Raw genomic sequence first — 112,924 nt, 5'->3', positions numbered from 1 at the left:
TGATGCGGGCCGAGTACGGTGAGCAGCCGCGTGAGGTTTTCCTCGGTAAAGGGCGCTGTGATGTCGCAATCCACAGTGAATGTGGCCGAGCCGTGGGCAATAGCCGCGACGCCACCGATGAGTACGAACTCCACCCCCGCATCGAGAAGCAGGCGGAGAAGCTCAGGAGTCTGCTGCATCGTCGTCGGCTTCCTTGGGACGCAGGGCCTCGTACAACTCGGTCATGCGCTGCAATTGCTCGAGCCGCTCGGTCGGAGTGAGGCGGAGATTCTCCTCGAGCAGCGACACATCCACGCCTGCGTCGATGGCCGCATCCCAATCCGGCCCGTAGCTCGGGAAGGCCTTCCGGAGGAGGTCACGCGGGTCGTCCATGCTTGAAGTCTATGCCGGATCGCGTGCCGCAGGTCCGGTGAACTGCGTTCGCCCGCTCGTTGAGCTTCTCTCGGTCACATCGTGCCGTGTCCATACCCGCCGCGAGGGCCCGTGCTTCCTCCTCGCGTGTGCGGCCATCCCATCACGCGGAAGCCACGATGCTCCCTGCGTGGAGCGGCCACGGAACAAATATTTCAGGAAGGGCCATGGCCCGCACAGTGCGGCAGGAGGTCGCTCCATGTACACCGAGGCCTCGCCCGCCACGCTGGCGGACGTGCTGGAGGCCAGGAGGGTGGAGATCATTCACCGCTGGTCCGAGCGGTTGGGCGAGGGGTTCGTCACGGGTCCCCCGACGAAGCACGCGTTGGAGCACTACATCGACGCCTTCCTCAGCGAGGCCATGGAGCTGCTGCACTCACACTCGGTAGCCGATGCCAGCCAGGTGCACGGCGAGAGTGAAGCGGGCCGGGCGCTCGGACGGATGTGCTTCCGTATTGGCTCCGACGTGAAGGCGCTGTTGCACACGTACCACATGCTGCGCGAGACCCTCCTCGACCTGGTGCGGGAGTCGGGCGTGCCTGTCTCCCTTCTCGAGTCCCGCGCACTGACCGACTTCATCGCGAGCAGCACCGCCGAGGCGGTGGCTGAGTACATCCAACAGCGTGACGATGCGCATCGGCTTGATCAGGAGCGGCTCCAGGCGTTGATGGACAACGCGCCTGTCGCCATCTTCGCCAAGGACGTCGATGGCCGGTACATCATCAGCAACCGCTACTTCCAGGAACTGGTGGGTCATACCCGCGAAGAGATTCTGGGGCAGGACGACCGGCTCCTGGTGTCCCCGCAACAGGCCATCACCCTTCGGGCCGACGATGCCAGGGCGTTGGCGGGTCGCTCCTTCAGGTTCGAGCAGACAATCAAGCTCCCCTCGGGTCCGCGTACGTTCTTGACGGTGAAGTTCCCCCTTCCGGGCTCCGAGAACATGGTCCCGGCGAGTGGAGGCATCTCCACGGACATCACGGACCAGAAACGGACCGAAGCGGTGCTGCGTGAAACCAGCCAACGCCTCCAGGCCATCCTGGAGACCGCGGCCGATGGCATCCTGACCACCGACGCCTGTGGCACCCTCCTGAGCGTCAATCCGGCCGTGGTTCGCCTCTTCGGCTACACCTCCGAGGAGCTGCTCGGCAGCAACATTGGCCTCCTCATTCCCGGGGCCGAGGAGGGAGAGGCACAGGACTCCACTCCCGGCCGCCCGTGCCTCGGCGTGCTCGCGGGGGGCGGCACCCAACGCGAGGTGCTGGGCCGGCGCAAGGACGGGAGTGTCTTCCCCATGGAGCTCCAGGTCAGCGAATACCTTCTACCCCAGGGCCGCTTCTTCACCGGGACCGTGCGAGACATCACCGAGCGCAAGCGCGCCGAGGAGATGCAGGCACTCTTCGTCGAGGCGGGCATGCTGCTGTCCCAGTCGTTGGATCTCCCCACCACCCTCAAGAGCATCGTCGCACTGGTGGCGCGGCGCATGGCGGACGTCAGCTCGGTGGATCTGCTGGGCGAGGATGGGCGGGTGCAGCGGCTGTCAGTGGCGACTCGGGACCCATCGTGGCAGGCCGTCGCCATCCGGGGAATGGCGTATCCGCCTCAGCTGGGAAGCGGCAGCCCCCTGGCGCGTGCCCTGGAGCGTGGGGTGGCCCTGGTGGTGCCCGAGGTCTCCCCCACCTGGATGGACGCCGTTGCCCAGAGCGAGGGGCACCGGGCATTCCTGGAGGACCTCCACGCGAAATCCGTCATCTGCGTCCCCCTGGTGGCTCGGGGCCGCAAGCTCGGGCTGCTCAACTTCGTCTGGAGGCACTCCCGGGCCGCGACCATCGCCACGGACTTGGAGTTGGCGCGGGGTATGGCCGATCGCGCGGCCGTGGCCATCGACAACGCGCGCCTGTACCAGCAGGCACAGGAGGCCATCCGGATGCGCGAGGACGTGGTGGCCATGGTCAGCCATGATTTGCGCAATCCCCTCAACGCCATCACCCTGGCGGCCACCGCCCTGTTGAAACGTGACGACGTGAGCACTCGCACCGCGAAGGCCGTCAGCTGCATCTACGCGGCGGCGGACCGGGCCAGCCGGATGATTCGCGAGCTGCTGGATTTCACCCAGGCCCGCGTGGGCGGCATTCCCATCCAACACAAGCCCATGGACATCCACGAGCATGTACGGCGGGTCGTGGAAGAGGTTCAGCTGGCCTGGCCTGCTCGGCGCATCGACTTCCAGGCCCGCGGCGATGGCCGAGGTGAATGGGATGAGGGCCGACTGGCCCAGGTCGTCACCAATCTGGTGGGCAACGCCCTCCAGCATGGGCTCGCGGATGAGCCTGTGAATGTTTCCATCCGTGGCGAGGAGTTCGACGTGGTGTTGGAGGTCCACAATGGCGGGAAGCCCATCTCCCCGAAGTTGTTGCCGAGCCTCTTCGAGCCGTACCGGCGCGGAACGGAGCCGCGCGGGGGGCGGGGCAGCCTGGGTCTGGGTCTCTACATCTCCCGGCAGATCATCCTCGGACATGGCGGCAGCATCGATGTGCACTCCACCGCCGAGGACGGCACGACCTTCACCGTGCGCCTGCCCCGCCGACATGCCACGCCCGGGTGAATCGCCTCGAGCTCCGAGTCTTGCCCCCAGCGAATCGTCTGACACCTGGGCCGGCCCCCAGCGAATCGTCTGACACCTGGGCCGGACACCTGGGCTGGGGGTCAGCCCTTTGGCTCCGGCTGCTGGCCGTACGTCTTGAACTTCTCGATGACCCGGGCCATCTCCGCCGCATCGAGCAGCACGGGCTCGCCCACCTGCAGCGCGCGCCAGTACATGGCTGCCAGCGTCTCCACCTCCACCGCCAGCTTGAAGGCTCCCGCCAGGTTCTTGCCCATCGCGAGCATCCCGTGGTTCGCCAGCAGGCACGCCTTGCGCCCCTCCAGCGCCTCCACCGCGTGGTGCGACAGCTCCTCCGTGCCGAACGTGGCGTATGGCGCGCACCGGATGTCCTCGCCTCCCGCCGACGTCACCATGTAGTGGAACGATGGAATCCCTCGCCGCAGGCACGCCAGCGTCGTGCAGAACATCGAGTGCGCGTGCAGCACCGCCCCTACCTCGGGCCGCCTCGCCAGCAAGTCTCGATGGATTCGCCACTCGGACGACGGCGCACGCTTCCCCTCGTGGCTCCCATCCCAGCGCATCAGGACCAGGTCCTCCGGCTCCAGCGTGTCGTAGTCCATCCCCGTGGGAGTCAGCAGGAAGCCGTCCTCCACCCGCTGGCTCAGGTTGCCGCTCGTCCCCTGGTTCAGCCCCGACGCGTTCATCCGCCGCGCCGTGGCGATCATCGTCTCGCGCAGCGCCCGGTGCTCCACTTCGCTCACGTCCCCGTTCCTCGCGCCGGTCGCCGCTCGGGGAAGAGCGACAGCATGCCCTCGGCGGTGGCTGGGCACACACCCCGCTCGGTGACGAGCGCCGTCACCAGCCGCGCCGGCGTCACGTCGAAGCCGTAGTTGGCTACCGGGCTCCCCTCCGGCGTCACCCGCACCGTCACCACCTCGCCCGAGGGCAGCCGCCCGCTCAGGTCCGTCACCTCTCGCCCATCACGCTGCTCGATGGGGATGTCCCGTACCCCGTCCTCCAGCGTCCAGTCGATGGTGGGCGAGGGCAGGGCCACGTAGAAGGGCACCCCGTTGTCCTTCGCCGCCAGCGCCTTCAGGTACGTGCCAATCTTGTTCGCCACGTCGCCCCGGGCCGTGGTGCGGTCCGTGCCCACGATGCACAGGTCCACCTGCCCATGCTGCATGAGGTGGCCACCCATGTTGTCCACGATGACGGTGTGCGGCACGCCGTGCTGGCCCAGCTCCCACGCCGTCAGGCCCGCGCCCTGGTTGCGCGGCCGTGTCTCGTCCACCCAGACGTGCACCGGAATGCCGCTGTCGTACGCCTGGTAGATGGGCGAGAGCGCCGTGCCCCAGTCCACCGTGGCCAGCCAGCCCGCGTTGCAGTGGGTCAGCACATTCACCCGGCCCTGGCGGCCCTTGCGCTCCCACGCCGACTCGATGAGCCCCAGCCCATGCCGGCCAATGGCGTGGTTGATGGCCACGTCCTCGTCGCACAGGGCTGCTGCGCGCTGGTACGCCGCCGCCACCCGCTGTCCGGGGGACAGGGGCCGCAGCGCCTGCCGCATCTCGTCGAGCGCCCAGCGCAGGTTCACCGCCGTGGGCCGCGTGGCCTGCAGCAGCGTGCAGGCCCGCTCGAGCGCCCCGTCCGAGGCGTCGACGCGCAGCGCCAGGCACACCCCGTAGGCCGCCACCGCGCCGATCAGCGGCGCCCCGCGCACCTGCATGGAGCGGATGGCATGCGCCGCCTCGTCGAGCGTCGTGAGCCGCAGCAGCACGAAGGCGTGGGGCAGGTACGTCTGGTCGATGATTCCCATCGACCAGCCGTCGGCCTCGACCCAGATGCTGCGCATCGGCTTTCCGTGGACCTTCATGCGGCTGTGTCTCCTCGCGAGTGGATGTCCGGGGGCGGCAGGATAGTAGAACCCACACCCTCACCCCGACCCTCTCCCAGAGGGAGAGGGAGAAGAGGCGCAGGCCCTTGTCTGGAGGGCGCGGGAGGAAGGGAGCTAGCGCTTCAGGAGCCGGCCAGCGACCGCGTCGAGCCGCTGGAGGACGGCCGGGTCTCTCGCCTCGGGCGCGGTGATGATGGCGTGGTCGAGCGCCGTCTGGCACCCGTGGCGGCACGGGCCCTCATGCTTGCGCAGCAGCGGCACCACGTTCTTCACCAGCGCGCGAGCCTTGCCCGCGTTGGCCGTCAGCACGGCGATGACCTGGTCCACCGTGACGGCGTCATGGCCCGGGTGCCAGCAGTCGAAGTCCGTCACCATGGCCACCGACGCGTAGCAGAGCTCCGCCTCCCGGGCGAGCTTGGCCTCGGGCATGTTCGTCATGCCGATCACGCTGCATCCCCAGCTCCGGTACAGCTCGCTCTCGGCGAGCGTGGAGAACTGCGGCCCCTCCATGACGAGGTAGGTGCCGCCTCGCTTCGCTGGGATGTCCAACCCCTGCATGGCGCCCATCACCGCGTCCCCCAGCCGCGTGCACACCGGCTTCGCCATGGACACGTGCGCCACGCAGCCCGTGCCGAAGAAGCTCTTCGTCCGCGCGAAGGTGCGGTCGATGAACTGGTCCACCACCACGAAGGTGCCCGGGGGCAGATCCTCGCGCAGGCTGCCCACCGCCGACACGGACAGCACGTCCGTCACGCCCACCCGCTTGAGCGCGTCGATGTTGGCGCGGAAGTTGATCTCAGACGGTGCGAGTCGGTGGCCCCGGCCATGGCGGGGCAGGAACACCACCTGCGTGCCCTCGAGCGTGCCGAAACACAGCTCATCCGACGGCTCTCCGAAGGACGAGGACACCTTGCGCCAGGAGACATCCTGGAGGCCGTCGATCTGATAGAGGCCGCTGCCTCCGATGATGCCAATAACGGGAGGGGACGGGTGCGCCATGGGGGGAAGCTCCGGGGGGGACGGCAGGGACAGGTCCAACTCTTCCCGCCGTGCCTCGTGGAGGCAACAGGGAAGATGGTGCCGCCTGCGCTGCTCCGGGCTTCAGCTCGCGGGGAGGGCGTAGTAGGTGCGGATGCGCGTGGCGGCCTGGGAGAGCCCCACCTCTTGGAAGCGCTCGGCGGACCAGGCGGCCGCGGGCTGCTGCGTGCCGGTGACCATGAAGGGCATGGTCAGCCGCGCGAAGTGCCGCATCACGCTCACCATCATCTGCACCGCGGGCGACTGGATGATGTACGCCGTGCCGAGCGTCCAGCGACGCAGCTGCGCCTCGTGCTCGCGCAGCCACTCGGTGTAGCGCTGACGCAGGCAGGCGGCCGGCATGTGCACCTCGCGCGCATCGATGATGCACACGTGCGGCTCGCACCGGTCCAGGTACGAGACCCGCTGCGCCAGGTACGCCTCCAGCTCCTGCATCGTCGCGCAACGGGGCAGCTTCACCACCAATAGCGGCCACAACCCTCCATCCACCGTGATGGGTGACACCGAATCGTCGGCGCGCACGGAGGTGGGGGTGATGGACAGCGCCATTCCGTCCTGAGGGCGGTTGGAGTGAAAGCGGAGCAAGGGTGGGTGGATGTACCGCAATTCGGGAGGAAAGTTGAGTGGAATGCGATGGTAATAGAGGCTCATCCGCGCTGCGTTTGTTCGCTAGGAGAACCCTGAGATGAACTTACGGTGCCAATCATGTGGGGCTGATCTCGTGGTGGCGGAAGAGTTGCGCACGACGGTATGTCCCTACTGTGCGGCTCCGTCGGTGGTGGAGCGGCCGCCGAGCCTGGACCGGCCGGCGCCCACCTTCGCGCTGGGCTTCTCGATGACGCAGCCGGCGGCGGCGGAGCGGGTGAAGCACTGGCTGCGCACGCGCCATCCGTGGAGCCACTCGGGGCTCAAGCGCGCGCCGCTGCAGGACGTGCGGGGCATCTACGCACCGGCCTACCTGTACAGCGCGCTGGCGCAGACGGAGTACAGCGCCTCCATCGGTGAGAACTACACCGAGACGGAGACGTACACGACGACGGAGAACGGGAAGACGGTCACCAAGACGCGCACGGTGACGAAGACGGAGTGGCGCTCGCTGAGCGGTGAGCACGCCGAGTACGTGCCGGACGTGCTGGTGACGGCCTCGCGCGGGCTGTCCAACGTGGAGCTGGAGCACATCGAGCCCTTCGATCTGCGGATGCTGGCGCGCTACGAGCCAGCGCTGGTGGCGGGCTGGGTGGCGGAGGAGCCGTCGCTGTCGCGCGAGGAGTGCCTGAAGATGGCGCGCGCGGAGGCGGTGGATCGGGTGAAGCAGCGGGTGAACCAGTTCATGCCCGGGGACTCGCACAGGATGCAGCGCCTGGACACGCAACTGAGCGCGGAGTCGCTGGAGGTGTGCCTGGTGCCCGTCTGGGTGCTGGCGGCGCGGTATGACCCGCAGAAGCCGCCGCTGCGGGTGGTGGTGAACGGGCAGTCGGGCGAGGTGCACGGGAAGGTGCCCATCTCCTGGGTGAAGGTGGCGCTGACGGTGCTGGCCGTGGCGGTGCTGGGGCTGCTCGTGTACCTGCTGATGAACCAGGGAGGCCGCCCATGAGCGCCGTGGTGACGGGGTGCGAGCGGTGCGGGAGCGCGCTGGAGGTGGGGGATTTGCGCTGTCCCATCTGCGCGCTGGCGGTGGCCGAGCCGAGCGAGCGGGGCGTGCTGCTGCAGAAGGTGCAGGCGAAGGTGGTGAGGTGCGTCACCTGCGGGGCCTCGCTGGAGTACTCGGCGGAGGTGAAGGCGCCGCGGTGCGCCTTCTGCGCCTCGGTGATGCAGGTGGAGACGACGGCGGATCCGCTGGAGCAGGCGGAGGGCTTCCTGCCCTTCCTGGTGGACGCGGCGGCGGCGCGCGAGGCGCTGGTGCGCTTCCTGGCGGAGAAGCGCTTCTTCCGTCCGTCGGACCTGGCGGCCGCGGCGGCGTTGCAGTCGCTGAGGCCGATGTGGTGGCCGGCGTGGGGCTTCAACGCGGGGGCGCAGGTGAGCTGGGCGGCGGACTCGGATGCGGGGAGCAGGCGCTCGGCCTGGGCGCCGCATGCGGGGCAGGAGGCGATGAGCTTCCAGAACATCCTCGTGTCCGCGTCGAAGGGCCTGTCGGAGCGCGAGTGCGAGCAGCTCGCGGGGCACTACCAACTGGACAGCGAGGAGAAGGCGCCGCGAGGGCCGGAGGACGCGCAGGTCGAGCGCTTCGACGTGACACGCTCGGGGGCGCGGAAGCAGATTCTGGCGGCGGTGGAGTCGCTGGCGCGCGAGGAGATGACGCGCGAGCACGTGCCGGGCAGTCGGGTGCGCAACCTGCACGTAGCGGTGGTGCTCTCCAGCCTGGAGACGAAGCGCTACGCGCTGCCGGCGCACGTGCTGGCCTACCAGTACAAGGGCAAGGTGTACCGGGTGGTGGTGCACGGGCAGGACGCGAACGTGGTGCTGGGCACTGCGCCGCTGTCCTGGGCCAAGGTGCTGCTGGTGGCGGGCGCGGTGCTGCTGACGCTGGTGGTGCTGGTGCTGATCTTCTCGCGCTGAAGGGGGTTACCCGTGCGCGGCCCCTACGCAGGAGGAGGCCGTTGCGGGCCGCAGACCGAAGTGCTGGCGGATGCGCACGGAGGGCAGCAGCAGGCCCGAGTCGCTGAAGCGATCAGCGGCCCACTCGCCGGCGGCCCGCACGTGGGACACGAAGGTGTAGGGCATGGGCATGGGCCCGAGCTGGACGACGACGTTGAGCGACAGCCGGGTGAGCGTGGAGGAGACCACGAAGGCCACGCCCAGCACCTTCTCGCGCAGCAGCGCCTCGTGCTCGCGGCACCACTCCGCCTGTCGCCGGCAATGTGAGAGCGGCACGGCCAGGGCGGCGTGGGTGTCGATGAGGGTGATGCACGGCCCGGGCCGCCGCACGCACTCCTCTAGCCGAATCAGGTACTGCTCATACTGCTTTGGTGTGTGCTCGCCCACGAACTTCAGGTGCAGCAGCGGCCACAGCGTGTCCTCGAAGAGAATCATCGCCGTCCCCCCGTTTTCGAAGGCTGGGAAAGACCTTGCGGGCGGGATTATGCAACTGGGTCTGGAGCGGGGCTGGGGGAATGGGCGGAAGCGTTGGCCGGAGGCCACTGGATCGGCGAGGGCTGTTGGGAAGGCGGCAGCGGAAGCGTGCTAACCCGGTGCGGGTGTCCGAGCGTGGGAAGGCCATGAATCGCACGGTGGGAGTGCTGCTCATCCTGGTGTCGGGCGCTTCGTTTGGAGCGCTGGGCATCTTCGGGCGCATGGCGTACGAGTCGGGGGCCACTCTGCCCCCTACTCACCCCTCGCCCTCCGGGAGAGGGACAGGGTGAGGGTGCCACAGCTCCCGGGTTGAACCCGTGGGAAGGAAGCGTAGGCTCTGCCACCGTGTCCCCGACTCCTCCGTTGCTCGATGACATGCTCGTCTTCGCCGAGGTGGTGAGCGCGGGAGGCATCACCGCGGCGGCAACTCGGCTGGGGTTGCGCAAGTCGACGGTGAGCCGGAGGCTGGCGGCCCTGGAGGAGCGGCTGGGGACTCGGCTGCTCGAGCGCAACACGCGGCGGCTGCGGCTCACCGAATCGGGGCGCGAGTACCACGCCCACTGCGCGCGGCTCGTCGCGGAGGCGCGGGCAGTGAATCGGGCGGTGAGCGAGTCGCGCGGCACGCCCCGGGGCACGCTGCGGGTGGCCACGTTCTCCCTGCTGGGTGAGCTGCTCACCCCCGTGCTCGCCGAGTTCCTCCTGCGCCATCCCCAGGTGCGCGTACAGTTGTCGCTCGCCCAGGCGCACGTGGACCTCATCGCCGAGGAGTACGACCTGGCCCTGCGCACGGGGCCGCTGATGGACTCGTCCATGGTGGCGAGGCAGCTCGGACACGTGCGCACTGGCTACTACGCGAGCCCTGCCTACCTCAGCCGGCGCGGCACGCCCCAGTCGCCGGAGGCGCTCTCGGGCCACGAGTGTGTGCTGATCGCCGAGCCGGGCACGGACGAGGTGTGGTTCTTCTCGGGCCCGCGCGGCGCACGCATGCTGCCGGTGAGTGGCCGGCTGCAAGTGCCCAGCGTTCGTGCCGGGCATGCGGCGGCGCGAGCGGGACTCGGCCTGGTGCGCCTGCCCACCGTGCTGGTCGCGGAGGACGTGCGCGCGGGCGTGCTTGTCCCGGTGCTGGAGTCGGTGACGCCGCCGGGCCAGCCTCTCTACGCCGTCTACCCCAGCAGCCGGCAGCTTCCTTCCAAGGTGCGTGCCTTTCTCGACCTGCTCGCCGAGCGCCGCGCCACGCTTCCCTGGGAAGAGGGCGCCGCGTCCGCCTCACCGCCAGGGCGTGCCGAACGGCGCACCCGCTGATGTGATGGGGCTCTTCGCGGAACAATCCATTGCGCGCCGGGCTCTCGTCCGAACGCAGCGCCACCGTTAAGTCTTTTCGTGCGAGGTGGGGCGATGGCCATGGAGGCCAGGACGCGCCCGCCCTGGACGAAGGACACGCCATGACCACGGACGTCATCGAGCTGAAGGACCCGGATTTCCGCCGCGAGGTGCTGGAGGCGGAAGAGCCGGTGCTGGTGGACTTCACGGCAGCATGGTGCGCACCGTGCCGCGCCATCAAGCCGTCGTTGGAGGCGCTTGCCTCTCAGTACAAGGGCCGGGTGAAGGTGACGCGGCTCGACGTCGACGACAACCTGGTGACGGCTCAGGAGTACGGCATTCGCTCCATGCCTACCCTGCTCTTCTTCAAGCAGGGCAAGGTGGTAGGCCAGATTGTCGGAGCCGTCCCGCGGGCGAAGCTGGAGAGTGCATTCCAGCAGGTGCTCTGACGAGGCTCAGAGCAGCTCGCAGCCTGCCTGGCAGGAGTTGCCGATGTGGGACCTCGTCCCCTGGATGTTGCTGGCGCAGGCCGCGTACTGGCGAACGGGCGTGCCCGGCTTGCGCGACACGGTGCAGCCACCGCAGGTCCCGTACTCCGTCCAATAGATGAGCTGATCTCCAATAACGCACGCCGGCACGTCCTCCACGTGCTGCTCCACGCTCGAGACGGTGTCGGACGGGATGGACTCGTCGGCGAGCTCGCTCCCGCCACAGGCGGCGAGGGTCAGCGAGAAGCAGGCGGCGGCGAACAGTTTCGACAGACGCATGGGGGGCTCCTGATTGGGAGGGGTGGAGCCTCCAGTAGACCCCGGAACGGGGGCCTACGGCCAGTCGGATTCGCCACCGTCCAGGAGGAGAAGGCTGCGTCGTTCGCGAAGCTGCTCGGGGCAGGGAGAGAACGGCGGTAGGGTCTGACTGGCTCGCCAGGAGGACCAGGTGTTTTCGAGACGTTGCAGGCCGCCAGTCCCGGTGTTGGCGGCGGGGCTCATCCGTGACCGTTGGGGCCTCGGTGTCGCGCTGACCTTCGGAGCGCTCGTCTGGGGTGGGTGCGCAACCGTGACTCCCGCAGCGCGCCCACCCGGAACACCGATGAAGACGAGCTGTCCCGCTTCGATCGAACTACCGACAGTCGAGGAGTGTCTCGGCGTGGCGGCGAGAATCGATGATGAGCTCCTCATGAGTTGCGTCCGCCGGCAGTGCAGCGGCATCACGGTCACCTGCAGTGAGTGGAGCCGGCAGAAGTGCAGGGAGCAGAATCAGCATTCCGGCAACATCGGATTGGGGTTCACGCTCACGTTCTGGCGAGGAACGACCCATCGCTTCTTTCCCGTCAAGGAAATCCACTGGTGTGAGGAGCCCGCGTCACGCGAGTGCGTTATCAAGGCCGTCCTGCACGAGTTTGCGCATTCGTGTGGCTGGAAGCATCGGCAAGGTCACAACGTCCCCGGGAATGATCCGGAGCGAGAGCCCATTCCCGAATGCGGATGTGTCGACGAGAAAGGCGCGAGGACGTCATGCGAATGAACCCTGTCGGACTCGGGCCTGGTGCGCTCCTTCTACTGGTGGCCTGCGCGGGGTCCCCCACCTCGGGGAAGCAGGCCCGCCCCTCACCCGTCCGAGAGGCTGTCAGCGATGCGGGCCTCCAGGTTCCGTCTCGCGTCGTGATGAAGGTTCAAGACATCCACTATGATGGATTCACGATCTCGGCGCGCATCCTGGTGAGTCCCGAAGACGGCCCCTTGCGCCTGGACAGGCGGCTCGTTCCGGAATTCGATGTGGAGATAGGACTCGTTGCGGATTGCGAACGCGGGTCCGTGCCGACCATCCACATGGATGTCTTCCCACCGCTGGAGCGGCCGAAGAACCTCATGGTGCTCGAGCCTGGCTACTGGTACGGCAGGACGGTGCGCTTCATGCCGTTCGATGATCACTTCACCAACATCGGGCCGGAGTGCGTCGAAGCCACCCTCTATCTGAGGTCCTTCGACCGCCAGTTCGTCGCGAGCCAGCACATCCAGGCCGTGCGCTCTCCCTCTCTGGACGACGGCGCGCAGCAGGACGCGGGCACTCCCTGACGCGCTTCTTTGCAAAGCTGCTCGGCTCGCGATAGCGAGGCGGCATGCGGATTCCGGATTTCAAGCTCGAGCGCTACTTCGCGAAGTGGGAGTTCACCGCGCCGCACCTGTTGTGCTCCTCGGACATCGAGGGCTGGCGGATGAGCGACCTGCTCGCGCTGGCGGACGCGGATGGGCGCGAGCGCTGGGAGCGGCTGTCGCTGGGCTACACGGAGTCCACGGGCCTGCCGGCGCTGCGTGAGGAGATTGCCCGGCTGTACCGCGGCGTGGCGCCGGAGCAGGTGCTGACGTTCGCCGGAGCGCAGGAGGCCATCTTCGTCCTGCTGAACGTGCTGCTGGGGCCGGGGGACCACGCGGTGGTGACGTGGCCGGGCTACCAGTCGCTGTACGAGGTGGCGCGCGCCACGGGGGCCGAGGTGTCGCTGCTGCGGCTGCGCGAGGAGGACGGCTGGAAGCTGGACCTGGAGGCGCTGAAGCGCGAGCTGCGGCCCCACACGAAGCTGGTGGTGGTCAACTTCCCGCACAACCCGACGGGGGCCCTGCCGGACGCGGCCACGTGGAAGGGACTCTTCGCGCTGGCCGAGGAGCGGGGGGCGTATGTGTTGTCGGACGAGGTGTACCGGCTGCTGGAGCATGACCCTCGGGACACCCTGCCGGGGGGGGCGGAGCTGTCGGCCCGGGGCGTGAGCCTGGGAGTGATGTCCAAGGCCTTCGGGCTGGCGGGGCTGCGCGTGGGATGGATGGCGAGCCGGGATACGGCCCTGCAGGAGCGCTGCGCGGCCTACAAGGACTACACGACCCTCTGCAACGCCGCCCCCAGCGAGGTGCTCGCCCTCATCGCGCTCCGGGCGAAGGAGCGCGTGCTGGCCCGGAGCCGGGAGCTCCTCGCGCGCAACCTCGCGGTGCTCGACGGCTTCTTCGCCCGGCGGGCGGACACGTTCCGCTGGGTACGCCCGGCCTCGGGGAGCGTGGCTTTCCCCAGGCTGTTGAAGGAGATGCCGGTGGCGGAGTTCTGCCAGCGGCTGGTGGAGACCGAGGGTGTGCTGCTGCTGCCCGGCGACGTCTATGACTTCCCGGGCAATCACTTCCGGTTGGGGCTGGGCCGCACGAACATGCCCGACGCGCTCGCGCGGCTGGAGCGCTTCTGTGACGTGTTGTGGCGCTGACGACCTTCGCTCCATGCGGTTTGTACGTCGTGCGACACATGGTCGGGGCAAGATGCGCGCTGGGAGCTCGTGCTCGCGGAGCCAGGGTCTTGAGGCAGGACGCTCGTGGTATGGACGGGGGCCTTCCAGGGGCCCGGAAAGAACGAGGGCGAGATGAGCGAGTCGACAGTGGAGCGGCCGCAGGAGCGGATTCCCACGGGGGTACCCGGCCTGGACATCGTGTTGCACGGCGGCCTGCTGCGCGGGGGCGTGTACATGCTCCAGGGTCGTCCGGGCGCGGGGAAGACCATCCTCACCAACCAGATGTGCTTCCACCACGCCGCCCAGGGGGGCCGCGTCCTCTACTCCACGCTGCTGGCCGAGACGCATGAGCGTCTGCTCTTCAACCTCGAGCCGCTCTCCTTCTTCGACACCTCCCGCATCCCCGAGCAGATCGCCTACCTCAGTGCCTTCTCGACGCTCGAGCAGGGCGGCCTCAAGGGGCTCGTCGAGGTGCTCCGGCGCGAGGCGCGGGCGCGCAAGTCCACCCTGCTCGTAGTGGACGGCCTGGTCACCGCGGAGGAGAGCGCCCAGTCCAAGAGGGAGTTCAAGAAGTTCATCCACGAGCTCCAAATCCACGCCAACCTGGTGGGCTGTACCATCCTGCTGCTCACCAGCTCGAGCGCGGAGCCGGTGGGGCCCGAGCACACCATGGTGGACGGCGTGCTCGAGCTCTTCGACAACCGGCTGGGCCGGCGTGCGGAGCGTGAGCTGGAGGTGAGGAAGTTCCGCGGCAGCAGCTACCTGCGCGGCGGCCATGCCTTTCAAATCACGCAAGACGGCATCGTGGTGCACCCGCGCATCGAGGCGCTCCTGCAGAATCCCTCACGCCAGGATCCCTGCAAGAGGGAGCGGGTCTCCACGGGTGTCGCCCAGCTGGACAAGATGCTCAACGGCGGCCTCCCGTGTGCCTCCACGAGTGTCCTCTTCGGCCCCACCGGGGCGGGCAAGACGACCTTCGGGCTGCACTTCCTCGATGAGTCGAGCAAATCGGAGCCCGGCCTCCTCTTCGGCTTCTACGAGACTCCCCCCCGCCTGCTCCTCAAGGCCAAGGCGCTGGGGCTCGGCCTGGAGAAGAAGCAGCAGCAGGGCGTCTTCGACATGATGTGGCACTCGCCCACCGAGCGCATCCTCGATGGGCTCGGCAACAAGCTCCTCCAGGCGGTGCGCGAGCGGGGCGTGAAGCGGCTCTTCATCGACGGGGTGGACGGCTTCCAGCAGTCGGCCGCCTACCCCGAGCGCATCAGCCACTTCCTCGCCGCGCTCACGAACGAGTTGCGGGTGCTCGGGGTCACCACCCTCTACACCAGCGAGCTGCAGGAGATGTTCAGCCAGCAGGTGATACTGCCCATCAGCGGCATCTCCAGCCTCGTTGAGAACATCTTCTTCCTGCGCTTCGTGGAGCTGCACTCGAAGCTCCACCGGATGCTGTCCGTGGTGAAGATGCGCGACAGCGACTACGACTCCTCCCTCCAGGAGTACCGCATCACCTCTCGGGGCATCACGCTCGCCGCCGAGACCTTCCAGGGGGCACAGTCCGTCCTCACGGGTGATGCGAAGCCGGCCACCCGGCCCAGGCGCAAGGGTCTGCTCAAGAAGCGGAGCCGCTAGCCGTGAAGACCCTCCTCGTGGTGGACGATGAGGTCGGCATCACCGAAGCGCTCAACGACTTGTTGAGTGAAGAGGGCTTCCATGTCCTCGTCGCGAGCAACGGGAAAGAGGCCCTGGAGCGCATCGCGGGGAGGCGGCCGGACCTCATCCTGCTGGACTACATGCTGCCGGTGATGGATGGGCGCGAGCTGCTCAACGCCCTCCAGAGTGACTCCATGCTCCGGGACATCCCGGTGCTGATGATGAGTGCCATTCCCCGCTCCAGCCTTCCCCGGGACTGCCAGCCCCGGGCCTTTTTGCGCAAGCCCTTCACGATTGACCGACTGCTGCTGGAAGTGGGCCGGTTGCTCGGGGGGCCGGCGAAGCCGTGAGGGCGCGGGTGCGCACCGCGGACGCATTTGAAACTATGGACCTGAGGGGTCAGGTCATGGATGCTCGGCGGGCCGTCCCGGGTTGGAGTAGGGGAGGATGGCACTCACCCGTGAGGGCTTCTTGGAAAACAATCAGCACCGCATCGCGCTGTTCCTCGACTTCGAGAACCTGGTGACGAACACCGGGTTCACCGCCGGCAACTTTGACCTGCAGCCGGCGATGGACCGACTGCTGGAGCGGGGCAAGGTGGTGTTCCGCCGCGCCTACTGCGACTGGTCCCGCTTCAAGGAGGCGAAGGGCAACCTGCACGAGTTCGGCGTCGAGCTCATTGACGTGCCCCCGTCGACGCGCTCGGGGAAGAACGGGGCGGACATGCGCCTGGTCATCGACGCGCTGGAGCTGTGCTATGCGCGCGAGCACATCGACACCTTCGCCATTGCCTCGGGAGACAGCGACTTCTGCCCGCTGGCGTACAAGCTGCGAGAGAACGGCAAGCAGCTCATCGGGCTCGCGGTGAAGGAGGCCACCAGCCCGCTCTTCGTGAAGGCGTGCGACGAGTTCATCTACCTGCGGCCGCGCACCCGGGCGGAGAAGGACAAGGAGAAGCGCGCCCACGAGCAGGAGGAGGTGGGGAAGGGTCGCGGCAAGCACGGCAAGGGGCACGGGGCCGGGGAGCGCCAGGGGAAGGAGCAGGCGCACGGGCACAAGGGGAAGGCCGAGGGGTCGAAGGTCGAGGTGCCGGAGAGTGTGATGGAGGTGGTGCAGCGGCTGCTGGCGAGGACCACGGGGACGCTCAACCCGTCGCTCATCAAGGAGGCCCTTGTGCGCAAGGAGCCGGACTTCGACGAGCGCGACCACGGCTTCTCCAGCTTCACCAAGCTGCTGACGGCCTTGGAGCACGAAGGGGTGCTCAAGCGCGTGCAGCAGGGCCGGCAGTGGTACGTGGTGGCGCCGGACGCGGCGCCCCTGGAGCCGACGCCCGAGCCGAAGGGCCGGGGCCGTAATGCTCGTCCCGTGGAGGAGGAGGACGAGGAGGAGGTCTACCCGGATCCGGTGGACGACTTCTGAGCCAGTACCTCTGAGAGACTGTGGGCTCGCACGGCCCGCTCGAGCCAGAGGTCGAGCGTGGCCAGGTCCGTGCAGCCGAGGATTCGCTGGTGGGACTTGTCATCTACACGCAGGCCGCGGGCCGCGAGGAGCCGAAGTACCGCCTCAGCCAGTCCCTCTGCGCGGCCCTCTGCCCGGAGTCGCTGTCCTTCCGTCCGCATCCGTGCCTTCACTCGCTGCTCTGGCCTGCGAGCCCACTCTCTTGGACTTGGCGGGTGTCTTCTTCCTGGCCGCACCAGCAGGCTCCGTATGGTGAGGGCGCCTGGTTATCGGGCCGCCCAGCACGTCCGAGAGGCTTTTGGCGCGTAGGGCCCGCTCGAACCAGAGGTCGAGCGTGGTCAGGTCGGTGCAACCCAGGATGCGCTGACGGGACTCGTCATCCACACGCACCCCTCGGGAGGCGAGGATCCGAAGCACATCCTCGGCCCTCCCTTCTGCAAGTCCTTCTGCTCGTCCTTTCCGGCGTCCCTCCGCTCGGAGTCGCTGTCCCTCCGTCCACATCAGTGCCTCCACTCGCTGCTCTCGCATCACGCAACCTAACACCTGCCGGGTGACTTTACCAGTCACCTTCGTCCCGCGCTCTCGAAGGTAATGGATGACCGCCCCCAGTTCTCGCTCTCCCTGGGGAGAACTGTAGACTTCCCTGAACAGGTCTACCTGTTGCGTCAGCCGCCCGTTCAACTCTCGAGTGCTCGCCAGGCGCAGCAACACCAGGGCCAGTCTCACCAGGGGCGGGCAGGCGAGCGTCTTCAGCTCTTGCTCGCTGTGGGTCATCAGGTCGTACAGCACGTACTCCAGGCGTAACAGGTGCTTCAGCCACCCCTCCCGCCGTGCCTCCCCCAGAGGAACATCCAGCAACTCCTCCACGCGCAGCGGTGCCGTCCAGGCTCCCCGTGGCCCGTGGTACAGCACCACCGGGAGGATGAGCGGCGGATGCCTGCTGTGCCGGTGCTGCTGCTCCCAGCGGTCGAGCAGCCGCGACACGTACTGGCGCATGCGGGCCGCCATGCGCCCCTCCACATGGGACTGGTGCTCCAGAAGGATGAAGGCCTGGCGCGAGCTGCCGCGCAGTCGGACCGAGAAGATCAGGTCGCTCCGGGTCTCGCGGATGGCTGTGTCCACGAGGGCCGTGGGCTGGCTGCGCAGGGTGGACCACTCCACCCGGGCGGTGAAACCCGGGGGCAGCAAGGTGCGCAGCAGGGCCGCGGCCCTCTCGGCGTGCTCCAGTACGTAGCGGATGAAGCGGTCATGCGGCCCAGACATGGCCGGTGCCTTGGAGCACGAGCCGGGCCAACGTTGGCACAGAGGGAATCCGCGCCCGGGCACCATCCACGCGGCTGGAAACCGTCTCCGCGCGAATCGTCTGACACCGTGGGGGAGAAGGGCGGACTACTTGCCCTTCTGCTTCTTCGCGTGGGCCTCGATGCGCGCCTTGAAGTCATCCATCAAGTCGTTCGGGATGGGAATCGAGAGGTTGTACTGAGCGATCTTCCAGGTGCCCCCGTCCTTCACGAGCACGCCCGAGCCTCGGGCCGGGCCCATGTTGGGGGTGGCGAGCGCCTCGTCGAACCAGGCCACCGCGCCGTCCTTCGAGAAGCTCACGTGACGCGACACGGCGGTGAAGCTCCAGGCCTTGCCCTTGGAGAAGTAGGGCTTCGCCCAGGCGCGGAACTCGTCGCGCGTCCAGCGCTCGGTGGCATCCGTTCCGAGGTAGACGGCGTCGGGCGTGAAGTGGCCGAAGTAGCGCGCCTCGTCCGCCTGGGCGGCGGCCTTGTGCCAGTCATCGAGCACGGCGTTCACGGCGGCGGTGGGCGTGGTCGCGGCGGGAGTCCCCGCATCGGGCGTGGCGGTCAGCAGGGCGAGGCAGAGCAGGGCAGCGGTGGGCATGGGCGCCATGAGCGCGCGGGCTCATGGGCCGGTCAAGGTTCTGGCGTCAGGCACCACCCCGCGCCTGCGGACGCAGCCGACTCCGAATTCGGCGCCCCGGTCGGTAGCAATAGCCCCTTTTTGGCGCAGTGCGCTATACCCCGCATCCCAAATCTCGGTTTCCCGGGGGACCTTCATGACGACCGCACTTCAGCAGCGCCCGCACAGTGACCTGGCCCAGGGCCGTTTCGGCCAGAGCCGCTACATGATCCGCCGCAAGTTCTTCAAGATTTTCGGCGGCGCCTTCCACATCTATGACGAGGCGGGCAACGTCGCCTTCTACTCGAAGATGAAGGCCTTCAAGCTCAAGGAGGACCTGCGCGTCTTCACCGGCGAGGACATGCAGCAGGAGGTCCTCACCATCAAGGCCCGCAACATCCTCGACATCAGCGCCACGTACGACGTGACGGACGCCACCACGGGCCAGAAGGTGGGCGCGCTGCGCCGCAAGGGCCTCAAGTCCATCCTGCGTGACGAGTGGCTCATCCTGGATGTGAACGACCAGGAGGTGGGCACCATCCAGGAGGACAGCATGCTGCTGGCGATCGTCCGGCGCTTGCTGACGAACCTGGTGCCGCAGACCTTCCAGGGCGCGGTGGGCGGTGCCCCGGTCTTCACCTTCCGGCAGCACTTCAACCCCTTCATCCAGAAGATCGCCTTGGACTTCTCCGCGGACACGTCCGGCCGGCTGGATCGCCGCATGGGCATCGCGACAGCAGTCCTCCTGTGCGCCATCGAGGGCCGTCAGCAGGGCTGAGGCCCGGTGGCTCACGGGCTCATCGGGCGGCGTCAGGACGGAAGCGCCGCTCGATGCGCGAGCGCAGCAACTCGAGCACCTCCTTCTCGGAGGTGCCGGCTTCGGGCTCCAGCTTCAAGGAGATGGCGCCCCGGCTTACAAGCGCCTCGGGCTCGAGCACCTTGCCGCGTTGCACGAGCCGCAGGTGCGCGGGCTGCACCTCCACGCCATAGGGCTGGAGGTACAGGTCCACGAAGCGCTGAAGGAGCTGGGCGGTGGTGAGGGTCTCGCGCTCCTCGGGGAGGAGCTGGAAGCCGATGGTGGTGCCCGCCAGCCGCAGGCCCTGCTCGACGATGATGCCGAGCCGCAGCGCGTGGGGCAGCAGGGCTTCCTGGCCCTCGGAGCGGCTGTAGAGCCAGTAGCTCTTCTGCACGTGGGCGCACAGCGGGCACAGCATGCCGTTGAGCTCATCGAGCCCGCGGGTGCGCAGCAGATGCTGGAGGAGCACCTCCTCACCGCAGCGCTTGCACTGCTCCTGGGGGCCGATGATGGCGAGCACGGAGCGGCCCCGCTCGGCCACGTCCGCACGCTGGAGCGCCAGCGGCACGGCGGCGAGCAGCTCGGCGTCGCGAAGCTGGAGGCCGAAGCGAATCTCCTTCTTCATCACCCGCATGCCGAGCTCCAGGTGGCGCGGCAGCCGGGTGAGGGCCTGATCGAAGGAGGGAGCCTCCGGCATGTCGAGCTCCCGCAGCAGCTCGTAACGCTCGGCCCAGGCCTCGCTGGTGTCGAGCCCCGGAGGCGGACGGCCAGCGGCCTCGGCGAAGAAGGCCATGAGGGTGAGGGCCACTTGCCAGGGCTCTTGGGTGACGGCGTCCTCGAGGCGGCGGGCGAGCTCGCGTGCGGCGGGCGTGGCACGCTGGCGCTCGAGGCGGAGCACTCCCTGGCGCACCAGGGGGCTCTCCTGCACGGGATCGAAGGCACGGAGCTTCCGTCCCTTGACGTTCTCGGCGAGCGTGGACATGCGCTTGTTCCTCAGGGAAGTCAGTGTGCGCGCGGCGCGCTCGAGCTGGCGCAGGCGGGCGCGGGCATCCTGGGCGAGGCCCTGAAGCTCCTCGTCCATCTCCGTACGCGTCTCGGTGAGGTAGTCGCGGCCCTCGGCCTCGCGGCGCTTCGCCTCCTCGTAGAGGCGGGCGGTGGCGGTGGAGCGGAGGCTCTCGCGCTGCTGGCGCAGCGAGTGGACGGCGGTGGAGAGAATGCGGATGCGGCGCTCGAGGTGGGCCAGCCGCTCGTCGTCGGTGAGGTTGCCGGGGGCGGTGTCGCCCGCGCCCACCTTGGCGGCGATGAGCTCCAGGGTGGTCCGGTCTCCCGCCTCGTAGGCCACGTTGACGCGGGCCATGAGGGCGTCGAGCCGCGTGCGCTCCTCGTCCGACTGGGCGAGGTCCGGGTGCAGCAGCCGGGCCAGACGGCGGTGGAGCCGCTTGAGGGTTACGGCCTCGTCCTCGCGCTCGGCCTGGAGCTCCTCCTCGGAGGGCGTGTCGTCCTCGGGTGGCTCCTCGTCCTCGAAAGTGTCCTCGTCCTCGTCGTCGTCGAAGGCGGAACGCTCCGAGTCGGCCCCGGTGGCGCGGCGCGCGGAGGTCTGGGGCGGAGCGGAGCGCTCGGGGGGCTTGCTCGGATCATCCGCGGACGGAGGGAGGGCAGGCTGTTCGAGGAGACGGGTGAGGGCGGAGGCGGCGTCCTGGAGGTTGCGGAGCCGGCGCAGGAGACGCTCGGAGCGGCTCACTTCCTCGAAGGAGGCGGAGAGGGAGTCCTCGTAGGCGCGGGCGAAGCGCTGCAGCTCCAGGCTGAGCGAGTCGAGCTCGGTGTCGAGCGAGTCGATCTCAGCGAGGAGCTCCTGGAGGCGCAGCTCGGCCCGGCGCAGGGGCGACTCCTCGGGGGGAGGCGCCACGCGGAGCAGGGCCGACTCGGGAGCGAGCGGTGCTGTCGACGAGGAGGACATGAGGCGGGGGACTGAGGGTACCGCGAGGGCGGGGTGATCGCCCGTAAATGCCCCAAGCGCAAGTGGACACTCGCCTGCCCTGAGGGCGAGCGTCCACGGCAGGCTCCGCTCAGCCTCGCGGACGCTGTGCTCCGGTCAGTCCCGGCAGTCCGTGGAAGAAGGTGGTGACCAGCGTGGTGGTGAGCACGTCCGCCGCGGTGCCCTGGAACCCCGCACAGGTGAGCTTGAGACTCACGATGCCGTGCACTCCGGCCCACAGCACCTCTGCGAGCTGCCGCGTGTCCGCGTCCGCCGCGAGCCGCCCTCCCGCCTTTAGCTCCTCGAGAGGTTTCACCAGCAGCGCGAAGGCCTTTGCACCCAGGTCGTCCTGGCCCTCGCCGAACAGCGCCGTGGTGAGCTTCGGATCCTCCATGAAGATGAGCCGGTATGTCTCCGGCTGCTCCAGCCCGAATCGCACGTAGGCCCTCGCTACTTCCGCGAGGCGCTCCAAGGGCTCCTCCACCCGCGCCGCTGGCGCCAGGAACTCGAGCAGCTGCTGGAAGCCTCGCACGCTCAGCTCCCGCGCCAGGTCCTCCCGACTCTCGAAGTGCAGGTAGAGCGTCGCCGGCGCGTACTCGATGGCCTCGGCCAGCTTGCGCATGGACAGCGCGGCGAATCCCTCGCGCACCACCATCTCCCGCGCCGCACTCACGATCCTCTCCCGCAGCTCCGCCCGCTGCCGCTCCTTCCTCTCCGAAATCCCCATGCTCCGAAGTGTAGGACTTGACGACTTGAACGGCAATCATTAGATGAACGGCGTTCAGTGAACGATGTTCACAAAGTGCCCGGCGTTCCGGAAAAGGGGTAGGACATGAGCGAGCAGGGAAAGGTGGCGTTGTTCGGTGCCTCGGGAGCCATCGGGCACAGCGTGGTGCAGGCGTTGAGGGCCCAGGGGAGGAGCTATCGGGTGGTGGGCCGGTCGCGGTCGTCGCTGCAGCGGGAGTTCGGCGCGGATCCGCGGGCGGAGATCGTCACCTGGAACCCGGAGGACCTGGCCTCGGTGCGCGAGGCGGCGCGAGGCGTCTCCACGCTCATCTACATGGTGGGCGTGCCCTACACGGACTTCCACCTGCATCCGGTGCTGATGCGCCGCACGCTGGAGGGGGCCATCGCCGAGGGCGTGCAGCGCCTGGTGCTGATCGGGACGTTGTATTCGTTCGGCCGTCCGCGCACCGAGCGGGTGACGGAGGAGCATCCGCGCGAGCCCCACACGTACAAGGGGCGGATGCGCAAGGAGCAGGAGGACGTGGTGCTCGAGGCGGGGGCGTCGGGTGCCATCCAGACCACGATTCTCCGGCTGCCGGACTTCTACGGGCCGGGTGTGGAGCGCAGCTTCCTCCACGGGGCCTTCCGCGCCGCGCTCGATGGGAAGCGGGCCCAGCTCATCGGGCCCATCGACCCTCCTCACGAGTTCGTCTACGTGCCGGACGTGGGACCGGTGGTGACGGCGCTCGCGGACGAGCCTCGTGCCTACGGGCGGACGTGGAACCTCGGGGGCGCGGGCGTCACCACCCAGCGGAAACAGGTTGAGCAGATGTTCGCCGAGGTGGGCCGGCGTCCGAAGTTGATGGCACTCAACCGCACCCTGCTGCGCGTGCTGGGCCTGGTGGACCCCATGCTGCGCGAGCTGGTGGAGATGCACTACCTGCTCACCACGCCCCTGATCGTGGACGACTCGGCGCTGCGTGGCCTGCTGGGCGAGGTGCACAAGACGCCCTACGAAGAGGGCATCCGCCGCACCCTGGAGGCGATGCGCGCGAGCGACGCGGCTGCGCACTCGGTTCCCTCCCTGGCCTCATGAGTGGTGGACAGGGGTCCAACCCGGGTTCACCCGATACCCTCACCCCGTCCCTCTCCCGGAGGGCGAGGGGAAATGGCCACGGGAAGGTTGTCAGCGCATGTTCCCGGGACTCACTTTGATGAGAGACCTGGAGTGATGATGCTCGGCCCGACCTTGTTGTTCGTTCTCTTCGCATCGACTCCCGCCCCCAAGCAGCTGTGGGCACCACGGGCCTTCTCGGTCAGGGGAGCATCATCGAGGTCCAGTTCATCGTCCACCTGCCCAAGAGCACCCGTCGCGCACGGTGAGCTGCTCAGTGGGAGGCCGCGGCACCCGGGGGCCTCCTGGAGTCCGACGCTTCATCTCCTCTATGCTCTGGGGACCCCTACTCCCCGGAGGAGCTCCATGGCTGGCAGAGACCCTTATCGCCGCGTCTACGGCACGCAGCCCCTGCGCCGTGTGGGCAGCGGGCAGGACCGCTTCGACAAGGAGGCGCTGGAGGGCGCCCCGGAGTCCCCCGCCCCCTCCGTGCGCGAGCAGCGCCAGATGAACGCGCCGCTCAACCCCGAGCGCAAGAGCTTCGCCGCGGCGCTCGAGCGGCTCGGTACTCCCAAGAAGAAGTAGCCCGATGCTCGGCCTGCTCCTGCTGTGCCTGGGCGCCTCAGGCGAATGAGACTCCGCTCGAACAGTCCATGGGCCCTCGTGCTCACGCTCGCGCTCACCAGCCGCGCCAGCGCCGAGACCCCCGTCTCGCCTCCCACGGACGCCCCTCCGCGCGCACTGGCCTGCCTGGCGAAGTGGTACTCGGTGGAGCCGGTGAAGGTGGACGGCGCGTGGCACTTCAAGCTGGCCGGGACCACGCATCCCTGGGACGACGGGAAGACGAAATCCTTTGAAGAGAAGCTGGAGTCCCCGGACCTGGAGGACACCTTCTCCATTCCGTATGTCCCCGGGCCGATCGTGCCGGTGTCTCGCGAGAACGAGGACCCGGGGCGCATCCGCTTCGACCCGCTCTTCCACGCGGTCTACGGCGCCACCAAGGCTCAGGTGGACGTGGTGGAGATCGACTTCCTGGGACAGAAGCTGAAGGTGAACCGCAAGGTGGCACCGGCCTTCGAGCGCGTGGCGAAGCGGCTCGATGCGGAGGTGAAGAAGCAGCCCTCGCTACGGCCGTACCTGAAGAACCTGGGCGGCACCTTCGTGTGGCGGAAGATCGCCAACACGAACCGCCAGAGCGCGCACTCCTACGGGGTGTCCATCGACGTGAACGTGAAGCGCTCGCACTATTGGGAGTGGGCAAAGCCGAAGGAGCCGGTGCGCTGGGCCAACCAGATTCCCCAGGTCATCGTGGACGCCTTCGAGGCCGAGGGCTTCATCTGGGGCGGGCGCTGGTACCACTACGACACCATGCACTTCGAGTACCGGCCCGAGCTGCTGGATAGCGCGTGCAGGTGAACAATCCATTGTCTGAGTGTCTGGTGCTCGACCCCGAGTCCTGAGCCTTCCGACTGGTGCCCGCCAGAAAGGATTCTTATCCAAATTGGGATGGTCACAGCGGGGACTCGAAGCGGGAAGGATCGGGAGGCTTCCTCCGTGGAGGAGCTGGAGCGCCGTGTCCAGCGGCTGGAATCGGAGCTGCGGCAGACCCAGGCGAAGCTCAAGCTCCGCGACCGGCAGTTGGAGCTCCTGACCCTCGCCGCGAGGGATCTCAACTCGACCATGCAGGGGCCGGAGCTCATGCGGCGGCTCGTCTGGATGGCCCTGGAGCTTGTAGACGCGGCCGAAGGTGTCTGGGGCCAGGTGGTCGATGGCCGCATCGTCATCGTCGAGTCCCTGTGGAGAGACGAGGGGACCGTCGAACCGCGCAACGTCGTCTTCGGGCCCAACGTGGGGGTTCCCGGCCACGTGATGGTCACTGGGGAACCCTATATCTCCAACGACCCGGCCCACGATGAGCATGTCCTGCCGGAGCTGCAGAAGGCCCGGGGGTTCTACAACCTGATCGACCTGCCCCTCTTCGACCGCTCCGGAGAGCTGGTGGGGTGTTTCGAGCTCCACGACAAGAAGGACCACCAGCCCTTCACCCAGGAAGATTTGACGCTGCTCGATGCGCTTCGGGCCCTGGCGGGGGTGGCCCTGGAGAACGTGCGTCTCCAAGACGAGATCGATGCCGAGCGCAGGAGTCTGAAGGCGAGCGAGACCAAGTTCCGGCGGCTCTTCGAGTCCAACCTGATTGGCATCGTCTTCGGCGACATCCACGGCGGCCTCTACGACGTGAACGACTACTACGCCCGGCTCATCGGCGTTTCCCGGGAGGATGTCCTCGCGGGCAAGGTCCGCTGGGAGACCATCACTCCACCGGAGGACATGGAGAAGGACAGGGCCGCGGCGAAGGAGATGCTCGAATCACCCCATGGGGTCTGCTCTCCTTACGAGAAGAGATACATCCTCCCGGATGGTCGCGTCGTTTGGATCCTCCTGGGGGTTGCCTTCATCGACGAGGGGCGTTCCAAGAACGTCGCGTTCGTGCTCGACATCACCCAGAGCAAGGAGTCCGAGGAGATGTTCGCGGGCATCCTCAACAGCGAGCAGCTCGCCCGGGAAGAGGCGGAGGCCACCCTGTCGCAGCTCAGACTGGAGAGGGAGCTGCGTGAGCAGTTCGTGTCCGCCCTCAGTCATGATCTCCGCACGCCCCTGACCGCGGCGAAGATGAGCGCGCAGCTCATTCCTCGTCAGCCCCAACTGCCCGACAAGGTCTACTCGCTGGCCGCCCGGGTGAGGCAGAACATCGATCGCGCGGACCAGATGATCTCCGACCTGCTGGATGCCAACCGCATCCGAGCGGGCCAGGGGCTTCCCATCGAGCGGTCTCCCGGCGAGCTCCGGCAGCTGGTGGCCGGCACGCTGGAGGAGCTCTCGACCGTTCACGGGGACCGGTTCCTCCTCCAAGGGGAGGAGTCGATCGAGGGTGATTGGGACGCGCGAGCCCTGCGCAGGCTCCTCGAGAACCTCTGCGGCAATGCCATCAAGTACGGCGACCCCACGCGGCCGGTGACCGTGAGCCTGAAGCAGGAGGGCGACGAGGTGGCGCTCGCCGTGCACAACTGGGGAGAGCCCATCCCGGCCGAGGATCAGAAGTCGCTCTTCCAGTACTTCTCCCGGACGAAGAGTGCGCAGACCAGTGGAAAGAAGGGCTGGGGAATCGGGCTGACCCTCGTGAGGGGCGTCGCCGAGGCGCATGGCGGAAGCGTCGGCGTGGAGAGCTGCCGGGAGAAGGGAACTGTCTTCCGGGTGCGCCTGCCTCGGACGGTGAAGTCTCTTCCGTAAGGCCTGGGCCATTGTTCTCCTGGCGAAACACTGTTTCCGCCTGGCCAGTCTTGGTGCACGCCGTGCCAGCCGTTACAGAGGCACGATGAGCACCCCTTCCTCTCCTCGGCAGCGCGCCCTGTTGCTGTTCTCGCTGGGCACCCTGACGGCGTTCGCTCCGCTGTCCATCGACATGTACCTGCCGAGCCTCCCCTCCATCCAGGGGACGCTGGGGACGTCTGCCTCCCTGGTTCAGCTCACCTTGGCTGCCTTCATGGCCGGCCTGGGTCTTGGCCAGTTCGCCTATGGCCCCCTCTCGGACCGGTTCGGCCGCCGCAAGCCGCTCATCGCCGGCATCGTGCTCTACATCCTCGCCTCCGCCGCCTGTGCGTTCGCGCCGAGCATCCACTGGCTGATCGCGCTCCGCTTCCTCCAGGCGGTGGGTGGAGCCGCCGGGGCCGTCATCGCCCGCGCCATCGTGCGCGACCTCTACAGCGGCCGGGAGATTGCCCGCGTGCTCTCCCTGCTCATGCTCATCATGGGCGCCGCTCCCATCCTCGCCCCACTCCTGGGCGGGCAGGTCCTCGCCTTCTCCGGCTGGCGCGCCATCTTCGGAGTGCTCGCCCTGCTCGGCACCCTCTCCCTGGTGCTCACGCTGGTGGCGATTCCCTCCATGCCGTCCCGCGCTGGACAGCCTGGGGGAGCCAACTCGCTCGGGGCGAACCTTCGCATCCTCTTCACCGACCGGCGCTTCCTCGCCGCCACGCTCGCCGGCGGCTTCGCCCAGGCCGGCATGTTCGCCTATATCTCCGGCTCGCCCTTCGTGTTCATGGAGCTCCTCCATGTCTCGCCGGAGCGCTTCGCCTGGCTCTTCTCGGTGAATGCGCTGGGCATCATCGGCGCGAGTCAGCTCAACCGCCGCCTCCTGGTCCGCTCCGCGCCCGAGCGCATCTCCGTCACGGCCTCGCTCTGCATGGTCCTCATGGGGGCCACCCTCCTGGTGCTGGCCGTGTCGGGGCTTGGCCGCGTCTTCACGCTCGCCCCCGCCCTGTTCCTGTTCCTCTCCTGCATGGGCTTCGTGAATCCCAACGCCGCCGCGCTCGCCATGGAGGAGCATGGTGCTCGGGCTGGAGTGGCGTCCGCCGTCCTCGGCTCCATGCAGTTCGCCGTGTCCGCGGGTGCCTCGGCGTGCGTGGGGCTCCTCAACGATGGGAGCATGCTCCCCATGGCCGCCGTCATGGCCACGTGCGCCGGAGCCTCCTGTGTGGCCGCTCTGAGCCTGCCCTCGAGGAAGGTGGACGAGGCCCCCACCGCCGCCTCCGCGGCCTGAGCGCCCTCACTCTCCCCGGAAGTGCTTGCGGAAGTGCTCGGTCATGAAGTCGATGAACACGCGCACCCGCTGGGGCAGGTGTTTGCGGGGAGGGTAGACGAGGGTAATGACGAGCGGCTCGGGCGCGTACGCGTCGAGCACCGACACCAGCCGTCCCTCCCGCAGGTCCGCGTCGACGAGCGAGCGCGGCAGCCGCGCCAGCCCCATCCCCTCGAGCGCCGCCTCGCGCAGCACGGCGATGTCGTCCACCACGAGCGTGCCCGAGACGGGGACCTCCACGGGGTGGCCCTCCATGCGGAACGTCCACCGGCTGTCCTTCATCCGCAGGCAGTTGTGCGTGGCCAGGTCGTGCGGAGTGCCAGGCGGTGCGCGCCGGGCGAAGTAGCGGGGAGCGCCGCAGACGAGCGGCCTCTCCGTGCCGAGCCGGCGCTCGACGAGGGAGCGCTCGTGGGGGCGCGGGAAGAGCCGCACCGCGACGTCGATGTTCTCGGAGAGCGGGTCCATGTGCCGCCGGTCCGACACGGTCAGCTCCACCTGCACCCGGGGGTAGCGCTCGGAGAACTTCTCCAGCAGCGAGGCCAGCGGGTGCAGGGACAGGCCCACGGGGGCTACGACGCGCACGAGTCCCTCGGGGATGGTGCCCACGTTGCCGAGCAGGTCCGAGGCCTCGTCCGCCACCGAGAGCAGGTGCGCGCAGCGCTCGTAGAGCCGGGCTCCCTCATGGGTGACGGACAGCCGGCGCGTGGTGCGCTGCAGGAGCCTCACGCCCAGCCGCTTCTCCAGTGCGGCCACGCGGGTGCTCACCGCAGACTTGGACAGGCCCAGCCGGGCCGCGGCACCCGAGAAGGAGTGGGCCTCCACGACCCGCGCGAACACGGTCATCGCCACGAGGTCGTCCAAGGAGGCGCCCACGATTGTTCTCCTGCCAGAACAGTTCGCGGGCCTCGTGCCGACGCCTAGCCCTCGTCTGGCTTCTTGCCAGGGTAGGCCGCCCAGTAGCTGTCGGGAAGTGGATTGGTCCCGCGGTCACTCCGCACGCCATCCCCGTCCGGAAGCTCGCCGACACCACCACAGGCCACTTCCTCCTCGGCCTCCTGCTCGCAGTGCTTGTGGAAGTCGTCCTGCGGCTCGTGGTGGGGAATTTGATGGGCCCCCTGCCGCTCCCGAGTGGGCTCGCGCTCGGGTGTTGCCTGCCGCACGTCCGTAGGCCGGCCGAACATGTCCTCGGCGGGCTGAGGAGGCGGCCGTCTGTCTTGGTTCGCCATGGTGGAATCCCTCCGATACCCAACGGTCATGACGTCGGCTTCAGGCGGCAACACAGCCCGGAGTCCCGCTCGGAGGGCGGGCGGGGCGGCTTGTCCACGGGCTGGCAGACCTCCAGGCTGGCGTGTGCGGGTTTCCTATGACGCCGAGCGTCGCTGGGTATAGTGCCCGCCATGAGTGATGGGGTGAAGAGCGAGGCGCCCGCGAAGCGTCCGGGGACCTTGAAGAGTCTGGCCATGGCCATGGCCTCGTGGCGGACGGCCGCGGTGACGCTGCTCTCGTTCTCGTCGGGCTTGCCCCTGGGCCTGGTGTGGATCGCCATTCCCGACTGGATGCGCAGCAACGGCGTGGACATCCGGGTGGTGGGACTCGTCACCCTGGCCCAGGCCCCCTGGACCTTCAAGTTCCTCTGGTCCCCGCTGATGGACCGCTACGTGCCGCCCTTCTGGGGCCGGCGGCGTGGATGGATGGCCGTGGCCCAGGTGGCCCTGTTCGCCACCACTCTGGCCCTGGCGGGCATGGGCGGCCACCCCGAGTCGGCCTGGGTGGTGGGCGCGCTCGCCATGGCGGTGGCGTTCGCCTCGGCCACCCAGGACATCGCCATCGACGCCTATGCGGTGGAGGTGCTGCGCAAGGAGGAGCAGGGCATCGCGGTGGGCGCGCGTGTGGCGCTCTATCGCGCCGCCATGTTCATCGCCGGCTCGGCGGCCATCACCCTGACGGGTTGGGTGTCCTGGCGCCTGGTCGTCATCGGGCTGGCGGTGCTCTACCTGCCCATCCTCCTCATCAGCCGCTTCGCCCCCGAGCCCGAGGAGCGCTTCACCCCGCCCAAGTCCCTCAAGGACGCCGTCTGGTACCCCTTCGTGGGCTTCCTCACCCGGCACCGGGCGCTGGAGATCCTCGCCTTCGTCTTCTTCTACAAGCTGGCGGACAACCTCGGTGGCTCGCTGCTGCGCCCCTTCCTGGTGGACATGGGCTACAGCGACGTGCACCGCGGCGTGGCGCTCGGCACCATCGGTCTGGTGGGCACCATCGCCGGGACGCTGATTGGCGGCGCGTGGACCTCGGTGCTGGGGCTGGGCCGCGCGCTCTGGGTGTTCGGCGTGGTGCAGATCGTCTCCAACATCGGCTACGTGCTCGTGGCGCGCGCCGGGGAGCCCAACGTGGCCCTCATGTATGGCGCCATCGGCTTCGAGCAGGTGACGCAGGGCCTGGGCACCGGCGCCTTCGGCGTGCTGCTCATGCGGCTCACGCAGAAGCGCTTCTCCGCCACCCAGTTCGCGCTCCTCTCCAGCCTCTTCTCCATCCCCCGCGTCCTCGCTGGCCCCATCAGCGGCTTCTCCGTGTACGCCATGGGCTGGGAGCAGTTCTTCTGGCTCTCCATGGTGGCGGGCATCCCTGGCCTGGTGCTGCTTGCGCGCTTCGTGCCGCTGGGCGTGAAGGACCCCAACTTCGAGGTGCAGAGCCGGCCCGTGGCCCGGGCCGTGAGTGGCTCGGCGCTGGCCCTCACCGCCGTGCTCACGGGCGTGGCGGGCATCGTGGGAGGCGGGCTGACCACGGCGCTCCTCTCCGCGATGCAGGCCGTGCGAACGAAGCCCACCGCGGGCTTCGACTTCGGCTCGGCCCTGACCGCGCTGTTCCACCCCGCCTCCATCGGCGACTGGGTGACGCTCGCCAGCATCGTCATCTTCGGAGTGATGGTGGGCCTGCTCACCGCGGCGGTGATCGCCGCCCGCTCCGGCGCCTTCTACATCCCCGACCAGGAGGCCCAGTCCTCCGCGCCCGGCGCCGGGCAGTAAGCGCGTTCTCCGAGGCGGGTCCGGCCCCTGATGTTTGGGGCCCGACCTGCTTTGTCGTAGGGTGCGCCCGCTTTACAGCCGTACCCTCCCGACAGAGAACCCACTCCATGAAGCTCTACGAGCATCCGTTTTCCAGTGCCGCTTTCAAGGTCCGCGCCGTCGTCCACGAGCTCGGCCTGCCTGTCACCTTCGTCACCGTCGACATGATGAAGGGCGAGCACAAGTCTCCCGAGTTCCTCTCCCGTAACCCCAACGGCAAGGTCCCCACCCTCGACGACGAGGGCTTCTGTCTCTGGGAGTCCAACGCCATCCTCTGTTACCTGGCCGCCAAGAAGCCCGAGAGCGGGCTGCTTCCCGCTGACGCGCGCGGCATGGCCCAGGTGCAGCAGTGGCTCCAGTGGCAGGCCACCACCTTCGGCCCCTCTGCCAATGAGGTGATGGGCGAGACCGTCTACGCGAAGTTCTTCGGCCGCGCCAAGGACGAGGCGAAGTACGCCGCCGGCATGGAGAAGGTCCGCCGCGATCTCGGCGTGCTGGAGAAGGCGCTCGACGGTAAGGAGTTCCTCTGCGGGAAGCTCTCCCTCGCGGACTTCTCCCTCGTCTCCGCCCTGTACCTGCGCACCCCCATGGGCGTGGACCTCGAGGCCTTCCCCCACGTGAAGGCCTGGGTCGCTCGCATGGAGTCCCGCGAGAGCGTCCGCAAGTCCCTGCCTCCCATGTAGTTCGGCAGGGTTCCGGGGTGGGGTCTTCACGGGTTCAACTCGCGGCCCGGATACCCTCACCCCGACCCTCTCCCGAGGGGAGAGGGAGTGTGTTGCTCGGGTGTTGCTGGCGGCTCGCTGATTACCAGCGGTGACGCGACTCGCGACGGTCCTCGCGACGGTCCTCGCGCCGCTCGCCCCGGTCCTCGCGAATCTCCTGCTTCGTCTGGTGCACCTCCTGCTGCGCGATTTGGAGGAGCTGCACGATGAGGTTGCGCTGGCGCTGCAGGTCCGAGTAGTTCCGGTTGCCCATCACCCAGTTCAGCTCCCGGGCAATCGCCATCCGCGTCTGCAGCGTGGCCGCCTCGACGCGCGCGTCCCTCACGTCGTCCCGCCGGTCGCGCCGGTCATCCGCCCTCCGGCCCCAGTTCCGGTCCCGGCGCACCTCCCGGTTGCTATGACGCACCTCGCGCTTGTCCTTCTCCAGCTCGATACGGCTCTCCGCCAGCTCCTTGCGTAGCACCTCGCGCAGCTTGTTCTCCACCGACAACATCTCGTGCTCGTCCTGCTGCTGCCACGCCCGGTCAAAGCGCGACAGCACGTTCTCCAGCTCAACTACATCGCGCCGGTCGTCCCGGAGCTCGCGCCGGTTCGAGCGGTCCTCCTGGCGGTTCTGCCCACGCTCGCCCGAGTGGCCCCACTGCTGAGCCTGGGCACTGCCAGCGAGAAGGAGCGAGGCGAGAAGGGCGGAAGAAATGCGGTTCATGGTGTTCATCCTTTTTTGGGGGGGTGTCGTTCCCGTCAACACCCCTCCAGACGGAGCCTCGGGGGATTTATTCGAGCCTCTTGAGCCCCGAATCCATGAACTCCAGGTGAGACGCTCCTCCTGCTCGGAGTGAGGGGGAGCTCCTTCCCGGGAGTTGCCCCGGACTAGGATGGGCCCATGGGCGCCCTGAATGCCGTGCTCGTGTTGTTCCTCCTCGCCTGGTCGGCCCTGACGCTGGTGTTCGATGGGGTGATTCTGTACGGCATCACGCGCCAGACCCTCGCGAGGTCCTATCCCCACGTGCCCGGCACCATCACGCACAGCCAGGTGGTGAAGAACTCCGACAGCGATGGCACCACCTACCGCTTCGAGGTGCGCTACTCCTATGAAGTCAACGGGCAGCGGTACGAGGGCACCCGCTACCGCTACTCCGCGTGGGGCAGCTCGAGCAGCAGCCCGTCGGCCGAAGCGGCGCGACACTTCACCGTGGGCGCCACTGTCCCCGTGTTCCACCACCCGGAGGCGCCGGGCGATGCGGTCCTGCTCACGGGTGTGCAGGGGATGGATCTCTTCCTGCTGCTGTTCATGAACCCGTTCAACCTCGTGATGCTCGCGGGGTGGTACGGGGCGGTGTACTCCCTGCGCAAGAAGGATGAAGGGGTGGGGGCCTTCATGCGCGATGGACGCGTGCACGTGCGGTTGGATGGCATGAGCGCGGGAGCCGCCGGAGTCCTGGCTTTTGGTGGCGCCTCCTTCCTGTCCATCTTCGTGGTGGCCTTCGCGACGGGGGCCAATCCGTCGATGGTCACCGCCGTGCTGACGTGGGTCGCGGTCATCGCGGCGGGCGTGTACTTCGCGAGGAGGCAGCGCGTGAAGCTGGACTCGGGCGCGTACGACCTGATTGTCGACGAGCCGAACCGGAGGCTCTCGTTGCCGGTGGGGCCCGACCGGGTGGACCGGCTCGACGTGCCGTGGGGCCAGGTGAAGTCCTTCCTCGTCGAGTCGCGCACCAAGAAGGACGGCGATGGGGATCCCGTGACCGTCTGGTGCCCCACCGTCGTGCTCACCGTCTCTCAGGGGGAGTACCGGAACGAAGCCCTCGTCGAGTGGAACGATGAGGACAAGGCCACGTTCCTGGTGAAGTGGCTCGAAGAGAGATTGACGCCACTTCGCAAGCGCAGGTGAGATCGCCCCATGTCCAAGGGGCGGGATCTCGTGGAACGGCTGGTGGCGCTGCCACCGTCGCGATTCAACCAGCTCGTTCTCGCGCTCGGGGTCGCACCGGGCGTCGTTTCTGGCGAAATGGCTCCTCAGTCGCATCTCGCCGTCGAGTTGGTGCGGTACTTCGAGCAGCCGGGCCGTGACACGGTGCGGCTCGAGGCGGAGCTCGAGAGGCTCCACCAGGACTCCCGGACGAGTGCCCTCAACGCCTCCGTGCCGAGCCGCTCCGACGCCTCTCACGAGGGCTCCGTCCGCCGCGCTGTCGTCCTGACCGCGCTGGGACTCGAATACAAGGCCGTTCGCACGTACCTCGGTGAGCTCCGTGAGGAGACCCACCCGGCGGGCACCGTCTACGAGCGCGGCTTCTTCGGGGTGGAGGACGAGACGTGGGAGGTTCTCCTCGTCGAGACCGGAGAGGGCAATACGGCCGCCGCCGTCGAGGCTGAGCGGGCGCTTACCTGGTTCGAGCCCCAGGTCATCCTGTTCGTCGGCGTCGCGGGGGGCGTGAAGGACGTGAAGCTCGGCGACGTCGTCGTGGCCGACAAGGTTTACGGCTATGAGCGTGGCAAGGACCTGGAGGAGGGGTTCCTGCCGCGCCCGGACGTGCACCGCGCGACGTACGCCCTGCTGCAACGAGCCCGTGCGGACGCACGCAAGGACGAGTGGAGACGGCGCCTCCAGGCGGCAACCGGCGGTGAGCCCCAGGTCTTCATCGGGCCCCTCGCCGCGGGCGAGAAGGTGGTGGCGGGCCAGAAGACAGTGGTCGCCCAGTTCCTCACACGGCAGTACAGCGACAGCCTTGCGGTCGAGATGGAAGGGATTGGCTTTCTCGCCGCGGCCTACAGGCAGGACGTGGAGGCGCTGGTGGTGCGCGGCATCTCCGATCTGCTCGCCGGAAAGGCGGAGGCCGATGCGGCGGGTAGCCAACCTCGCGCCGCGGCACATGCGGCCGCCTTTGCCTTCGAGGTGCTCTCCCGATTCCGGCGCGCTTCGGCCTCGGACCGGGGACGTTCCTGGGACCTCGAGCCTGGCGCCGACCTCCGTCATGCCACCGGACGCCGGGAACCCCATGACGACCTGCTCGCGCGCGTGAAGGTGCTGTGCGAGCTCCGTCTCGGTGACGAGGCCCGCATCGAGCGGCTCTCCGAGCCCCTCTGGGGCGACTACCTGCGTGTCGGCACGACGAGAGAGGACATCCCGGAGTTGTATCCCGTCGCCGTGACTACGGAGGCCTGTACCCGCGAGGTGCTCGATCGTTTCGACAAGGCCCTTCACCGGCGTTACGTCGATGCCGATCCCGGTGTGCGCTCGGTGCTGGTCGTGGACCACCGGGAGCCGCTCGATCCGGCGCTGGTGCGCGAAGCCAGGCGGAGGCGCATCCACTTCACCAGCCTCATCGAGTACCGGGGACTCATCGATTTCCGCGCGTATGTCGAGAGCGAGCTGGACGATCTGCGCAGTGAGAGCGGGACGAACAGGAGCTACCCGCCGCGCCTCTACGTGAAGCAGCGACTGAGGTTTCCTCCGTCTTCTGAAGTCAAGACCGACGCCCTGGCCGAGGTGGAGCGGCTCGTCACGGCCGACGAGGGGGGCCACTTCGTGCTGTTGCTCGGGGAGTTCGGCACGGGGAAGACCTTCCTCCTGCGCGAGCTGACCCAGCGCCTCGCGCTCCTGCCCGGCGCGCCGACACCGATCCGCATCGAGATGCGCGACCTGGAGAAGACCGACCAGCTCGACGTGCTCGTCACCAGTCACTTCAAGAAGAAGGGCTGGGACCGGCCGCCGAGCTCCAGGGCGTTCAACCACATGCTCGCCGACGGGCAGATCGTGCTTCTGTTCGACGGCTATGACGAGCTGGCGCTGCGCGTCTCCTACGAGCGCGCCACGGCCCACTTCGAGACGCTGCTCCAGGCTGCTCGCGACCGGGCCCGCGTGGTGGCGACGAGCCGCACACAGCACTTCCGCGACCGGGGTGAGGCGACGGGTCTCGGCCGGCGGCTCGAGGGCGCCGGCATCCGCTACACGGTCGCCGAGCTGTTGCCCTTCGAGCGCTCGCAGATCCTCGAGCTCCTGGAGAAACTCCTCGGCGACCGGGCCCGGGCCGAGGCTCGGCTGGCATTGCTCGACGAGGTGAAGGATCTGGCTTCTCTCGCGGCCAACCCGCGGATGCTCTCGTTCATCGTCGACATTCCCGAGGAGGAGCTCCGCGAGGCCAAGGCGAAATCGGGGGTCATCACTGAGGCGTCCCTATACCGGGTGTTGATGGAGAGATGGCTTGGCGGCGAGACGGATCGCAAGCTGGGCCAGGGACTCGCGACGCAGGAGCGGTGGGTGGCCGCGCGGGAGGTGGCGCTCGTGCTGTGGCAGCGGCTGCAGCGCACGGTGGCCGTGGAGGAGTTGCCGGCGATCGCCCAGAGGGCACTGCCGAAATTGGTGAGCCGGCAGGAACAGCCGATGGATGCCCACTCCGCGGGGCACGATGTTGGCTCGGGCACGCTGCTGGTGCGCGACGACAAGGGCGCCTTTTCGTTCATCCATCAGTCGGTCATGGAATGGTTGGTCGCCGACGCGGCGGCCCAGGGGGTCGAGGCTTCCGGAGAAGCCAGTGCGGGGGCACTGCTTTCACACCAGACGATGTCGGCGCTCATGATCGCGTTCTTCACAGCGCTCGCGGGCCCGGCGCGAGCGAGCGAGTGGGCCCGCCGCGTGCTGGCTGGTAAGCCAGGGGAGAACCTGGTCATCAACGCCACCGAGGTGCTTCGCTCGTTGGGCGAAGCCCTCTCGCCGATTGATTTCTCGGGCCAGGATCATTCGGGACGGAGCTTCGCGGGTGAGGATCTCCGCAAGGCCCGGTTCGAGCGCTCGGTGCTGGTGGACACGAACTTCCGCGGCGCTGATTTGCGAGGCGTTTCCTTTCGGGGCGCGGTGCTGGAGCGAGCCAATCTCACCCAGGCGAACCTCGAGGACGCCGACCTCTCGGACGCGGTGCTGGCCTCCGCCAACTGCGAGGGAGCCCAACTCACAGGGGCGGTGCTCCACGGAGCGAAGTTGCTTCGTGCCAACCTTAAGGGAGCGGTGCTGGATGTAGCCGATGTCTCGAGAGCGGATTTCACTTTCGCGAAGCTCGTGGACGGCTCGTTCCTGGATGCGCTCCTCAACGGTGCGAGTTTCGTTGGGGCCAATCTCCTCGGCGCGAACTTGGATACCGCCTCGGGCCAGGCTCGATTCACGGGTGCGGCCTCCGCCCGACCTGAGCGCCCAGGGGAAGGGGTCTTCGTTTCCTCCCTGGCGGTGTGCAGGGCCGTGGCATTCCACAGCAGCGGTGAGTGGATCGCGGTGGGACATTCAGACGGTTCGGTCCGGTTATGGGACGTGCGCACCGGTAGGGAACTACGCCGTCTCCAGGGCCATTCATGCCCTGTCACGAGCGTGGCGTTTTCGCCAGACGGGCAGTGGCTCGCCAGCGGTTCTGAGGACATGACGGTGCGGCTGTGGGACGTGTACACCGGAGGAGAGCGTGACTGTCTCCGGGGCCATTCGTCCAATGTCACGAGCGTGGCGTTCTCGCCGAATGGGCAGTGGCTCGCCAGCGGTTCTTCCGACCAGACAGTCAGGCAGTGGGACGTGCGTACCGGCAGTCAGCTGCACCGTCTCCAGGGACATTCGTTCAATGTCACCAGCATTGCCTACTCGCCGGACGGCCGGTGGCTCGCCAGCGGTTCTTACGACTACACGGTGCGACTATGGGACACGCGCACCGGCAAGGAGTTTCGCTGCCTCCAGGGCCATTCAGATTGGGTCAAGAGCGTGGCGTTCTCGCCAGACGGGCAGTGGCTCGCCAGTGGTTCCGACGACCAGACGGTAGTGCTGTTGGACCTGCGCACCGGCAGAGAGGTGCACCGCCTCCGAAGCCATTCGTCCCATGTCACGAGCGTGGGTTTCTCACCGGATGGACAGTCGCTCGCCACGGGTTCCTCTGACAAAACGGTGCGGCTATGGGATGTGCACACCGGCAGTGAGATGCGCCGCCTCCAGGGTCATTTGCACAGTGTTGCGAGCGTGGCGTTCTCGCCGGATGGGCAGTGGTTGGCCAGCGGTTCCGAGGACATGACAGTGCGGCTGTGGGACGTGCGCACCGGCAACGAAAGCCATCGTCTCCGGGGCGATTCAGACTGGGTCAGGAGTGTGGCGTTCTCTCCGGACGGGACGTGGCTCGCCAGTGGCTGCGACGACCACACGGTGCGGCTATGGGACGTACGCACTGGCAGGAGACTGCGCCGCTTTCAGGGCCATTCGTCCCATGTCACGAGCGTGGCGTTCTCGCCGGACGGGCAGTGGCTGGCCAGCAGTTCCGAGGACATGACGGTGCGGCTGTGGAACGTGGCCACCGGTAGCGAGATTCTCCGTCTCAAGGACGATGCAATCTTTGTCGCGAGCGTGGCATTCTCGCCGGACGGGCAGTGGCTGGCCTGCGGTTGCTCCGACCAAGCGGTGCGGCTGTGGGACGTGCGCACCGGCAGTGAGCCGCGCCGTTTTCAAGGCTATTCAGGCTGGTTCGCGAGCGTGGCGTTCTCACCGGACGGGCAGCGGCTGGCCAGCGCTTGCTCCGACAAGACGGTGCGGCTGTTGGACGTGCGAACTGGCAGCGAGTTGCTTCGTTTTCAGGGCCATTCGTTTCAGGTCACGAGCGTGGCGTTCTCGCCGGACGGGCAGTGGCTCGCCAGCGGTTCCGGCGACCATACGGTGCGGTTGTGGGACGTACGCACCGGCAAAGAGCTGCGCCGCTTCCTGGCGCATTCGGACTGGGTCAAGAGCGTGGCGTTCTCGCCGGACGGGCAGTGGCTCGCTAGCGGTTCCGACGACCAGACGGTGCGGTTGTGGAATGTGCGCACCGGCAGCGAGGAGCAACGCCGCCTGGAGCATCCGGCCTGGGTCACGAGCATCGCTTTCTCGCCGGATGGGCACCACCTGGCCGTGGCCCTCGTGAGTGGACTCGTGGTGCTGTGGGAGGTCGCCACCGGCCAGAAGGAGATCTCCTACGCGCACCTCCCCGGTGGCTGGGCCGCATTCACCCCAGATGGCCGCTACAAGCTCGGCGGTGACACGACTGGCCTCTATGGCGCCATCAATCTCTGCCGCTTCGAGCCCTCTGAATTCGCCGAACTCACGGGCAAGCCACCCCTCGACCCTGATGTGCCGTTCCTGTAGTCCGTCGATGCTCGCTCGAGTCGCAGCAATCCGAGTTCCTCGGCGACCTTGACTGCGTGAAGCTCAGGCTTCTTCGTCGGGCAGGAGCGTCAGCAGCAGCTCGTCGTCGGGCCCGAGAGGCCGCCACCCTGGAGGAGGTGGCGTGGCAAGGAGTGCATCACCGGCCCTGTCCGCGCGTTCCTTATGGGTCTCGGGGGTGAGGGTTACCCATACGCCGAGTGCCTTGGCGACCTTGAAGCGGTTCGCATCGTCGAGCACGGCTGGCCAACCGTTTGGGAGACACGCCCACAGTTCTCGCACCAGCTGGCCGCGCACAAGGCGTGTGACCTGCTTGCGCCGCTCCGCTTCGGCCAGCAGTCCGCTGAACACCTGCACGCCAGCGAGATCGTCCGGACCCAACTCCCGGGCCAGCGCCATCAGTGAGGCGGTGGGGCGTGCCTCCGCGAAGGCAGTGAGCGAATCGTAACCTCGCTCACGAACCCGCTCGTACAAGCGCACCCTCCAATTGCCCTCCCAGGAACGTCCGTCGGTCATCGCTCATTTCCCACGACAGCGAACGAAGTTCATCGGGATGTCATAGAACCCCATACGCTCCGCGACTATTTCCAGCACCTCGTTCCTCGTCAACATCCGGCCAGCTCTAGACTCAGCTCTTCTCAATACCTCGATGAGCATCTGGTTCCATTCACCGGGCCACTTGCGCCCCAGCTTCCAGTCACCACCACCGTGTATCGCCTGGTGGTGTGCCTGTTGAAGCGTGACGCAGAACCACTCGATGCTCATCTTGCCGGTGAAACCGCGCTTCTCGAACCACTCGCGGAACTCCTTCGGCATGACGTGATGACGAGGGGGCTCGGCCATGCCGGCTCCCGTCTTGCCCGTCACACGCATGGCCCGCACCTCGGGCGCATCGCCCAGCGCCTCACGCATGCCCCGAGGCAGGTCGTCGTGACCCTGGGCCATCATCACGTGGCCTGCCTGAATCCGCACCACGGCGCCGACGGCGGGCACGGAGAGGACGCCCGCGCGCACCAACTGGCGCATCATCTCCACCCACTCGGCGGACACCACCATCCGCGTCCCCATCATCACTCCGCTGGGGCCCACCATGAGGCTCACGCCGAGCATGGCGGGAGTCGCCGCGCGCAGCGCGGGCAATGTGAACTTCAGCGCCGACATCATGGTGAGCGCCTCCATGGACTCCTTGAGCACCAGCGCCGTCTCGAGGACTTTCGCCCCCTTGTGGAGGGCCTCGAGGAGTGCGGAGAATTCACCCGTGAGGTGGCCTACCAGGGCGGGCATGTCCTCCGCTGCCGACTCCACCTGCTCCGGCTCCAGGGACGAGAGCGCCGCCATGGACGGCTCCAGCATCTTCCGCCAGCGCTCCATCTTCACGTACAGCGTCTCCTCGCTGTAGAGGCGCCGGGAGAGCGTCGCGTCGGCGAGGCTGAGGAAGTCAACCCAAACGGCCAGCAGCAGGGAGCCCATCATGGCGGCCTCCAACCGTGGGCCGGCGAGGCGCAGCAGGGCGAGCTGCATGTCCGGGTCCTCCATCTCCGAAGCGATGGTGGCCAACTCCGTGGCGGAGGCGAGCTCGGCGTCCATCCACCGCAACCGGGCTTCGCCGTAGTCGACGTAGCGGACGAAGAGGCCGTTGCCCGCGCCAGCGATGCCGAAGTGGCTGGTCCTGAGCCTGGAGAGCTCGCGGGAGATGTGGTGGGTGGAGCCGGACACCTCGCCCAGGCTCTTGTGAAAGGCCAGGTGGGCAGCGAGGGCGTTCTGACCCTCAGCCGCGTCGACACCGCCCAGGCCCACCCCCGTCACCGTCTCCCGGGAGCCAAGGAGGTGGTGAAGCCGCCCCGGTGCCTCGGACGCAAGAGGGGAGGGCGGCTGGGAGTCGACGGCGGGCCCGGTGGTGCCCCGCGGAGTGTAGCGCAGGCTTCGCTCCGGGCCGGGTCGAGGTGTCAGCGACACACAGGCGTTGGACAGCAGGGCCAGGGCAATCAGCGCCAGTCCAGAGGCTTCCAGTCGCGGGAGGTAGCGCCACCTTGCAGCAGCCGAAGCGGACCGTGGTGGCTCCATTTCCTCGGCGGGCGGGTTTCCCGGCGCTTCCGCCTGCGACAGCAACACCAGCAGCGTGGACGGCATCGGCGCCTCCAAAGGGTGCCGCCCACTCTAGCGATTGCTCACGACAAATCCGGACAGCGCAGGCCAGAGACACCCCGTGTCATAGGGTCCGCAGTCCAACCTGACAGGCATCTTTCGTCCGCTCGCGAGTCCGGGCCGTAAGTCCTGCCCGTGCAACCATTCGGATTGTCCCGGATAGACCCGGGCCGGGTTTTCCGCTCTGCCCGAGGGTGACGCAGCCGCTATATTGCGAGCATGGAGCCCTCGCGCGAGCCCCCGCTTCCCGCCGGACGCCTCCGCCGGCTGACGGCGGCCGAGTACATGTGGATGGTGGATGCCGGTGTCTTCGGCGAGCACGAGCGGCTGGAACTCCTCGATGGAGTGCTCTGCAAGATGTCTCCCCAGAGCGTGCCCCATGCACGCATCATCCAGGTGCTCAGCCGCATGCTTTTCCGGCAGCTCTCCGAGCAGCATGACCTGCGCGTGCAACTGCCTCTGCAACTCGGGGAGCTCAGCGTGCCAGAGCCCGACCTCGCCGTCGTTGAGAGCAAGGAGGTCGAGGTCTACCGTGCGCCGGACTCCGAGACGGAGGCCTATACCGAGCGCATCACCGTGGGCCGCTCGGAGGCACTGAGCTGCCGCTCCGTGCCCGGGCTGAGTGTTCCGCCCGCGGACCTCTGGTAATTCCACGAGGGAGGGGCGGCGGAACCATGGCGGAGTGTCTCCTCAACATCGACCTGGGCGAGCTGCCCGAGGAGGACGAGCGGCTCTACGCGTCCGCCCAGGTGGCCAACATCGCCTGTGGTGGGCATGCGGGCGACGCGCAGTCCATGCGCCGGGCCCTCGAGTTCTGTGCTCGTCACGGCACTCGCGCCGGAGCGCATCCCTCCTATGAGGACCGCGCGAACTTCGGCCGCAAGGAGTTGCAGGTAGCCCCCGAGATGCTCCGCGCCCAGGTGGCCGCCCAGTGCTCCCGGTTGTTGGCCATTGCCTCCGAGGTGGGCGTGCCCGTGTGCTACGCCAAACCCCACGGCGCCCTGTATCACGCCGCCAACCGCGACCCCGCACTCGCTCACGCCGTGGTGGAGGGCGTCCTCGAGTCCCTCGGTCCTGGCATCACCTTCATCGGACCAGGCGCTGGTGCGCTGCGCGAGGCAGCCCGAGCCGTGGGGGTCGCCTACGCACGCGAGGGCTTCGCGGACCGGGGTACCCTCCCGGATGGTTCGCTCATTCCTCGCGGGCAGCCGGGTGCCGTGCTCAGCGACCCCGCAGTGGCCCGCGAGAATGCGCTGCGGTTGGCCCTCAGCGGGACAGTGGACACGCTGTGCGTGCACGGGGACTCAGCGGGTGCAGTGGAAATGGCCCGCGAGGTGCGCGCGGTGCTGGAGGTGTTGTCCCTGCGCTCTGAGTCCCTCGGCGAGGGCGCTCTGCGGCTCGTCCTGCCCGCGCGGCTGGAGCGGCGCGTCGTGCTGGAGTCCTTGAAGGCCCAGCCCGGTGTGGTGGACGTGGTGGTGGGCGAGGAGTACGCCTGCGTGTACTTCGATCCGGCTGCGCCTCCCGAGGACCCCCGACGCGTTCTGGGACGACTGGCTGTGACTCCGGTGCTGCTCGAGGAGTCGCCGCTCGTCACTGTGCGCGTGCGCTACGACGGGCCCGACCTGGAGGCCGTGGCCGAGCGCGTGGGCCTCTCGGTGGACGACGTGGCCCTGCTGCACGCCTCGCGCGAGTACACGGTGCGTAGCATCGGCTTCCTCCCCGGCTTCGCCTACCTGGGCGAGGTGGATGGTCGCATCGCCGCTCCCAGGCTCGCGACACCGAGGCCCCGCGTGCCGGCGCTCTCGGTGGGGCTCGCCGGGCGCCGCACCGGCATCTATCCGTTTGCCTCGCCGGGCGGGTGGAACCTGCTCGGCACCGCCGTGGACTTCACCGCCTTTCTTCCCGGCTCCGGAGCGCTGCTGCGTCTGGGAGACCGGGTCCGTTTCGAGCGGGTGGACTGAATGGACGCGTGGCTGGAGGTGCTCGAAGCGGCTGGGCCGGCGATGGTGCAGGACGGCGGACGCGCTGGTCTCATGCACCACGGAGTTCCGCCAGGTGGCGCGCTCGTCCCCGAGTGGCTCGCCGCCGCCAACCGCTCAGTGGGCAATGTGTGGAGCGCAGCGGCGCTCGAGTGTTACGGGCGTCTGGAGTTGCGGCTGCACGGGCGCGACGCCTGGGTGTCCGTGGACGGTCGCGCTTCCCGGGTGGAGGCCGGCGGACAGTTCTCCGTGCCCGCTCCGGAGGCGGGCGTGGTGCGCTACGTCGCGGTGGAGGGCGCTTTCGACGTGCCCGAGGTACTCGGTGGCCGGGGCACGTTGCCGGTGGCCCGGTTGGGCGGTGTCGAGGGCCGGGTGCTGAAGCGCGGGGATGTGCTGCCGCTTGGGGCCGGTGGGGGCTCGCGCGAAGAGCTGAGCGTGGCGCTGCCGCTGGATGCAGAGGTGCGTGTGGTGCTCGGGCCAGACCTGGGGCGCTTCGGCGCGGATGCGGTGGAGGTGTTGCTGGAGAGCGCTTTCTCCGTATCTCCCACGAGTGACCGCGTGGGCATGCGCCTGCGCGGTCCGGCACTGCCCCATGCGGATGAGGGCTCGGGGCTCTCCGGGCCCATGGTGCGCGGAGCCTTGCAGGTGCCTGCATCTGGTGAGGTCATCGTGCTCGGGCCGGACCACCCCACCACGGGCGGCTACCCGGTGCTCGCCGTGGTCATCCGCGCCGATTGGGGCTCTCTGTTCGCTCGCAGGCCGGGTGCTGCCGTGAGATTCCGCGCTGTGAGTGTGGACGAGGCTCGTGAATTCTGGCGCCAACATGCCCCGGTGTATGGTGCCGCCCCCAATCCGTCGTCATAGGGGGAGTGCATGAAGCGCGTGCTGAAGCGTTTGGGCCTCGGGCTCGTGGGGCTGGTGGTGTTGTTGACCGTCGTGGGGCTGTTCCTGCCCAGGCAATGGCACGTGGAGCGCTCCATCGTCATCAACGCCTCACCCGAGCACATCCATCCGCTCGTGAATGACCTCAAGCTCTGGCAGTCCTGGGCCGCGTGGACCAAGGACATGGACCCCGAGGTGAAGAACGAGTACGGCGGTCCCTCCTCGGGCGTGGGCTCCTGGTGGGCGTGGCAGGGCCCGAAGATGGGGCTCGGCAAGATGACCATCACCAAGAGTGACGTGGCCTCGGGCGTTTGGGTCGACGAGATGATTGAGACGCGTGAGGAGGTCAACGCGCACGGCTCGCTCACGTGGACCCAGGAGGGCGGCGGCACGAAGGTGACCTGGACGGACAGCGGCACCCTGCCTCCCATGGGCGGCTACTTCGTCGGGATGATCAACGACATGCTGGGCAACAACTTCCAGCAGGGACTGAAGCACCTGAAGACCGAGGCCGAGAAGCGCCGCGCCGCCGAGCAGGAGGCCGCGCAGGCAACTCAGGCCGCTCAGGCTGCGCAGCCGGTGCCTGCTGAGGCTCCCGCGGGGACCGCCGCTCCCGCCGTGCAGGCCGCGCCCGCGGTGCCGTGAGCGTTTTCTCCTGTTGCGCATGAAGCGGCCCACGAGCCTCGCGCCCGTGGGCCGTTTCTCATTCAGGGGGCCGAGGCGTTAGTGCCGGGGCTCGGTGGTGCGCTCGTCGTCGTTCTTCATGCCCTCGTCCGGAATGGGCTGATTGGCCGGCGCGCCCGGGTTGAGCGGCTCATCGCTCGTCTCGCCGCCGAGGCTGTCGTCCGGGTCCAGGGGCTCCTGTTCGAGGCCCGTGCCTCCCGTTCCCGGTTCGTCGAGCGTGTCATCGTGCGCGTCGGGCTCCATCTCGCGCGTGCCCTCCGGGGGCAGCGGGTCCATCTCTTCGCGGCCTCGCTCCATGGGGTCGACGCCCGCGCCGCCCGTGCCCGCATCCGGAGCCATGGTGGCCGTGCCGGTGTTCTCGGCGCCCTTGTCCGTCTTGCACCCGGTTCCAAACGCCACCGCCCCCGCGACAAGGCCCGCCAGCAGAAGCTTCGTCTTCGTCATGCTTTCTTCCCTCCCTTTGCGTGTGTCGCTGCGGCCGGGAAGCTGAGGCGTGCTCTCGTTTCGTGCAGCGGGGGCTTGCCTGGCAGGCCGCTAGGGGATGCGCAGGTGCCCGCTCGTGGAAGAGGAGGGGATGAACATGGGCACGATGTTTCTCTCGCGAGGGCGGTAAGGTGCCGGACCATGACGACTCCGGACCTCCGCCTGGTTCCCGCCCTGCCCGAGCACGTGGACATCTGGATGGCCATGCGCGAGGAGCCCGCCTCTCGCCGCCTCATGCCGCTGGAGCCGTCTACCCGCGAGTCGCTCCTCAAGCGGATTCAGGAGGCGACCAGCGACCTGTCGGACCCGAAGGCCACGAGCTTCCGGTGGATGGTGGAGCTCGACGGGCACATCATCGGGACGATCGCCGCGAGGGAGCTGTCGCGATTCCAGGGCCGCGTGGAGATCGGCTACATGCTCTCCAGCGCGTACCACGGCCGGGGATTCGGCACGCGGGCGGTGGCCATGGCGCTGGAGCAACTCTTCCAGTGGCCCTTCCTCCACCGCGTGTGGCTCACCACCGCGGCGGACAACCTCGCCTCCCAGGGACTGGCGCGGAGGCTCGGCTTCACGCTGGAGGGCGCGATGCGCGAGCACTACTTCATCGACGGTCAGCGCAAGGACCAGCAGGTGTGGGGTCTCTTGCGCTCCGAGTGGGAGGCGCGGGGCCGTGAGCGGTGAGCCCGGGGGTTGAACCCGGGTTCACCCGATACCCTCACCCCGTCCCTCTCCCGAAGGGAGAGGGGATAGGGTCTACAGCCAGCTCCAGGTGTACTGGCCCGCGTCGATGTACATCCTGAAGTCGTAGTCGACCTCCACCACCTGGCCGTAGGCCTTCACCGGCTCGAACGTGCTGGCGTTGAGCATGTCGAGGATCGCCACGTCCATCTCCAGGTACGCCGATACGCTCGACGGCCCCAGCGGCTGGGTGATGACGCAGTCCTTCAGCTTGCCCGTCGTCTGGATGGTGCACCGCACCGTGGTGTCTCCCCGGACGCCCACTCGCGTTGCCAGCGGTGGGAACACCAGCTTCGGCCCCGAGCGCTGCCTCGCCGGATTCGGCGTCATCCACGACTGGAACTGCCTCGGCACTGGCTGGCCCGCATCCGGTGTCCCCGCGTCATGCGTGCCCGCGTCCCTCGTCCCCGCATCGTGCGTGCCCGCGTCGTGTGACGGCGTGCCCCCATCCGTGACTGGGGGCGTGCAATGGGTGCTCGTCGTAGGAGGCTGGGCCGGCGTCACCGGCAGCTTCCCCGTCAGCACGAACGCGTCCAGCTCCTCCAGCGTGCCGCGGAACATGTCCTGGTCCACGCAGCTCCCGATTCCCGCCACCTGCCCCTGGTCCCCCACCTGCCAGAACGACCACGTCACCGACTCCTCCAGCGGACCGGCCAGCCACAGCGGGTAGTTCTGGAAGCCCCGGTTCAGGTGCGCCGTCCAGAACTCGTGGTACGTGTACACGATGGGCTTGCGCCCGACGGCCGCCTCCACCGTGTCCAGCCATGCCTGCACCCCGTTGATGAGCGCCTGCGTGCTCTCCTGATTCCACTCCTCCACGTCCAGCACTGGTGGCAGGAGGTGCTTCTTCAGGTTGTCCACCCCCACCGTCTTCAGGAAGTACTCGGCCTGATCCTTCCCCGCATCGTTGGGCCGGTAGTAGTGGTACGCGCCCCAGCGCAGCGTCGTGCTTCCCAGTGCGGTCCGGTTGCGCTCGAACTGCGGATCCTTGTACGTCAGTCCCTCCGTCGCCTTCACGAAGGCGAAGTCCACCGCTCCCTCCTTCACCACCGAGCTCCAGTCCACCTCGCCCTGGTAATGCGAGATGTCCATGCCCATGACCGCCTCGGCCGGGCTCGGCGTGGGCGTGGGCGTGGGCGAGATCTTGGGCCACACCACACCCGCCCCCGCGAGGAGCGCCACCAGGGCCGCCGCCGTGACGCCCAGCTTCGCCAGGCGCTGCGCCACTGTCGGCGCCGGATCGAATTTCGGCGGGCGGAAGCGCGGGCGGTGCTCGTTCGTCCTCGCGGCCATCGGCGGCGCTGGTACCGGCATGGACGTGCTGCCCGTCGCGGGCATGGGCTCCGTTCCCGTTCCCGACGTTCCGGACGTGGGCTCCGCGGTGGGCGTGGGCTCTGCCTGCTCCTCCGCGGCCCTCGCCGCCCGCTTGCGGTGCACGTACAGCAGCGAGGCCACTTCCAGGGCCTGGCTCGTCGACAGTGGCCCCGTCGGACCCGTTCCTCCCGTGACGAGCAGCTCCCCTCCCGCCACCGTCGCCCCCGCTCCCTTCACCGGCGTGGGCAGCGTCTCCTGCGGCAGCCATGCGTCACTCGTGAAGCTGTAGCGCTCCACGTCGTCCAGCAGATCGTCCCCGTCCTTGCCTCCCACCACGTACAGGCGCTCGTCCACCGCCGCTACCGCTGCTTCCGTGCGTGCCCTCCGCAGCGGCGCCAGCGAGGACCAGCGGTTGTGGTTCGGATCGAACTGCTCGTGCTTCACCACCGGCCTCGCCGGCAGCAGCAGCCGCTTGCGCTCTCCTCCCACCACGTGGATGCGTCCGCGCACCACCGCCACACCGAAGCGGCTGCGCGGCGTGGACAGCTCCTTCGCCTCCAGCCACGCGTCTTTCCTCGCGTCGTACACCGCTGCCTCGGCGCTGCTGTGCTGCAGCCGGCTCAGCAGCGCGGGCCGCGAGAGCTTCGACTCGCCCGTCCACCACGGCAGCGGCCAGCTCTCCATCCCTCCCAGCACGAAGAGCCACCCGTCCGCCGACACCACCCCCGGCTCCGTTCTCGCCGTGGGCATTGGGCTCACCGTCGTCCATCGGTCCGTTTTCGGTTCCCACGCCGCGTGGTGCGCCAGTGGCCGTCCGTGCTCGTCCTTTCCTCCCAGCACGTGCAGCCGCCCTTCCAGCACCCCCGCGCCAAAGCCCGCCTGCGATTGCGGAAGCTGCGTCACCTGCCGCCACGTTCCGTCCTTCTCCTCGAAGCGCAGCACCTGCCCGCCATCCAGCAGCGCGTGCGCCGCTCCCTGCAGCGTGACCAGCACTACTCGCGCCGTTGCTCCCACCGGTACCGGCGGCCTCGTCACCCAGCGCGCGTTGTGGTTGAAGACCTCCACCGACAGGTGGCTGGACTCGTAGCCCTCGGGCGGCTTCGCCGACTCGCCCAGGATGGAGAAGCCCACCGGCACCAGCCCCACCTCGGGTGCCAGGTGCACCCGGTGCACGCTCGCGTCCGCCAGCTTCTCCGACGTGACGGCCTTCTCCTTCAGCTGGTGCGTGCCCACCGTGTGGTGCGCCAGCTGCCCCTGGATGCTGCCCGCGTCCAGCGTACCGTCGATGATCGCCGAGCCGATGACATGCAGGTCTCCCCGCAGCGTCGTGGGCCCGTCCTTCCCGGGGCCCGCACCGGCTCGCGTGAGCGGTGCGAAGAGCACGCGCCGGTCCTCCACCTGCACCACTCCCGGTGCCTCCACGCGCAGCACCGCCAGCAGCGTGTACTGGTGCCGCCCGCCTTGCGGAGGTTGGGCTCGTGGCTGGCCCTTGTCGTCCGTGGGCCACTCCACCGCCCCCGTGCGCGTGCGCGCCGGAATCAGCCAGTGGTCCCCCGTGCGGTAGCCGCCGTGCCCCGTGAACTCCACGTGCACGCCGTGCTCCAACTCCAGCTTGTCGTCCACCACCGACAGGCTGCCCGGCTCGCGCGTGGCCGGCGTCCGGTCCCACCTGCGCAGCAGCGGCTTCGTCTGCTCCGGCGTGCCTCCGAAGTCCGCCGGCACGTCCCCGTCCAGCGTCACCTCGAGTCTGTCCTGTGAGATGCGCACCACGCGGCGCAGCGGTGCGGGCTCACTCCGCAGCACCATGCGCTCGTCCACCGCCTCCACCACGTCCCCGACCCGCAGCTCCACCCCGCGCGTCCCCACTGGCGAGGACAGCCGCACCACCGCCCCCTGATCTTCCTTCCTCGCCGACGTTACGGGCAGCGCGTCGATGCCGTTGTTGCGCGACCACTTGTAGCTCGCGATGGGCCGCACTCGCCTCGGCTCGCCCAGCTCCTCGGGCACCGCCGACGCCAGCCGCAGCTCCCGCTCGCCTGCGTCCACCGATGTCAGCCGCGTCAGGAACCGGCCTCGCTCCGTCAGCACCTCTACCGGCCGACCCTCACGCCACAGCCGCGCATCCCACGCCTCCTCTTCCTCCAGCCTCAGCCGCTTCGGCTCGCTGGGTACACCCCATACCTTCGGCCGGGGCCAGTGACTCCCGGCCTCGTGCTCCGCTCCTGCACGATCTCCCTCGTCGTGGATCTCCACCCGGTAGAGCTGGTTGCCCGGCAGCTCCGTCGCCTCGTCCCGCTCACGCCACGCCTTCAGCTCGCCCGCATGCGTGTTGCGCGACAGGAAGTGCTTCCACGCTCGGTCCTCCCGCCCCCGGTCCGGTGCGTCCGGGTCTCCGTCCACTCGCAGCGTGCGCACCTGCCATACCGTCTTCGTGCGCACCGCCGTGTCCGGCCCGCCCAGCGCGACTTCGCGGATGCTCGGGTCCTCGTTCACTCCCAGCGTGCGCTCCCAGACGTCCAGCAGCGCGAGGTACACCCCCGGCTCGCTCGGCGCCGGCTGCCCCGGGTCGTCCGGCTGTGCGTCGAGCGTCACCCGCGCCTCGTTCTCGCACAGAGCTCCGTCCACGTAGTAGCGGCCCGGGCCTACCGTGAGCTGCCCCTCGTGCACCTCCAGGGCGAAGCCCGCGTCGTCGATGGGTGCCCCGCTCGGGCCCAGCGTGTCCCGCGTTCGCTGGCGCAGCTGGTGCGCGGTGATGTCGACCTGCTCGTTCCAGTCCGCGTCGAGCTGCACGCGGCCCTGTTGCATCCGCACACTGTTGTAGTGCTTGCGCCGATTGAAGGTGGAGCGGGAGTAGTCGCTCGTCATGGTGGTGGACTCAGTCGGTGAAGAAGACGCCGGCGCTCAGGCCGGTGGGCTGGAATTCCTCGAGCACGCCCCGGAGCGCGACGAGTCTCCGCTCCTGCTGACGCGGGTGGTACTCGCCGAGCTCACCCCCATCCCGGGCACCGGTCTTCCGTTTCATTGGACCGGTGTCCGCGAGCCACGCGTCACCGGGCTCGCCAGCGCGGAGCGTGACACGAACCCGGGGCTGGTGGCGAGGAGGCCTGCCCGGTTGCTTCCCGAGGGGCCGGGGCGGAGGCCGCGATGCTCACGCTGGCGCACATGTGCGCAGCGGGCTGCCCGGGGCTGAGGGGGGCAGGGTGTTTCTCGCGGGGTGCCGGCCCGTCACCTGGGCTCGTAGTAGCTCAACACGACGCCCGAGCTGAACGTCTCCGAGCGGGTCAGTCTCAAACGCACGCGTTGCTCGACGTGCCTGAACATCGGTGCTCCCGAGCCGAGCGCGATCGGCGCGACCAGGATCCGGTACTCGTCGATGAGCCCGGCGCGCATCAAGGTGGAGGCGAGCTCGGCGCTGCCGAAGAGGGCGAGCTCCCGGCCCGGCTGCTGCTTGAGCCGCTGCACCGCCTCCACTGCATCGGAGCGTACCAGGGTCGAGTTGTTCCACTCGACCCGCTCCAGGGTACGCGAGAACACATACTTCGGCAGCTCATTGAGCCGCGGCGCCTCGGATTGCGTCGAGGTCGGCCAGTGCGAGGCGAAGAGCTGGTAGGTCTTTCGGCCCAGCAACATGCCATCGATGGAAGCCAGCATCCCTCGGCCGTAGCGATCGAAGTCCTCGTCGCTCACGAGCCAGTCCAGCTCGCTGTTTGGCCCCTCCATGAAGCCGTCGAGCGAGATCATCATCTGCCAGAAGAGCCGCCTCATGGGGTGCCGCCGGTCATGGACGAGAGCATTTTCTGATCGCGATCTGCCGCCACCTTCAACAGCGCCAGCACCTGGCTCTGCGCGGTCACGAACTTCTCGAAGGCGCGCAGGTGCTCGTCACCCCAGGCCGTTTCGTCGTGAGCGCCCATCGGGAGGTTGTGCTGCTGCGCCATCCGGGACGCCGCCCGCTCCACCCGCGTCGCGATGTCCTTCCAGGCTGCCGCCAGCTCCGCGTAGACCTCGTCCTCCCGGCGCGCGCTCGCGTCATCGAGGACCAGCAACCTGCGGTGGAGCTCCAGCGTCTCGGCGAGCCCTTCGAACATCACTGCGATCTTCGCCGGGATGTCGGCGTGCTGGGCCACGCCAGCACCACAGGTGGCGGGGGCCGCCGGTTCCTCACTCTCCGGAATCCTGGATTGGGTCATGGCGGAGGCGGAGAATATCGGGCCAGGGGCGGCGGGCAGCCTGAAAGATGATTCTCGCAGAAGTCCTCTCTCGCCGCTTCCGGCTCCGTTCCTTTTTGTAAAGGAACTCTTGCTTACCTACTACCGTGCCCGTCTTCCCGGTGGGGTTGACTTCGGGGATGGGGTCCGGTTCAAGCGCGCCTCACATGTCCGGATCACACGTCCAGGCGTATTTCTCGGAGTAGCGGTAACACTTGTAATGGGGACCGCAGGCATTGGGAACGGCCGGGTCACAGGACTTCCTGCAGTAGTGCATCTGGCAGACGGTGCCCTCGGGGCAGTCAGGCGTGTGCTCCTCACCACACCGGAGGAGACACGTCCCCCAGGCTTCGTGCGGGTGGTTGAAGGAATTCCACATGTCGCACTTCTGCCCCCCAGGACAGGGCGTCTCCTGGCAGTTGTTGCCATGCACCTGCGCGCACACTGACACGCCTTCCTCCATGTCAGGTTGGATGCAGACCTGGCCCTCGGGACACGTACGGCCCTCGCACGTGGGCAGGCAGGAGGGCCCATCAAGGCCCTCGCGGCAGAAGAAACCCTCTGGACAGCTCCCGGGCTCTTCCATCCGGCACGGTCGGCCGCACCGGCGGTTCTGGCACAGCAGGCCCCGTTCACATGCCGCTTCACGCAAAGACGACATGTTCGAGCAGGGCTCCCCCTCCTTGCGTATGCCCACCAGCGTGCACTGGCGGAGTCGGGGCCCTCCCTTCCCCGTCTCCAGTGTGCGGCACACCATGTCCTCGGCGCAGTCCTGGTCCGTCATGCACCGGCTGTCGGTGCAGTACCGCCATTTCGAGCGCGCATTGAAGAAGCAGGCGAGCGGCGGCTCGCAGTCCTTGCGGCCCTCGCAGGGGCGCTCGTAGGACATCAAGCTTTGACGCTCTCCAGGCGATAGCATCGGGACGAGCTTCGCCTCGGGAGCCGGACGCAATCCTCCCAGCATGGCCGTATGGACGCTCCAGGCCAACGGCAGCAGCAGGAGAATGCCAGGTAGAACGGCCAGGAGGGGGCGCCAGCGCATCACTGGCCGGTCCTGAACTGACAGGCATGAGGGCAACCAGACTTTTCCCACCGCTCAGCAGGAACGTCACATTTCATTTCCCACTCCTCCTCGCTCAAGTGGCAGTCGTGCCGGTGCAGTTCCTGCGCGAGGTCCTTCGCCATCGCCCGGTCGATGGTACCGCCTTCCCGCCAAGTCTCCGGGCACCCCGTCCCCACCGCCATCCACACCGTGAACGCGAACAACCGTCGCCAGCGCATGTGTGCTTCTCCAGAAAGCGGCAAGAGCCCGGTGGGTCCCGGCATCATACGCCCCGGTCTCCCCCACTCCACGGCGGGGAAGCTCCGGCACCAGGACTCCGGGGCGTCGGATGTCTCAGCGCCAGTCCGGCGGGGCCAGGCGGATGCGCGGCATGCGATGGCCCTCGGGAAACTGCACCACCGACTCCCACCGGGGGCCGTCGAGCACCACGCTGCCGGGGCTCTTGTCCACCTTGTCCGGGTCCACGGTGACGCCGTCGGTGGGCAATTTCGCGAAGGTCGGAATGCCATACTGGTGCAGGCCATCCACGGCCACGCCGCAGATGGGCAGCGTGCTTCCATCCGGCAGGTGGAGCCGGTCGAACTGGATGTAGACGCGATGTGGCAGTGTCACCACTTCGCCGGAGACCATGTATTCCACCTCCTTGTACTCATCCAGGACGCCCACGAAGTACACGGAGACGGGACCGGGTTTGAGGTTGAGCGGCCCGCCCTCCTCGATGGGCACTGCCGCGGCGGGCGTCGCGGGAGAGCCTGGATGGAAGAAGATGGGGTACTCCTCGGGGATGAAGCCCAGCTTGACGGGCGTGGCGCGGGCCTCGGGTGGGCAGCGCGAGAGATAGCCGATGGGATCGGGCCGTACGGGCGTGGTGGCGCACCCGAGGAGCTGTGCGGCGGCCACTCCCAGCACGGGGCCGAGACGCCGGCACAGCCACGAGGGCTCGGGCGCCGAGCTGGACGGAATGAGGGGTGTTTCAGTGGAGTTGGAGGGCACGGACTGTTCCTTTCGCAGAAGCATCCACCCTACCCCGAGCAGCACCAGCCCCAGGGCGCACGCGGCCCCGAGCTTCTTCCGGGAGGGGGATGGTCTCGCGGGCGGCGGTGGCTCCTCCGGTGCCAGCTCCAGCACGTCCACGTCCGGGAAGCGCTCCTTCCATCCGGGGAGCTCGGAGGGGTGCTTCGCGGGTGACGTCCAGGACGGCAGGTGGCCCTCTTCCGTCCTCCACCGCTCCAGTTCCTCGCGCACCGCGCGGGCACTCACGGGCCGCTGTTCCGGCTCCTTCGCCAGCAGCCGCAGGGTCAGGGCGCACAGCGAGGCGGGCGCATCGGGCGCGAGGAGCCGAGGCTCCAGCGGAGGAGCCGTGGCGATGGCCACCAGCATCTGCTCCAGCGTCCACCGGGAGTCGACGGGGCGGCAGCCCGTGACCACTTCGTACAGGAGCACGCCGAACATATAGAGGTCCGCCGAGGGTCGGGCCTCCAGCCGCGAGCCCTGGCGCGAGGCCTGGGTGAGCAGGAAGGTGATGGCCTCGGGCGGCTGGCAGTAGAGCGTCCCCGGCGCCAGTCCCTCCGTCAGGGGACGCCCCCAGGGCAGGTGCGCCGCGCCGAAGTCGATGAGGAAGGGCGCGTCATCCCCCTCGCGCACCAGGACGTTGTCCGCCTTCAGGTCCCGGTGCACCACGCCTCGCTCGTGCAGGGCCTCCAGCGGTTTCAACAGCTCGCACAGCACGCCCACGCTTCGGGACAGTGAGGCCCGCTCGCGCCAGCGCCATGTGTGGAACGTGCTCGCGGGGACATAGGGCATGACGAAGTAGGCATAGCCCATCTCCGGGTCGGGCCACCGGCCCCACTCCTCCACAGGCAGCAGGTGGGGATGCTCCACGCACTCCAGAGACACCCGCTCCCGGCGCATCCAGTCATCTACCCGGTCCCAGTCCTCGCGCGAGGGCGGCCGGGCGGCCATCTTCAACGTGGAGCGGCGGCCTCCGCGCTCCACCAGGAAGACGAAGGCGAAGCCGCCCACCCCCAACCGGCGCACGACGCGGAAGTCGCGCACCCGATCTCCCGCGCGGAGTTGATTCGGATGCTGCGGGCGTCTCATGGGGACTCGTCCATCGTGGCCGGGGGGAGCGGTTGGAAGCTTCCGGGCGAGTCCTCGGCGTCCAGCGCGACCTCCAGCCCCGAAGCCCCTTCCGGCAGCGGGCTGGTGAGGACGTGGAGTTGCCTCCTCACTCGAACCGGGCCCGGCAGCAGCCGCGCGGGCCATTCCAGGAGCACGCCATCCGCGAGCGTTGTCCGCAGCCGCGCCTGCACCAGCCTCCACGGGGCAGTGCCCCTTTTCTGGTTCCACACGGCCACGATGGCGAACAGCCTCGGGCCCATCCAGACCACGGATTGAACCTGCGCCCGGGCGTCCCACGTGTCGCGCTTCCTCGCCGCCTGGGGCAGGGCGAGCATGGGCCGCGTCTCCGGTCCGGCGAGCAGTTCGCGGGCCACGTGCTCCGCCGCGTCCTCACCGTCGGAGTGCCGGGCACGGACCACCTGCACCCGCAGGTCCACCGCCTCGCGCCGGGTGACGACCACGAAGCGAAGGGGCTCGGCGCCGGGCTCGAGGGCCACGGTGAAGGGCACCTGCTCGCCCGGAGCCAGATTGCGCGTGAGGGCCACGACGAGCGAGCCGTCACCCAGGCGGGCGAGCTGGACGAGCCCGCCTTGCTCCGTGAGCTCCACGGCCCCGGCCTGGAGGGAGGAGTCGAACTGGACGAGCGTGGTCAGGCCCGCGGAGGCCCGCAGTTCCAGGGGCGGCACCTCGCCGGGCCGGGAGGGGGCCACGAGCGTGCGCAACTGGAGCGCCCGTCCGCTGGAGCCATCCCGAGCGGCGGCCGACGTGGAGAGCAGCAGGAGGAGCAGGAGGCAGGGACCAGGACGCACGCGGCACTCCGAGAGCGGGTGCGCAGGCTAGGAGAGGCCCCTCCGCGCGGCAAGGCCGAACCTACCGCGCCCGTCATCCCGGGCGACTTGACTTCGGGGATGGGGTCTGGTTCGGAGCCCGCGCGCCTCACATGTCCGGCTGGCACGTCCAGGCGTACTTCTCGGAATAGCGGTGACACTTGTAATGGGGACCGCAGGCGTCGGGGACGGCCGGGTCACAGGACTTCCTGCAATACTTCATCCGGCAGATGAAGCCCTCGGGGCATGGAGGCGTGTGCTCCTCACCACATCGGATGAGACACGTCCCCCAGGCTTCGCGCGGGTGGTCGTAGACATTCCACATGGAACACTCCTGCCCCCCAGGACAGGGCGTCTCCTGGCAGTTCTGGCCATACACCTGCGCGCACACCGACACGTCCTCATCGAGGTCGGGCCGGATGCAGTGCTGGCCCTCGGGACACGTGCGGCCCTCGCACGTGGGCAGGCAGGAAGGCCCATCGAGGCCCTCGCGGCAGAAGAATCCCTCCGGACAACTCCCAGGCTCGTCCATTCGGCACGGCCGGCCGCACCGGCGGTCCTGACACAGCAGGCCCCGTTCGCATGAGGCTTCACGTGAATCGGAGATGTCCAAGCAGGGCTCGCCCTCCTTGCGCACGCCCACCAGCGCGCATTGGCGGAGTCGGGACCCTCCCTTCCCTGTCTCCACCGTGCGGCACACCATGTCCTCGGTGCAGTGCTCGTCCGTCATGCACCGGCTGTCGGTGCAGTACGTCCACATCGAGCGCGCATTGAAGAAGCACGTGAGCGGTGGCTCGCAGTCCTTGCGGCCTTTGCAGGGGCGCTCGTAGGTCATCAGGCTCTGCCGCTCTCCGGGAGAGAGCATCGGGATGAGCGGCGCTTCAGGCGCCGGACGCAATCCCCCCAGCATGGCTGTATGGAGGGCCCAGGCCAATGGCAGGAGCAGGGGGAGGGCCAGCAGGGGGGCCAGGGCCAGGCGCCAACGCATCACGGGTTGGTCCTGAACTGACACTCATGGGGGCAATCACGCTGCCCCCACCGAGCAGGAACTTCACAGCTCCACTTCCACTCATCCTCGCTCAAGGGGCAGTCGTGCCGATGCAGTTCCTCCGCGAGGTCCTTCGCCATCGCCCGGTCGATGGTGCCGCCTTCCCGCCACGTCTCCGGGCACCCCGTCCCCACCGCCATCCACACCGTGAACGCGAACATCCGTCGCCAGCGCATGTGTCCTTCTCCTGTCCGGCGGGCTCAGTCGATGAAGAAGACGCCGGCGCTCAGTCCGGCGGGCAGGAACTCCTCGAGCACGCCTCGGAGCGCGACGAGCCTCCGCTCCTCCTGGAGCGGCTGGTACACGCCGAACTCTCCCCCATCCGTGGCACCGGTCTTCAGTTCTATCGGACCGGTGTCCGCGAGCCGCGCGTAACCGGGCTCGCCGACCGCGCGTGACACGAACTCGGGGCCGGCGGCGATGGTCGCCTCCCCGGCGGCCTCCAGCGGCGCGGAGAAGAGCAGGCACCGGTGTCGGGGCAGGTGCCGCGACGACCATGGCAGCGCACAGGTGCGCAGCAGGCTGCCCTGCACGTGACGCACCTCCACGTGCTCGGCGAAGAGGCAGTCCTCGGCCAGGGGCAGGGCGTCCACGTGGACAGCATCGAGCACCGTGGTGCGTGTCAGCGACGTGGTGGGGCCGGGCGAGTGGGCATGCTCACCGCCCAGGGCCGGGCGTCCCTCCTGCCCGCGCAGGACGCAGTCGGAGACCTCCAGGCGGGTGGTGCCTGCGGGCAGGGACACTGGGCCGAGCAGGCTGCCTCGCAGCTCCACCTCCAGGAAGGCGCTGGCGTCCTGCCTCGGCGCGTGCAGCGGGCCGAGCACCGTGCAGGAAGACACGGTGAGCCGCAGCGTGCCCCGGACTTCCACTCCGCGCAGTTGCAGTCCGTCCAGGACGAGCCGCGCGCCCTCTCCGGTGCCGTCCGCCAGCAGTCCGCCGTCGAGCGCGGGCAACTCCCCTCCCGTTGCTTCTACCCGCAGGGTGCTTCCCTGCTCCACGCGCACCTGGAAGGAGGTCGCGTTCGGGCCGGGTGCATAGGTGGAGCTGTCGAGGATGCGCAGGAGGCCACGCTTCGCGGTGCGCGGGGTGCTGGTGCCGGGCTCGCCCGCGTCATGCTTCTCCCAGGCGACCAAGGCCTCGGACAGGCTGTTGAAGCGCGTCGTGCCTGGCTCGTTCACCCAGTCGCTGGTGGCGTCCTCGCATACCTCGGCCTGCCACGTGAGCGGCTCATTCTCCTCGGAGGGCGTTTCACGCCAGGCAGGGTTCGCGCCCAGGTCCGCGGGCCGTCCAAAGGCCCAATCCACCCGGAGCTTCCGTCCCTCGGTCTCCTCTCCAAGCGAGAAGGCCAGCCGTCCCCGCCTCACGTCCACCGCCACGCGCGGGCTCAGGCCCAGCCTCCGCGCCGTGACGGGGTCCTCTGGATCCTCCTCCGCGCGCAGGTACTGCGAGGCGTGGGGCGCCTCGGCCAGCACCAGCAGCAGCGCCTCATGGGCGAGGGCGTGCCAGCCTTCGTATGCGAGCAACTGTCCCCGTAGTACTCGAGCCAGTTCCTCGGGAGACTCGCCCAGGGGCACGGAGAGCGGCACGGTGTCGCCCTCGCCCAGCCGCAGCAGCAGCCGGCCCTGGCCCGATTCGCCCGTGGCGGGAGGCAGCTCCTGGGAGACGAGCACCGCGACACGCCGGGCATGCTCTCCCATCAGTCCCATCGCATGGGCGCCCTCTGGGTCCGATGGCGCCGGGGCGAAGCGCACCGGGTGGTGGCCTCCGAGCGGCACTCCCGGCAGCACCAGCAGGTGCTCGCCCGACACGAAGACGCGGGCCTGCGCGAAGGCCAGGCTCGGGCTGGCGTTGCGTAGGGCCTCCTCCAGCGCAGCGGCGAGCGCGGGCACGGAGCCGGGCTCGTGGTGCGGGTGGTGCAGGTGGAGGTGCAGCAGGTGGGGGCCCTCCTCGCCCATCCACGCCTCCAGCTTCAGGTGGCGCTCGAGCGGATCCACCCGCGGGTGACCCGAGCGCAGGCCCACCAGTGACGGGCCCGGCCGGTGCCAGTGCTTCAAGTCCTGCGCGTGCAGGTCCACCCGGGGCACGGGCGTGTCGTCCCACCGCACGGTGAGGTAGGGCTCGGGCTGCTCCAGGCGCTCCTGGGGCGAGAGGATGTCCTCCGTGCTCGTCAGCCGCTCACGGGCCAGCGCCACGTCCGCCTCCAGCCGCCGCGAGGTGAGGGGCAGCGGCATCTCCAGCGAGGGCGGCAGGTCCGGCCACTGCTCGCGTCGCGGCAGGGTGAAGAGGTGCGTGTCCAGGCCGAGTGCATGGAAGGTGTAGCAGCCCTCGGCCACGCGCATGGGCTCGGAGCGCTCCACCGGGTACACGTGCATGCGGCTGAGCAGCAGGCCCACGTGGAAGGTGTTGAAGAGGCCTCGCGGGCCAACGCTGGTGCCATCGCCTCGCACGTCCGCCAGGTGGCCGGTGCGCGGCTCGCCCCTCGCCAGCAGCGACGGTGCTCCCCTCCGCACGTCCACCGCTCTTCCGTGCTCCAGGTGCACGTGCTCCACGTGCTGCGTGGCCGCCAGCCCCTGGAAGGACTCCAGCACCCGCGCGTTCCATCCGCACGTCTCCCAGATGACCTGCTCCAGCGTGGACGGCAGCCCCTTGCGGCGGCGGTAGCGGAGCGCGTTGGCCACTCGCGCTCGCAGCAGCCAGTCCGGCGCGCCGGTGGACTCCCTCATCGGCACGCCCACCAGGTCTCCGATGTACGGGACGAGCTGCTCCTCGCACGTCTCGATGAACCAGTCGTCGTAGAGCTGGCCGATGTCCGCGTGCAGCCGGTCGTACTCCTCGCCGATGACCTGGAGCAGCGTGCGGAGCGGGCCGCCCTGCGCCTCGTCAAAGGCGCGGTGGATGAGGGGGAGCAGCTCGTAGAGCCGCTGCGAGCCGGAGGTACTCACGGGCCAGTCTCCAGGGTAAGGGTCAGCCCCGTCGCCACGTCGAGCAGCAGCAGCTCCGCGGGCACGATGCGCCGCTGGTGCTCGTCCCAGTGGATGTCACCGGCCTGCAGCAGGGCGGGCGCGGGGCGGGTGTCGGTGGAGCCGAAGGGGCGCAGGGTGGTGATACGCACGTTGAGCACCCCATCCAGCGCGCTCAGCCGGCGGAGGATGTCCGAGGCCGCCACGGGCTGTGCCAGCTCGCGCTGCTCGAACGCATAGGCGTCCCCGAGCACCTGCCGGGCCGCGTCCTCGATGGGCTGGGGCTCGAAGTCGGGGTCCACCGTCAGTGTCACCGCCAGCTCGAAGTAGCGGGGCACGTAGGAGCCAAGCTCCACCGAGTGGGTGGACGGGCGGAACTGCTCCAGGGCCTCACGCAGGGCCACATCCAGCGCGGAGCCCGGCTGAAGCTGATGTTGGGAGGCTTCTTCCTCGGTGGCCACGGTGAGGAAGAGGACATGCTCCCGGCCATTCCACACCTGACGCGCCCGAACGCGGGCCACGCCGGGGTAGGTGCGCACGAAGTCCTCGAAGTCACGCGGCGAGACGATGCGATCCAACGTGCGTACCCGGAGGGGCGCGCGGGTGCGCAGCGAGGACGAGGGCTCCGCGGCAGTGCCTCCGCCCGCGGGCAAGGGGTTGCTCACGCTGTCGAGTCCCAGCGGCTTGGTGCGCAGCATGCGAATACGGCCAGCTCCCACGTTGCCGTTCGGCCCGCCGCCCACGCGGTAGGTGGCGGTGATGTTCTCCTGGCCCGTGGGCAGCCTCGCCCCGCGCAGGCCATCGCCGAAGACGACCGACGTCGTGCCGTCCGCGGCCCTTCTCAGCACGTAGACGTAGCTGTCCGGGCCCTGTCCGCTCCAGTCCGCCACCCGGTGCCAGCGCCGCTTGTTCACCCAGACGTCAATCTGCGCCACCGGCCCGTCCGCGGTGGCTACCCATGCCAGCGGTGAGCGCTTGAGGCGGAAGGACTGGAAGCTCTGCGTGGCGTCGCCGCTGCCCAGCACCTCGGAGACGGTGACGCCGTGGGTGGCCTCGGCCACGTTGCCGTAGACGACGAGCGTGTCCGGGTCCAGCAGCCCCTCCAGCGCCTCGTTCAACACCAACCACGTGGCGCCGGTCTGCTCGGCGATGTCCGCCACCTGCCGCCGCTCCACCGCGGACTCCCCGTCGGAGGCCGAGGGCAGAAGCTGGACCTGGCCGGACGCGAAGGACACCGTGCCCGTGAAGCCGCGCTCGGTGCGCAGACGCCACGTCGACGAGCCCTGTGCGCCCTGGCTCGAGGAGACCGGCCGGGCCATCACCTCCAGCACCTCGCCGGACTTCAGCGCCTGGCGCGCCAGCCCGTCCTCGGACACCAGCATCGGCGGCGTGGCGCCAGCAGGGTAGACGGGGAGCTGGACGCGCATCCGTCGCCCTTCCACCAGCACCACGCGCCCGCTGGGGTCTGGCAGGGCGCCATCTACCAGCAGCCTGTCTCCCTGGTCGGGCGGCGTGTCCTGGGCCTCTCGCACCAGCGCGGCGAAGGCCTCGTCCGAGTTCAGCACCGCGTCCAGCGAGACAGCCTGCATGGGGCCGTTGTCGCGCACCTGCGAGGTGAACTGCGGCAGGACGATGCCGGCGCAGTGGGCGCGGGACTGGCCCCGGTCGAAGTCCACCACCGCCGTCTCGGGCGCTACGCGTACCCGGGAGACGAGCCCGCGCAGCTCGAAGTCCTTCACCTGCACCGTCGACACATCATTAATAGCGAGGAAGGCACGGCGGACCGTCCTGTCCTCCACCGCCTGTTCCAGGACCAGCGGCTGGCCCACGGCGAGCCGCGGCAGCACGCGCGAGAAATCCAGCACGCCCTGCTCCAGGCGCCAGTGCGGCCAATGCTGCTCCTTCACGCCCAGCAGCGGCGTGGCGGCGATGAGCTGGAAGGGAGCGACCTCGGCAACGGCGGTGGCCTCCACGGGGTCCAACGCGGGCGGCTGTACCCAGGTGGTGCCGCCGTCCGGGGACATGAAGACTCCCTGCGAGGTGGCGGCCAGCACGGGCGCCTGGGCACCTCCCGCGGCAATGCCGAGCGCCAGAGAGCGCACCGCCGCGCCCCCGCCGGGCGTCACCTTCGAGTACGTCTGCCCGCCGTCGACGGAGCGGTACAGCGAGCCGTCCTCCATCGCGATGAAGAGCCGGCCCTGCTCGTCCACGAGGGCTGCCAGCGCGGGCTGTCCGGCGCGGCCGGGGTCTCTCCGCTCCCACTTGTCGCCCAGGCGCTTGGTGAAGAAGACGCCATGACTGGTGGCGAGCACGAAGGTGGCACGGGTGGCATCGGCGACCACGGACCAGACGGAGACGGGCACGCGGGCGCCGTCGTCCTTGCCCATGGGCAGCCCCTCATTGAAGGGGAGCCAGGTGGCGGTGGCCTCTTCGAAGCAGAAGACGCCCTCGTCGGTGCCGGCAACGATGAAGGAGGCGGCGGACTTGCCCTCGCCGGACACGAAGGCGGCCACGCCGCGCACGGGAGAGGGAGGCAGTCGCAAGTCTCGGCGCGGGTTGCGGCCCAGTGGCACCAACGAGGTCTCCACCACCACCGTTCCCTTGAGCAGCTCCCAGGAGCCGCCGCCGTCGGCGCTGCGGATGACGCCGTGCCTGCGGGTCCCCGCCAGCAGCCGGCCCTGGGAGTCTCGCCCGAGGCAGAGCACGTCCACGTGCGCGGTGGGCAGCGTCAGCGTCTCCCAGGTGTCGCCCGCGTCCTTGGAGCGCAGGAGGCCCTGGCCCTCGACGCTCGCGAGCAGCTTGCCCTGGTGCGCGCCCAGGCACAGCACTGTCCCCAGGGGCAGGCCGCGTTGCAGGTTCTTCCACGTGCTCCACGGCGCGTCCATGCGCTGCAATCCGCCCCACGGCGTGCCCAGGCGCAGCTTGTCCTTCAGGGGCAGCTCCGCCCAGGGCTTCGCGGTAGCGCCGAGGAGCAGCTCGGGAGCGCGCGTCGACCACACCTCCACGTTGGAGATCAGCTTCGTGCCGAGCGACGCATCGAGCGGCTCGTCCCAGGCCAGCAGCGAGCACCCTCGGCGGCGCGAGCGGCCCACGCGGCGCAGGGTCTTCAGCGCCATCCACCAGCCCGAGCCATCTTCGAGCCGAGCCCTCAGCAGCACCAGGTCTCCTGGGCGCATGTCCTGGGTGCCCTTCTCCAGCAGCACACCGTGGGCATCGGCGCGCAGGGGCGAGGGGCTCGTGGGGGCGCGGGGCTGCCACAGCCTCATGGCGTTCCACTCGGGGCGCGCCAGCAGCGGGGCGGAGATCTCGAAGACCTGGGGCTTCTCGTTGGGGCCGGGGATGCTCTGCATGGCCAGCCCCGGGGCCAGCAGCAACTGCGCGGGAGCGCCGGGCCGGGTGGACAGGGTGAAGCACACGTCCGTTCGCGCGGACACAGGGGGCTCGGGCTGCACGTCCAGGGTGGCCACCAGCTCCATCACCGAGAAGTCCTCGGTGGCGGTGCGCAGGTAGCCCTCGTTGAGCACGCGCTCCTGGTAGAAGCAGAGGATGTCAGCGAGCGTGGCCCACCCGTCGAGCAGCCCCTGGGTGAAGTCGTTGCCCGGCACCACCTGGCTCTCCTGCCCCGTGCCCGGCACCTGCGTCAGCGGTACGCCGTGCACGGGCAGAGCAAGCCCATCTTGAGCCGCGCCGGCTGTCTGGCTGGCGCTCACCTGGACGAGTCGCTGCCGCATGCGCTCGAGGAACTCGGCCCGAGTCCCCAGCCGCCCCTTCAGCTCGGAGCGTCCGGGCGGGTTGTAGGGCCGGTTCGTCATCGGCTACCTCCAGTCACGGTGATGTCGACGAGCCCCAGGTCGGGCCGGCCGGGCCTGCCCTCCACCTGGATGAGCTCGGTGGGGCCCGCGAGAATGCGGCCGCTCTCCAGCTCACTGGACTCGTCCTGGCCCCAGCGCTCGAAGCGGGTGGCGTCCACCCAGGCCACGCCCGCCACTGCGGCCGCGCGGGCGATGAGCGGCGCCAGGTACACCGGTTGGCCGAAGCTGAAGGCGCTCGGGTGGAAGAAGGCGAGGCGCCCGTCCTCCAGCACGCCACTGCCCAGCTCCTGCTCCAGCGTGCGGCGCACGGTGCCGGGCGAGTGGCCGGGCTGCACGCCCACGCGCAGGGCGATGTCGAGCGGGACGAGCTCCGGGGAGCGCGTCTCCACCTCGATGCCGATGAGACGGTGGGCGGACAGGTAGCGCAGGACGCGCTCCAGCAGCCGAGCGGAAGGAGTCCGGCCCTCGTCGGGCAGCACATGCACCTGGGCGACGTGCCAGCTTCCATTCCAGGCGAGGCGCAGGGCCGCCGCGCGCACTCCGGGCACGCGCCGGGCGAGCGTCACGTAGTCCTCGTCGGTGACGCAGCGCTCCTGGGTGCGGAAGGCGTGGGGGGCGTCGCGGCGCACGCGCTCGGCGTCCTCGGAGCCCACTCCGCCGTGGGCGGGCAGCGGATTGCGCACCGACTCCACATACTGGGCGACTTGCGGGTCCATCCGCATGAGCCGGTCCGCGCCCACGTTGGCCATGTGCTCGTGCCCGGTGCGGTATGTCACCCGCAGCCGGGTGCCAGGGGGCGGGCGCCTCCCGAAGTCTCCATCGCCGAAGCGCAGCACCAGGCTGTCTCCATCATTCACCTCGGCGACGAAGTGGCGCTCGAAGCGACCGCTGGAGAGCAGCTCGTGCCGGGGCGTCCATTCCATCTCGCGGCCTGGGCGCCGCTCGAGCACGCGCACCGAGGGCATGGCGTGCCGGGGCCGCTGGAGGAGCGTCTCCGAGGCAGGCAGCGTGCGCAGAAGAACCTCGGGGAAGGGCTCGTGACTCACCACGCGCAGGCCGGCGAGGGGAATGCGCGCGGTGCCATCGGCCTCCACCACCGCCTGTACCTCCGGCTGCGTCATTCCGGAGTCTGCGAGCACCAGGTTGCCCAGCACCTGGGACAGGGGCTTGCCGTCGGTCGTGGTGCCCAGGGCGAGGTCAAAGGGCAGGGCGTCCTCGGGGTACCAGGAGACGTGGGTGAGGTGCGTCCGGGTGAGCGAGTCCTCGTCGAGCACGGGAGTCGCGTTGAGCCGCACGGCATGCCGGTGGGCCTGATTCACGTCCTCGGGCAGGCCGGTGGTGGGGTGGAGCAGCTCCTCGAGGACGAGCACATCCCCGGCACGCAGCCGCGCGTGGTGCCCGACGAGGGTGACGGAGGTGGAGCCCTGGTCGAGCGTGGTGGTGCGAGCGCCCCAGGTGTAGGGCTGGAAGGAGTTGTGCGCCACGTGGAGCCGGGCGGGAGAGAGGCTCTCGAAGCGCGCGTGATGCTCCGGTGGCTGCACGTCCCAGGCGCTCCGGGGAGGCAGGGGCGGTGCGGTGAGGAAGGCGGTGCCCGCGGGCAGGTCCAGCTCGAGCTGCTCCTCGGGCAGCGCCACGTGCACCCAGACGCGGGCGTTGCAGCCCTCGTGCACGGTGTAGTCCAGCAGCCGGGCGTGGCGGCGCAGCGAGGTGCGGCGGCGGGCGGTGCCCAGGTAGGCCTCGGCGGACACCGCGTCCTGGTAGTAGCTGAGGGTATCGCCCGCGTGGGCCATCAGCTCCACGAGCATCACTCCCAGGTCCGCGGCGTGCCGCTCCTGCCAGTTGGGGACGGTGAGTCGCATCCGGTCCAGCAGCAGCCGGGAGAAGCTCTCGTAGTCCTTGGCCTGGTAGGAGGCGGGCGGGAGGGTCAGTCCCTCGGCGTCGCTGGAGGTGTCCTTCGTGGACGTGGGGGCCGCGTCGCGCGCCAGGGAGAGCTGAAAGGGAGCCCGGTTGAAGACAGGGTCCACCGAGTCCGGCCCCAGCAGGACGAGCGTGAGGGGCCGGTGCCCCAGCTCCGTGGGCGAGCCCCGCTCCAGGACGAGCGCCACCTCCAGCGTGTGCGCGTGTTGAGCCAGGAGGCGGGCCGTCGCGGGCACGGGCTCTTCGTCCTCGTCGAGCACGAGCAGGTGGGCGGCTTCCAGCCCGGGGGGAATGTCGCCGCCGCCCTCCTGGCCATACTCCTGACCAAGGTGAGGGATGAAGTGCAGGCGGAGCACCCAACTGGGCCCCTTCACGTCCAGCACTTCCACCTGCTCCAGACCAAAGTGGCCCGGCGTCGAGGCCAGCAGTTTCCTGCGCTCGGCGCGCGCGGGCGAGGTGTGCAGCAGCTCGGGGGGAACTCCAGTTCTCATCGGGTGAACCGGTCCTGCCGCCGCTGCCCGGTGGCCAGCACGATGTAGTGCAGCGTGACGCTCACCGTGGACTCCTGGAGCGTCACGTCGAGCGCCTCCACGGTGATGACGTCCGACAACCAGCGCTGGAGGTTGCTCTGCAGCAGCAGGCGGGTGGAGGCGAGCAGCTCATCCCCCGCGGGAGCGAAGACGAGCTGGAGCAGCCCGCTGCCGAAGTCCGGGCGGTTGACGCGCTCGCCGGGCGAGGTGAAGAGCACCTGCTCGATGAGGTGGCGCACGTGCGCGTCGTAGCTGGCGGCGGTGGCCGTCTGGCCCCGCACATCCACGCCATAGGGGAAGGCGACGTCGGTCCGGTGGGAGGAGCGCTTCATGGAATGGGCACTCCCGTCAGCGTGGCGGCCACGAGCGGGCCCGCCACCTCCACCGCGCCAGCCACCGCCTGGTCTCCCACCACCTCGAAGGCGCCTATCACCGCCGTGTCCCCGACCACCTCCACCGCTCCGGTGACGTCCACGTTGCCTTCGATCTCCACCGCGCCCGCGATCTCCACATTGCCCTCGACCTCCACCGCACCGGCGATCTCTACGTTGCCCTCAATCTCCACCGCGCCGGTGATCTCCACATTGCCTTCGATCTCCACCGCGCCGGTGAGCTCCACGTTGCCCGTCACCTCGACCGGGCCGGTGACGTCCACGTTGGCGGTGACGTTGACGTCCTCCGCGGTGACGGTGACGACGCCCTCCGTCACCACGTCGACGCTCTCCTCGGTGATGGTGACGACGGTGGGCGGCAGGGTGGCGGTGATCTCCTCTGGGCTCATCGACACGATGGCCTCGGCCGTTTCAATCTGTAGTCCCGCGGCGTCCATGGTGAGGATGACGGGAATCTCGAAGGCGGGAGGCCCCATCTCGATCATCATCTCGCCCGCACCGGGGACGTCATTGATGAAGAGGGTGAAGGACTCCGTCTTGATGACCTTCTGGTAGGGCGTCTCGTTGAGCACGGGCTTCTCGAGCTCGCCCCAGAAGCACCCGGCCCAGATGGGATGGGTGGGGTCTCCGCCCTCGAACTCCACCCAGACGTTGGCGCCGATGGGAGGAATCATCACGAAGCCCACCTGCGGGCCCGCGTAGGGCACGCACGGCAGCGCCCAGCTCGCCTCCAACCCCACGAGCGCGGGCACCTCCACCATGATGCGGCCCAGCTCCATCGGGTCGATGTTCTCCAACACCTTGCCGCGGTACTTGCCGTAGTAGCGCCTGTCCTGGTTCCCCTGCGCCTGTGCCTTCATGGCCTCACCATGGGAATCGTGCTGCCCCAGCCCTCGCGGGTGAGGGTGAACTGCTGCGTGTAGCTCTCGGGCTTTATCTCGTGAGTGACTTGCTGCACGTAGTACAGGCCGTCGTGACCGTAGCCCGCGCCTCGTACCCCCACCAGTCCGGGAGCGCTGAGCACCGAGCCGTAGCGCAGCACATCCAGCTCGCCCGTGGCCGTCAGCACGTTGTCGGTGGAGCGGTCCACCATGGACTGGGCCACCGTCTCGGCCTGGATGGGGTCCATGCCCTCGGGATCCAACAGCGAGATGCGAATGTTGGGCACGTTGGCGAGGATGGCGGGCATGGCGGCCATGGGGGGGACGCGCAGCGGGAGCAGGGCCGCGATGGGGATGTCCATGTCCGTCTCCAGCGAGTCCTGGACGAGTCCCACCACGGTGGTGGGCGCCAGGGCGTCATAGGAGAAGCTCAGGGAGTTCACGTTGCTGACGGGCAGCTCGTTGACGGTGAGCGCCGCCTGCGGCACGCCGATGCGCCGAGGCGGGCCGAAGTACCCGGTGTTCACCATCGGCGCGGGGCCGGGGATGATTTGAAAGACGTAGCCGTTGCGCGCCGCCAGCTTGTTGAGGAAGGCCCGGTCCGTGATGCCGGGCTGCTGGATGGTGTAGTCCAGCGGATCCGAGCTCAGGTTGATGGTGGTGGGCAGGGCCATGGGGATGATGCCGTACATGGCGTACTCGGCCATGATGAGGTCGGCGATCATGAAGTCGCTCATGGCCGGGAAGGGCATCGTCTTTTCTTCCAGGTCCATGGCGACGCTGATGTCCTCGCCGGTGACGACCATGGTGTCCGGCTGGTTGCCCTGGCGCGGGTGCAGCTCGATGCGGGTGATGAGGCCGTCCATGATGACGGTGGGGATGGTGGAGAGGGTCACCATCAGCACCACGCGGTTGAAGGGAGCCAGCAGGCCCTGCGTCACCACGTCGTAGTCGAGCGGGCTGGAGCCGCGCTTCACCTGGAACTCGAGCTGGAAGCCCGAGGGGCCCGAGTCGGTGTTCGTCACCTGCGCTCGGCGCAGAGCGGACATCAGCGAGGCGGGCGCGGGAACGGCCACCATGCGGCCGATCATCAGCGTCAGCTTGGGGGTGGAGAAGCTCATCGCGTCTCGGGCACCACGGCCAGCGGCACCAGCACCTTGCGGCCCGGCTCGTCCACCAGCTCGAAGGGATCCATCACCCCGTTGAGATCACACAGCCGCCAGAACTGGAGCGGGTCTCGAATGGTGCGGGCGGCGAGCACATCCAGCCGCTCATTGGTGCGCAGCGTCGTCTGTCCCACCGGGGTGCCGGAAGGGACGGAGGGGAAGCGCCGCTGCTTGTAGGAGATGACGGTGCCGTCGGGCGCGGTGTAGGTCGCGTCGGGGATGTTGGCGTAGCGGCTGGTGGGACCGAACATGACGAGGGCTCCCGCTCAAAGGGTGGTGGGGTTGACGCCGAGGATGTCCTGGCTCGCGGAGGAGAAGCCGCCAGTGGCCTCCTGCTCCTTGGTGGACTGGTAGGCCATGAAGAGGGACCAGGCCGGGTCCGTCGGCATGACGTCCGAATAGCTGAGCACCTGCATGCTGAGCGAGACGCGGGCGCGGATGGGATCCAGGGAGGGGAGGAAGGCCTCCTCGGTGACGCTGTAGCCCACGACCTTGACGGGCACGGCGCGCGAGCTGCCCCAGGTGAAGACGACGGTGGGCGCCAGGTAGGGGCCAATCTCCAGCGTGCCGCTCGACAGCAGGGCCTGCTGCATCTGCACCTGCGTGGAGCTGGGGTAGAGGAGCGACTCCATGGCGGCGAGCTGCGGACGGATGTCCGAGGCGGCGGGCTGGCCGGGGGCGGCGGGAAGCTGGAGCGTGGCGTCGACCTCCAGCTCCACGTCGATAGTCTCGGTGGGGGCGGCGGCGAACTGAATGGGGCCGCTGCGGCTCTCCCTGTCTCCACCGGCGAGCTGAGGCTGGAGTCGGCGGCGCAGCGAGGCCGGGTTGAGCTGGAAGACGACGACGTGCCGAGCGCCTCCGGTGGGCGGGATGATGACGAGCGAGCCCATCAGCGTCTTGCGGTAGATGTCGACACTCATGGAAGGCCTCCGGTGAGGTGGGCGAGCAGTTGTGCGGCGGCGTGTTCGGCGGCGGCCTGGGTGTCCAGGCCTGGGGGCAGCTCGAGCGAGGCGGACTCCAGCCGCAGCGCGGTGCCGGGGGCGAGCCCTTCCAGGCCATGCTCGGTGAGCAGGCGCGAGAGATGCGCGCCGAGGGCCTCGCGGAAGGCCTCGGGGTGGAAGACGAGCCCGTCGGCGAGCACGAGCGAGTCGATGTCCAGATGGATGCCGGGCCGAGGTGTCATTCCCATCGCGTCATTCCCATCGTGTCATTCCCATCCTTCGAACTCCTTGAGGTGGGGGAAGGGCTGCTGGAGCTTCTCGAACTCGCGGCGGGCGGCGGCGAGCACGTGGCGGGGACGGACCCCGGGAGGTGACTCACCCTTCGCGGCGTCCTCTGCGGCGAGGAAGGCGGCATGCAAGGCGATGGCGCGGATGACGGCGCCGGACACGTTGAGCGCCGCGAGCCGCGCCGGGTCCAACCCATGCGTGGGCGTGCTGGCTGGGAACGCGCGGCTCCAGAGGGCCTCGCGCTGCTTCTTGTCCGGGAAGTGGAAGTCCACGATGAAGCGCAGACGCCGCGTGAAGGCAGCGTCCAGCCCGGCCTTGAGGTTGGTGGTGAGGATGGCCAGCCCGTGGAAGGACTCCATGCGCTGGAGCAGGTAGCTCACCTCCAGGTTGGCGTGCCGGTCGTGGCTGTCCTTCACCTCGCTGCGCTTGCCGAAGAGGGCATCCGCCTCGTCGAAGAGGAGCACGGCGCCACCGGACTCGGCCGCGTCGAAGACCTTGCGCAGGTTCTTCTCCGTCTCACCGATGTACTTGCTCACCACGCCGCTCAGGTCGATGCGGTACAGGTCCAACCCGAGCCGGTGGGTGAGCACCTCGGCGGCGAGCGTCTTGCCGGTGCCGCTGGGGCCGGAGAAGAGCACGGTGGTGCCGGTTCCGCGCCAGCCCCCGGGCGAGAAGCCCCACGTCTCGTGCACCAGCAGGCGGCGGCGCACGTGCATCTCTATCTCGGAGAGCTGCTGAAGCTGGGCCTCGCCCAGGCGCAGGTCCTCCCAGGTGGCGCGCACCTCCAATCGCTGGGCGAGCGCCTCGAGCTGGCTGCGCGATTGGGCGCGGGCCGCTGTCCACAGGGCCTCGAACACCTGTGAGGGACCGGGCTGCTCCACCAGCATCAGCGGGCCCATGGCCTGGGTAACGGCGGACTCGATGGAGGAGCTGTCCAGATCGAACTGGCCCACCAGCGTGCTGGCGGACTCGGGCAGCTGCAGCTCCTGCGCAGCCTCGGGAGGCAGCCGATCGGTGAGCGCGTCGAGCCAGAGGCCATGCTGCTCGGGGGCTCGGGGCAGGGGCACGTCGATGAGGGCGGTGCGGCGGGCGCCGGTGGTGCGACGCTCGGGCGCGGCGAGCAGCACGGGTGCCTTCACGGAGGCCACGATGCGGGCCACGGCGGCAGCGCGCTCGGTGTCGTTGGACTCCAGGTCATGACAGTCCAACAGCAGCATCTGGGCGCCGAGCCGCGCCTCGCGATTCCACAGCCGGGTGAGCCGCTCCACCTCGTCGCGCGAGCCGGGGAGGCCCTCGGCGGGAATGCGTTGGAGCTCGCACTCGAGCAGCTCCGCGGCGGCCGAGGCGATGGCGGCCTGGTCCAACCGGCTCTTGCCGCAGAGCTGGAGGACGGGCAGCTCGCCCGTGTTGGCGGCAGCGGCGAGGGTGGCGGCCACCTGCCGGGCGAGCTCCTCGTGCGAGGGCACCAGCGAGCTGGAAATGGGCACTGGCTGCACGTAGCGGACGAGCCGCTCGTCGAGCGTGTCGATGCCCACGAGGTATTGCCAGATGCGCTCCTCGGCGCGCAGCGGGGACTGTGTGAGCGAGGTACCGGTACCGGGGGTAATGAGGCTCCAGTAGCGCAGGGCACCATGGGGAGCGAGTGCATCCCAATGGGCGCCGGGGATGGCGGCGAGCGCGAGCGAGAAGGTGGGCCAGGGGCGCTGCGAGTCCCCTTGGGCGCGGGCGCACAGGGCGGGGAAGCGGGAGTCCAGCTCCATGCCGGCGCACATGAGGAGCACATCGCGCTCGAAGGGACTGAGGCGGAACGTCTCGCACAGCACGCGCAGGGTGGGCGGAGCCTCGGCGTCGTCGGGCCAATGAGGCCAGCCGTCCTCGTCCACGGGGGGCAGGTCGCTGGGCGCGGGACGCGAGGGCTCGGCGTGCCGCTCCAGGAGGAACTGCACCCGCCGCAGACTGGCGGCGAGGAAGGCGTGGTTGTGCGTCTCCCAGCTCATCAGGGCTTGGGCTTGGTGGAGGGGGCCACGTCCTTCACAGGAGGCGGTGGCGTTGCGACCACGTCGGCGTCGACGAGCACTGGCGCGCACTCATAGGCGACCGAGAGCGAATAGGGGACCTGGTAGAAGGTGGACCACATCTTATGGAGCGCGTCGAGGTTGAGGATGTAGGGCGTGATGGAGATGTGGGGCTCTTGCTGGTCCAGGTTGGAGCCAGAGAGGTCGGGGGTGGGGGTGGCGCGGATGGTTTCCCTGATGAGGGTGGGCGTCAAGACGGGCTGACGCTGGAAGGTGGCGACGACGCTGCCGAGCAGGAGCTGGGGCTCGAGGCGGGTCTCATCCCCGTAGAAGGTGAAGACGTAGTGGAGGGTGAGGGCGACGCGGGGAACGGAGACGAGCGTGCCGTTGGAGTTGCGGGTGGGGACGTGGTCGTTGCGGAAGGCCGGGTTGGGGGTGGCCATGAAGAGGGAGATGTTGACCCCTCGGGTGAGGCCCTCGGTGCCGAGCGAGCGCAAGGGCACGGTGGTGACGTGTGCGCCGGGGACGGACTCGAGGGCGTAGCGACTCACGAGGTTTTTGAGCGCCGAGGTGACGGTGGCGATGGCGAGGTGGTTGCTCATCTCGATTTACGTGAGGCCAGGTAGTCGTTGAGCCCAAGGCTGTTCCTGGGCTTGGGGCGAGAGCTCGCGGGAGCGGTGCCAGGGGCAGAGGTAGAGGAGGGGAGGGGCGAGAAGGGATGACTGGCGGGGCGGAGCTCGAGCCGGCCGATGGAGACGCGGATGACGGGAGGCGCGGCGGCGGGAGGCTCCTCGCGGGGAGGAGAAGGCCACGCGGGCTCGCGAGGAGAGGGCGCGAGCGTGGGGATGATGGAGGGCATTGGCTCGGCGTGGGCGTCGGGAGGACGCGTCACGGAGGCGCGAGCGGACGAAGCGAGCGGCAGGGGAGACTCACCGCTATCGGAGACGAGCCCAGGCGCGGAGGCGAGCGGCCGGAGCGGCTCGGAGACGCGAGGTGATGCGGTCCGTGACGCGGGCCCGAGCGCCTGCGGCGCGGGTGCGTGGGCCGACGAGGCGGAGGGGGGCACAGCGCTCATCACCGGCAGCGCGGAATCGCGGGCAGGTACGGAGGCAGGGAGCACGGAGCCCGTCACCGGCAGCGAGGGAACGTGGGTCGCCGCTGTGGCGGGAGCGCTTCGTGTGGAGCGGGTGGGCTGGGCCTCCGGAGACAACGGCGCGGGCGGGACGAGAGGCAGGGGCGCCTGGCCGAGAGCGGAAGCACGAGCCGGCATGTCGAGTGCCGTAGGCGCGGCCTGCGCGTGAGTCCGGGCGGTCGTGGAGAGAGGCTCGCTGTGCTCGGGGCTGACGGATTCACGTTGAACGGAGGCAACCGGAGCAGGAGCGATGAGCGGCAGGGGCGTCGGAGCCGCGGACGTACGTGTCGGAGGAGCGGTGGGTGAAGGCGCCGGTTGCGAGTGCGTGGCGGCAGTAAGCGGAGGCACCTGCTCCGGGCGAGAGGACTCCCGTTGCGCAGAGGCCGCCGGAGCGGGAGCAACGAGGGGAAGAGGCGCTGGGGACGCGAGTGCAGGCGCCGGTTGCAAGTGAGTGGCGACAGTGGGCGGAGGCGCCTGCTCCGGGCGCGCAGATTCCCACTGTGTGGAGGCAACCGGAGCGGGAGCAACGAGGGGAAGAGGCGCCGGCTGCGCGAGCGGGATCGTCGGAGCGGTGAGTGTTTGCGCCTGCTCGGAGCGAGCGGAGGTGGGCGGCACCTGGGAAACGGAAGCTGGGGCGGCGGGCGGCAGCGGTGTCGAGTGCTCGTGCGTGCGAGCCCGAGGCGCGAGCGGAGGATGCGGCTGCTGCGTGTGCGCATGAGCCAGCGTGGGGAGCGGTTCACCCGGCTCAGAAGAGACGGGAGACTGCTGCGCGGGAACGTGCGAGGCGGGAGAGACGAGGGGCAGAGGGGCCGCGCTCGTTTCGAGGCCTTGTGCCTGGGACGGCGGAGGAGTGGGCGCGGCCGTCAGGGAAGGCTCGGAGGTCCGAGGCGTAGCAGCGGGAGCACGAGCCGGGAGCGCTGGGCGCTCTGCTGGGAATGCAGGAGTGGCGAGCGGTTCATCCTGCTCCGAGAGAGTGGAAGCGGAGTCCCGAGGCGGAGCGCCAGGGGAGGCAGGAGCAACGAGGGGCAGAGGTGCGGAGTGCTTGAGCGTGTGAGGTGCCGCAGCATCGCGAAGGGAGGGAGACGCTCCGGGCGCGGTTTGGAAAAAGGTGTCCGACTGTTGGACAGGTTTTTGAAGAGCGCGCCCGGGAGGCGGGGGGCTCTCAGGGGACGTGGCTGGCGGGTGCGACGCGGACGCGACTGCTTTCGGATGGAGCGAAGGGGCCGGAAGCGCGTGAGTGGAGGCGGGAGCGTCGGAGGGCTCGTGCGGCTCCGAGGGGAGCGGCAGCGGGGAAGCCGAGGCAGGAGTGACGAGGGGCAGGGCCGCCGGGCTCTGGTGCGAGCGAGCAGGAGCGGCGAGAGGCTCCGCCTGCTCGGAAGCAGCAGAGGTCCGCTGAGTGGGGACGACCTGAGCGGGAGAAACGAGAGGCAGCGGAGCGGCGTCAGCCTCATCGCTTCGAGCCGAGGCAGGCGCAGGAGGGGGCGCGGCCGTTGGCGCAGACGAGGAGAGCCGAGCAGGGGCCACGGAGGCGGGAGCCGCGAATTCCGGGGCATTCGTCGGAAGCGCAGGCGCGCGAGCAGGAGAGTCGAGTGCGTGCTGCGAAAGAGCGGAGTCCCGAGGCGGAGCGCCAGGGGAGGCAGGAGCAACGAGGGGCAGCGGTGCGGAGTGCTCGAACGTGCGAGGTGCTGCAGCATCGCGAAGGGAGGGGGACGCTCCGGGCGCGGTTTGGAGAAAGTTGTCCGACTGTTGGACAGGTTCATGAAGAGCGCGCCCGGGAGGCGGGGGACTCTCAGGAGAAGTGGCTGGCGGCTGCGGCGCGGACGCGACTGCCTTCGGAGGGAGAGAAGGAGCCGGGGGCGCGTGAGTAGAGGCCGGAGTGGCGGAGGGCTCGTGTGGCTCCGAGGGGAGCGGCAGCGGGGAAGCCGAGGCAGGAGTGACGAGGGGCAGGGCCGCCGGGCTCTCGTGCGTGCGGGTCTGCGCGGCGGGAGGAACGGACGTCTCGTGCGCGTGAGCGGCGAAAGGCTCTGCCTGCGCGGAAGCAACAGAGGCCCTCTGTGCGGAGACCTCCTGCGCGGGGGAGATGAGCGGTAGAGGCGCAGCACCTGACTCGGTGCTTCGAGCCGAGGCGGAAGGAGAAAGTGTCACGGCCGTTGGCGAGGGCTCGGAGGTCTGAACCTGGGCCGCAGGGGCGGGAGTCGTGAGTTCCGGAGCATCCGCCGGAAGCGCAGGCACGTGAGCAGAAGACTCGAGCGGGTGTGCGTGCCGCGAAAAGGCGGAGTCCCTCGGTGGAGAGCCAGGGGAGGTTGGAGCAACGAGGGGCAACGGTGCCTGGGACTCGTGCGAGGGGGACCTGCCGGGCGCGGATTCGAGCAACTGGTCCGATGGTCGGACCAGTTGGTGAAGCGCGAGCCCGGGAGGCTGGCTGTTCTCAGGGGGAGTGGTTGGCGGTTGCGGCGAGGACGCGACTGCCTTCGGAGGACTGGGGAGCGAAGGAGCCGGGTGTGCATGAGTGGAGGCCGGAGCGTCGGAAGGCTCGTGTGGCTCCGTGGGGAGCGGCAGCGGGGAAGCCAGCGCAGGAGTGATGAGGGGCAGGGCCGCCAGGCTCTCGTGCGTGCGGGCCTGTGCGTTGGGCGGTGGAGGAACGGACGTCTCGTGCGCGTGAGGTAGAGGAACGAGTGATTCTCCCGGCGCGGAAGCAACAGATGCCCGCTGAGCAGCGGCGGCCTGTGCAGGAGCGCCGAGCGGCAGAGTGACCGTGCCCGTATCGGTGCCTTGGGCCGGGGCGGTACGAGGAGCAAGCTCAACCACTCGCACAGGCTCGGTGAGCCGAGCTGTATCCGCCGGAGCGGAAACTGAGGTGGTCGGCGCGTCTTCCGGATGCCCAGGCGAGCGAGCGGGCTCGGCGAGCGGCTCACCCCGCCCCGAGGCGAGAGCGGGCGGTTGCGCGGAGGCCACGGGAGCAACGAGGGGCAGAGGTGCTGGGGACTCGTGCGTGCGCTCCGGGGTGGAGAGGAGCGAAGGGGCCAGTTGTGAGTGTGCGGAGACCTGCGCGGCGGGAGGCGTGTGCTGCTCGGCGGACGCGGAAGGAAGCCGCTCTGGGGCAACGGACGCGTCGGTGACGATCGGCGGAGAAGTCGGCTCGTGCGCGAGAGTCCGCGGGGTGTAGGACGGAGGCGCCGGCTGCGCGGGGGCGCGAGCGGGCGCAGAAGCAGGAGCAGCGAGTAGCTCCGCTGGTTCCGGAGGGACGGAAATGCGCTGCGCGGAGGGCGCGCTGGCTTCGGAGTCACGTGTCAGCGCGGCGGTGAGCGGCTCCTCCTGCTCTGGCTGGACGGAGTCCCACGGCGCCGGAATTCCGGGAGCGGGAGCAACGGTAGGCAGGGGCTCTGGGCGTTCATGCGTGAGCGCCGGCGCGACGAGGAGAGGCTCTTCTTCCCCGGAAGAGACAGAGGGCCGCGGTGTCGTGGCGGCCGGAGCGGGCGTCTCGAGTGGTGTCGGAGCCGGCTGCTCGTGCGCGCGAGGCGGAGCGGCCAGGGGCTCGGCCTGTGCGGAGGGGCCAGTGAGCGAGGGTGGGGCCGACGGAGCGGGGGCCACGAGCGGCGGAAGTATGGCGTGAGTCTCGGAACCGTGCCCGGGCGAGAGCGCCTCTACCCCGGGAAGGGACACAGCGGGCGTCGCGGGAGCGGGCAGCACAGGCGCGAGCTCCCACGAGTCACCGGCGGGCGGAGGCTTCGCGGAAGTGGGCGCTGGATCCTTCTCCGCTGTGGAGGGCGGAGCCGCAGCCGCATCCGTCCGTCGAGCAGGCTCCGAGGCGGAGGACTCCTTCACTTCCCGAGGGGGAGCAGAGGCCGGGGGCGTCGCGGCGGACGCGGCGAATGGAGCCGCGAACGGGTCCTCCAGCGGCACCGAGCCATCGAGCGCGGGCTCCTCGAAGGAGGGAGGCAGCCCCGTGGCTTCGAGGGCTCCGGCGCGCAGCACATTGCCGAGCAGGGCTCCCCAAGCGGAGTCCGCGCCCGAGGGGAGGGGAACGAGGATGGGGGCATCCTCGAAGGGAGAGGGAGGCGGCGCATCGGGACGAGGCGCGAGCGGGTCGTCGATGTGCTCGCCGACGAGCGAGCGGGAGCCGGCGAAGATGGAGCGGTGGGCGGGCCTGACGAGGGAGGCGGTACCGGTGGCGCGCTCGGCCAGGCGCGAGAGGAAGTCATCCACTGGTGACGAGCTCCAGGTAGCGCTGCCGGGAGACTGCGCTCATCGAGAGGATGGTGGCCTCATTCCACCCGTACACCTTGGCGAGCTCGTGCACCTCGCGCTGGAGCTGGCGGGCCTGCGTCTCCAGCTCGGACCAGAAGAAGGAGAGGATGTCGAAGGCGGCGCGCCAGGTGTGGCTGCAGCCGGGGCAGTCGAGGCGGAAGGTGATGTCGGCCTGGGGGTCGTCCTCGGCGAGGCGGGCGGCGAGGGCGGAGAGGACGGGCTCGGGGACGGAGGTGATGGAGACGGGCTGTCCCTCGGAGCGGGCCTCGCGGACGCAGCGCTGGAGGAGGCGGGCGCGAGCGGCGCGGGGGTCCTTCAGGTGGGCGAGTGCGGCGAGGTCATTGCTGTCGGGCAGCCGGTAATCGAGCGCCCAGCCGTCGAGCTCCAGCGGGGAGCGAGGGCTCTCGGGGGCGGGGACGCGCAGCTCGTCAGTGGTGAGGGACATCTCGAGGCGCTCGCCACACTTGGGGCAGGGGACGAGCACCTCGAGTTTGGGGCCGAAGGAACGCGCGCGCAGCTCGAGGAGCAGCGCATCGCGGCGGCCGATGGGGAGTCGGGCGAGTGCCGTCGGCTCCACGCCGGGCGATGCGGCGCGAAGCAGGACGAGCGCCCTATCCAACGGGTGCTTGTCCCGGCCCCACTCGCAGATGCGCACGACGTCATGCGCGTTGAGCTGCCGCATCGCTCAGGCCCCGGGTAATGGCTACTGGCTGGGGTCGTTGAAGGAAGGCTCGGAGGGTTCCTGGACGCTCTGGTCGCGCTCCCAGCCCTCGGTCTGGAGGACGAGGGTCTGGATGGCGACGGCGTTGCCCATGCCGTCGAGCTCGGGGATGGCGGTGAACTCGGAGGGCCAGCAGCGGTAGCACTTGTAGGAAATCACCTTCTGGCCGGCCTCGTTGTAGAGGTCGATGGTGATGTCCTTGCGGAAGTCAGCAAGGGAGACTTCCTGACCGAGGGCGGAGGAGTTGGCGTAGTCCCAGACCTTGTTGGCCCATTGCTCGAAGGCGATGTCATGGGTGACGCCGCGCTCGAGGGTAATGGCATCCCAGTCCGTCTGGCCAATGGACTTACGGGTGGTGGAAGGGTCGCTGCCGGCGCGGTGCTTGACGACCTCGGTGGTGCGCTTGAGAGGGCTCACCTTGGAGACGCCAGCAACGGCCTTGCCGTCCCAGGAGACGATGAACTTGTAGTTCTTGTAGGGGTCGACGCGCTTGGGGTTCTTGGAGAACTCGGGCATGGGTGGCTCCGTGGGCGCTAGGCGGCCTGAGCGGTCTTCTGCTCGATGTAGATGACGACGAACTCAGCGGGCTTGAGGGGGGCGAAGCCGACCTCGACGTTGACGATGCCGCGGTTGATGTCGTCCTGGGTGGTGGTGGTGGCGTCGCACTTCACGAAGAAGGCCTGGTCGCGGGAGGAGCCCTGGAAGGCGCCCTGGCGGAAGAGGTCATTCATGAAGGAGCCGATGGCCAGACGCAGCTGACTCCAGAGAGGCTCGTCATTGGGCTCGAAGACAGCCCAGCGAGTCTGACGAAGGAGAGTCTGCTCGATGTAGTCAGTGAGCCTGCGGACGGGCAGGTACTTGAAGTCGCTGGAGAGGACGTCAGCGCCAGCGAGGGTGCGAGCGCCCCAGACGACAGGGCCGACAGGAGAGAAGGAGCGCAGAGCGTTGACGCCCTGGGAGTTGAGCAGACCGTTCTGGGTGTCGGTGAGGGGGTACTGCAAGCCGGTGATGCCGGAGATGCCGCCGTCGTTGTAGCCAGCGGGAGCCTTCCAGACGCCGCGGGTGGCATCGGTACGGGCGATGATGCCGGCGAGCGCACCGGAAGCCGCGCGAGTCACTTCGGCGCCACCCTGGAGAGGGTCAGCGGCCTTGATGCGCGGGAAGTAGACGGTGCAGTAGGGAGCGTGAGCGTCAGCGGGAGTGACGCCCAGACCCTTGGGGTCATCGAGGTGGACGGTGTTGTCCACATCGGGAGTCCAGGTGTTGGGCGGGTCGAGGATGAGGGTGGCCTTCATCCTGGAGCACTTCTCGGCGGCGGAGGCGTAGACGGAGATGTCGGTGTTGCCGTCGAAGGTCTCGGGCGGGATGCAGACGATGTTGTACAGGTCCAACGTGTCGAGCACGTTGAGCCCATCCAGGTACGTCTGTGCATTCACGGGGCGGAGCGAGCCGTCCAGCGTGTGCTTGGTCGGATCCGGCGGATTGGCCGGGTCGACGTAGAGCTTCTTGGCGGCGTCGGGGTCGGTGACGGCGAGCCGGACGAACTTGGAGGTCAGCGGCAGGAGGTTGCCGAGGTAGCGGGCGCCGGCCTTCGGGTTGTTGGAGGCAAGGGGGATGGACTCAGTGGCGTCCTTGCCGTCGTCCTGGGTGAAGAAGACGGTGAGGTTGAAGAAGTCGGCGGTGGTGAGGCCCGAGCCCGGGGTGATGAAGCGGCGGACGGCGTTGTCGGTGATGCCGTCGGTGTCGGTGCGGTAGCCGAGGTGCTGGCCCCATGCGCCAGAACTGGCGGCCACGAGCGTCTTGTCCGCGAGGTGATCGTCCTTGTCCTTGGGCTTGTCACCCGGCTTGGCGGGCGGGGGCGCTCGGAAGGCGACGTAGTACGTGGAGGGCTCGGTGAGGACGTTGCCCTTGTCGTCCTTCTTGGGGGCGCCCTGGTCGTCGCGCTGGATGGACTCGAAGAGGCGGAGGATGAGGGCCTGGGCGCCGCCGTTGAGGAAGAAGTCCTGCACGGCGTACGTCATGGGGCTGTCGGCGAGCAGTCCGCCGAAGGAGTCTTCGAACTCCTCCCACGTGGAGACGCGGGTGGGCTGGCTGACCGGGCCTCGCTCGGTGCGGCCGAGGAAGACGGTGAGCGACGTGGACACTCCGATGATGGTGCGGACGCCGCTCGGCACTTCCTGGACGTAGACTCCGGGCGCCGAGAGCGGGGGGCGAACCAATGCCATTGAGTCACCTCGAGACGGGGGACTGCGTGGTGGCTGCGACTGCCGGACGATTGACGCGGGAGTGGAGTTGTTAACACGCAGGGTGTGAGCCGATCCAGTCGCAACCCGGCGGCGCGCTGCGGGAGACGCCGCGAGTCGGCTGGAGGCTGGGAACGCCCCGCGTCAGGCGCGCGAGGGCTCACTGCTGCTTCTTGTCGTCTTGTTGCTTCTTCAATCGTCGCTCGACGGCCTCGGCCATGAGTTGCCGCAGTCTGTCGCGCGGGGGCGTGGGGCTCGGAGGCGAAGCGTTGTTGCCAGGAGGCGGAGTGGAGGGGGTAGAGGCCGTCGAGGGCGCGGTCTGCTGAGGCTGCTTCTCGTCATCGGTCTCGTAGCCCAGTTCCTCCGGGTCCACCTTGTAGAGGTCCTTCTTGGAGGCCCGATTCCTGCCCACGTGACGCGTGATGTAGTGAGTCCCCTCGGCGTCCATGTTCTTGAAGACGCCACCGCCGCCGCGGCCGTGCCACGTCTTGCCTGACTTGTCCGGGGGCTGGAAGCCTTGCAGGTCATGCGCCTGCTGGTGGGCGCCATGGGCCCTGGTGCTCTTCTTCTCCGTCCGCTCGCCGAAGAGCATCGTCAGGTTGGCGGGGTTGAGCGCGTGCTCGCCGATGCGCTTGTCGGACTCCTTGAAGCCAATGTGGTGGTACTCGGTGACCGTCGAGGCGTCCGGGTCATCGGCTTGTCCGCTGCTGACGGCCTCGTGCAGCCGCCGCTTCTTCTTGTCGTTGGACGGGCGGTACTTGCCCATGTGCTTGAGGGTCGCGTAGTCCTCGGGGTCGGAGAAGTCGGACTCGGAGAACTCGCCCATCTGCTGGGCAATCTGCTTCTTCAGCTCGTCGCGGATCTTCCCCTGGGAGCCGTTGTAGTTCGCCGAGCCACCCTCTTCCATCTTGGCCTTGGGGATGGCCTTGCGGAAGGAGCGCCGCAGCAGCGAGTTGTGGAGGAAGCTCGTCTGGTCGAAGTTCTCGGCGAGCTGCTGGTAGCGATCCTGGGTGGAGCCTGAGTACTTGCGGCGCTTCTGGGTGCGCGAGGCGTAGTCCTTCTCGCGCTCGTCCTGGAACTTCTTCTGTTCCGCCATCTGCTCGTCCGTGAGCGGCCGCGTCTGCCGGGCGAGTGCCTTGAGCTCCGCCAGCTTGATGGCGCGGCGTTTGGCCCTGGACTCGTCGGGATGTTGGGAGTCGATGGCGTCGTCCGACTCGGAGGAGCTGGCGTCGTCGTATTTCTTGCCGCCCTCGACGTCCTTGAGAATCTTCTGGACGTAGTGCTCGCGGGTCTTGGCGGCGCTGGCCTCGTCGGACTCGTCATCCGAGTAGGCGGGCTTGGGTTTTGGCTTCGCGGCGGGCTTCTTCTTCTTGGGCGGACCGCTCTGGGCTCCCGAGGCGTTGTTCAGGCTCTGGGGGCTCGACTGCTCGCTGCGGCGCTGCTTGTCCTCGTCCGCCTGCTGCTTGAGCTTCAGCGCGAGCCGGGCGCGCGGGTGGAGCTGGGCCTCGGTGGGGGGACGGGCGGCCCAGTGTTGAATCTGCTGGGGAGTGAGCGTGCCGCGGATCGCGAGGTTTCCCGTCGTCCGCATGTAGTTCTGGATGGCGCGGGCTTCGATGTCGCTGGGCCCGGAGTCTTCCTCCTCTTCCTCCTCTTCACTGTCGCTCATCGGGGCCTTGCCCTTGTCGCGGGAGGAACTCGGGGTCTCCTCTTCCTCCTTGCCCCGGGAAGGGCTTGCCTCGAGCTCCTCCTCGGTCTCAGTGCCGGAGTCCTCGGAGTAGAGGTGGCCGATCTGCAGCCGATCCATCGGATCCTCGCTCCACTCCGATTCCGATTCCGACTCCAGAGGGCGTTTGTTGGCTCGTCGCGAGGGCGGCTCCAGCTCGGTCTCGGATTCGGTTTCGGACCCGGTCTCCATCTCGCTGTCCGACCAGTCCCGCTGTCGTTTCGGGCTCTGAGGGGGGAATTGAGGGACGGGAGGGGATGCAGGCCCCGGGAAGGGGGCGAGCAGGTTGTTCACGCCGGGCTGGCCACCCAGGACGTGACCGGTTCCGGTGAAGGGTTGGAAGGCGGGTGGAGGAGGAACAGGAGGGGTGAGTGGCTGCGGCTGGGGATCGAGAACGATCGTCGAGGAGCCGCGGGTGCGCTGCCGCTTCTTGTCCCGGGCGAGCTGGATGACGGGCGAGGAGGGCGGCGCCTGCGGGGAGCGCACGGCGATGTTGCTCAGGTGGTGCCCATGGCGCTCGGCCCGGGCCAATGACTGCTCACCCTCCAGAGCGGTGGCCTCCTGGGTCTCGGAGGTAGCGGAGGTGCTGGAGGCTCTGTCCCTGGGGACCGGTGGGGCCTTGGTGAACATGAGGTGCGCTCGCCTCCCAGTGGACTCGGGTGGAACCCTACTCCCTGCCGCATGCGGCGCAAAACGAGGACGCCCCGCCGTCTGCGCGCGTCGTGGGGCTTCGTCGAGGTCCCACCCGGCCATCGGGTGCGTGATGGCCGGGTGCGACGGCCTCCCCTGGTGAGGAGGCCTCGGTGACTACTTCTTCGCCTGCTCGATGACGTCGCGGGCGACCTTCACCACGTTGTCCACGGTGAAGCCGAACTTCTGCTGCAGGGCCTTGAGGGGCGCGGAGGCGCCGAAGCTGCGCATGCCCACCACGGCGCCGCGCAGTCCCACCCAGCGCTCCCAGCCGAACGTGGCCGCCTTCTCCACCGCCACGCGCGCCCTCACGCTCGAGGGCAGCACCTGCTCGCGGTACGCCTCATCCTGGCGCTCGAACAGCTCCCACGAGGGCATGCTCACCACGCGCGCCTTCACGCCCTGGGCCTCGAGCTGCTCCTGGGCCTGCAGGCACAGGTGCACCTCGCTGCCGGTGCCAATGAGGATGACGTCCGGCGTGCCCTTGGAGTCGGAGAGCACGTAGGCCCCCTTGGCCACGCCCGAGGCCGGTGCGTACTTCGTCCTATCCAGCGTGGGCACCGCCTGGCGCGTGAGCACCATCACGACTGGCTCGTGCCGCAGCGGGGCGATGACACGCCACGCCTCGGTCACCTCGTTGGCGTCCGCGGGGCGCATCACGATGAGGCCGGGGATGGCGCGCAGGCTGGGCAGCTGCTCCACCGGCTGGTGCGTGGGGCCGTCCTCTCCCAGACCGATGGAGTCATGGGTGAAGATGTGGATGCTCGGCAGCTCCATGATGGCGGACAGGCGGATGGGCGGCCGCTCGTACTCGCTGAAGATGAGGAAGGTGGCGCTGTAGGGGCGCACCTTGCACAGCGCCAGGCCGTTGATGATGGAGCCCATGGCGTGCTCGCGCACACCGAAGTGGATGTTGCGCCCCGAGTGGTCCCCCGGCTTCATCGCGCCCGAGAAGGACAGGTACGTCTTGGTGGACGGGTTGAGGTCCGCCGAGCCGCCCACCAGCCACGGGTAGTGCTTCGCCAGCGCGGTGAGCGCCTTGCCGCTGGACTCGCGGGTGGCCACGCCCTTGGCGTCCGCGGGGAACACGGGCAGCTCCTTGTCCCAGCCCTCGGGCAGCTCGCGCCGCTGCATCTTCATGAGGTGGTCGGCCAGCTCGGGGAACTGCTTCTGGTACTCGGCGTACTTCGCCTCCCAGTCGGTACGCAGCTTGCGGCCGCGCTCGCCCATGCGCTCGGCGAAGCGCTCGCGCACGCCGTCGGGCACGAGGAACTTCGCGTCCTCGGGCCAGCCGTACTTGCGCTTGGCGCCCTTGATTTCCTCTTCACCCAGGGGCTCGCCGTGGGCGGAGGCGCTGCCCTGCTTCTTGGGGGCGCCGTAGCCAATCTGCGTGGTGACGATGATGAGGGTGGGCAGGCCCCGGTCCTGCTTGAAGGTGCGGAAGGCCTGGGAGAGGGCGTCCAGGTCGTTGGCATCGGCCACGTGGAGCACGCGCCAGCCGTAGGCCTCGAAGCGCTTGCCCACGTCCTCGGTGAAGGCCAGGTCGGTGCTGCCGTCGATGCTGATGCGGTTGCTGTCGTAGACCCAGCAGAGGTTGGGCAGCTTGAGGTGGCCGGCGAGCGAGGCGGCCTCACTGGCGACACCCTCCATCAGGTCTCCGTCACCGCAGATGGCCCAGACGTCGTAGTCGAACATCTCGAAGCCGGGGCGGTTGAAGTGCCCGGCGAGCCAACGGCCGGCGATGGCCATTCCCACGGAGTTGGACACGCCCTGGCCCAGGGGGCCGGTGGTGGTCTCCACGCCGCTGGTCCAGCGGTACTCGGGGTGGCCGGGGGTGGAGCTGTCCAGCTGGCGGAACTTCTTGATGTCCTCCAGGGAGATGGCCACCTGGTCCTCGGTGCCGTAGTCCGCGGTGACGCGGCGCGAGCCGGTCAGGTGGAGCAGCGCGTAGAGGAGCATGGAGGCGTGCCCGTTGGAGAGCACGAACCGGTCGCGGTTGGGCCAGATGGGGCGAGTGGGATCGAAGCGTAGCTCCTGCTGCCAGAGCTGGTAGGCCACGGGTGCCAGCGACATCGGGGCGCCCGGGTGGCCCGAGTGGGCCTGTTCCACCGCGTCCATGGCGAGGGTGCGGATGGTGTTGATGCAAAGCCAATCAGTCGAATCGTGGGTCATGTCTGGGACTCCTCGTGCCCGCGGCGGTGCACCATGCCCGAAGAGGGGCGGGAGTGCCGCAGCATTCGGCATGGGGTGAGCGGAGGTGGACGGGGAGGGGGGTGGGAAGTGGCCAGGTCGACACAGCGGGGGCTGGTGGGGCTAGCGGTGGACTCCACTGAATGGCATATGGTGCGCGCATGTCGATCGAGAAACCGTTGCGAGAGATGGTGCAAGCGGAGCTGAGGGGCCGTCTGGTTCCCCTGCACAAGGCCATCACGCGAATGGATGAGCGGCTGGAGGTCATCGAGGAGCTGGTGGGCATCGTCCAGCGCCTGGCGCCTCTGGCGAAGCGGATGCAGTCATTGCAGTTGGCATTGCCGGGAATCGCGCTGCCGGGGGTGATGAGAGGCCGGGCAGCGGCGGTGCCAGCGGCACGGGGAGCGCAGGCGGTGCCAGCGGCACGGGGAGCGCAGGCGGTGCCAGCGGCACGGGGAGCGCTGGCGGAGCCGGCGCGCAGGGGCCGTCCTCCGGCGGCGAGGACGGAGGAGGGGAAGCGGTGCGCGGTCATCGGGTGCAAGAGACCGGCGCGCTCGAAGGGGTACTGCTCGGCGCACTACCAGAAGCTGAGGTTGCTGGTGAAGTCGAACCGGCGGCCGGACAAGTGGGTGGACGACGCGGGGCCGCAGTCGGTGCCGGACGTAGTGCTGCCGAGGGGCCGGGCGGCGTCGAAGGCGTTGGCGGAGGCCGCACCGCAGAGGTCGGAGCCGGTGGCGCCGCCGAAGCCGAAGGCGTGGGTGAGGAAGAAGGGTGGCAAGGAGCGAGTCGAGCTGCGCTGAGCCAGCCCGCCACCTCCCCTCATTCCCAAGAGAAACAGCCCCTCTCCCTCCGGGAGAGGGTCGGGGTGAGGGTGCCCGCCTCCCAGGTTCAACCCGTATAGCCCCCTCTCCCTTTGGGAGAGGGCCGGGGTGAGGGTCTGCGCGGAGTGCGCCCGTCTACCCTGCGAGTGGGTTGGCCGGAGCACCCCAGCCCCGCGGAGTCGTTGACACGGTGGGGCGAGAGTGATTTCCGGCGGGCATGAGCGATCAGGGTTATCCGGTGACGGTGGCAGTGAGGCGCCCGGACGGGCGCGTGGAGCAGGTGCGGGTGGGGACGGCGTTCCGTAATGGGGACGGTTTCTCGCTGAAGCTGGGGGAGATGAGCATTGGAGCGACGCCGGACGCGGCGTCGGCGGCGCCGAGGCGGGCGGCGGGGTCGTACGGGGGCGGCAGCAGCGGAGGTGGCGGGGGAGGCGGAGGTGGCGGCGCCGGAGAGGTGTTCCCCAACTATGGCCGCAGCAAGGGAGGGCCCATCCGGGGCGCGAGCATGGGGGACCTCGAGTACTACGCGAATGGCGCGAGGCGTTCGCTGAACGACCCGAGCAAGTCGCGCTGGCACGACCGGGAGCGCCAGTTGCTGGCGTCCATCGAGGCGGAGATTGCGCGTCAGCGGGGAGGCGAAGGGGGTGGAGGGGGAGACGAGCCGCCTCCGCACGGGGACGACGACTACAGCGGCGGCGGCGGTGGTGACGACGACAACGGCATCCCGTTCTGAGGAGTGACAGGCGGCCGCGGGAGCACGAGCGGCCGCGGCACCTCAGGCAGTCGCGGAGGGGCGAGAAGTCTCAGCCAGGGGCAGGTGGACGGTGAAGGTCGTCCCCTGTCCCTGGGTGGTGTGGACCTCGACCTTGCCGTGGTGGGCCTCGACGATGCGGCGCACGATGGCGAGCCCCAGGCCGGTGCCCGAGGCCTTGGTGGTGTAGAAGGGCTCGAAGAGGCGGGCCATGACCTCGGGGGCGATGCCCGCGCCCGAGTCGGTGATGGAGATGATGGCCTGGGGAGTGTCTCGGCGGGCCTGACCGGGGCCGAGCTTCACGCGCAGGGTGCCGCCCTGGGGCATGGCCTGGAGGGCGTTGGTGATGAGGTTGCACAGCGCCAGGTGCATGAGCTGAGCGTCCACTGGGGCTTTGGGCAGGAACGGGTCCAGCTCGCGAATCACGTTCACCCGTGAGACGTACTGCGCCGAGCGCAGGGAGGACTCCAACGCCTCCTCCACGACGGGGACGAGCGACTGGGACAGGAAGCGGGGCTCCTGGGGGCGTGCGAAGTCGAGCAGCCCGTTGATGAGGTGGTCCAGCCGAGCGACCTCCTCGCCCATGACGCCGAGCAATTCCCAGGAGGTGCTGTTCTTCTCGGGGCCGGCCAGCCGGGTGAGGGTGGCCACCGAGTTGGCGATGACGCCCAGGGGATTGCGCACCTCGTGGGCGACGCTGGCGGACAGCTCGCCGAGGGCGGCCATGCGTTCGCGGCGCACCAGCTCTTGCTGAGCGGCGGCGAGGGCGTGGAGGGAGTGGCGCAGCTCGCGATTGAGGTGGGTGGCCCGCTCCTGGGCGCGCCGGCGCTCGCCGAGGGCGGCGGCCAGCAGCAGCCCGGAGACGCCCGCGGCGGCGAGGAAGGACTGGAGGAAGACGAGGCTGTCGGTGTCAGTGCTTCCCTGGGTCCCAGGGGCAAAGGGACCGTGGCCCTTCAGGGTATGAAGGAGGGCCACGGTGGTGAGGGCGAGCATGGAGGCCGCGGTGCCGCGGACCTCGAAGCGCAGGGCGGCCCAGAGGATGAAGGGGAAGGCGAGGTAGCTGACGGGGTGGTAGACGCTGGTGGCGGCGGTGGGCTCCCAGTGGAAGACGTGGTCCACGGAGAGGACGAGCACCCCGAGCATCGCGGCGAGCTCGAGCTGACGGGCGCGGCTCCAGCCCTCGAGGCCGCGGGTGGACCAGGAGAGCAGGGCGGGGGTGAGCAGCAGTGCGCCCATGGCATCGCCCACCCAGAACACGCGCAGCTGGGTGACCCAGTCCGTCCAGCGGATTCTCCCCTCGAGGGTCAGCAGGGTGACGCCGGGGATGGCGCCGAGCAGGGGGCTGAGCATGACGGCAATCCCGAGCAGGGCGAGCACATCCCGCACACGCTCCAGGGAGGGGCGGAAGCCGACATAGCGGCGCAGCAGGAAGGCGCCGGCGAGGGCCTCGAGGGCGCTGCCGCTGGCGAAGAGGAAGCCGCCCAGGTCCGGCATTTTTCCCGGGAAGGAGACGAAGGGCTTGATGAGGACGGCGACGAGCAGGAGTGCGGGCCAGTCGCGGAAGCGGGAGAGGAGCAGGGTGGTGAGCAGCACGCCGCTGGGGGGCCACAGGGCGGAGAAGTGCTCGCCGGGGTGGGTGAGCCGCATGCCCAGGGCAATGCTGGCGCCGTACACGAAGGCGAACAGGCCCAGTCGTGCGAGGGGATGCCAGTGTTGGAGGATGTGCTTCGAGTCGGGCACGCGAATCCGCGGTGGGGTGCAACGGTGGCACGAAGCGGAGGGCGGCGAAAAGTCCCCCGGGTGGAGGGCGCGGGTGGTGCGTGTCGATGATATGACACCGGCCCATGTTCCCCTTGCGAGCGGAAGCGCGGTGGGCGGGGCGGGGTGTGAGCCCTGGAGTGGCCCTGGTCCTAGCACTCGTGGTGTGGATGGTGCCGATGACGTCGAGGGCGGCGCCGGAGTCGGTGCGGCTGCTGCCGGAGGGGCCGTCGGCGGGGATGATGGCGACAAACCCGGTGAAGTGGATGGCGCTGGAGCTGGGCACGGGCGCGGGGGCGGCGGTGGTGGCGGTGCCGGCGACGCTGGCACTGAGCGCATGGGTGGGCTCGCTCTCGTCGGACCTGGTGCTGGCGGCGGCTCCGGCGATGGTGCTGCTGCTGGCGGTTCCGCCGCTGGCGGTGACGGGGGCTCAGTGGCTGGTGGGCAACTGGGTGCAGCCAGGCAGCGTGCGCTTCCAACCCGCGGTATGGGTGGCGCTCGGGGTGCACGTACTGGCGGTGACGGGGGCGGTGCTGCTGGGGGCGACGGTGGATGACTTGGGAGACGCAGCGCTCTTCACGCTGGTGGAGGCGCTGGTTCTGCCCGCTGCGGTGACGCTGACGATGAGGGCGACGGCGCCGGTGCCACCGCCCACGCTGTCGCGAGTGCCCGAGCGACCGCGCTCGGTGGTGGAGGCCACGGCCTCGCGGGCCCTGGTCGTCCCCCTGTTCCGTCACACCTTCTGAGCCAATCCCCTCTCCCAGAGGGAGAGGGACTTACCCGAGCCCTCATGCGACGACTTCGCGGAATGTCCCCCTTGTTCCTCGCCACGGCCTTGGCGTTCGCGCTCCCGGCCCGTGCTGAGTGCCCCTCTCGACCCACGCCGACGGAGGACTGGCCCGACGGGCGGGCGGAGGCTGCCGCGGCGAAGCCAGCGCAAATCCAGGCGCTGGAGGATTACGCCTTCAAGCTCGAGGGGGAGGACAAGGAGCGCAAGGGCGTGCGCACGGACGGCGTGGTCATCATCCACAAGGGCCGGGTGGTGTACGAGCGGTACGGGCGTGGCTTCGACGCGAGCAAGAGGCATCTGTCCTGGTCGGTGTCGAAGAGCTTCACCAGCGCGCTGGTGGGCATCGCGATGGAGCGGACCGCGCTGTCGCTGGACGACTCCATCTGCAAGCACGTGAAGGCGAAGCGGCAGGACAACTGCGCCATCACGGTGCGCAACCTGATGGAGTTCGCATCGGGGCTGGACTGGCGGGAGGACTACGAGGACGGCGGCTCGTACCAGACGTCCTCGGTGCTGGCGATGCTGTACGGCCAGGGGCGCCAGGACATGGTGTCCTTCATCACCGCGCACGAGCGGAGCGACGAGCCGGGCACGTCGTGGAGGTACTCGTCGGGAGACGCGACGCTGCTGTCGGGGGTGCTGGACGCGGCGCTGCGGCCCTCGGTGGGCAAGGACTGGCCGTGGGTGCTGTTGCTGGACAAGCTGGGGATGAAGAGCGCCACGTGGGAGCGGGACGGCAAGGGAGTGGTGGTGGGCTCCTCGTACCTGCTCGCCACGCCGAGGGACCTGGCGAAGTTCGGCTTCCTCTATCTCAACGACGGGTGCTGGGCGGGCGAGCGCGTGCTGCCCGAGAATTGGGTGACGTGGTCGACGCAGGTGTCCGAGCCCATCAAGAGGAAGTCCTACGAGCGGGGGACGGACGACGTGCAGGGCTGGCAGTGGTGGCTCAACCGTCCCATCCCTGGCGTGCAGGCGGAGCTGCCGTGGCCGAGTGTGCCCGAGGGCGCGTTCGCGGCGCGAGGGCACTGGGGCCAGTCCATCTCCATCATCCCTTCCAAGGAGCTCATCGTGGTGCGTACGGCGGATGACCGGGACGGCTCGTTCTCGTTGGACACCTTCTTGAAGCTGGCCCTCGCGGTGGTGGAGGAGCTGCCATGAGCCTGAGTCGAGCCCTGGTGCTGCTCGCAGCTGCTGCGGTCCTCTCCTGCGGGACGGGGGACACGGTGCAGCGCCCCTACGACAACAATGACTTGCAGCTCGTCACCTCGTACACGGCGAAGGACTTCTGCTCCTGCATGTTCGTGATGCAGATGAGCGAGGAGTATTGCCGGCGCTGGACGGCGGCGAGCCCGGCGGTGGCCACGCTGAGCGTGGACTACAAGGAGCGCAGCGTGCAGACGGCGGCGGCGCTGCTGTGGGGCGAGAAGGCCCGCTTCGTCAGCGAGCGCGACGGCTGCGTGCTGGAGTAGGGCCCCTTCTCCGGGGCGCCGAGCCCTCACTGCTCCTTGGTGAGCAGTCCGTGGCGGCGCACCCGGCGGCCGAGCGTCACCGGGTCCATCTCCAGGGCGGCGGCTGCGCGTCGGACCACGCCGCCGTGGCGCTCGAGCGCCTCGCGGATGATCTCCTTCTCCATCTGCTCCAGCCGCTCACGCAGCGAGCCCGCGCCGCTCACCCGCACGTGCTGCCGCGCGCCCTCCGCGGTGCTCACGAGCGCCGGAGGCAGGTGGCGTCGAGTCACCAGCTCCTCCTCCGCGGAGAGCAATACGGCGCGCTCGATGCAGTTGCGCAGCTCGCGCACGTTGCCCGGCCAGCGCGCGGCCACCAGTAGCTGCTCGGCGTCCATGGACAGTCCGCTGGCGGAGCGCCGCAGGGTGCGGTTGAAGTGATTGAGGAAGTAGCGCGCCAGGTCCAGGATGTCCTCGGGGCGCTCGCGCAGCGGGGGCAGGTCGATGGTGAAGCTGTTGAGCCGGTAGAAGAGATCGCTTCGGAAGCGTCCGGAGCGCACCTCTTCGGCGAGGTCCCGGTTGCTGGCGGCGATGATGCGCACGTCCACGCGGCGGACCTGGGTGCCACCCACGGGGCGCACGTCGCCGCTCTCCAGCACGCGCAGCAGCTTGGACTGGAGGTTGGGGGTGGTGTTCTCGATCTCGTCCAGGAAGATGGTGCCGCCGTCAGCGAGCACGAAGAGGCCGGGGTGGTCGGCCACGGCGCCGGTGAAGGCGCCCTTCACATGACCGAAGAGCTCACTCTCCAGCAGCGTCTCGGTGAGGGCGCCGCAGTCCTGCACCACGAGGGACTGATTGCTGCGGCCGCTCAGCCGGTGGATGACGCGGGCGAGCACCTCCTTGCCGGTGCCCGTCTCGCCCTGCAGCAGCACGGCGACGCGGTGGGGAGCGGCCACGTGCACCATCTCCAGCACCTTGCGCATGACGGGGCTGCGGAAGCCGGGCTCGTCGCCCACGCCCGAGCCGTGGGAGAGCGGTGCCGCCTCGCGGGCGCGCTCGCGCAGCAGGTTGCGCTCCAGCTCCAGGGCCGCCCGGCGCTGCTCGGTGCGCAGGCCCAGCTCGCGGCTGGCCTGGAGCACGGCCTGGCGCAGCGCCACCGGCTCGTAGGGGGGCACGAGCGCTCTGAAAATCTTCCCCTGGTTGAACAGCTCCACCAGCCGAGAGGCCGCGGCGGGGGCGCAATAGAGGATGCGCGGGGACAAGTCGCTGGCCGGTCCCGCGCCGGTGGGGTCCGCCTCGGCGCGCCGGGTCGCCAGCCGCTCCACGAGGGCGATGGCCCGGGCCTCGTCGCGCCCGCACACCAGCAGCGCGCTGACGTCTCCGCGTCCCAGCAACGTGTCCACGTCCTCGGGGGCCGGGACGAAGCGCAGCCGCACATGGTTCTCCAGCGCCTCGCGCAGGCCGCGCAGCTCGGACTCCTCGGCGTACACCACCGCCACGTAGAGCTGGTGGTCCAGCAGGTAGCGCTTGAGCGCCACTCCGTCGGAGCCCTCGAAGCCGTGGAAGCTCACCCCCAGCGCGGTGACGGCGCCCTCGTCCCGCTCCGCCGGGTCATGCCTCCAGCGCACCACGCCCCGCACCCGGATGCGTGCGCGCGAGTCCGGCAGCGTGAAGGCCATCTCCACGTCCTCGCCTTCCCGAGGCCCCTCTGTCGGCCCACTTGGGGTGGCGATCAACCCGATGCCCGACTCACTGATGTTGACGGCCCAGCACCCGTGGAGGGCAGGTTGGGTGACCACCTGCACGTACAGGGGTTTACGTTCGCTGCGCTGGAGAGGGATTTCCTGGGGGGCGGTCATCTCTGATGCGCTTCCACGTCAGCCGTGAAGCCTTGTTGGAATTCCAGAGAAATCAAGAAAGTGGATTTTCGTCCAGAGGGGGCTGGAGAAGAGGGGGGTTGCCGGCTCGGGGGGCAACGAGGCACGCTGATTCATTTTCGAAGCGGCGGACCTGGGGACGGCGGAGAGGGGACGGCGGGAGTCCGTACGTACAGTGACAGCCATTGTCGGCGTCGCCTGCGCAATACGGACGCGAGGGCGAGTCAGTGTGCGCGAGCGTGCAATGAGGGGGCGGGGAGAAGTCGGCCAGCGGACGTGGGGGGAGGCAGGGGAGGGGTCCCTGAGAGGCCGTGGTTAGGGTGGAAGCTGGAGGGGCGGTGCCATGAGCATGAGCACGTGCGAGGTCGAAGTGGACCGGGATGCGCAGGATTTGCGCGAGGACCTGGAGCAGCGGCTGGTGCTGGCGGCGCCGACGGACACGGTGCGGGGCACGTTCTTCCTGGGAGCGCTGGAGGCGGTGCGAGCGCTGGAGGGAGAGGACGGGGTGCGCAGCTGCGTGGAGGCAGGGGGCGAGCCGCGCTTCGTGGAGTTCTTCAACTACCCGGTGGGGGCCTGGCTGCAGGTGAACGAGGCGGCGGCGCGGCTGTTGGAGCGCCGGTGTGGGAGTTGGGTGGAGGCGCAACGGCAGCTGGGGAGGCGGGCCACGGCGGACATGCTGAAGTCGGCGGCGGGCAAGGCGCTGCTGCTGCTGTCCAAGGGGGAGACGCGGAGGCTGCTGGCCAACATGCCCTCGGCGTACCGGGCGGCGGTGAACTTCGGAGAGCGCACGGTGCAGTGGGAGGGGCCCACGCGGGGCCGGGTCATCATGCGGCGCGACTTCATGCCGTGTGCCTGGCACGAGGGGGTGTTGCTGGCGGTGCTGGAGGGCATGAAGGCGCGCGCGGTGCAGGTGAGCAGCTCGAGGCTGGCGGTGCTCGACAGCGAGTACCTCGTCTCGTGGGAGTGAGGACGCGCAGGGTTTGCGTGTGGGGGTCGACGGAGACCGCGCAGGGTTTGCGCGGGGCGGTGTGAGGGCGGTGTTGGCTCCCGGACGGAGAGTGCGTGAGGTTGCCCGGCGGGGCCGGTAAGTGTGGAGCGGTAGACGTAAGGGGCACAGTGAGGCCCTCACGGCATGGCCGGTGCAGTCGGAGCGTCCCCGCGGAGGAAGGGCTTCTTCGCGAACCTCCTCACGACACCGGAGTCGGCCAATGTGCAATCAGGCGATGGCGCCGGCGGACGCGCCGAGCGACTGGGAGCGGGACCTGGTGTGGAGGACGTCCCAGGCGAGGCCGGAGGACACGGCGCGCGGGGTGTTCTTCAAGGGCGCGTTGGAGGCGGTGCGGGAGCTGGGGGACGCGTCGGCGGTGCGGAGCTGCCAGGAGGCCTTGGGCGAGGAGCGGTTCGTCGACGCCTTCCGCTATCCCATCCACTCACTGTTGAGGACGCTCTCGTGCGCGGCGAGGCAGTTGGCGCCGGGGCATGGAGGAGGGGAGGCGGTGCTGCGGGAGCTGGGCCGGAGGGCGAACGCGAACTACCTGGCGTCGCCGTTGGGCCGGACGGTGAAGATGATGACGCAGGGCAGCCCGAGGCGGCTGATGGAGAACGCGGCGAACATCCATCGGCAGACGATGAGCTTTGGGGTGCTGCGGGTGGAGTGGACGGGGCCGAGCAGTGGGCGGGTATTGAGGAGAGGGGACTTCTGGCCGGCGGCCTGGCAGGAGGGGGCGCTGGAGTACCTGCTGTGCGCGACGGGTGGACAGCGGGTGCGGGTGGAGCGCGAGTGGGTGGACGGGTTGGATGGTGGGTTCGCGTTCGCGTGGGGGTAGGATGCGCGGCCGCGAATGTCCCTGCCCCTGGTTCATATCTATTGTGATGGAGCGTGCTCGCCGAACCCTGGCATTGGAGGCTGGGGGTCGATCCTCATCTCCCCGGCGCACGGGAATGCGCGTCGGGAGCTGAGTGGGGCGGAGCCGGAGACGACGAACAACCGGATGGAGCTGACGGCGGCGCTGATGGCGCTGAGGGCGTTGAAGGCGCCGTGTCAGGTGCAGGTGTTCACGGACTCGAAGTACGTGCGCAACGCCTTCGAGGAGAAGTGGCTGGAGAAGTGGCAGCGGACGGGGTGGAAGACGGCGAGCAAGCAGCCGGTGCAGAACGCGGACCTATGGCGGGCGTTGGTGGAGCAGGCGGAGGTGCACCGGGTGACGTGGAACTGGGTGCGAGGGCACTCGGGGCACGAGGAGAACGAGCGAGCGGACGCGCTGGCGGTGGCAGCGAGGCTGGCGCTGGCGGCGAAGCTGGGGCGGCCATGAATCCGGAGACAGCGGGAGACGACGAGTTCCTGGCGGCGGTGGAGGGAGCGGTGTGGCCAGGGGAGCGCTTCGGGCACCGGGAGCACGTGAGGTTGGCGTGGCTGTACCTGCGTCGGCACGGGCCTGAAGAGGGCTACACGCGGATCCGCGGCACCATCCAGGGGTACGCGACGGCGCTGGGAGCGGCGGGCAAGTACCACGAGACGGTGACGCGGGCGTGGAGCGCGTACGTGTACCGGGCGCTGCGGGAGACGCCGGAGCTGGAGCCCTACAGTGCCTTTCAGGAGGCGCACCCGGGGTTGCTGGATGGCCGGCTGTTGGCGCGGCACTACCGCAAGGAGACGCTGGAGTCGGAGGCGGCGAAACGCGAGTGGGTTGCACCGGATGTCTCGCCGCTGCCCGGCTTCCCGTGAGGGCGGCTCAGGCCTTGGACACGAGCTGGCGGCTGGGCACCCGGGAGCCAGGGGGGACCAGGCTCCCGGGTTGCTTGGACTCACATCAGATAGGAGGACTCGGCGGCCATGTCCTCCACGGAGCCAGTGCCCTGCTGCTGGATGCCGTGCGAGGGGCGCTGGCTGGGCCGGGTCGTGCGGGTGCGCTTGCCGGCGCGAGGGGCGGGAAGGGGCGAGAGACCCTTGGCCTTGCGGCGAGCGGCGCGCAGGGCATCCTTGCCCATGTCGAGCACGGCGGACATGGCACCCGCCACGAGGTTGCCGGGCGGAGTATCGGGCGCGCGGGGATGGGGCCGGGTGGGAGCGGTCCGCTTGGCGAGCAACAGGGCCTGAGCCATGTCCTTGAGCTCGCGAGGGCTGAAGACCTTGCGGACCTGGGGGAAGAGGGAGTTCTCCTCCTCCTTGACGTGGGTGCGGATGTTCTCGGTGAGCACCTTCACCTTGGCCCCGAAGCGCTCGTCTTCGGGGGGGAGGTTCTCCAGCTCCTTGAGCAACCACTTGGCCACGTGGTGCTCCTCGAGGGCCTTGAGCACGTCGTCTTCCAGCGCGTGGGCTCTGGCGCGCACCGAGGGATAGAAGATCTGCTCCTCGACGACGGCGTGGATGGCGAGTTCACGCACCATCTGATCCACGAGCTTGCGTTTGAGCTTCTTGGCGTTGCGGCCCGCCTGTTCGAACTTGCGGAAGAGCGTCTCCACTGTCTTGTGGTCCGCCTTCAAGAGCGCGATGGCATCCATTCCCATGCCTTTCCTTGGCTGAGCTGTCTCGCTCGGAAGGGTGGCGATGGTGTGGGGGGCGTGCCGGAGGGGAGCGTGGAGACGCGCAGGGCAGGCCGGAGGGCAGACAGGCAGGTGCACGCCGGGTGCTGCGGAGGGGCACCCTCGGGGCGCGCGTGGTGCGAAGTGGTCCGACCATCGGACCCGTTGCGCGAGTTCGCGCCCGGGAGCCGGCGCCCGGCGTGACGTCACTTGTACCCAGGTGTGCAGGGATGGAGCAGGATCCCCGCACATGAAGAAGCCCCTCACTGTGCTCACGAGCCTGCTGTTGCTTCCCGCCTGCCAGACGACGCGTACGGTGACGCTGGTGGGGATGACGGACTACCACTCGCACGCGGTGCCCTTCTATTCGGAGGGAGCGCCGGGGCAGGGAGGGGTGGCCCGGGCCCTGGCGTATCTCCGGGACGCGAAGGCGAGACCGGACACCCTGGTGGTGTCGGGGGGCGACACGCTGAACAAGGGCGTGCCCACCTGGAGTGACGAGTACGGGTGCGTGGAGTGGCCGTGGTTCAACGGGGTGCTGGACGTGATGGCGTTGGGCAACCACGACCTGGACTACGGGCCAGAGTCCTTCGAGCGGTGCCGGGCGAGCGCGGCCTACCCGGTGCTGTGCGCCAACCTGGAGGGGGCAGACGGAGCGCCCTACCTACGGGTGGAGGGGAAGCCGTACCTGGTGAAGGAGGTGGGGGGCGTGCGGGTGGGCTTCTTCTCAGTGGCGGGGCTGGACATGCAGCGGCTGGTGAAGGCCGAGCACCTGCCGGCGGGGACGCGGTGGACGGACGCGACGGAGGCGGCGCAGGCGGTGGTGCGGGCCCTGCGGGACGAGGAGCACGTGGACGCGGTGGTGCTGCTGGGGCACCAGCTCCGCGAGGACGACGAGGCGCTGGCGCGAGCGGTGCCGGGCATCGACATCATCATGGGCTCGCACTCGCACCAGAAGGTGGAGCTGGGCGTGCTGCCGGGGACGAGCACCTGGTACCTCTCTCCGTACCAATACCTCGCCTACCTCTCGGAGGTGCGGCTGCGCTTCCGGGGGAAGAGGCTGGAGGGGGTGGAGGGGGGGCTGGTGAAGCTGGACGGCACGAGGCGGGAGGATGAGGAGACGGCGGCGGAGGTGGCGCGGCTGCAGCGGGATCTGGTGGCGAAGAGGCCGGAGCGCTTCGAGGTGCTAGGCCGTCTGGACAAGCCGTTGGGGGACGAGGGCCTCACGGAGGGACCGGCGGAGGTGGGCACCTGGGCGACGGAGGTGTGGCGCCGGGCGGCCGGTGCGCATGCATTCTTCGCGCTGTCGGCGAGCTTCCGGGGTGGGTTGCCCGCGGGGGAGGTGACGGTGGAGGACTTCCTGGGGGCGATTCCGTACCGCAACTTCCTGGTGACGGCGGAGCTGACGGGGGCACAGCTCGCGGACTGGGTCGCGCTGAGCGAGTCCAAGCGGGGGACGGACAGCTACAGCCAGTACAGCGGCGTCCACTATGAGGTGGAGGACGGTCGGCCGGTGCGCCTGCGGGTGCTGAAGGACCCTACCAACCCCGCGGCGGGAGACGAGCCCGTGACTCCGGAGGCGACGTACCGGGTGGCCACGCTGGATTTCCAGGCCTTTGTGGCAACGGGCTACAAGGACGCGCTGTCTCGGGCAGCCAACGTGCGTCGCACGGAGCTCAATGCACACACATTGCTCATGGACTCACTGCGCCAGGGTGCCGTGAACTCCGCCTCAGGACAGCTACACAGCAAATAATTGCTTGCAGCGGAAATCACTGCTCAACCGGTCAGGTTCTGTCCGTGGATGCACCGCGCCATGGCGCTTGGGATTCCATCTTGAGACAGCCACACAGCAAATAATTGCTTGCAGCGGAATTCTCAAATCAAGCGATGAGGCACCTCGCTTGCGGGCAGGCGCTTGAGGGAGAATCCCGGTTGCCTCGTGTTTGGGTAATGCCCGCGAGAGCCAGTTTAAGGAGTGGTCATGACGCGCAACGCACTTTCAAGCCATGTCGAAGTGTATGGGAAGAGCGTACAGGCCCTGATCAACGCCATGGAGTTCCTCAAGCTCAAGGCGCAACGGGTGCTGGCCTCTCACGGCATCGAGCCGTTGGACCCTGAGAAGTGGTACCCCATGCCGAGCGTCCTCGACAGCTTCGACGACATCCTCAAGCAGGTGGGGCCCAACACCACGCGCGCCATCGGCCGCGCGGTGCCCAAGAGCGCCGTTTTCCCTCCGGGAATCGACTCCTTCCCCTCGGCGCTCGGCTCGCTGGATGTGGCCTACCGGATGAACCATCGCGGCAAGGGCGAGATTGGCAGCTACCGCTTCATCTCCGAGGGCGAGCGCGCCGCCCGCATGGTGGCCGACAACCCGTACCCCTGCGAGTTCGACCAGGGAATCATGGAGGCCCTCTACGATCGCTTCCAGCCCAAGGGCTCCATCCGTCTGCGCATCGACCACGATCCCTCGAGCTGCCGCTCCAAGGGCGGGCGCGCCTGCACCTATCACCTCAAGTGGTAAGGCAGACGGGCCAATGGTAGACAGACGGGGCCAATGGTAGACAGACAGCGCTGAGGGTGAGAGAGGAAAAGACGCTTTCCGGTTGGTTTTTCGCATCCCACGCCGAATTTGCATAGACATTGGATTCGGAGGGTGGCATAAATATTTGCGAACAACGAAACCGGGAGAGTTCATGTTCCGTCCGCACCGCATGCTGAGCCTCTGCACCGTCGTCCTCGCGGGTTTCCTGACGGCTTGTGGTGGGGCGGAGCAGCAGGTGGAGGACGGTCTCGGGACGGCCTCGGCGGAGCTGGAGAGCGCGGGCAAGAAGCCGGCGATGATCGTCTACTCGCTCAAGGGCAAGGTGGACCAGGACGGCTTCGTGTCGCTGGGCCCGCCCTCGGGTCTGGGTGGCCAGGTGCTCGAGGGTAACCCGAAGATCTACGCCCGCATCGACTACGCCCGGGGTCCTGTGGCGGCGGGCCTCTTCAAGGCGACCAAGGGGAAGATCCGCATCGTCTTCCCCTTCACGGAGCACGCCACCATCATGGAGGGCGAGGTCATCATGACGGACGAGGCGGGCAACACCCACAAGTACAAGGCCGGGGACAGCTACTTCATCCGCCAGGGCCAGGTCATCCTGTGGGAGGTGAAGGGCAAGGAGGTCATCAAGTCCTTCTTCAACACCGTCGAGGCCCAGTAACTGGACCCCCGGGAGTAGCCGGCAGGGCGGGAGGCGCCGCCGGCGGCCGTTGAAGAAGAAGCGGGGTGCAGGGCAGTTGCACCCGGAAGTCGTGGAGCGCGGGCAGCGAGCGCTCAGGTACCGCAGGAGGCCAGGGACCGCTAGGCGGACAAGGCCGGCCGCGGGTGCCGCTCGGGCCGGGACACAGGCCGCGCCTGCTCCATCTGCAGACCGTCGAACATGGAGTGGAAGGCCGCATAGACGCGGTCCACCAGCGCGATGGCCTGGGTGCGCAGCTCGGGCGTGAGCTCCATGCCCATCAGCATCGCCTCCATCTGCTCCTCGAAGACCTCGTGCTGCTCCTCGGCCTCCATGTGGTGGTTGGAGAAGTACTTCAGCCGCTGGCCCTGGCTGAGCGTCTGGGGGAGGTTGGCGGTGGCGCTGAAGAAGGCGTGGCTGGTGGACTCCAGCGTGAGCACCAGGATGATGCGCAGCCGGTCATCCAGCGCGCTCAGCACCTCGGAGAGGATTGCGTAGCTGGCGTCCCGGGTGCCCTCGTGGGCGCGGCCCCACGGCTCCGTGAGGTTGAAGGGGCGCCCCATCAGCAGCGCGGCGTCCTCGAAGAACCAGTTGTCGTGCCCGCGCTCCTCCTGGCGATGGCGCAGCATGAGCATCGCCAGCTCGGGGTCCTTCATCCGCTGGGCGTTGAGCCGCAGCACGTCCTGGAAGCTCATCACCCAGAAGGCCAGGCGCGGGGCGAAGGCCAGCACCTGCTCCAGCGGTCCGTCCTGCTGCAGTCCATCGAAGACGACGTGCTCGGCGAAGCCCTTCTGCCGGTCGGAAATGTGCTGAAGCACTGCCCTCATGATGCCCTCCCGCACTCGCTCTCGAGTGCTCCTTCACGAGTCATTGATGCGACGCACCAGGGTGGGATCTCCCGAAGAAAGCATTTCCTTGCATCGTGGTCCCCCTGCACCCTGAGCGGAAAACTTTCACTTCGCTTGAGGCTCACCTGGCCCGCGTGAGCTCACGCACCTAATTCAATACAAATTCTCGACGACAAATACAAATAGAATGTTGTTGCTGAAATCTTGCATTTGCAGCGCGTGATGTTCGTGATTGGAGGCCCTGAAAAGTGTGGCGTTGACACATCTTTTCACGTCGGGGGCGTGTCCCTGGACGGTCTGTAGGCCCATGGCGGAGGAAGGGGCACGCGAGGGCTTTTTCAGAGGGGAATTCACTCGAAGCCAGGGTGGGGATGGACCCTGGTGGGTGCCGGGTGACCGACTGCAGGAGGCCCGTTCGGTGGAGCGGGCGCTCGGGGGCTTGTTGCTTCAGGGCCTGAAGACTTGTAGGGCTCTGAAAATTGATATGGGAATGAGAGGAATTGGGAGAAGCCTTACGCTCCGGAGATTCCGTGTTCCTTCATGTATTTGTCGAGGGAGCGGCGGGCCTGGGCCTGGACCTTGTTGCGCACGAGGGGGGACCAGCCGAGCAGGACGCCGACGGGGCCGATGGCCTGGCGGGCCCAGGTCCAGAAGCCGAAGCGGTCGGTCTGGCGGAGGATCTTCCCGTCCTTGAACTCGAACTCGGAGTGGACGCGATTGAGGACCTTCTTGCCGGACATGCTGAAGGTGTAGCGGGCGTCCCATTGGGCGCGGCCAGAGTGGTCATCGGCCTGGGAGTCGTTGAGGGTGAGCTCGAGGTCGGTGCCGCGCTCGCAGAGCATGCGCCACATGGAGGTGACGCCGGCGTGGCGCAGGCCGGGGAAGACGGGGTCGGAGAACTCGGCGTCGGGGTGGTAGCAGGCGGCCATGGCGTTGCCGTCACGGCGGGCGAAGGCGGCGTAGAAGTCTTTGAGGAGCTGGGCGTTGGGGTGCATACGCAGGGTGTAGCAGACCCGTACCCCATGCGCTCAAGGGGAAGGGGAGTCGAAGTGGAGACAGGCCGGTGACACTCGGGGCTGGCGAGTGGGCGTGCGCGGTGTAGAAGGGCGGTTCACGCACTCGAGCAGGAGAAGAGACACCGAATGGCACGGGACATCGTCATCTGGCCCAACAAGGTCCTCAACACGCCGACGAAGCCGGTGACGGACTTTGGGGAGAACCTCACCAAGCTGCTGGAGGAGATGTTCGAGTCGATGAAGGAGGCGGAGGGGATTGGGATCGCCGCGAACCAGATTGGGGTCTCGCAGCGGTGCTCCTGGGTGGGGAGGGAGGACGGGACGTTCTTCGAGATCATCAACCCGCAGATTCTGGAGAAGTCGGGGCCGGTGACGCTGGAGGAGGGGTGCCTGTCGGTGCCGGAGCAGTTCGAGAAGACGCCGCGGTTCCACAAGGTGAAGGTGAAGTACCAGGACCGGGCGGGGGAGTGGCACGAGTTGGAGGCGGAGGGGAGGCTGGCGCACGTGCTGCAGCACGAGATTGGCCACCTGGACGGTCAGGTGTTCGTGGAGCTCCTCTCGAACCTGAAGCGGAGCCTCATCATGGAGAAGATGAAGAAGCTGCAGAAGACGCTGAGCCGGCGCAAGGAAGAGAAGAAGGAAGAGAAGAAGGAGTAGCCGCTCCACACTCCCTCTGTATGAGAATCCACTCCCTCTCCCCTCGGGAGAGGGTCGGGGTGTGGGTATCCGGGCCTCGAGCTGAACCCCACTCGGGCTCACGAGAGAACCCCACTCAGGCCCCCAGCCCAGGTTCACAGTGGCTCGCGGAGGGCGCGGTTACCGGTGGTGACGAGGGCCGCGGTGCAGATGTCGATGGGCCGCATGGTGGACAGGGTACACCAATGTGGGGCGGCAGCGTCCCTGGCGCGAGGGACGCAGGGCGTGCTGGAGTCTCGGGCCCCTGACCTGGAGCCTCACGTGGAAATGCCCATCCTGCTCACGCTTGCTGGAGTGGCCGTGGCTTGCCTGGTGTGTGGAGTGGTGTTGCTGACGAGCTATCGCCGGGTGGGACCGGGCGAGGCGCTGCTCATCGAGAGGGGAGGGGGACCGACGCGGGTGCGCTTTGGGAGCGGGCTGGTGCTGCCGATGGTGCAACGGGGAGAGGTGTTGGACCTCTCGGTGCGCAAGGTGGTGGTGGAGAGGAGAGGGAAGCAGGGGTTGTCGTGTCGGGACGGCATCCGGGTGGACGTGAGGGGAACGTTCCTGGTGAAGGTAGAGCAGAAGGAGGAGGCGGTGCTGAGGGTGGCGAGGGAGGTGGGGTGCGCGAGGGCGAACCGGCAGGAGGAGGTGCAGGCGCTGTTGGAGGAGCGCTTTGCATGCGCGCTGGCGAACGCGGCGAGCACGTTCAACTTCGATGAGCTGCTGGCGGACCGGAGCCTCTTCATCGACCACGTGATGATGGAAGTGGGGGACGAGCTGCTGGGCTTCAGGCTGGAGCGGATGTCGCTGGGGAGGCTGGAGCAGACACCGCTGGATCAGTTGGATCCAACGAACGTGGTGGATGCGCAGGGAATCCTGAAGCTGACGGAGCGGGCGACGCGGCTGGCGCTGGAGACGAGCGGCCAGATGAGGCAGCAGCAGAAGCTGGAGCAGCGGGGGATGGGGCAGGCGCCCTGGGAGGCACCGAGGAGGGAGGGAGAGCTAGGGGAGGCGGAGCTGGAGCGGGAGGTAGAGCGGGCGTTGGCGGAGCGGGCGCGGAACAACTGAACATGAGCGAGACACTGGGGGCGGAAGCGAGACCCGAGGCGCGCCTGGTGGAGGCGGGCGAGCGGCTGGAAGTGCTGCGCGGGTTTGCGCTGTGCGGAGTGTTCGTCTCGAACGTCTATGTCTGGTTCAGCGGCCGGGTGCTGATGCCGTGGCCGGAAGTGCAGGCCCACGAACCCCTCTCCCTTCGGGAGAGGGACGGGGTGAGGGTATCGAAGTTCCCAGGTTCCCCTCTGTACTGCGATCAATTCACCCCTGGGAAACAGGGATGCTCTCACGGACGTCCCAGAGATCCGCCAGACGATTGGAGAACCACAGCTCGACATACTTGAGCCGGGGCGGATGGCTCTCCCCGGAGCCGGTGAGGGTCGCGAAGCTGTGATGGATCAACCGCAGCCCATAATCAGGGCGAACGGAGCGGATCTGCTCATACAGGTAGCGCGCATCGCCGATGGTGGTGCCGCGAGGCGCGATGCACACGAGGAGTCCGTCGTAGCGCAGCGCTCCGAGCAGTAAGGGGCTGTCGCAAAATAAGTGTAATTATTTCACCAGCTGAGCGCTCGCTTGCCGTCTCGGAGAGAGCGAGTAGTTCCATTCCCCGTGAAACCGCTTCTTTCGGATGTTCAGTTGCCCAAAGTCCGCTGCGCTGACGCGAACGCCAAGGGGGTACTCCCTCGTATCCAGGGCAGCCCGAACACACAGTCCCGTGCGTGTCGTGGTGCTGCCGATGAGATTGATGACAACTTGATAGCTCGTTAGCGGTCGGCCTCGCCAGTTGAGCGTGATCTGGGCAAAGAGTCGATGCTCGATCTTGTTCCATTTGCTCGTGCCCGGAGGGTAATGGCTGACGGAGACCTTCAACCCCGTGGCATCTGCAAATTCTTGCAGGCACTTCTTCCATACCCGCGACCGTGCCGAGTTCGAACCCCCAGCATCCGCTACCACCAGAAGCTCTCTTGCATGAGGATATGCATGCCTGCCCATCGTGAGCCACCAACGCCGAAGCGACTGGACTGCGAACTCAGGAGTGTCATGGTCCGTCCCAACGTTGACCCAGCCCTCGTCACGGGCCAAGTCATACACTCCATAGGGAATCGCTTTGCCCTCAGCCATATCCGGAAAATCGTAGGCGTTGACTCTGGGCGCTTGGCCTTGGAGCTGCCACTCCCGACCCGGGGTCTTGAAGTTTCCAATCAACTCCTTCTTCTTCGAGTCGACGGACACCACTGGTTGTCGGCGCCGCTGAAAGGCCTTCGCTTGTCGAGCGATGTAACGAAACTGTGCATTCCTATCTGGATGGCTGCCTCCCTCTTCCTCCTTACGCGGAGCCTGCAAGCTATACCCCGCTTCGTGCAGCATCCGCGCGACGGTGTCGCTACTCACCTCATGCCCTCGCTCTCTCAACTCCGACGCAAGGTGCCTCACGCTCTTCGTCGTCCATTGAAGCGGCGATTGCGGTTCGCCGCGCGTCACCGGCTCGAGCAGCGCCTGGAGGTCACCCAGCAACCTCGCGTCCTTTGCGCTCAGGCGCCTTCTTCCTCCTCCTGGCCGACGCACTCGCGACGTTGAAGCCCTTGAAGGCGGTTGCCGCCGAAGCTCCGCCAGCTCTTTCTTGCCCTTCCAGATGCGACGACCACTGATCCCCGTTGCCCGCTGGAGCGCTGCGGTTCCTCCGCGTCCAAGGCTTTCCACTTCAGCCGCAGCCCACAGGCGGCTGACCCTCTCGTCCATGATGGGGGCCAGGGCCTTGAACTTGGCGCGCAAGGCTTCGAGATCTACTTTCACGCATACAACATGCCCACGAAATGCCTCTTACGCAGCGACCAGCCCCATGGCTGCCTGCCTGGTGGGCTCATTATCACTTTCATTACACTTATTTTGCGACAGCCCCTAAGCGCGCGAAGTCGGGGAAGGACGGAGTCACCTCACGGAACGAGAGGAGCCTGTGCCCGTCGCAGTCGACGGAGAGAGGGGGCCCATAGAACAGGGCCTCAAAGGAGAGGAACGAGCGCAGCACGGAGGGGTCGAGCACATCGCCGTGGACGCAGTCGATGCCACGAGAGCGGTTGGCGGCGACGACCTCCGGCTCAAAATCGAGACCGCGGTAGCGCTCGACGCCGAGCTCACGCCGGTAAACCTCCCACTGGCGCGAACAATCTCCGCAGCACAGCTCGGCGATGGACTGAATACCGGGCACGAGCTCCCGCAGGAGCGAGACCCGCTGGGAGATGGTCTGCGAATTGGTGCGGGCGAAGGCGCGCCGCTCGAGGTCTGGAGTCTGGTAGGGCTTCATGGGGGCGAGGACGGCGAGGGGAGCGAATCCCTGACGCGCGGAAGCCCCAGGAGGCGGAGACGAATCAATCCCGGGGCGCGTCGCCGGCCGAGAACTCGGCGAGCAGCGCGAGGGACTCCTCGGCCCGAGCGGAGGGGACGAAGAGGTGATCATGAAAGTAAGCGGAGACGGGATTGACGCTGATCCCCCGGGAGGCAAGCCGGGTGGTGATGGCGGCGAGGAAGCCCACTGCCTCCAGACTGGAGTGGACGGAGAGGGTGAGCATCCGGAAGACGGCGGTGTACGGGAGCGAGGCGGCGTCGGCCCGTTCACGGGGAAGGATGACGGTGAGGCCCTCCTCCTCGTGAAAGAGCCCGAGGGGCTCGAGAGGCACGACCTCACTCACTGCGCGCTGGGTGGTGACGAAGACGAACTCGCCCGCGCGTAGCACGGGCCGAATGGACTTCAGCAGCACACCCAGATTTGTCTCGCCGGACATAAAGGTGAGCCCTTCCTACCCGCGGAAGCGTGAGCAGTCGATCTCATACTTGGAGACCTTGTAGTTGATGATGCGCTCGGTGGTCTGAAGGAGCCGAGCGGCCTTGGCGCGATTGCCACGGGTGGTCTTCAAGGCATCGGCGATGAGGTCCTTCTCGAACTGCTGGACGGCGTCGGTGAGCGAGTGGTTGGTGACGGTCTCCGAGGCCTCGGCGGTCTGCAGGGTGGGGGGCAGGTGGTGGCCGTGGATGGCGTTGCCGTCGCAGACGAGGACGGAGCGCTCGATGATGTTCTCCAGCTCGCGCACGTTGCCGGGCCAGTGGTAGCTGACGAGCATGTCGATGGCGGGGGTGGAGATGCGGCGGATGCTCTTGCCGTGCTCGCGGGAGTACTTGGCGACGAAGTGGTCGGCGAGCAGGAGCAGGTCGCTCTTGCGCTCGCGGAGGGGCGGGATGAAGAGGGTGAAGACGTTGAGGCGGTAGTAGAGGTCCTCGCGGAAGGCCTTCTCGGAGATGGCGGTCTCCAGGTCCTTGTTGGTGGCGGCGATGAGGCGGACGTTGGCCTTGAGGGTCTCGGTGCCGCCGACGCGCTCGAACTCACGCTCCTGGAGGACGCGCAGCAGCTTGACCTGGGTGGAGGGATTGATTTCGCCAATCTCATCCAGGAAGAGGGTGCCGCCCTCGGCGAGCTCGAAGCGACCGCGCTTGCGCGCCTGGGCACCGGTGAAGGCGCCCTTTTCGTAGCCGAAGAGCTCGGACTCGATGAGGGTCTCCGGGAGGGCGGCGCAGTTGACCTTGATGAAGGGCTTCTTGGCGCGGGTGGAGTTGTAGTGGATGGCGTGGGCGATGAGCTCCTTGCCGGTGCCGGACTCGCCGCGGAGGAGGACGGTGGTGGTGGTGCGAGCGACCTGGTGGATCTGCTCGTACACCTGGCGCATGGGGCCGGAGGTGCCGATGAGGTTGGAGAAGTCGTAGCGCTCGCGCAGCTCCTGGCGCAGGGTGGTGTTCTCCTCGAGGAGCTTCTTGCGCTCGTCCTCGAGGAGCCGGTGGGCGGCGAGGGCCTGGCCGATCATCGAGGCGACGACGCCGAAGAGGCGGCCCTCCTCGGGGTAGTCACGGTCCTTGTGGAAGAGGAGGTCCACACCGAGGGCGCCCACGGGTTTGCGGTGCAGGAGGATGGGGACGCAGATGAAGGACAGCTCCTGGCCGCCGGAGCGCCGGCCGAGGTAGGCGCGGTGGAGGAAGAGGGGCTCGCGACTGATTTCGGGGACGACGATGGGCTTGCCGCTCTGGACGACGCGGCCGGTGATGCCCTCGCCGAGCTTGTAGCGGGCCTTGCGGCCGTCGGCGCTCAAATTGATGGAGGCGTCGATATAGAGGTCGCCGGTGTCGGGGTCGGTCAGGGTGACGGCGCCGCGGACCACACCGTGGTAGCGCTCGAGCCGCTCCAGGACGCGGTGGAGCGCGGCCCTGAGGTCATGGGCACCGGCCAGGGCCTGGCTCACCTCCAGGAGGCTGGCCAGGGTCGCATGCCTGCCTGTCTGCTCTTCCAGCTTTTTTCCCATGCGAGAGTGCTCCCACGAAGCAGGGGGGACTGAGAGGGGCCCCGAGCGGTTCCGACATTTTTGTCGGTTCCGAGCTGGAACCCTACAAAATTGTAGGCGGGGTTGTCGTGCGCCTCGGAGGGCAGGCGGGCGGCGGAGCGTCCTGAGTCCTGCTCTGGGAGCGCGTTCTTCGTCGGCTTCCAGTCATAAGGAGGGGGGTGGCCTTGCTTTCGAGGGGCCCGAGTGCCCGGGAGTGGCCGGTACTCCGCACGGGGCCACGAGGGCGGGCGAACCGGTTCCGACAAATTTGTAGGAAGCGCGCCTGTCTCCTACGAAATTGTCGGAATCGCGGAGGGCGCTCCAGAGGGCCGCGAAGCCTGTCCCGAGCCATTTCAGGGGTTTCCGTCGAGCCCCCGCTGCGTGGGCGCGTTGGCATCGCATCTGCAAAAGGGTTCTGGCGTCAGGCCCGGTGAGGGCCGCGAGATAACCCGGCCCGGTGGGGGCCCCTGGAGGAAGTGGCAAATGAGCAAGGTGATGGCGGAGTACATCTGGGTCGACGGGCAGCGGCCGACTGCGAAGCTGCGCTCGAAGATGAAGGTGGTGGAGGTGGCGGAGGTCCGGAGTCTCTCCGAGTTGCCGGACTGGAGCTTCGACGGCTCGAGCACCTACCAGGCGGAGGGCAAGAAGAGCGACCTGATGCTGAAGCCGGTGCGTTTCATCGCCAACCCGCTGAAGCCGGGGACGAAGGACATCCTGGTGCTGTGCGAGGTGATGAACCCGGACGGCAGCCCGCACTGGAGCAACACGCGCGCGCCGCTGCGCATGGTGGCCGAGAAGCACGCTTCCGAGGAGGCGTGGTTCGGCATGGAGCAGGAGTACACGCTCTTCGAGGGCAATCGTCCGCTGGGCTGGCCGGACAAGGGCTTCCCGGCGCCGCAGGGTGGCTACTACTGTGGCGTGGGCTGCGACGAGGTGTTCGGTCGCAAGCTGGTGGAGTCGCACGCCGAGGCGTGTCTCCGCGCGGGCATCAAGCTGTGCGGCACGAACGCCGAGGTGATGCCGGCGCAGTGGGAGTTCCAGATTGGCCCCCTGCCCGCGCTGGAGATGGCGGACGAGCTGTGGCTGGCGCGCTGGCTGCTGTACCGGATGGGCGAGGAGCACGGCATCAGCGCCACGCTGCACCCCAAGCCGGTGAAGGGTGACTGGAACGGCACGGGCTGCCACACCAACTTCAGCACGAAGTCGACGCGCGAGCCGGGTGGCCTCAAGGTGATCGAGGCGGCGATGGAGAAGCTGCGCGTGAAGCACGAGGCGCACATCCAGGTGTACGGCGCGCACAACGTGGAGCGCCTGACGGGTCTGCACGAGACGGCGCCCATCACGGTGTTCCGCTGGGGCGTGAGCGACCGTGGCTCGTCCATCCGTATTCCGCTGGGCACGGCGAACGATGGCCGCGGTTACTTCGAGGACCGCCGTCCGGCGGCCAACTGCGACCCGTACGAGGTGTGCCGCATCATGCTCGAGACGGTTCTCGGCTGAGACCGTCGCAACAGGACTCCTTGGGGAAAAGGAGCGCTGGCCTGGCGGACGGGAGGTGTCGGGCTTCCCGTCCGTCGGGCTTGGCGTATGGATTTGAGGGAGTGGAGCGGGCCCTGGTGGAAAGAAACTCAGGGGGCCGTTCGCGCTGGCCGGGGCGCAGGTGTGCGGCGCGCTGAGGCCCGTTCCACTTGCCAGTTGCCGGGGGTGCTCAGCCTCCGGTGTAGGAACTGCGGTAGATGACGCCACGAGCGTCATCGGTGACGAGCAGCGAGCCCTCCGCGGCGACGGCGGTGCCAACCAGCCGGCCGGGCAGCCAGGCGGGCGAGCGCTCGTGGGGTGCCCATGGCTCCCTCCGGTACCTAGCTTCAGGTGTGTCGGTGATTGGACAGAGGAACACCGACCACAGGGACACCAAGGAGGAACGCCATGGGTGAGTGGACGGACAAGCTGAAGGGCAAGGTGAAGGAGACGGTGGGCGTGGCCACGGGTGATCGCGAGCTGGAGGCCGAGGGCAAGAAGGACACGCTCAAGGGCGAGGTGAAGGAGAAGGTCGAGGACGTGAAGAGGGTCATCAAGGACGCGGATGACGAGTCGAAGGGGCGGCTGTAGACGGAGCGTCGGAGACCCTGAGGGAGTAAGCGGATGGGCTGCGGGGAGGAATCCCCGTGGCCCGTTTGTCTTTGGCGAGCCCGAGAGCTTTTTGAGCTCGACGAACATTGTCGCGAGCGACTGGCTTGGCGTGTGAAGGAGGGGGCATCACCTTTCGGCGGGACGCGCACGTGTCCCGCGGGGAGGTTCGGTATGGATGCCAGGCTGGAGCAGCTGCTCGCGCCCCGATACGACCGGGTGCGCCGGCACGGGCCGGAGACGGCGAACGAGGAGATCCTTCGGGAGATGCGTGAGCGCATCGCCTGGTACGCGAACCGTCCGCAGGACGAGGTGGAGCAGCGGCTGGAGGCGCTGGAGCGCGAGTGGGACATCGAGCGGGTGCTGGAGGCGAAAGCGGCTTCGCTGTCCCTGATGGGGCTGTTGCTGGGCGTGACGGTGGACAGGAAGTGGCTTTGGGTGCCGGGAGTGGTGGCGGGGTTCCTGCTGCAGCACGCGGTTTCGGGGTGGTGCCCACCGGTGGAGGTGTTCCGCCGGTTGAAGTTCCGCACGCGCAAGGAGATCGACGCGGAGAAGTTCGTGTTGAGGGTGCAGCGGGGAGACTTCCGAGGCGCGGAGATAGGGCACTCGGCGAGCTCGGAGGGACCGGGCTGGGGCTGAGAGACGTAAGGGGGCGGATGAACGAAAGCTCACACTGAGGGTGTCCTGGGGCTCAGGACTCTCGGTGCGTCGCGTCGGGTAGGAGGAAACTCGGATAGGGCGAGCCCCGAGAATGGGGGGCACCGCACCTTCCGGCTCTGTGCCAGAGGAGACGACCGTGAGCGCTTCCCGAATCAACCAGCCCCCGAAGGGTGCGGTTCCCAGCCCGAAGAGCGAGGCCGCCACGAGCAGCCGCGAGGTCCGCAAGCAGGACGCGGCCGTGGTGCCGGAGAAGGCGGCCCAGAAGTCGCCGGCGGGAGCGCCCGAGGCACGGGACGCCTTTGAGACGACGTCCCGGGCGGCCTCGGCTCGGGGCAAGGACTCTGCGTTCGAGACGGCCGCGCGCCCTGTGGGTGCACGCGGTACGGGCTCCGCATTCGAGACCACGAGCGGTGCCGCCGCGATGAACGTGCTGGGTGCAAGGGCCGCGGGCGCGGTGGGGGTGAATGCGCTGGCGGTGGGGGCGCCGGTGAAGGGCTCGGTGACGCTGGTGTACGACGCGGGGCCGCACGCGGAGCTCACGAATCTACAGCTCAAGGGGAGCTGGGATGAGACGGGCCGTTACAGCGCGCAGTGGAACGAGCGCACCATTCCGATGAAGCCGCTGGGGGACGGCAAGTGGGCGGCGACGGTGGAGTTGCAGGACGATGGCCAGCCCCACGACTGGGAGTGGGGAGTGCTGGCGGACGGCCCGACGGGGAAGGGCGCGTGGGCGGTGATGGGCGAGGGCAACCTGAAGCTGGACGTGAGGAAGCCCACGACGACGTATGCGCCGACGACGTACCACGAGATGGGCTCGAGGAAGTCGGGAGCGGACGCGACGTTCAAGTTCTGGGCGGGGAACGCGAAGAGCGTGCAGGTGAAGGTGACGGACGCGGAGGGGAGGGAGCAGCGCTTCCCGATGGAGCGGGGCGAGGATGGCAACTGGTCGGCGCGGGTGCAGGGGGGCTGGAAGGACCTGGTGGGCAAGTCCTACGTCTACGAGGTGGTGGACTCGGAGGGCGTGACGAGTGACCGACCGGACCCGTACGCGCGGGAGATGATGGGCGAGCAGCGGGGCGTATCGCGGATGTACCTGGACGCGAAGACGGGCAAGGAGGTGAACCGTTACGCGGGGGACAGCGTCGAGCTGATGCGCTTCGACATCGATGACGAGGAGGACGCGCACAGTGCGTACCTGGTGTTGAAGGACGCGAGTGGGCGGCAGCTGAGCCGGGACGAGCTGCTGGCGCGGCTGGGGAACTTCGACGCCTCGCTGGTGGACAAGCTGCACGACGGGAAGTTCAACGACCTGTGGTCGAAGAACGTCGAGGCGGACGGGCGCATTCGGATGACGAATGCGGGTGGGGCGTGGTCGGCGCTGGTGAACGACCCGAAGAAGCTGGTGGGGTTGCAGTACGAGTTCCAGGTCTACGAGAAGGACGCGAAGGGCAACCTGCGGCTGCGGGATGACGGGAACGGGGATGGGAAGCTGAGTGCGGGCGAGCGCCTGAAGTCACCGAACAACGACCCCTGGAGCAACGTGCTCACGGAGGCGAGCGGGGTGTCGTTCCGGGGAGCGGTGATCACGGACCCGACGAGCCACACGTGGAAGCACGACACTGCGCCGCGGGAGAAGGACCCGAGCAAGTGGGTGGTGTACCAGCTGCACGTGGGGAGCTTCCTGGGCGAGGCGAAGAACGCGGACCGCTCGACGCTGGAGGACCTGACGGCGAGGCTGGACTACTTCAAGAAGCTGGGGGTGAACACGCTGGAGCTGTTGCCGGTGAACGAGGTGGAGGGGAACCGGAACTGGGGTTACCTGGGGGTGAACAGCCTGGCGGTGGAGAGCTCGTTCGGCTTCGAGGACGCGGATGGGAAGTGGGTGAGCGGGACGGACGCGCTGAAGCGCTTCATTGACGAGGCTCACGCACGGGGGATGAACGTCATCTCGGACGTGGTCTACAACCACGTGCACGGCGACCACAACGGGATGTGGGGACTGGGAGGGCCGGACAACCCATTCTTCAACTGGTCGAAGGAGCCGGGGAAGTTCGAGCAGCGGGACACGCCGTGGGGAGCGGTGCCGGCGTATTCGAACCCGAAGGTGAAGCAGTTCTTCGTGGACCACGCGGTGGCGCAGGTGGAGGAGCTGCACTTTGACGGACTGCGCTTCGACTTCACGGAGCCCATCAAGGGAGTGGGAGGGAAGGATGGGTGGGAGCTGTTGAGGGAGATCAACCGGCAGGTCCACTTCTTCAACCCGGACGTCTGGACGGTGGCGGAGCAGTTTGATTACGACCCGAGCATCACGAAGCCGGCGCAGAAGGACGGGACGGGAGGGGGCTTCGACGCGCAGTGGTACACGGAGTTCCAGCACCGGCTGGTGAATGACAACAGCAATCCGGGGCTGCTCCAGGCGGCGGCGCGCGGGTGGGAGACGGACATGGACGCGTTCATGTCCATGCTGACGAGCCCGCGGGGGCTGGATGGGTGGAAGAAGGCGCTGACGATCATCTCGAACCACGACGAGGTGGGGAACGCGCAGCGGACGATGAACACGGCGGAGGGGGTCAGGCCGACGGAGTTCCCGGAGCAGTGGTCGAGGAGCGCGGCGCGTTTTGCGGCGGGGGTGGGGATGGCGGGGCCGGGCATTCCGATGTTCTTCCAGGGAGACGAGTTCGGCGCGCAGAACGACTTCCGGTGGGGCAACCCGTCCACGTGGGACAGTGACTGGAGCTGGGAGTCGCTGGGGAAGGATTGGAACTGGGACAAGGTGACGTTCAACGACGCGAGGAAGGCGTCGTACGAGCGGCTCTTCACGCTGTCGCCTGAGGCGCGAGCGAAGGATGGGGAGTACCGGGGGTTGTCGGCGGAGGACCGGAAGGTCTTCGAGAGTCTGGCGGGGATGCCGGCGGAGCAGCGGACGGAGGCGATGCTGGACATCACGAGGCAGCAGAGCTTCCGGTTCTACCAGGACGCGATTTCACTGAGACACTCGAGTCCAGCGTTCCGCGCGGATGCGGAGGTGAACCGGGTGTACACGCACAACGAGGACTCGGTGTTGGCCTTCACGAGGAAGGCTGGGGGTGAGGAGTACCTCGTGGTGGGCAGCCTGAACCGGCAGAACCTGGAGGGCTACACGATGCCGTTGCCGCCGGGGAACTGGAAGGAAGTGCTGAACAGCGACGCGGGGGTGTACGGGGGCAACAACTTCGGTAACTACGGAGCGACGCTGAGCGGCGGGAACACGAAGGTGAACATCCCGGCGGCGGGCTACGTGGTCTTCAAGAAGGAATAGAGGACGGGAGACGCTTGGAACGTAGTGGTTGATGGGCCCTCGGAGGGGCGGGCTGCTGGTGCCTGCCACTGGGGGCCCAACCGTTTGGGCCGAGGACCAGTAGCGGGTGGTGCAAGGCGGGGAGGGAGATGACGTGGGCGGCTCCGAGTGTGGAGGGAGGGGATTGCTCACCAGCACGCCGAGCTGGCAGCCGGTTTTCCGGACTTCGTCGATTCAGTGCGACGAGGCGCACCCGTCGAGGTCGTGAGCGGTCCCCTCGAGCCGGAGCGCAGGCCAGGCTGCTCGCTCCACGGCGAACCTTTAGGGAGAAGCCCTGGTCGTGGGCCTCATGCTGGCTCATAGGTTGGGGGGCCGCCTCGATAGGGCCTAGAGGTCGGGAGCTGCCCTGGGAACGTGGTTCCAGGTGGACCGCATAGGCGGGTGGGCGTTCGTAACGACGCTGGACTTGGAGCCGGCGCACCTAGTTGAGGTGGGGCGGGGGGAGCGGAGAAGGAACGCCGCGATCACCGTCGTGTGGATTGACCTGGCGTGCGCCCTGGTTCACCAGGAGGAAGA

General features: G+C 68.5%; 98 protein-coding genes and 1 pseudogene (1 of these 99 cut by a window edge). 45 read left to right on the top strand and 54 right to left on the bottom strand.

Translation table 11 applies throughout. The features are described from left to right. Both OV287_RS52665 and OV287_RS52660 read right to left on the bottom strand, forming a co-directional pair. On the bottom strand, positions 1 to 179 hold the start of the coding sequence (locus OV287_RS52665) for a hypothetical protein (RefSeq protein WP_267541665.1). Its footprint begins 310 nt before the window's first position; only the first 179 of its 489 coding nucleotides appear in the window; the start codon lies at positions 177 to 179; its stop codon lies off the left edge, out of view. After that, positions 163 to 372, bottom strand: coding sequence for a hypothetical protein (locus OV287_RS52660; RefSeq protein ID WP_267541664.1), 210 nt, complete (start codon positions 370 to 372; stop codon positions 163 to 165). The genes OV287_RS52665 and OV287_RS52660 overlap by 17 nt, the downstream gene beginning before the upstream one ends. A gap of 238 nt (positions 373 to 610) precedes the next feature. Here OV287_RS52660 and OV287_RS52655 point away from each other — a divergent pair, with 238 nt between their 5' ends. Beyond that, positions 611 to 3,016, top strand: coding sequence for a sensor histidine kinase (locus OV287_RS52655; RefSeq protein WP_267541663.1), 2,406 nt, complete (start codon positions 611 to 613; stop codon positions 3,014 to 3,016). Between the two features lie 101 nt (positions 3,017 to 3,117). Here OV287_RS52655 and OV287_RS52650 read toward each other — a convergent pair whose 3' ends face one another. The 4 genes from OV287_RS52650 to OV287_RS52635 all read right to left on the bottom strand — a co-directional run bounded on the left by OV287_RS52650 (position 3,118) and on the right by OV287_RS52635 (position 6,497). After that, entirely contained in the window at positions 3,118 to 3,741 is a 624-nt protein-coding gene (locus OV287_RS52650) for a class II aldolase/adducin family protein (RefSeq protein WP_267542590.1), read from the bottom strand. 32 nt (positions 3,742 to 3,773) lie between these two features. Beyond that, positions 3,774 to 4,889, bottom strand: coding sequence for an S-methyl-5-thioribose-1-phosphate isomerase (mtnA, locus tag OV287_RS52645; protein WP_267541662.1), 1,116 nt, complete (start codon positions 4,887 to 4,889; stop codon positions 3,774 to 3,776). Positions 4,890 to 5,024: 135 nt separating this feature from the next. Next, on the bottom strand, positions 5,025 to 5,909 hold the full coding sequence (locus tag OV287_RS52640; protein WP_267541661.1) for an S-methyl-5'-thioadenosine phosphorylase: 885 nt from the start codon (positions 5,907 to 5,909) through the stop codon (positions 5,025 to 5,027). A gap of 102 nt (positions 5,910 to 6,011) precedes the next feature. Then, entirely contained in the window at positions 6,012 to 6,497 is a 486-nt protein-coding gene (locus tag OV287_RS52635; RefSeq protein WP_267541660.1) for a hypothetical protein, read from the bottom strand. Between the two features lie 187 nt (positions 6,498 to 6,684). Between OV287_RS52635 and OV287_RS52630 the strand changes: the two genes are divergently transcribed. Together OV287_RS52630 and OV287_RS52625 are read left to right on the top strand one after the other, a co-directional pair. Then, the gene (locus OV287_RS52630) at positions 6,685 to 7,542 is read left to right on the top strand and encodes a hypothetical protein (protein WP_267541659.1); all 858 of its coding nucleotides are present in this window, start codon (positions 6,685 to 6,687) and stop codon (positions 7,540 to 7,542) included. Continuing rightward, the gene (locus OV287_RS52625; protein WP_267541658.1) at positions 7,539 to 8,504 is read left to right on the top strand and encodes a zinc ribbon domain-containing protein; all 966 of its coding nucleotides are present in this window, start codon (positions 7,539 to 7,541) and stop codon (positions 8,502 to 8,504) included. The genes OV287_RS52630 and OV287_RS52625 overlap by 4 nt, the downstream gene beginning before the upstream one ends. A 6-nt stretch (positions 8,505 to 8,510) precedes the next feature. On the opposite strand, the gene OV287_RS52620 is transcribed toward OV287_RS52625, so the two are convergent. Beyond that, entirely contained in the window at positions 8,511 to 8,978 is a 468-nt protein-coding gene (locus OV287_RS52620) for a hypothetical protein (protein WP_267541657.1), read from the bottom strand. A gap of 414 nt (positions 8,979 to 9,392) precedes the next feature. On the opposite strand from OV287_RS52620, the gene OV287_RS52615 reads away from it, so the two are divergent. Then, positions 9,393 to 10,319, top strand: coding sequence for a LysR family transcriptional regulator (locus tag OV287_RS52615; protein ID WP_373371942.1), 927 nt, complete (start codon positions 9,393 to 9,395; stop codon positions 10,317 to 10,319). A 140-nt stretch (positions 10,320 to 10,459) separates the two neighbouring features. After that, positions 10,460 to 10,786 (top strand): thioredoxin, encoded by a 327-nt coding sequence (gene trxA, locus OV287_RS52610; protein ID WP_267541655.1) that lies wholly within the window; start codon positions 10,460 to 10,462, stop codon positions 10,784 to 10,786. A 6-nt stretch (positions 10,787 to 10,792) separates the two neighbouring features. Here trxA and OV287_RS52605 read toward each other — a convergent pair whose 3' ends face one another. Then, on the bottom strand, positions 10,793 to 11,104 hold the full coding sequence (locus OV287_RS52605; RefSeq protein WP_267541654.1) for a hypothetical protein: 312 nt from the start codon (positions 11,102 to 11,104) through the stop codon (positions 10,793 to 10,795). A 753-nt stretch (positions 11,105 to 11,857) separates the two neighbouring features. Here OV287_RS52605 and OV287_RS52600 point away from each other — a divergent pair. The 5 genes from OV287_RS52600 (at position 11,858) to OV287_RS52580 (ending at position 16,668) form a co-directional block, all read left to right on the top strand. Then, complete coding sequence (locus OV287_RS52600) at positions 11,858 to 12,412, top strand: hypothetical protein (RefSeq protein WP_267541653.1); 555 nt, start codon at positions 11,858 to 11,860, stop codon at positions 12,410 to 12,412. A gap of 44 nt (positions 12,413 to 12,456) precedes the next feature. Further along, positions 12,457 to 13,578 carry an aminotransferase class I/II-fold pyridoxal phosphate-dependent enzyme gene (locus tag OV287_RS52595; protein WP_267541652.1) on the top strand — a complete coding sequence of 374 codons (1,122 nt, stop codon included), beginning with the start codon at positions 12,457 to 12,459 and terminating at the stop codon, positions 13,576 to 13,578. 153 nt (positions 13,579 to 13,731) lie between these two features. Beyond that, positions 13,732 to 15,228: a DUF7125 family protein gene (locus tag OV287_RS52590; RefSeq protein WP_267541651.1), complete on the top strand. Its 1,497-nt coding sequence runs from the start codon at positions 13,732 to 13,734 to the stop codon at positions 15,226 to 15,228. Between the two features lie 2 nt (positions 15,229 to 15,230). Continuing rightward, complete coding sequence (locus OV287_RS52585) at positions 15,231 to 15,599, top strand: response regulator (protein ID WP_267541650.1); 369 nt, start codon at positions 15,231 to 15,233, stop codon at positions 15,597 to 15,599. A 97-nt stretch (positions 15,600 to 15,696) separates the two neighbouring features. Next, positions 15,697 to 16,668, top strand: a complete 972-nt coding sequence (locus tag OV287_RS52580) for an NYN domain-containing protein (protein WP_267541649.1) — start codon at positions 15,697 to 15,699, stop codon at positions 16,666 to 16,668. Positions 16,669 to 16,812: 144 nt separating this feature from the next. On the opposite strand, the gene OV287_RS52575 is transcribed toward OV287_RS52580, so the two are convergent. Next, positions 16,813 to 17,970 (bottom strand): Rpn family recombination-promoting nuclease/putative transposase, encoded by a 1,158-nt coding sequence (locus tag OV287_RS52575; protein ID WP_267541648.1) that lies wholly within the window; start codon positions 17,968 to 17,970, stop codon positions 16,813 to 16,815. A 126-nt stretch (positions 17,971 to 18,096) separates the two neighbouring features. Beyond that, positions 18,097 to 18,594: a nuclear transport factor 2 family protein gene (locus tag OV287_RS52570; RefSeq protein WP_267542589.1), complete on the bottom strand. Its 498-nt coding sequence runs from the start codon at positions 18,592 to 18,594 to the stop codon at positions 18,097 to 18,099. A gap of 175 nt (positions 18,595 to 18,769) precedes the next feature. Between OV287_RS52570 and OV287_RS52565 the strand changes: the two genes are divergently transcribed. Continuing rightward, positions 18,770 to 19,390 (top strand): LURP-one-related family protein, encoded by a 621-nt coding sequence (locus tag OV287_RS52565; RefSeq protein ID WP_267541647.1) that lies wholly within the window; start codon positions 18,770 to 18,772, stop codon positions 19,388 to 19,390. 19 nt (positions 19,391 to 19,409) lie between these two features. Here OV287_RS52565 and OV287_RS52560 read toward each other — a convergent pair whose 3' ends face one another. Beyond that, positions 19,410 to 21,365 carry a molecular chaperone DnaJ gene (locus OV287_RS52560; RefSeq protein ID WP_267541646.1) on the bottom strand — a complete coding sequence of 652 codons (1,956 nt, stop codon included), beginning with the start codon at positions 21,363 to 21,365 and terminating at the stop codon, positions 19,410 to 19,412. Between the two features lie 109 nt (positions 21,366 to 21,474). Next, complete coding sequence (locus OV287_RS52555; RefSeq protein ID WP_267541645.1) at positions 21,475 to 22,056, bottom strand: TetR/AcrR family transcriptional regulator; 582 nt, start codon at positions 22,054 to 22,056, stop codon at positions 21,475 to 21,477. A gap of 159 nt (positions 22,057 to 22,215) precedes the next feature. Here OV287_RS52555 and OV287_RS52550 point away from each other — a divergent pair, with 159 nt between their 5' ends. From OV287_RS52550 to OV287_RS52530, 5 genes are all read left to right on the top strand, one after another. Further along, positions 22,216 to 23,205 (top strand): NAD-dependent epimerase/dehydratase family protein, encoded by a 990-nt coding sequence (locus OV287_RS52550; RefSeq protein WP_267541644.1) that lies wholly within the window; start codon positions 22,216 to 22,218, stop codon positions 23,203 to 23,205. 384 nt (positions 23,206 to 23,589) lie between these two features. Further along, entirely contained in the window at positions 23,590 to 23,808 is a 219-nt protein-coding gene (locus tag OV287_RS52545) for a hypothetical protein (protein ID WP_267541643.1), read from the top strand. A gap of 45 nt (positions 23,809 to 23,853) precedes the next feature. Beyond that, a complete protein-coding gene (locus OV287_RS52540) occupies positions 23,854 to 24,639 on the top strand; it encodes a M15 family metallopeptidase (RefSeq protein WP_267541642.1) in 786 nt (261 codons plus the stop codon). Between the two features lie 138 nt (positions 24,640 to 24,777). Continuing rightward, the gene (locus OV287_RS52535; RefSeq protein WP_267541641.1) at positions 24,778 to 26,511 is read left to right on the top strand and encodes an ATP-binding protein; all 1,734 of its coding nucleotides are present in this window, start codon (positions 24,778 to 24,780) and stop codon (positions 26,509 to 26,511) included. An 85-nt stretch (positions 26,512 to 26,596) separates the two neighbouring features. Then, positions 26,597 to 27,820: a multidrug effflux MFS transporter gene (locus tag OV287_RS52530; protein WP_267541640.1), complete on the top strand. Its 1,224-nt coding sequence runs from the start codon at positions 26,597 to 26,599 to the stop codon at positions 27,818 to 27,820. A gap of 6 nt (positions 27,821 to 27,826) precedes the next feature. Here the strand turns inward: OV287_RS52530 and OV287_RS52525 are convergent, their stop codons facing one another. Continuing rightward, the gene (locus OV287_RS52525; protein WP_267541639.1) at positions 27,827 to 28,732 is read right to left on the bottom strand and encodes a LysR family transcriptional regulator; all 906 of its coding nucleotides are present in this window, start codon (positions 28,730 to 28,732) and stop codon (positions 27,827 to 27,829) included. Positions 28,733 to 28,776: 44 nt separating this feature from the next. Continuing rightward, on the bottom strand, positions 28,777 to 29,085 hold the full coding sequence (locus tag OV287_RS52520) for a hypothetical protein (protein ID WP_267541638.1): 309 nt from the start codon (positions 29,083 to 29,085) through the stop codon (positions 28,777 to 28,779). 171 nt (positions 29,086 to 29,256) lie between these two features. Here OV287_RS52520 and OV287_RS52515 point away from each other — a divergent pair, with 171 nt between their 5' ends. Together OV287_RS52515 and OV287_RS52510 are read left to right on the top strand one after the other, a co-directional pair. Next, positions 29,257 to 30,882, top strand: coding sequence for an AmpG family muropeptide MFS transporter (locus OV287_RS52515; RefSeq protein ID WP_267541637.1), 1,626 nt, complete (start codon positions 29,257 to 29,259; stop codon positions 30,880 to 30,882). Between the two features lie 107 nt (positions 30,883 to 30,989). Continuing rightward, the gene (locus OV287_RS52510) at positions 30,990 to 31,604 is read left to right on the top strand and encodes a glutathione S-transferase family protein (protein ID WP_267541636.1); all 615 of its coding nucleotides are present in this window, start codon (positions 30,990 to 30,992) and stop codon (positions 31,602 to 31,604) included. A gap of 121 nt (positions 31,605 to 31,725) precedes the next feature. Here OV287_RS52510 and OV287_RS52505 read toward each other — a convergent pair whose 3' ends face one another. Next, positions 31,726 to 32,349 carry a hypothetical protein gene (locus OV287_RS52505; protein WP_267541635.1) on the bottom strand — a complete coding sequence of 208 codons (624 nt, stop codon included), beginning with the start codon at positions 32,347 to 32,349 and terminating at the stop codon, positions 31,726 to 31,728. A 177-nt stretch (positions 32,350 to 32,526) separates the two neighbouring features. Between OV287_RS52505 and OV287_RS52500 the strand changes: the two genes are divergently transcribed. Both OV287_RS52500 and OV287_RS52495 read left to right on the top strand, forming a co-directional pair. Then, on the top strand, positions 32,527 to 33,534 hold the full coding sequence (locus tag OV287_RS52500; protein ID WP_267541634.1) for a DUF3592 domain-containing protein: 1,008 nt from the start codon (positions 32,527 to 32,529) through the stop codon (positions 33,532 to 33,534). A gap of 9 nt (positions 33,535 to 33,543) precedes the next feature. Beyond that, positions 33,544 to 38,778 carry a WD40 domain-containing protein gene (locus OV287_RS52495; protein ID WP_267541633.1) on the top strand — a complete coding sequence of 1,745 codons (5,235 nt, stop codon included), beginning with the start codon at positions 33,544 to 33,546 and terminating at the stop codon, positions 38,776 to 38,778. Positions 38,779 to 38,841: 63 nt separating this feature from the next. Here the strand turns inward: OV287_RS52495 and OV287_RS52490 are convergent, their stop codons facing one another. Together OV287_RS52490 and OV287_RS52485 are read right to left on the bottom strand one after the other, a co-directional pair. Then, positions 38,842 to 39,312, bottom strand: a complete 471-nt coding sequence (locus OV287_RS52490) for an NUDIX hydrolase (RefSeq protein WP_267541632.1) — start codon at positions 39,310 to 39,312, stop codon at positions 38,842 to 38,844. Positions 39,313 to 39,315: 3 nt separating this feature from the next. After that, positions 39,316 to 40,926 carry a DUF2380 domain-containing protein gene (locus tag OV287_RS52485; RefSeq protein WP_267541631.1) on the bottom strand — a complete coding sequence of 537 codons (1,611 nt, stop codon included), beginning with the start codon at positions 40,924 to 40,926 and terminating at the stop codon, positions 39,316 to 39,318. Positions 40,927 to 41,160: 234 nt separating this feature from the next. On the opposite strand from OV287_RS52485, the gene OV287_RS52480 reads away from it, so the two are divergent. From OV287_RS52480 to OV287_RS52465, 4 genes are read left to right on the top strand one after another with little or no spacing between them, the layout of a single operon-like run. Then, positions 41,161 to 41,589 (top strand): Uma2 family endonuclease, encoded by a 429-nt coding sequence (locus OV287_RS52480; protein ID WP_267541630.1) that lies wholly within the window; start codon positions 41,161 to 41,163, stop codon positions 41,587 to 41,589. Between the two features lie 26 nt (positions 41,590 to 41,615). Further along, positions 41,616 to 42,902, top strand: a complete 1,287-nt coding sequence (locus OV287_RS52475; RefSeq protein ID WP_267541629.1) for a LamB/YcsF family protein — start codon at positions 41,616 to 41,618, stop codon at positions 42,900 to 42,902. Beyond that, positions 42,903 to 43,784, top strand: coding sequence for a 5-oxoprolinase subunit C family protein (locus OV287_RS52470; protein WP_267541628.1), 882 nt, complete (start codon positions 42,903 to 42,905; stop codon positions 43,782 to 43,784). A 9-nt stretch (positions 43,785 to 43,793) separates the two neighbouring features. Continuing rightward, on the top strand, positions 43,794 to 44,447 hold the full coding sequence (locus OV287_RS52465; protein ID WP_267541627.1) for an SRPBCC family protein: 654 nt from the start codon (positions 43,794 to 43,796) through the stop codon (positions 44,445 to 44,447). A 78-nt stretch (positions 44,448 to 44,525) separates the two neighbouring features. On the opposite strand, the gene OV287_RS52460 is transcribed toward OV287_RS52465, so the two are convergent. Further along, on the bottom strand, positions 44,526 to 44,930 hold the full coding sequence (locus OV287_RS52460) for a hypothetical protein (RefSeq protein ID WP_267541626.1): 405 nt from the start codon (positions 44,928 to 44,930) through the stop codon (positions 44,526 to 44,528). A 180-nt stretch (positions 44,931 to 45,110) separates the two neighbouring features. Here OV287_RS52460 and OV287_RS52455 point away from each other — a divergent pair, with 180 nt between their 5' ends. Next, positions 45,111 to 45,650 carry a GNAT family N-acetyltransferase gene (locus tag OV287_RS52455; protein ID WP_267541625.1) on the top strand — a complete coding sequence of 180 codons (540 nt, stop codon included), beginning with the start codon at positions 45,111 to 45,113 and terminating at the stop codon, positions 45,648 to 45,650. Positions 45,651 to 45,722: 72 nt separating this feature from the next. Here the strand turns inward: OV287_RS52455 and OV287_RS52450 are convergent, their stop codons facing one another. From OV287_RS52450 to OV287_RS52355, 20 genes are all read right to left on the bottom strand, one after another. Next, the gene (locus OV287_RS52450) at positions 45,723 to 49,886 is read right to left on the bottom strand and encodes a DUF6519 domain-containing protein (protein WP_267541624.1); all 4,164 of its coding nucleotides are present in this window, start codon (positions 49,884 to 49,886) and stop codon (positions 45,723 to 45,725) included. A 10-nt stretch (positions 49,887 to 49,896) separates the two neighbouring features. Next, positions 49,897 to 50,043 carry a hypothetical protein gene (locus tag OV287_RS52445; protein ID WP_267541623.1) on the bottom strand — a complete coding sequence of 49 codons (147 nt, stop codon included), beginning with the start codon at positions 50,041 to 50,043 and terminating at the stop codon, positions 49,897 to 49,899. A gap of 203 nt (positions 50,044 to 50,246) precedes the next feature. Further along, on the bottom strand, positions 50,247 to 50,786 hold the full coding sequence (locus OV287_RS52440) for a dihydrofolate reductase family protein (RefSeq protein ID WP_267541622.1): 540 nt from the start codon (positions 50,784 to 50,786) through the stop codon (positions 50,247 to 50,249). Next, a complete protein-coding gene (locus OV287_RS52435; RefSeq protein ID WP_267541621.1) occupies positions 50,783 to 51,148 on the bottom strand; it encodes a hypothetical protein in 366 nt (121 codons plus the stop codon). Before OV287_RS52435 ends, OV287_RS52440 begins: the two co-directional genes overlap by 4 nt. A 244-nt stretch (positions 51,149 to 51,392) precedes the next feature. Beyond that, positions 51,393 to 52,118: a hypothetical protein gene (locus OV287_RS52430; protein ID WP_267541620.1), complete on the bottom strand. Its 726-nt coding sequence runs from the start codon at positions 52,116 to 52,118 to the stop codon at positions 51,393 to 51,395. Between the two features lie 507 nt (positions 52,119 to 52,625). Further along, positions 52,626 to 54,392, bottom strand: coding sequence for a serine/threonine protein kinase (locus OV287_RS52425; protein WP_267541619.1), 1,767 nt, complete (start codon positions 54,390 to 54,392; stop codon positions 52,626 to 52,628). Then, a complete protein-coding gene (locus OV287_RS52420; RefSeq protein ID WP_267541618.1) occupies positions 54,389 to 55,222 on the bottom strand; it encodes a DUF2381 family protein in 834 nt (277 codons plus the stop codon). Before OV287_RS52420 ends, OV287_RS52425 begins: the two co-directional genes overlap by 4 nt. Positions 55,223 to 55,349: 127 nt before the next feature. Continuing rightward, positions 55,350 to 56,231 (bottom strand): hypothetical protein, encoded by an 882-nt coding sequence (locus tag OV287_RS52415; RefSeq protein WP_267541617.1) that lies wholly within the window; start codon positions 56,229 to 56,231, stop codon positions 55,350 to 55,352. Beyond that, positions 56,228 to 56,464, bottom strand: a complete 237-nt coding sequence (locus tag OV287_RS52410; protein ID WP_267541616.1) for a hypothetical protein — start codon at positions 56,462 to 56,464, stop codon at positions 56,228 to 56,230. Before OV287_RS52410 ends, OV287_RS52415 begins: the two co-directional genes overlap by 4 nt. Before the next feature lie 24 nt (positions 56,465 to 56,488). Continuing rightward, complete coding sequence (locus tag OV287_RS52405; protein ID WP_267541615.1) at positions 56,489 to 59,230, bottom strand: hypothetical protein; 2,742 nt, start codon at positions 59,228 to 59,230, stop codon at positions 56,489 to 56,491. Continuing rightward, positions 59,227 to 63,060 (bottom strand): putative baseplate assembly protein, encoded by a 3,834-nt coding sequence (locus OV287_RS52400; RefSeq protein ID WP_267541614.1) that lies wholly within the window; start codon positions 63,058 to 63,060, stop codon positions 59,227 to 59,229. The genes OV287_RS52405 and OV287_RS52400 overlap by 4 nt, the downstream gene beginning before the upstream one ends. After that, a complete protein-coding gene (locus tag OV287_RS52395) occupies positions 63,057 to 65,468 on the bottom strand; it encodes a baseplate J/gp47 family protein (RefSeq protein WP_267541613.1) in 2,412 nt (803 codons plus the stop codon). The genes OV287_RS52400 and OV287_RS52395 overlap by 4 nt, the downstream gene beginning before the upstream one ends. Further along, positions 65,465 to 65,839: a GPW/gp25 family protein gene (locus OV287_RS52390; RefSeq protein WP_267541612.1), complete on the bottom strand. Its 375-nt coding sequence runs from the start codon at positions 65,837 to 65,839 to the stop codon at positions 65,465 to 65,467. Before OV287_RS52390 ends, OV287_RS52395 begins: the two co-directional genes overlap by 4 nt. Further along, a complete protein-coding gene (locus OV287_RS52385; RefSeq protein WP_267541611.1) occupies positions 65,836 to 66,759 on the bottom strand; it encodes a phage baseplate assembly protein V in 924 nt (307 codons plus the stop codon). Before OV287_RS52385 ends, OV287_RS52390 begins: the two co-directional genes overlap by 4 nt. Next, on the bottom strand, positions 66,756 to 67,901 hold the full coding sequence (locus tag OV287_RS52380) for a hypothetical protein (protein ID WP_267541610.1): 1,146 nt from the start codon (positions 67,899 to 67,901) through the stop codon (positions 66,756 to 66,758). The genes OV287_RS52385 and OV287_RS52380 overlap by 4 nt, the downstream gene beginning before the upstream one ends. Further along, positions 67,898 to 68,197: a hypothetical protein gene (locus OV287_RS52375; RefSeq protein ID WP_267541609.1), complete on the bottom strand. Its 300-nt coding sequence runs from the start codon at positions 68,195 to 68,197 to the stop codon at positions 67,898 to 67,900. The genes OV287_RS52380 and OV287_RS52375 overlap by 4 nt, the downstream gene beginning before the upstream one ends. 15 nt (positions 68,198 to 68,212) lie before the next feature. Further along, positions 68,213 to 68,866, bottom strand: a complete 654-nt coding sequence (locus OV287_RS52370; protein ID WP_267541608.1) for a hypothetical protein — start codon at positions 68,864 to 68,866, stop codon at positions 68,213 to 68,215. After that, a complete protein-coding gene (locus OV287_RS52365; protein WP_267541607.1) occupies positions 68,863 to 69,135 on the bottom strand; it encodes a hypothetical protein in 273 nt (90 codons plus the stop codon). Before OV287_RS52365 ends, OV287_RS52370 begins: the two co-directional genes overlap by 4 nt. An 18-nt stretch (positions 69,136 to 69,153) precedes the next feature. Continuing rightward, entirely contained in the window at positions 69,154 to 71,172 is a 2,019-nt protein-coding gene (locus OV287_RS52360) for an ATP-binding protein (RefSeq protein WP_267541606.1), read from the bottom strand. Next, positions 71,172 to 71,792 carry a Pvc16 family protein gene (locus tag OV287_RS52355; protein WP_267541605.1) on the bottom strand — a complete coding sequence of 207 codons (621 nt, stop codon included), beginning with the start codon at positions 71,790 to 71,792 and terminating at the stop codon, positions 71,172 to 71,174. Before OV287_RS52355 ends, OV287_RS52360 begins: the two co-directional genes overlap by 1 nt. A 147-nt stretch (positions 71,793 to 71,939) precedes the next feature. Between OV287_RS52355 and OV287_RS52350 the strand changes: the two genes are divergently transcribed. After that, entirely contained in the window at positions 71,940 to 72,491 is a 552-nt protein-coding gene (locus OV287_RS52350) for a hypothetical protein (RefSeq protein ID WP_267541604.1), read from the top strand. Between the two features lie 4,029 nt (positions 72,492 to 76,520). Here OV287_RS52350 and OV287_RS52345 read toward each other — a convergent pair. From OV287_RS52345 to tkt, 5 genes are all read right to left on the bottom strand, one after another. After that, the gene (locus OV287_RS52345; protein WP_267541603.1) at positions 76,521 to 77,252 is read right to left on the bottom strand and encodes a T4 family baseplate hub assembly chaperone; all 732 of its coding nucleotides are present in this window, start codon (positions 77,250 to 77,252) and stop codon (positions 76,521 to 76,523) included. 21 nt (positions 77,253 to 77,273) lie between these two features. Beyond that, a complete protein-coding gene (locus OV287_RS52340; protein WP_267541602.1) occupies positions 77,274 to 77,807 on the bottom strand; it encodes a phage tail protein in 534 nt (177 codons plus the stop codon). Between the two features lie 17 nt (positions 77,808 to 77,824). Further along, positions 77,825 to 79,516, bottom strand: a complete 1,692-nt coding sequence (locus tag OV287_RS52335; RefSeq protein WP_267541601.1) for a phage tail sheath family protein — start codon at positions 79,514 to 79,516, stop codon at positions 77,825 to 77,827. Between the two features lie 178 nt (positions 79,517 to 79,694). Beyond that, on the bottom strand, positions 79,695 to 81,887 hold the full coding sequence (locus tag OV287_RS52330; protein WP_267541600.1) for a hypothetical protein: 2,193 nt from the start codon (positions 81,885 to 81,887) through the stop codon (positions 79,695 to 79,697). 177 nt (positions 81,888 to 82,064) lie between these two features. Next, positions 82,065 to 84,119: a transketolase gene (tkt, locus tag OV287_RS52325; RefSeq protein WP_267541599.1), complete on the bottom strand. Its 2,055-nt coding sequence runs from the start codon at positions 84,117 to 84,119 to the stop codon at positions 82,065 to 82,067. A gap of 179 nt (positions 84,120 to 84,298) precedes the next feature. Between tkt and OV287_RS52320 the strand changes: the two genes are divergently transcribed. Together OV287_RS52320 and OV287_RS52315 are read left to right on the top strand one after the other, a co-directional pair. Then, positions 84,299 to 84,937 carry a hypothetical protein gene (locus OV287_RS52320; protein ID WP_267541598.1) on the top strand — a complete coding sequence of 213 codons (639 nt, stop codon included), beginning with the start codon at positions 84,299 to 84,301 and terminating at the stop codon, positions 84,935 to 84,937. A 238-nt stretch (positions 84,938 to 85,175) separates the two neighbouring features. Continuing rightward, positions 85,176 to 85,691, top strand: coding sequence for a hypothetical protein (locus OV287_RS52315; protein WP_267541597.1), 516 nt, complete (start codon positions 85,176 to 85,178; stop codon positions 85,689 to 85,691). Positions 85,692 to 85,733: 42 nt separating this feature from the next. On the opposite strand, the gene OV287_RS52310 is transcribed toward OV287_RS52315, so the two are convergent. Next, the gene (locus OV287_RS52310; protein WP_267541596.1) at positions 85,734 to 87,449 is read right to left on the bottom strand and encodes an MASE1 domain-containing protein; all 1,716 of its coding nucleotides are present in this window, start codon (positions 87,447 to 87,449) and stop codon (positions 85,734 to 85,736) included. 158 nt (positions 87,450 to 87,607) lie between these two features. On the opposite strand from OV287_RS52310, the gene OV287_RS52305 reads away from it, so the two are divergent. The 3 genes from OV287_RS52305 to OV287_RS52295 all read left to right on the top strand — a co-directional run bounded on the left by OV287_RS52305 (position 87,608) and on the right by OV287_RS52295 (position 89,726). Continuing rightward, complete coding sequence (locus OV287_RS52305) at positions 87,608 to 88,213, top strand: hypothetical protein (protein WP_267541595.1); 606 nt, start codon at positions 87,608 to 87,610, stop codon at positions 88,211 to 88,213. Between the two features lie 62 nt (positions 88,214 to 88,275). Then, entirely contained in the window at positions 88,276 to 89,415 is a 1,140-nt protein-coding gene (locus tag OV287_RS52300; protein WP_267541594.1) for a serine hydrolase domain-containing protein, read from the top strand. Beyond that, positions 89,412 to 89,726, top strand: a complete 315-nt coding sequence (locus OV287_RS52295; protein ID WP_267541593.1) for a hypothetical protein — start codon at positions 89,412 to 89,414, stop codon at positions 89,724 to 89,726. Before OV287_RS52300 ends, OV287_RS52295 begins: the two co-directional genes overlap by 4 nt. A 26-nt stretch (positions 89,727 to 89,752) precedes the next feature. On the opposite strand, the gene OV287_RS52290 is transcribed toward OV287_RS52295, so the two are convergent. After that, positions 89,753 to 91,561 carry a sigma 54-interacting transcriptional regulator gene (locus tag OV287_RS52290; protein WP_267541592.1) on the bottom strand — a complete coding sequence of 603 codons (1,809 nt, stop codon included), beginning with the start codon at positions 91,559 to 91,561 and terminating at the stop codon, positions 89,753 to 89,755. Positions 91,562 to 91,922: 361 nt separating this feature from the next. On the opposite strand from OV287_RS52290, the gene OV287_RS52285 reads away from it, so the two are divergent. The 4 genes from OV287_RS52285 (at position 91,923) to OV287_RS52270 (ending at position 94,304) form a co-directional block, all read left to right on the top strand. Continuing rightward, entirely contained in the window at positions 91,923 to 92,546 is a 624-nt protein-coding gene (locus OV287_RS52285) for a DUF2378 family protein (RefSeq protein WP_267541591.1), read from the top strand. A gap of 241 nt (positions 92,547 to 92,787) precedes the next feature. Next, the gene (locus tag OV287_RS52280) at positions 92,788 to 93,405 is read left to right on the top strand and encodes a TIGR02265 family protein (protein WP_267541590.1); all 618 of its coding nucleotides are present in this window, start codon (positions 92,788 to 92,790) and stop codon (positions 93,403 to 93,405) included. A 15-nt stretch (positions 93,406 to 93,420) separates the two neighbouring features. Further along, positions 93,421 to 93,891 (top strand): ribonuclease HI, encoded by a 471-nt coding sequence (rnhA, locus tag OV287_RS52275; protein WP_267541589.1) that lies wholly within the window; start codon positions 93,421 to 93,423, stop codon positions 93,889 to 93,891. Continuing rightward, the gene (locus OV287_RS52270) at positions 93,888 to 94,304 is read left to right on the top strand and encodes a hypothetical protein (RefSeq protein ID WP_267541588.1); all 417 of its coding nucleotides are present in this window, start codon (positions 93,888 to 93,890) and stop codon (positions 94,302 to 94,304) included. Before rnhA ends, OV287_RS52270 begins: the two co-directional genes overlap by 4 nt. Positions 94,305 to 94,384: 80 nt before the next feature. Here the strand turns inward: OV287_RS52270 and OV287_RS52265 are convergent, their stop codons facing one another. Continuing rightward, on the bottom strand, positions 94,385 to 95,080 hold the full coding sequence (locus OV287_RS52265; RefSeq protein ID WP_267541587.1) for a hemerythrin domain-containing protein: 696 nt from the start codon (positions 95,078 to 95,080) through the stop codon (positions 94,385 to 94,387). A 271-nt stretch (positions 95,081 to 95,351) separates the two neighbouring features. On the opposite strand from OV287_RS52265, the gene OV287_RS52260 reads away from it, so the two are divergent. The 3 genes from OV287_RS52260 to OV287_RS52250 all read left to right on the top strand — a co-directional run bounded on the left by OV287_RS52260 (position 95,352) and on the right by OV287_RS52250 (position 98,307). After that, complete coding sequence (locus OV287_RS52260; protein WP_267541586.1) at positions 95,352 to 96,857, top strand: bifunctional metallophosphatase/5'-nucleotidase; 1,506 nt, start codon at positions 95,352 to 95,354, stop codon at positions 96,855 to 96,857. Between the two features lie 228 nt (positions 96,858 to 97,085). Next, the gene (locus OV287_RS52255; RefSeq protein WP_267541585.1) at positions 97,086 to 97,625 is read left to right on the top strand and encodes a hypothetical protein; all 540 of its coding nucleotides are present in this window, start codon (positions 97,086 to 97,088) and stop codon (positions 97,623 to 97,625) included. Positions 97,626 to 97,797: 172 nt separating this feature from the next. Next, positions 97,798 to 98,307, top strand: a complete 510-nt coding sequence (locus OV287_RS52250; RefSeq protein ID WP_267541584.1) for a cupin domain-containing protein — start codon at positions 97,798 to 97,800, stop codon at positions 98,305 to 98,307. A 140-nt stretch (positions 98,308 to 98,447) separates the two neighbouring features. Here OV287_RS52250 and OV287_RS52245 read toward each other — a convergent pair whose 3' ends face one another. Both OV287_RS52245 and OV287_RS52240 read right to left on the bottom strand, forming a co-directional pair. Then, the gene (locus OV287_RS52245; protein ID WP_267541583.1) at positions 98,448 to 99,152 is read right to left on the bottom strand and encodes a hypothetical protein; all 705 of its coding nucleotides are present in this window, start codon (positions 99,150 to 99,152) and stop codon (positions 98,448 to 98,450) included. Positions 99,153 to 99,685: 533 nt separating this feature from the next. Next, positions 99,686 to 100,168, bottom strand: a complete 483-nt coding sequence (locus tag OV287_RS52240) for a nuclear transport factor 2 family protein (RefSeq protein ID WP_267541582.1) — start codon at positions 100,166 to 100,168, stop codon at positions 99,686 to 99,688. Positions 100,169 to 100,315: 147 nt separating this feature from the next. Here OV287_RS52240 and def point away from each other — a divergent pair, with 147 nt between their 5' ends. The 3 genes and pseudogenes from def to OV287_RS56670 form a co-directional block, all read left to right on the top strand. Beyond that, positions 100,316 to 100,846 carry a peptide deformylase gene (gene def / locus OV287_RS52235; RefSeq protein ID WP_267541581.1) on the top strand — a complete coding sequence of 177 codons (531 nt, stop codon included), beginning with the start codon at positions 100,316 to 100,318 and terminating at the stop codon, positions 100,844 to 100,846. 306 nt (positions 100,847 to 101,152) lie between these two features. Next, on the top strand, positions 101,153 to 101,935 hold the full coding sequence (locus tag OV287_RS52230) for an SPFH domain-containing protein (protein ID WP_267542588.1): 783 nt from the start codon (positions 101,153 to 101,155) through the stop codon (positions 101,933 to 101,935). 2 nt (positions 101,936 to 101,937) lie between these two features. After that, positions 101,938 to 102,084: pseudogene (locus tag OV287_RS56670) on the top strand (DUF418 domain-containing protein); the annotation flags it as partial. Between the two features lie 97 nt (positions 102,085 to 102,181). On the opposite strand, the gene OV287_RS52225 reads toward OV287_RS56670, so the two are convergent. The 5 genes from OV287_RS52225 to OV287_RS52205 form a co-directional block, all read right to left on the bottom strand. Beyond that, a complete protein-coding gene (locus OV287_RS52225; RefSeq protein WP_267541580.1) occupies positions 102,182 to 102,412 on the bottom strand; it encodes a hypothetical protein in 231 nt (76 codons plus the stop codon). 60 nt (positions 102,413 to 102,472) lie between these two features. Next, complete coding sequence (locus OV287_RS52220) at positions 102,473 to 103,663, bottom strand: ISAzo13 family transposase (RefSeq protein WP_267542308.1); 1,191 nt, start codon at positions 103,661 to 103,663, stop codon at positions 102,473 to 102,475. Positions 103,664 to 103,805: 142 nt separating this feature from the next. Next, positions 103,806 to 104,225 (bottom strand): hypothetical protein, encoded by a 420-nt coding sequence (locus tag OV287_RS52215; RefSeq protein ID WP_267541579.1) that lies wholly within the window; start codon positions 104,223 to 104,225, stop codon positions 103,806 to 103,808. 64 nt (positions 104,226 to 104,289) lie between these two features. Further along, positions 104,290 to 104,703, bottom strand: coding sequence for an ACT domain-containing protein (locus OV287_RS52210; protein WP_267541578.1), 414 nt, complete (start codon positions 104,701 to 104,703; stop codon positions 104,290 to 104,292). A 15-nt stretch (positions 104,704 to 104,718) separates the two neighbouring features. After that, entirely contained in the window at positions 104,719 to 106,266 is a 1,548-nt protein-coding gene (locus OV287_RS52205; RefSeq protein ID WP_267541577.1) for a sigma-54-dependent Fis family transcriptional regulator, read from the bottom strand. Positions 106,267 to 106,767: 501 nt separating this feature from the next. On the opposite strand from OV287_RS52205, the gene OV287_RS52200 reads away from it, so the two are divergent. After that, on the top strand, positions 106,768 to 107,784 hold the full coding sequence (locus tag OV287_RS52200) for a glutamine synthetase beta-grasp domain-containing protein (protein WP_267541576.1): 1,017 nt from the start codon (positions 106,768 to 106,770) through the stop codon (positions 107,782 to 107,784). Positions 107,785 to 107,992: 208 nt separating this feature from the next. On the opposite strand, the gene OV287_RS52195 is transcribed toward OV287_RS52200, so the two are convergent. Then, a complete protein-coding gene (locus OV287_RS52195) occupies positions 107,993 to 108,181 on the bottom strand; it encodes a hypothetical protein (protein ID WP_267541575.1) in 189 nt (62 codons plus the stop codon). Positions 108,182 to 108,210: 29 nt separating this feature from the next. Between OV287_RS52195 and OV287_RS52190 the strand changes: the two genes are divergently transcribed. From OV287_RS52190 to OV287_RS52180, 3 genes are all read left to right on the top strand, one after another. After that, a complete protein-coding gene (locus tag OV287_RS52190) occupies positions 108,211 to 108,393 on the top strand; it encodes a CsbD family protein (RefSeq protein WP_267541574.1) in 183 nt (60 codons plus the stop codon). Between the two features lie 192 nt (positions 108,394 to 108,585). Continuing rightward, entirely contained in the window at positions 108,586 to 109,050 is a 465-nt protein-coding gene (locus OV287_RS52185) for a YgaP family membrane protein (protein ID WP_267541573.1), read from the top strand. A gap of 157 nt (positions 109,051 to 109,207) precedes the next feature. Further along, positions 109,208 to 112,369 (top strand): alpha-amylase family glycosyl hydrolase, encoded by a 3,162-nt coding sequence (locus tag OV287_RS52180; RefSeq protein ID WP_267541572.1) that lies wholly within the window; start codon positions 109,208 to 109,210, stop codon positions 112,367 to 112,369. Positions 112,370 to 112,924: the final 555 nt, after the last annotated feature.

It is taken from the genome of Archangium lansingense (assembly GCF_026626635.1).
GTDB lineage: Bacteria > Myxococcota > Myxococcia > Myxococcales > Myxococcaceae > Archangium > Archangium lansingense.
This window is presented reverse-complemented; position numbering and strand designations above follow the sequence as displayed.

Bases quoted from the DNA above. Each gene is read 5' to 3' on its own strand.
- OV287_RS52550 (WP_267541644.1), top strand. From the start codon at position 22,216: ATGAGCGAGCAGGGAAAGGTGGCGTTGTTCGGTGCCTCGGGAGCCATC.
- OV287_RS52545 (WP_267541643.1), top strand. From the start codon at position 23,590: ATGGCTGGCAGAGACCCTTATCGCCGCGTCTACGGCACGCAGCCCCTG.
- OV287_RS52215 (WP_267541579.1), bottom strand. From the start codon at position 104,225: ATGAAGCCCTACCAGACTCCAGACCTCGAGCGGCGCGCCTTCGCCCGC.
- OV287_RS52385 (WP_267541611.1), bottom strand. From the start codon at position 66,759: ATGAAGGCACAGGCGCAGGGGAACCAGGACAGGCGCTACTACGGCAAG.
- OV287_RS52185 (WP_267541573.1), top strand. From the start codon at position 108,586: ATGGATGCCAGGCTGGAGCAGCTGCTCGCGCCCCGATACGACCGGGTG.
- mtnA (WP_267541662.1), bottom strand. From the start codon at position 4,889: ATGAAGGTCCACGGAAAGCCGATGCGCAGCATCTGGGTCGAGGCCGAC.
- OV287_RS52580 (WP_267541649.1), top strand. From the start codon at position 15,697: ATGGCACTCACCCGTGAGGGCTTCTTGGAAAACAATCAGCACCGCATC.
- OV287_RS52355 (WP_267541605.1), bottom strand. From the start codon at position 71,792: ATGAGCAACCACCTCGCCATCGCCACCGTCACCTCGGCGCTCAAAAAC.
- rnhA (WP_267541589.1), top strand. From the start codon at position 93,421: ATGTCCCTGCCCCTGGTTCATATCTATTGTGATGGAGCGTGCTCGCCG.
- OV287_RS52345 (WP_267541603.1), bottom strand. From the start codon at position 77,252: ATGCGGCAGCTCAACGCGCATGACGTCGTGCGCATCTGCGAGTGGGGC.
- OV287_RS52280 (WP_267541590.1), top strand. From the start codon at position 92,788: ATGTGCAATCAGGCGATGGCGCCGGCGGACGCGCCGAGCGACTGGGAG.
- OV287_RS52320 (WP_267541598.1), top strand. From the start codon at position 84,299: ATGTCGATCGAGAAACCGTTGCGAGAGATGGTGCAAGCGGAGCTGAGG.
- OV287_RS52365 (WP_267541607.1), bottom strand. From the start codon at position 69,135: ATGGGAATGACACCTCGGCCCGGCATCCATCTGGACATCGACTCGCTC.
- OV287_RS52410 (WP_267541616.1), bottom strand. From the start codon at position 56,464: ATGCGCTGGCGACGGATGTTCGCGTTCACGGTGTGGATGGCGGTGGGG.
- OV287_RS52335 (WP_267541601.1), bottom strand. From the start codon at position 79,516: ATGGCATTGGTTCGCCCCCCGCTCTCGGCGCCCGGAGTCTACGTCCAG.
- OV287_RS52380 (WP_267541610.1), bottom strand. From the start codon at position 67,901: ATGAGCTTCTCCACCCCCAAGCTGACGCTGATGATCGGCCGCATGGTG.
- OV287_RS52505 (WP_267541635.1), bottom strand. From the start codon at position 32,349: ATGAACCGCATTTCTTCCGCCCTTCTCGCCTCGCTCCTTCTCGCTGGC.
- OV287_RS52510 (WP_267541636.1), top strand. From the start codon at position 30,990: ATGAAGCTCTACGAGCATCCGTTTTCCAGTGCCGCTTTCAAGGTCCGC.
- OV287_RS52430 (WP_267541620.1), bottom strand. From the start codon at position 52,118: ATGTCCTACGAGCGCCCCTGCGAGGGCCGCAAGGACTGCGAGCCGCCG.
- OV287_RS52300 (WP_267541594.1), top strand. From the start codon at position 88,276: ATGTCCCCCTTGTTCCTCGCCACGGCCTTGGCGTTCGCGCTCCCGGCC.
- OV287_RS52565 (WP_267541647.1), top strand. From the start codon at position 18,770: ATGACGACCGCACTTCAGCAGCGCCCGCACAGTGACCTGGCCCAGGGC.
- OV287_RS52625 (WP_267541658.1), top strand. From the start codon at position 7,539: ATGAGCGCCGTGGTGACGGGGTGCGAGCGGTGCGGGAGCGCGCTGGAG.
- OV287_RS52595 (WP_267541652.1), top strand. From the start codon at position 12,457: ATGCGGATTCCGGATTTCAAGCTCGAGCGCTACTTCGCGAAGTGGGAG.
- OV287_RS52245 (WP_267541583.1), bottom strand. From the start codon at position 99,152: ATGAGGGCAGTGCTTCAGCACATTTCCGACCGGCAGAAGGGCTTCGCC.
- OV287_RS52455 (WP_267541625.1), top strand. From the start codon at position 45,111: ATGACGACTCCGGACCTCCGCCTGGTTCCCGCCCTGCCCGAGCACGTG.
- OV287_RS52520 (WP_267541638.1), bottom strand. From the start codon at position 29,085: ATGGCGAACCAAGACAGACGGCCGCCTCCTCAGCCCGCCGAGGACATG.
- OV287_RS52350 (WP_267541604.1), top strand. From the start codon at position 71,940: ATGGAGACGCGGATGACGGGAGGCGCGGCGGCGGGAGGCTCCTCGCGG.
- OV287_RS52470 (WP_267541628.1), top strand. From the start codon at position 42,903: ATGGACGCGTGGCTGGAGGTGCTCGAAGCGGCTGGGCCGGCGATGGTG.
- OV287_RS52500 (WP_267541634.1), top strand. From the start codon at position 32,527: ATGGGCGCCCTGAATGCCGTGCTCGTGTTGTTCCTCCTCGCCTGGTCG.
- OV287_RS52480 (WP_267541630.1), top strand. From the start codon at position 41,161: ATGGAGCCCTCGCGCGAGCCCCCGCTTCCCGCCGGACGCCTCCGCCGG.
- OV287_RS52340 (WP_267541602.1), bottom strand. From the start codon at position 77,807: ATGCCCGAGTTCTCCAAGAACCCCAAGCGCGTCGACCCCTACAAGAAC.
- OV287_RS52375 (WP_267541609.1), bottom strand. From the start codon at position 68,197: ATGTTCGGTCCCACCAGCCGCTACGCCAACATCCCCGACGCGACCTAC.
- OV287_RS52285 (WP_267541591.1), top strand. From the start codon at position 91,923: ATGAGCATGAGCACGTGCGAGGTCGAAGTGGACCGGGATGCGCAGGAT.
- OV287_RS52605 (WP_267541654.1), bottom strand. From the start codon at position 11,104: ATGCGTCTGTCGAAACTGTTCGCCGCCGCCTGCTTCTCGCTGACCCTC.
- OV287_RS52315 (WP_267541597.1), top strand. From the start codon at position 85,176: ATGAGCGATCAGGGTTATCCGGTGACGGTGGCAGTGAGGCGCCCGGAC.
- def (WP_267541581.1), top strand. From the start codon at position 100,316: ATGGCACGGGACATCGTCATCTGGCCCAACAAGGTCCTCAACACGCCG.
- trxA (WP_267541655.1), top strand. From the start codon at position 10,460: ATGACCACGGACGTCATCGAGCTGAAGGACCCGGATTTCCGCCGCGAG.
- OV287_RS52270 (WP_267541588.1), top strand. From the start codon at position 93,888: ATGAATCCGGAGACAGCGGGAGACGACGAGTTCCTGGCGGCGGTGGAG.
- OV287_RS52250 (WP_267541584.1), top strand. From the start codon at position 97,798: ATGTTCCGTCCGCACCGCATGCTGAGCCTCTGCACCGTCGTCCTCGCG.
- OV287_RS52190 (WP_267541574.1), top strand. From the start codon at position 108,211: ATGGGTGAGTGGACGGACAAGCTGAAGGGCAAGGTGAAGGAGACGGTG.
- OV287_RS52205 (WP_267541577.1), bottom strand. From the start codon at position 106,266: ATGGGAAAAAAGCTGGAAGAGCAGACAGGCAGGCATGCGACCCTGGCC.
- OV287_RS52295 (WP_267541593.1), top strand. From the start codon at position 89,412: ATGAGCCTGAGTCGAGCCCTGGTGCTGCTCGCAGCTGCTGCGGTCCTC.
- OV287_RS52450 (WP_267541624.1), bottom strand. From the start codon at position 49,886: ATGACGAGCGACTACTCCCGCTCCACCTTCAATCGGCGCAAGCACTAC.
- OV287_RS52530 (WP_267541640.1), top strand. From the start codon at position 26,597: ATGAGCACCCCTTCCTCTCCTCGGCAGCGCGCCCTGTTGCTGTTCTCG.
- OV287_RS52240 (WP_267541582.1), bottom strand. From the start codon at position 100,168: ATGCACCCCAACGCCCAGCTCCTCAAAGACTTCTACGCCGCCTTCGCC.
- OV287_RS52635 (WP_267541660.1), bottom strand. From the start codon at position 6,497: ATGGCGCTGTCCATCACCCCCACCTCCGTGCGCGCCGACGATTCGGTG.
- OV287_RS52575 (WP_267541648.1), bottom strand. From the start codon at position 17,970: ATGTCTGGGCCGCATGACCGCTTCATCCGCTACGTACTGGAGCACGCC.
- OV287_RS52515 (WP_267541637.1), top strand. From the start codon at position 29,257: ATGAGTGATGGGGTGAAGAGCGAGGCGCCCGCGAAGCGTCCGGGGACC.
- OV287_RS52460 (WP_267541626.1), bottom strand. From the start codon at position 44,930: ATGACGAAGACGAAGCTTCTGCTGGCGGGCCTTGTCGCGGGGGCGGTG.
- OV287_RS52230 (WP_267542588.1), top strand. From the start codon at position 101,153: ATGCCCATCCTGCTCACGCTTGCTGGAGTGGCCGTGGCTTGCCTGGTG.
- OV287_RS52360 (WP_267541606.1), bottom strand. From the start codon at position 71,172: ATGAGCTGGGAGACGCACAACCACGCCTTCCTCGCCGCCAGTCTGCGG.
- OV287_RS52590 (WP_267541651.1), top strand. From the start codon at position 13,732: ATGAGCGAGTCGACAGTGGAGCGGCCGCAGGAGCGGATTCCCACGGGG.
- OV287_RS52260 (WP_267541586.1), top strand. From the start codon at position 95,352: ATGAAGAAGCCCCTCACTGTGCTCACGAGCCTGCTGTTGCTTCCCGCC.
- OV287_RS52615 (WP_373371942.1), top strand. From the start codon at position 9,393: ATGCTCGTCTTCGCCGAGGTGGTGAGCGCGGGAGGCATCACCGCGGCG.
- OV287_RS52465 (WP_267541627.1), top strand. From the start codon at position 43,794: ATGAAGCGCGTGCTGAAGCGTTTGGGCCTCGGGCTCGTGGGGCTGGTG.
- OV287_RS52330 (WP_267541600.1), bottom strand. From the start codon at position 81,887: ATGTTCACCAAGGCCCCACCGGTCCCCAGGGACAGAGCCTCCAGCACC.
- OV287_RS52390 (WP_267541612.1), bottom strand. From the start codon at position 65,839: ATGAAGCGCTCCTCCCACCGGACCGACGTCGCCTTCCCCTATGGCGTG.
- OV287_RS52290 (WP_267541592.1), bottom strand. From the start codon at position 91,561: ATGACCGCCCCCCAGGAAATCCCTCTCCAGCGCAGCGAACGTAAACCC.
- OV287_RS52400 (WP_267541614.1), bottom strand. From the start codon at position 63,060: ATGACGAACCGGCCCTACAACCCGCCCGGACGCTCCGAGCTGAAGGGG.
- OV287_RS52560 (WP_267541646.1), bottom strand. From the start codon at position 21,365: ATGTCCTCCTCGTCGACAGCACCGCTCGCTCCCGAGTCGGCCCTGCTC.
- OV287_RS52440 (WP_267541622.1), bottom strand. From the start codon at position 50,786: ATGAGGCGGCTCTTCTGGCAGATGATGATCTCGCTCGACGGCTTCATG.
- OV287_RS52210 (WP_267541578.1), bottom strand. From the start codon at position 104,703: ATGTCCGGCGAGACAAATCTGGGTGTGCTGCTGAAGTCCATTCGGCCC.
- OV287_RS52655 (WP_267541663.1), top strand. From the start codon at position 611: ATGTACACCGAGGCCTCGCCCGCCACGCTGGCGGACGTGCTGGAGGCC.
- OV287_RS52485 (WP_267541631.1), bottom strand. From the start codon at position 40,926: ATGCCGTCCACGCTGCTGGTGTTGCTGTCGCAGGCGGAAGCGCCGGGA.
- OV287_RS52620 (WP_267541657.1), bottom strand. From the start codon at position 8,978: ATGATTCTCTTCGAGGACACGCTGTGGCCGCTGCTGCACCTGAAGTTC.
- OV287_RS52255 (WP_267541585.1), top strand. From the start codon at position 97,086: ATGACGCGCAACGCACTTTCAAGCCATGTCGAAGTGTATGGGAAGAGC.
- OV287_RS52265 (WP_267541587.1), bottom strand. From the start codon at position 95,080: ATGGATGCCATCGCGCTCTTGAAGGCGGACCACAAGACAGTGGAGACG.
- OV287_RS52570 (WP_267542589.1), bottom strand. From the start codon at position 18,594: ATGCCCACCGCTGCCCTGCTCTGCCTCGCCCTGCTGACCGCCACGCCC.
- OV287_RS52650 (WP_267542590.1), bottom strand. From the start codon at position 3,741: ATGATCGCCACGGCGCGGCGGATGAACGCGTCGGGGCTGAACCAGGGG.
- OV287_RS52660 (WP_267541664.1), bottom strand. From the start codon at position 372: ATGGACGACCCGCGTGACCTCCTCCGGAAGGCCTTCCCGAGCTACGGG.
- tkt (WP_267541599.1), bottom strand. From the start codon at position 84,119: ATGACCCACGATTCGACTGATTGGCTTTGCATCAACACCATCCGCACC.
- OV287_RS52495 (WP_267541633.1), top strand. From the start codon at position 33,544: ATGTCCAAGGGGCGGGATCTCGTGGAACGGCTGGTGGCGCTGCCACCG.
- OV287_RS52490 (WP_267541632.1), bottom strand. From the start codon at position 39,312: ATGACCGACGGACGTTCCTGGGAGGGCAATTGGAGGGTGCGCTTGTAC.
- OV287_RS52540 (WP_267541642.1), top strand. From the start codon at position 23,854: ATGAGACTCCGCTCGAACAGTCCATGGGCCCTCGTGCTCACGCTCGCG.
- OV287_RS52425 (WP_267541619.1), bottom strand. From the start codon at position 54,392: ATGAGACGCCCGCAGCATCCGAATCAACTCCGCGCGGGAGATCGGGTG.
- OV287_RS52475 (WP_267541629.1), top strand. From the start codon at position 41,616: ATGGCGGAGTGTCTCCTCAACATCGACCTGGGCGAGCTGCCCGAGGAG.
- OV287_RS52200 (WP_267541576.1), top strand. From the start codon at position 106,768: ATGAGCAAGGTGATGGCGGAGTACATCTGGGTCGACGGGCAGCGGCCG.
- OV287_RS52370 (WP_267541608.1), bottom strand. From the start codon at position 68,866: ATGAGTGTCGACATCTACCGCAAGACGCTGATGGGCTCGCTCGTCATC.
- OV287_RS52600 (WP_267541653.1), top strand. From the start codon at position 11,858: ATGAACCCTGTCGGACTCGGGCCTGGTGCGCTCCTTCTACTGGTGGCC.
- OV287_RS52220 (WP_267542308.1), bottom strand. From the start codon at position 103,663: ATGGACGAGAGGGTCAGCCGCCTGTGGGCTGCGGCTGAAGTGGAAAGC.
- OV287_RS52640 (WP_267541661.1), bottom strand. From the start codon at position 5,909: ATGGCGCACCCGTCCCCTCCCGTTATTGGCATCATCGGAGGCAGCGGC.
- OV287_RS52445 (WP_267541623.1), bottom strand. From the start codon at position 50,043: ATGAAACGGAAGACCGGTGCCCGGGATGGGGGTGAGCTCGGCGAGTAC.
- OV287_RS52395 (WP_267541613.1), bottom strand. From the start codon at position 65,468: ATGAGAACTGGAGTTCCCCCCGAGCTGCTGCACACCTCGCCCGCGCGC.